General features: G+C 60.3%; 110 protein-coding genes and 1 pseudogene (1 of these 111 only partly in view). 55 read left to right on the top strand and 56 right to left on the bottom strand.

Annotation, left to right across the window (positions count from 1 at the left end):
* Positions 1-854, bottom strand: partial view of an SDR family NAD(P)-dependent oxidoreductase gene (locus ACEWMW_RS14030; RefSeq protein WP_409414578.1) — the 5' portion only. 76 nt of this gene lie to the left of the window's left edge; 854 of the gene's 930 nt are visible here — the first part of the coding sequence; the start codon lies at positions 852-854; the stop codon falls past the left edge of the window.
* Positions 855-971: 117 nt separating this feature from the next.
* Positions 972-1,670: an HAD hydrolase-like protein gene (locus ACEWMW_RS14025; protein ID WP_409414577.1), complete on the bottom strand. Its 699-nt coding sequence runs from the start codon at positions 1,668-1,670 to the stop codon at positions 972-974.
* Positions 1,671-1,732: 62 nt separating this feature from the next.
* On the opposite strand from ACEWMW_RS14025, the gene glmU reads away from it, so the two are divergent.
* Entirely contained in the window at positions 1,733-3,097 is a 1,365-nt protein-coding gene (gene glmU / locus ACEWMW_RS14020; RefSeq protein ID WP_409414576.1) for a bifunctional UDP-N-acetylglucosamine diphosphorylase/glucosamine-1-phosphate N-acetyltransferase GlmU, read from the top strand.
* A gap of 73 nt (positions 3,098-3,170) precedes the next feature.
* Here the strand turns inward: glmU and ACEWMW_RS14015 are convergent, their stop codons facing one another.
* Entirely contained in the window at positions 3,171-3,896 is a 726-nt protein-coding gene (locus ACEWMW_RS14015) for a glutathione S-transferase family protein (RefSeq protein ID WP_409414575.1), read from the bottom strand.
* A gap of 65 nt (positions 3,897-3,961) precedes the next feature.
* Here ACEWMW_RS14015 and ACEWMW_RS14010 point away from each other — a divergent pair, with 65 nt between their 5' ends.
* Positions 3,962-4,240 (top strand): HNH endonuclease, encoded by a 279-nt coding sequence (locus ACEWMW_RS14010; protein ID WP_409414574.1) that lies wholly within the window; start codon positions 3,962-3,964, stop codon positions 4,238-4,240.
* Here the strand turns inward: ACEWMW_RS14010 and ACEWMW_RS14005 are convergent.
* From ACEWMW_RS14005 to ACEWMW_RS13975, 7 genes are read right to left on the bottom strand one after another with little or no spacing between them, the layout of a single operon-like run.
* Entirely contained in the window at positions 4,237-5,271 is a 1,035-nt protein-coding gene (locus ACEWMW_RS14005) for a phosphatase PAP2 family protein (RefSeq protein WP_409414573.1), read from the bottom strand. The two genes, ACEWMW_RS14010 and ACEWMW_RS14005, sit on opposite strands and share 4 nt — an antisense overlap.
* 14 nt (positions 5,272-5,285) lie before the next feature.
* Positions 5,286-6,569, bottom strand: a complete 1,284-nt coding sequence (locus tag ACEWMW_RS14000; RefSeq protein ID WP_409414572.1) for an O-antigen ligase family protein — start codon at positions 6,567-6,569, stop codon at positions 5,286-5,288.
* On the bottom strand, positions 6,566-6,823 hold the full coding sequence (locus ACEWMW_RS13995; protein ID WP_409414571.1) for an ATP synthase F1 subunit epsilon: 258 nt from the start codon (positions 6,821-6,823) through the stop codon (positions 6,566-6,568). The genes ACEWMW_RS14000 and ACEWMW_RS13995 overlap by 4 nt, the downstream gene beginning before the upstream one ends.
* Positions 6,824-6,828: 5 nt before the next feature.
* Positions 6,829-8,286 (bottom strand): F0F1 ATP synthase subunit beta, encoded by a 1,458-nt coding sequence (gene atpD / locus ACEWMW_RS13990; protein ID WP_409414570.1) that lies wholly within the window; start codon positions 8,284-8,286, stop codon positions 6,829-6,831.
* Positions 8,287-8,307: 21 nt separating this feature from the next.
* Positions 8,308-9,177: a F0F1 ATP synthase subunit gamma gene (locus ACEWMW_RS13985; RefSeq protein WP_409414569.1), complete on the bottom strand. Its 870-nt coding sequence runs from the start codon at positions 9,175-9,177 to the stop codon at positions 8,308-8,310.
* 30 nt (positions 9,178-9,207) lie between these two features.
* The gene (gene atpA / locus ACEWMW_RS13980; RefSeq protein ID WP_409414568.1) at positions 9,208-10,737 is read right to left on the bottom strand and encodes a F0F1 ATP synthase subunit alpha; all 1,530 of its coding nucleotides are present in this window, start codon (positions 10,735-10,737) and stop codon (positions 9,208-9,210) included.
* 5 nt (positions 10,738-10,742) lie between these two features.
* Positions 10,743-11,297 (bottom strand): F0F1 ATP synthase subunit delta, encoded by a 555-nt coding sequence (locus tag ACEWMW_RS13975; RefSeq protein ID WP_409414567.1) that lies wholly within the window; start codon positions 11,295-11,297, stop codon positions 10,743-10,745.
* Positions 11,298-11,500: 203 nt separating this feature from the next.
* Between ACEWMW_RS13975 and ACEWMW_RS13970 the strand changes: the two genes are divergently transcribed.
* Entirely contained in the window at positions 11,501-12,328 is an 828-nt protein-coding gene (locus ACEWMW_RS13970) for a TauD/TfdA dioxygenase family protein (RefSeq protein ID WP_409414566.1), read from the top strand.
* A 5-nt stretch (positions 12,329-12,333) separates the two neighbouring features.
* On the opposite strand, the gene ACEWMW_RS13965 is transcribed toward ACEWMW_RS13970, so the two are convergent.
* Entirely contained in the window at positions 12,334-13,929 is a 1,596-nt protein-coding gene (locus tag ACEWMW_RS13965) for a S1C family serine protease (RefSeq protein WP_409414565.1), read from the bottom strand.
* Between the two features lie 80 nt (positions 13,930-14,009).
* Here ACEWMW_RS13965 and ada point away from each other — a divergent pair, with 80 nt between their 5' ends.
* The 3 genes from ada to ACEWMW_RS13950 all read left to right on the top strand — a co-directional run bounded on the left by ada (position 14,010) and on the right by ACEWMW_RS13950 (position 18,036).
* Positions 14,010-15,044 carry a bifunctional DNA-binding transcriptional regulator/O6-methylguanine-DNA methyltransferase Ada gene (ada, locus tag ACEWMW_RS13960; RefSeq protein WP_409414564.1) on the top strand — a complete coding sequence of 345 codons (1,035 nt, stop codon included), beginning with the start codon at positions 14,010-14,012 and terminating at the stop codon, positions 15,042-15,044.
* A 98-nt stretch (positions 15,045-15,142) separates the two neighbouring features.
* On the top strand, positions 15,143-17,065 hold the full coding sequence (asnB, locus tag ACEWMW_RS13955) for an asparagine synthase (glutamine-hydrolyzing) (RefSeq protein ID WP_409414563.1): 1,923 nt from the start codon (positions 15,143-15,145) through the stop codon (positions 17,063-17,065).
* Positions 17,066-17,139: 74 nt separating this feature from the next.
* Positions 17,140-18,036 carry a CPBP family intramembrane glutamic endopeptidase gene (locus tag ACEWMW_RS13950; RefSeq protein ID WP_409414562.1) on the top strand — a complete coding sequence of 299 codons (897 nt, stop codon included), beginning with the start codon at positions 17,140-17,142 and terminating at the stop codon, positions 18,034-18,036.
* Here the strand turns inward: ACEWMW_RS13950 and ACEWMW_RS13945 are convergent.
* The 4 genes from ACEWMW_RS13945 to ACEWMW_RS13930 form a co-directional block, all read right to left on the bottom strand.
* Positions 18,030-19,595 (bottom strand): cryptochrome/photolyase family protein, encoded by a 1,566-nt coding sequence (locus ACEWMW_RS13945; protein WP_409414561.1) that lies wholly within the window; start codon positions 19,593-19,595, stop codon positions 18,030-18,032. The two genes, ACEWMW_RS13950 and ACEWMW_RS13945, sit on opposite strands and share 7 nt — an antisense overlap.
* A 36-nt stretch (positions 19,596-19,631) precedes the next feature.
* Positions 19,632-20,264: a glutathione S-transferase family protein gene (locus tag ACEWMW_RS13940; protein WP_409414560.1), complete on the bottom strand. Its 633-nt coding sequence runs from the start codon at positions 20,262-20,264 to the stop codon at positions 19,632-19,634.
* 80 nt (positions 20,265-20,344) lie between these two features.
* The gene (locus ACEWMW_RS13935) at positions 20,345-21,832 is read right to left on the bottom strand and encodes a tetratricopeptide repeat protein (RefSeq protein ID WP_409414559.1); all 1,488 of its coding nucleotides are present in this window, start codon (positions 21,830-21,832) and stop codon (positions 20,345-20,347) included.
* 183 nt (positions 21,833-22,015) lie between these two features.
* Positions 22,016-24,193: a primosomal protein N' gene (locus tag ACEWMW_RS13930; protein ID WP_409414558.1), complete on the bottom strand. Its 2,178-nt coding sequence runs from the start codon at positions 24,191-24,193 to the stop codon at positions 22,016-22,018.
* Between the two features lie 56 nt (positions 24,194-24,249).
* On the opposite strand from ACEWMW_RS13930, the gene ACEWMW_RS13925 reads away from it, so the two are divergent.
* The 10 genes from ACEWMW_RS13925 to ACEWMW_RS13880 all read left to right on the top strand — a co-directional run bounded on the left by ACEWMW_RS13925 (position 24,250) and on the right by ACEWMW_RS13880 (position 35,134).
* The gene (locus ACEWMW_RS13925) at positions 24,250-24,942 is read left to right on the top strand and encodes a DUF4197 domain-containing protein (RefSeq protein ID WP_409414557.1); all 693 of its coding nucleotides are present in this window, start codon (positions 24,250-24,252) and stop codon (positions 24,940-24,942) included.
* 82 nt (positions 24,943-25,024) lie between these two features.
* On the top strand, positions 25,025-25,678 hold the full coding sequence (gene fsa, locus ACEWMW_RS13920; RefSeq protein ID WP_409414556.1) for a fructose-6-phosphate aldolase: 654 nt from the start codon (positions 25,025-25,027) through the stop codon (positions 25,676-25,678).
* Positions 25,679-25,697: 19 nt separating this feature from the next.
* Complete coding sequence (cobT, locus tag ACEWMW_RS13915) at positions 25,698-27,524, top strand: cobaltochelatase subunit CobT (protein WP_409414555.1); 1,827 nt, start codon at positions 25,698-25,700, stop codon at positions 27,522-27,524.
* The gene (locus ACEWMW_RS13910) at positions 27,524-28,198 is read left to right on the top strand and encodes a nitroreductase (RefSeq protein WP_409414554.1); all 675 of its coding nucleotides are present in this window, start codon (positions 27,524-27,526) and stop codon (positions 28,196-28,198) included. The genes cobT and ACEWMW_RS13910 overlap by 1 nt, the downstream gene beginning before the upstream one ends.
* 34 nt (positions 28,199-28,232) lie before the next feature.
* Positions 28,233-29,678, top strand: a complete 1,446-nt coding sequence (cysS, locus tag ACEWMW_RS13905; RefSeq protein ID WP_409414553.1) for a cysteine--tRNA ligase — start codon at positions 28,233-28,235, stop codon at positions 29,676-29,678.
* Positions 29,679-29,697: 19 nt separating this feature from the next.
* Positions 29,698-30,054 carry a hypothetical protein gene (locus ACEWMW_RS13900; protein ID WP_409414552.1) on the top strand — a complete coding sequence of 119 codons (357 nt, stop codon included), beginning with the start codon at positions 29,698-29,700 and terminating at the stop codon, positions 30,052-30,054.
* A 9-nt stretch (positions 30,055-30,063) separates the two neighbouring features.
* The gene (locus ACEWMW_RS13895) at positions 30,064-31,002 is read left to right on the top strand and encodes a D-2-hydroxyacid dehydrogenase (protein ID WP_409414551.1); all 939 of its coding nucleotides are present in this window, start codon (positions 30,064-30,066) and stop codon (positions 31,000-31,002) included.
* A gap of 83 nt (positions 31,003-31,085) precedes the next feature.
* Positions 31,086-32,741, top strand: coding sequence for an acetolactate synthase large subunit (locus ACEWMW_RS13890; protein WP_409414550.1), 1,656 nt, complete (start codon positions 31,086-31,088; stop codon positions 32,739-32,741).
* A 25-nt stretch (positions 32,742-32,766) separates the two neighbouring features.
* Positions 32,767-34,200, top strand: coding sequence for an aldehyde dehydrogenase family protein (locus ACEWMW_RS13885; protein ID WP_409414549.1), 1,434 nt, complete (start codon positions 32,767-32,769; stop codon positions 34,198-34,200).
* 181 nt (positions 34,201-34,381) lie between these two features.
* Positions 34,382-35,134: a hypothetical protein gene (locus ACEWMW_RS13880; protein ID WP_409414548.1), complete on the top strand. Its 753-nt coding sequence runs from the start codon at positions 34,382-34,384 to the stop codon at positions 35,132-35,134.
* Positions 35,135-35,188: 54 nt separating this feature from the next.
* Here the strand turns inward: ACEWMW_RS13880 and ACEWMW_RS13875 are convergent, their stop codons facing one another.
* Complete coding sequence (locus ACEWMW_RS13875; RefSeq protein WP_409414547.1) at positions 35,189-35,542, bottom strand: hypothetical protein; 354 nt, start codon at positions 35,540-35,542, stop codon at positions 35,189-35,191.
* Entirely contained in the window at positions 35,532-35,738 is a 207-nt protein-coding gene (locus ACEWMW_RS13870) for a hypothetical protein (protein WP_409414546.1), read from the bottom strand. The genes ACEWMW_RS13875 and ACEWMW_RS13870 overlap by 11 nt, the downstream gene beginning before the upstream one ends.
* Before the next feature lie 146 nt (positions 35,739-35,884).
* Between ACEWMW_RS13870 and ACEWMW_RS13865 the strand changes: the two genes are divergently transcribed.
* The 3 genes from ACEWMW_RS13865 to ACEWMW_RS13855 all read left to right on the top strand — a co-directional run bounded on the left by ACEWMW_RS13865 (position 35,885) and on the right by ACEWMW_RS13855 (position 38,275).
* A complete protein-coding gene (locus ACEWMW_RS13865) occupies positions 35,885-36,559 on the top strand; it encodes a S24 family peptidase (RefSeq protein ID WP_409414545.1) in 675 nt (224 codons plus the stop codon).
* Positions 36,560-36,702: 143 nt separating this feature from the next.
* Positions 36,703-37,479 (top strand): hypothetical protein, encoded by a 777-nt coding sequence (locus ACEWMW_RS13860; RefSeq protein ID WP_409414544.1) that lies wholly within the window; start codon positions 36,703-36,705, stop codon positions 37,477-37,479.
* A 121-nt stretch (positions 37,480-37,600) separates the two neighbouring features.
* The gene (locus ACEWMW_RS13855) at positions 37,601-38,275 is read left to right on the top strand and encodes an MBL fold metallo-hydrolase (RefSeq protein ID WP_409414543.1); all 675 of its coding nucleotides are present in this window, start codon (positions 37,601-37,603) and stop codon (positions 38,273-38,275) included.
* 39 nt (positions 38,276-38,314) lie between these two features.
* On the opposite strand, the gene ACEWMW_RS13850 is transcribed toward ACEWMW_RS13855, so the two are convergent.
* Positions 38,315-38,710 carry an MAPEG family protein gene (locus ACEWMW_RS13850; RefSeq protein WP_409414542.1) on the bottom strand — a complete coding sequence of 132 codons (396 nt, stop codon included), beginning with the start codon at positions 38,708-38,710 and terminating at the stop codon, positions 38,315-38,317.
* A gap of 202 nt (positions 38,711-38,912) precedes the next feature.
* Between ACEWMW_RS13850 and rpmF the strand changes: the two genes are divergently transcribed.
* The 5 genes from rpmF to ACEWMW_RS13825 all read left to right on the top strand — a co-directional run bounded on the left by rpmF (position 38,913) and on the right by ACEWMW_RS13825 (position 41,901).
* Positions 38,913-39,092 (top strand): 50S ribosomal protein L32, encoded by a 180-nt coding sequence (gene rpmF / locus ACEWMW_RS13845; protein ID WP_409414541.1) that lies wholly within the window; start codon positions 38,913-38,915, stop codon positions 39,090-39,092.
* Positions 39,093-39,114: 22 nt separating this feature from the next.
* Positions 39,115-40,161 (top strand): phosphate acyltransferase PlsX, encoded by a 1,047-nt coding sequence (gene plsX, locus ACEWMW_RS13840; protein WP_409414540.1) that lies wholly within the window; start codon positions 39,115-39,117, stop codon positions 40,159-40,161.
* Positions 40,158-41,123 (top strand): beta-ketoacyl-ACP synthase III, encoded by a 966-nt coding sequence (locus tag ACEWMW_RS13835; RefSeq protein WP_409414539.1) that lies wholly within the window; start codon positions 40,158-40,160, stop codon positions 41,121-41,123. The genes plsX and ACEWMW_RS13835 overlap by 4 nt, the downstream gene beginning before the upstream one ends.
* Positions 41,124-41,223: 100 nt before the next feature.
* Positions 41,224-41,523 carry an integration host factor subunit alpha gene (locus ACEWMW_RS13830; RefSeq protein WP_409414538.1) on the top strand — a complete coding sequence of 100 codons (300 nt, stop codon included), beginning with the start codon at positions 41,224-41,226 and terminating at the stop codon, positions 41,521-41,523.
* Positions 41,524-41,538: 15 nt separating this feature from the next.
* On the top strand, positions 41,539-41,901 hold the full coding sequence (locus ACEWMW_RS13825) for a MerR family transcriptional regulator (protein ID WP_409414537.1): 363 nt from the start codon (positions 41,539-41,541) through the stop codon (positions 41,899-41,901).
* Positions 41,902-41,904: 3 nt separating this feature from the next.
* On the opposite strand, the gene smc is transcribed toward ACEWMW_RS13825, so the two are convergent.
* The 4 genes from smc to ACEWMW_RS13805 form a co-directional block, all read right to left on the bottom strand.
* Positions 41,905-45,327, bottom strand: a complete 3,423-nt coding sequence (gene smc / locus ACEWMW_RS13820; RefSeq protein WP_409414536.1) for a chromosome segregation protein SMC — start codon at positions 45,325-45,327, stop codon at positions 41,905-41,907.
* A 27-nt stretch (positions 45,328-45,354) separates the two neighbouring features.
* Entirely contained in the window at positions 45,355-46,110 is a 756-nt protein-coding gene (locus ACEWMW_RS13815; RefSeq protein WP_409414535.1) for a thioredoxin domain-containing protein, read from the bottom strand.
* 89 nt (positions 46,111-46,199) lie between these two features.
* Positions 46,200-46,913: a DsbA family protein gene (locus ACEWMW_RS13810; RefSeq protein WP_409414534.1), complete on the bottom strand. Its 714-nt coding sequence runs from the start codon at positions 46,911-46,913 to the stop codon at positions 46,200-46,202.
* Positions 46,910-47,464 (bottom strand): DUF721 domain-containing protein, encoded by a 555-nt coding sequence (locus ACEWMW_RS13805; RefSeq protein ID WP_409414663.1) that lies wholly within the window; start codon positions 47,462-47,464, stop codon positions 46,910-46,912. The genes ACEWMW_RS13810 and ACEWMW_RS13805 overlap by 4 nt, the downstream gene beginning before the upstream one ends.
* Before the next feature lie 29 nt (positions 47,465-47,493).
* Between ACEWMW_RS13805 and ACEWMW_RS13800 the strand changes: the two genes are divergently transcribed.
* Complete coding sequence (locus tag ACEWMW_RS13800; protein WP_409414533.1) at positions 47,494-48,552, top strand: A/G-specific adenine glycosylase; 1,059 nt, start codon at positions 47,494-47,496, stop codon at positions 48,550-48,552.
* On the opposite strand, the gene ACEWMW_RS13795 is transcribed toward ACEWMW_RS13800, so the two are convergent.
* Positions 48,549-48,770, bottom strand: coding sequence for a hypothetical protein (locus ACEWMW_RS13795; RefSeq protein ID WP_409414532.1), 222 nt, complete (start codon positions 48,768-48,770; stop codon positions 48,549-48,551). The genes ACEWMW_RS13800 and ACEWMW_RS13795 overlap by 4 nt on opposite strands.
* Positions 48,771-48,898: 128 nt before the next feature.
* On the opposite strand from ACEWMW_RS13795, the gene ACEWMW_RS13790 reads away from it, so the two are divergent.
* The 6 genes from ACEWMW_RS13790 to ACEWMW_RS13765 all read left to right on the top strand — a co-directional run bounded on the left by ACEWMW_RS13790 (position 48,899) and on the right by ACEWMW_RS13765 (position 54,978).
* Positions 48,899-50,227, top strand: coding sequence for a serine hydrolase domain-containing protein (locus tag ACEWMW_RS13790; RefSeq protein ID WP_409414531.1), 1,329 nt, complete (start codon positions 48,899-48,901; stop codon positions 50,225-50,227).
* Complete coding sequence (gene nudC, locus ACEWMW_RS13785; protein WP_409414662.1) at positions 50,221-51,111, top strand: NAD(+) diphosphatase; 891 nt, start codon at positions 50,221-50,223, stop codon at positions 51,109-51,111. Before ACEWMW_RS13790 ends, nudC begins: the two co-directional genes overlap by 7 nt.
* Positions 51,108-51,797, top strand: a complete 690-nt coding sequence (locus ACEWMW_RS13780) for a DsbA family oxidoreductase (RefSeq protein WP_409414530.1) — start codon at positions 51,108-51,110, stop codon at positions 51,795-51,797. The genes nudC and ACEWMW_RS13780 overlap by 4 nt, the downstream gene beginning before the upstream one ends.
* Complete coding sequence (locus ACEWMW_RS13775; RefSeq protein ID WP_409414529.1) at positions 51,794-52,600, top strand: SDR family NAD(P)-dependent oxidoreductase; 807 nt, start codon at positions 51,794-51,796, stop codon at positions 52,598-52,600. Before ACEWMW_RS13780 ends, ACEWMW_RS13775 begins: the two co-directional genes overlap by 4 nt.
* 219 nt (positions 52,601-52,819) lie before the next feature.
* On the top strand, positions 52,820-53,062 hold the full coding sequence (locus tag ACEWMW_RS13770; protein WP_409414528.1) for a Flp family type IVb pilin: 243 nt from the start codon (positions 52,820-52,822) through the stop codon (positions 53,060-53,062).
* A gap of 95 nt (positions 53,063-53,157) precedes the next feature.
* Complete coding sequence (locus tag ACEWMW_RS13765; RefSeq protein WP_409414527.1) at positions 53,158-54,978, top strand: diguanylate cyclase domain-containing protein; 1,821 nt, start codon at positions 53,158-53,160, stop codon at positions 54,976-54,978.
* Between the two features lie 157 nt (positions 54,979-55,135).
* On the opposite strand, the gene ACEWMW_RS13760 is transcribed toward ACEWMW_RS13765, so the two are convergent.
* On the bottom strand, positions 55,136-56,062 hold the full coding sequence (locus ACEWMW_RS13760; RefSeq protein ID WP_409414526.1) for a sulfotransferase domain-containing protein: 927 nt from the start codon (positions 56,060-56,062) through the stop codon (positions 55,136-55,138).
* 107 nt (positions 56,063-56,169) lie between these two features.
* Positions 56,170-56,562, bottom strand: a complete 393-nt coding sequence (locus tag ACEWMW_RS13755; RefSeq protein ID WP_409414661.1) for a DUF1489 family protein — start codon at positions 56,560-56,562, stop codon at positions 56,170-56,172.
* A gap of 70 nt (positions 56,563-56,632) precedes the next feature.
* Between ACEWMW_RS13755 and ACEWMW_RS13750 the strand changes: the two genes are divergently transcribed.
* Complete coding sequence (locus ACEWMW_RS13750; protein WP_409414525.1) at positions 56,633-57,571, top strand: cyclase family protein; 939 nt, start codon at positions 56,633-56,635, stop codon at positions 57,569-57,571.
* A 4-nt stretch (positions 57,572-57,575) separates the two neighbouring features.
* Here ACEWMW_RS13750 and mgtE read toward each other — a convergent pair whose 3' ends face one another.
* Positions 57,576-59,030, bottom strand: coding sequence for a magnesium transporter (mgtE, locus tag ACEWMW_RS13745; protein WP_409414524.1), 1,455 nt, complete (start codon positions 59,028-59,030; stop codon positions 57,576-57,578).
* A gap of 107 nt (positions 59,031-59,137) precedes the next feature.
* Here mgtE and ACEWMW_RS13740 point away from each other — a divergent pair, with 107 nt between their 5' ends.
* Both ACEWMW_RS13740 and ACEWMW_RS13735 read left to right on the top strand, forming a co-directional pair.
* Entirely contained in the window at positions 59,138-59,602 is a 465-nt protein-coding gene (locus ACEWMW_RS13740) for a peptidylprolyl isomerase (RefSeq protein WP_409414523.1), read from the top strand.
* A gap of 239 nt (positions 59,603-59,841) precedes the next feature.
* Positions 59,842-60,144 (top strand): PilZ domain-containing protein, encoded by a 303-nt coding sequence (locus ACEWMW_RS13735; RefSeq protein ID WP_409414522.1) that lies wholly within the window; start codon positions 59,842-59,844, stop codon positions 60,142-60,144.
* On the opposite strand, the gene ACEWMW_RS13730 is transcribed toward ACEWMW_RS13735, so the two are convergent.
* From ACEWMW_RS13730 to ACEWMW_RS13670, 13 genes and pseudogenes are all read right to left on the bottom strand, one after another.
* Positions 60,141-61,025: a LysR substrate-binding domain-containing protein gene (locus tag ACEWMW_RS13730; protein ID WP_409414521.1), complete on the bottom strand. Its 885-nt coding sequence runs from the start codon at positions 61,023-61,025 to the stop codon at positions 60,141-60,143. The genes ACEWMW_RS13735 and ACEWMW_RS13730 overlap by 4 nt on opposite strands.
* Before the next feature lie 64 nt (positions 61,026-61,089).
* The gene (locus ACEWMW_RS13725; RefSeq protein ID WP_409414520.1) at positions 61,090-62,010 is read right to left on the bottom strand and encodes a hemolysin family protein; all 921 of its coding nucleotides are present in this window, start codon (positions 62,008-62,010) and stop codon (positions 61,090-61,092) included.
* 12 nt (positions 62,011-62,022) lie between these two features.
* Positions 62,023-62,517 (bottom strand): rRNA maturation RNase YbeY, encoded by a 495-nt coding sequence (gene ybeY / locus ACEWMW_RS13720; RefSeq protein WP_409414519.1) that lies wholly within the window; start codon positions 62,515-62,517, stop codon positions 62,023-62,025.
* Positions 62,518-62,607: 90 nt separating this feature from the next.
* A complete protein-coding gene (locus ACEWMW_RS13715; RefSeq protein WP_409414518.1) occupies positions 62,608-63,270 on the bottom strand; it encodes a hypothetical protein in 663 nt (220 codons plus the stop codon).
* Positions 63,271-63,371: 101 nt separating this feature from the next.
* Complete coding sequence (locus ACEWMW_RS13710) at positions 63,372-64,415, bottom strand: PhoH family protein (RefSeq protein WP_409414517.1); 1,044 nt, start codon at positions 64,413-64,415, stop codon at positions 63,372-63,374.
* Between the two features lie 105 nt (positions 64,416-64,520).
* Positions 64,521-65,864: a tRNA (N6-isopentenyl adenosine(37)-C2)-methylthiotransferase MiaB gene (gene miaB / locus ACEWMW_RS13705; RefSeq protein ID WP_409414516.1), complete on the bottom strand. Its 1,344-nt coding sequence runs from the start codon at positions 65,862-65,864 to the stop codon at positions 64,521-64,523.
* 35 nt (positions 65,865-65,899) lie between these two features.
* Positions 65,900-67,231 carry a 1-acyl-sn-glycerol-3-phosphate acyltransferase gene (locus ACEWMW_RS13700; protein ID WP_409414515.1) on the bottom strand — a complete coding sequence of 444 codons (1,332 nt, stop codon included), beginning with the start codon at positions 67,229-67,231 and terminating at the stop codon, positions 65,900-65,902.
* Positions 67,215-67,637: a Fur family transcriptional regulator gene (locus ACEWMW_RS13695; RefSeq protein WP_409414660.1), complete on the bottom strand. Its 423-nt coding sequence runs from the start codon at positions 67,635-67,637 to the stop codon at positions 67,215-67,217. Before ACEWMW_RS13695 ends, ACEWMW_RS13700 begins: the two co-directional genes overlap by 17 nt.
* A 228-nt stretch (positions 67,638-67,865) precedes the next feature.
* A pseudogene (locus ACEWMW_RS13690) lies at positions 67,866-68,312 on the bottom strand (Ros/MucR family transcriptional regulator); the annotation flags it as partial.
* 132 nt (positions 68,313-68,444) lie between these two features.
* Entirely contained in the window at positions 68,445-68,903 is a 459-nt protein-coding gene (locus tag ACEWMW_RS13685; protein ID WP_409414514.1) for a GNAT family N-acetyltransferase, read from the bottom strand.
* The gene (tsaB, locus tag ACEWMW_RS13680; protein ID WP_409414513.1) at positions 68,900-69,511 is read right to left on the bottom strand and encodes a tRNA (adenosine(37)-N6)-threonylcarbamoyltransferase complex dimerization subunit type 1 TsaB; all 612 of its coding nucleotides are present in this window, start codon (positions 69,509-69,511) and stop codon (positions 68,900-68,902) included. Before tsaB ends, ACEWMW_RS13685 begins: the two co-directional genes overlap by 4 nt.
* Before the next feature lie 37 nt (positions 69,512-69,548).
* Entirely contained in the window at positions 69,549-70,157 is a 609-nt protein-coding gene (locus tag ACEWMW_RS13675) for a malonic semialdehyde reductase (protein ID WP_409414512.1), read from the bottom strand.
* Between the two features lie 25 nt (positions 70,158-70,182).
* The gene (locus tag ACEWMW_RS13670; RefSeq protein WP_409414511.1) at positions 70,183-70,764 is read right to left on the bottom strand and encodes a NifU family protein; all 582 of its coding nucleotides are present in this window, start codon (positions 70,762-70,764) and stop codon (positions 70,183-70,185) included.
* Positions 70,765-70,868: 104 nt separating this feature from the next.
* Between ACEWMW_RS13670 and ACEWMW_RS13665 the strand changes: the two genes are divergently transcribed.
* From ACEWMW_RS13665 to ACEWMW_RS13640, 6 genes are all read left to right on the top strand, one after another.
* Entirely contained in the window at positions 70,869-73,835 is a 2,967-nt protein-coding gene (locus tag ACEWMW_RS13665) for a M16 family metallopeptidase (protein WP_409414510.1), read from the top strand.
* Positions 73,836-73,980: 145 nt separating this feature from the next.
* Complete coding sequence (locus ACEWMW_RS13660) at positions 73,981-75,354, top strand: class II 3-deoxy-7-phosphoheptulonate synthase (RefSeq protein WP_409414509.1); 1,374 nt, start codon at positions 73,981-73,983, stop codon at positions 75,352-75,354.
* 127 nt (positions 75,355-75,481) lie between these two features.
* Positions 75,482-76,519 (top strand): GGDEF domain-containing protein, encoded by a 1,038-nt coding sequence (locus ACEWMW_RS13655; protein WP_409414508.1) that lies wholly within the window; start codon positions 75,482-75,484, stop codon positions 76,517-76,519.
* 108 nt (positions 76,520-76,627) lie between these two features.
* Positions 76,628-77,848: an ergothioneine biosynthesis protein EgtB gene (gene egtB / locus ACEWMW_RS13650; RefSeq protein ID WP_409414507.1), complete on the top strand. Its 1,221-nt coding sequence runs from the start codon at positions 76,628-76,630 to the stop codon at positions 77,846-77,848.
* Complete coding sequence (gene egtD, locus ACEWMW_RS13645) at positions 77,848-78,846, top strand: L-histidine N(alpha)-methyltransferase (protein WP_409414506.1); 999 nt, start codon at positions 77,848-77,850, stop codon at positions 78,844-78,846. Before egtB ends, egtD begins: the two co-directional genes overlap by 1 nt.
* Before the next feature lie 45 nt (positions 78,847-78,891).
* Positions 78,892-79,566: a retropepsin-like aspartic protease family protein gene (locus ACEWMW_RS13640; protein ID WP_409414505.1), complete on the top strand. Its 675-nt coding sequence runs from the start codon at positions 78,892-78,894 to the stop codon at positions 79,564-79,566.
* Positions 79,567-79,568: 2 nt separating this feature from the next.
* Here the strand turns inward: ACEWMW_RS13640 and ACEWMW_RS13635 are convergent, their stop codons facing one another.
* On the bottom strand, positions 79,569-80,030 hold the full coding sequence (locus tag ACEWMW_RS13635; RefSeq protein WP_409414504.1) for a response regulator: 462 nt from the start codon (positions 80,028-80,030) through the stop codon (positions 79,569-79,571).
* 119 nt (positions 80,031-80,149) lie between these two features.
* Between ACEWMW_RS13635 and ACEWMW_RS13630 the strand changes: the two genes are divergently transcribed.
* Together ACEWMW_RS13630 and trxB are read left to right on the top strand one after the other, a co-directional pair.
* On the top strand, positions 80,150-80,929 hold the full coding sequence (locus tag ACEWMW_RS13630) for a tyrosine-protein phosphatase (RefSeq protein WP_409414503.1): 780 nt from the start codon (positions 80,150-80,152) through the stop codon (positions 80,927-80,929).
* Positions 80,930-81,013: 84 nt separating this feature from the next.
* Complete coding sequence (gene trxB / locus ACEWMW_RS13625) at positions 81,014-81,994, top strand: thioredoxin-disulfide reductase (protein WP_409414502.1); 981 nt, start codon at positions 81,014-81,016, stop codon at positions 81,992-81,994.
* A 19-nt stretch (positions 81,995-82,013) separates the two neighbouring features.
* Here trxB and ACEWMW_RS13620 read toward each other — a convergent pair whose 3' ends face one another.
* From ACEWMW_RS13620 to ACEWMW_RS13610, 3 genes are all read right to left on the bottom strand, one after another.
* The gene (locus ACEWMW_RS13620; RefSeq protein WP_409414501.1) at positions 82,014-82,445 is read right to left on the bottom strand and encodes an MAPEG family protein; all 432 of its coding nucleotides are present in this window, start codon (positions 82,443-82,445) and stop codon (positions 82,014-82,016) included.
* The gene (locus ACEWMW_RS13615; RefSeq protein ID WP_409414500.1) at positions 82,445-82,891 is read right to left on the bottom strand and encodes an MAPEG family protein; all 447 of its coding nucleotides are present in this window, start codon (positions 82,889-82,891) and stop codon (positions 82,445-82,447) included. Before ACEWMW_RS13615 ends, ACEWMW_RS13620 begins: the two co-directional genes overlap by 1 nt.
* Positions 82,892-82,958: 67 nt before the next feature.
* Entirely contained in the window at positions 82,959-83,924 is a 966-nt protein-coding gene (locus ACEWMW_RS13610; protein ID WP_409414499.1) for a threonine ammonia-lyase, read from the bottom strand.
* A gap of 61 nt (positions 83,925-83,985) precedes the next feature.
* Here ACEWMW_RS13610 and ACEWMW_RS13605 point away from each other — a divergent pair, with 61 nt between their 5' ends.
* From ACEWMW_RS13605 to ACEWMW_RS13585, 5 genes are all read left to right on the top strand, one after another.
* Positions 83,986-85,197 carry a saccharopine dehydrogenase family protein gene (locus tag ACEWMW_RS13605; RefSeq protein ID WP_409414498.1) on the top strand — a complete coding sequence of 404 codons (1,212 nt, stop codon included), beginning with the start codon at positions 83,986-83,988 and terminating at the stop codon, positions 85,195-85,197.
* Positions 85,198-85,205: 8 nt separating this feature from the next.
* Positions 85,206-85,910, top strand: coding sequence for an alpha/beta fold hydrolase (locus ACEWMW_RS13600; RefSeq protein WP_409414497.1), 705 nt, complete (start codon positions 85,206-85,208; stop codon positions 85,908-85,910).
* The gene (locus tag ACEWMW_RS13595) at positions 85,910-87,088 is read left to right on the top strand and encodes a carboxynorspermidine decarboxylase (RefSeq protein ID WP_409414496.1); all 1,179 of its coding nucleotides are present in this window, start codon (positions 85,910-85,912) and stop codon (positions 87,086-87,088) included. Before ACEWMW_RS13600 ends, ACEWMW_RS13595 begins: the two co-directional genes overlap by 1 nt.
* 30 nt (positions 87,089-87,118) lie before the next feature.
* Positions 87,119-88,462: a serine hydrolase domain-containing protein gene (locus ACEWMW_RS13590; RefSeq protein WP_409414495.1), complete on the top strand. Its 1,344-nt coding sequence runs from the start codon at positions 87,119-87,121 to the stop codon at positions 88,460-88,462.
* A gap of 170 nt (positions 88,463-88,632) precedes the next feature.
* Positions 88,633-89,835: a type III PLP-dependent enzyme domain-containing protein gene (locus ACEWMW_RS13585; RefSeq protein WP_409414494.1), complete on the top strand. Its 1,203-nt coding sequence runs from the start codon at positions 88,633-88,635 to the stop codon at positions 89,833-89,835.
* Between the two features lie 12 nt (positions 89,836-89,847).
* On the opposite strand, the gene ACEWMW_RS13580 is transcribed toward ACEWMW_RS13585, so the two are convergent.
* The gene (locus ACEWMW_RS13580) at positions 89,848-91,713 is read right to left on the bottom strand and encodes a winged helix-turn-helix domain-containing protein (protein ID WP_409414493.1); all 1,866 of its coding nucleotides are present in this window, start codon (positions 91,711-91,713) and stop codon (positions 89,848-89,850) included.
* Between the two features lie 150 nt (positions 91,714-91,863).
* On the opposite strand from ACEWMW_RS13580, the gene ACEWMW_RS13575 reads away from it, so the two are divergent.
* Positions 91,864-92,181 carry a UrcA family protein gene (locus ACEWMW_RS13575; RefSeq protein WP_409414492.1) on the top strand — a complete coding sequence of 106 codons (318 nt, stop codon included), beginning with the start codon at positions 91,864-91,866 and terminating at the stop codon, positions 92,179-92,181.
* A 94-nt stretch (positions 92,182-92,275) separates the two neighbouring features.
* On the top strand, positions 92,276-92,905 hold the full coding sequence (locus tag ACEWMW_RS13570) for a 2-hydroxychromene-2-carboxylate isomerase (protein WP_409414491.1): 630 nt from the start codon (positions 92,276-92,278) through the stop codon (positions 92,903-92,905).
* A gap of 50 nt (positions 92,906-92,955) precedes the next feature.
* Here ACEWMW_RS13570 and ACEWMW_RS13565 read toward each other — a convergent pair whose 3' ends face one another.
* The 8 genes from ACEWMW_RS13565 to murI form a co-directional block, all read right to left on the bottom strand.
* A complete protein-coding gene (locus ACEWMW_RS13565) occupies positions 92,956-93,729 on the bottom strand; it encodes a transporter family protein (protein ID WP_409414490.1) in 774 nt (257 codons plus the stop codon).
* A gap of 88 nt (positions 93,730-93,817) precedes the next feature.
* Positions 93,818-94,351 carry a hypothetical protein gene (locus tag ACEWMW_RS13560; protein WP_409414489.1) on the bottom strand — a complete coding sequence of 178 codons (534 nt, stop codon included), beginning with the start codon at positions 94,349-94,351 and terminating at the stop codon, positions 93,818-93,820.
* Positions 94,352-94,515: 164 nt separating this feature from the next.
* Positions 94,516-95,217 carry a nitroreductase gene (locus tag ACEWMW_RS13555; RefSeq protein WP_409414488.1) on the bottom strand — a complete coding sequence of 234 codons (702 nt, stop codon included), beginning with the start codon at positions 95,215-95,217 and terminating at the stop codon, positions 94,516-94,518.
* Between the two features lie 90 nt (positions 95,218-95,307).
* On the bottom strand, positions 95,308-96,168 hold the full coding sequence (locus tag ACEWMW_RS13550) for a TauD/TfdA dioxygenase family protein (protein WP_409414487.1): 861 nt from the start codon (positions 96,166-96,168) through the stop codon (positions 95,308-95,310).
* A gap of 25 nt (positions 96,169-96,193) precedes the next feature.
* Positions 96,194-97,807 carry an AMP-binding protein gene (locus ACEWMW_RS13545; RefSeq protein ID WP_409414486.1) on the bottom strand — a complete coding sequence of 538 codons (1,614 nt, stop codon included), beginning with the start codon at positions 97,805-97,807 and terminating at the stop codon, positions 96,194-96,196.
* Between the two features lie 63 nt (positions 97,808-97,870).
* Entirely contained in the window at positions 97,871-99,091 is a 1,221-nt protein-coding gene (hemA, locus tag ACEWMW_RS13540; RefSeq protein WP_409414485.1) for a 5-aminolevulinate synthase, read from the bottom strand.
* 134 nt (positions 99,092-99,225) lie between these two features.
* Positions 99,226-99,690, bottom strand: a complete 465-nt coding sequence (locus ACEWMW_RS13535; RefSeq protein ID WP_409414484.1) for a hypothetical protein — start codon at positions 99,688-99,690, stop codon at positions 99,226-99,228.
* Positions 99,691-100,485 carry a glutamate racemase gene (gene murI / locus ACEWMW_RS13530; RefSeq protein ID WP_409414483.1) on the bottom strand — a complete coding sequence of 265 codons (795 nt, stop codon included), beginning with the start codon at positions 100,483-100,485 and terminating at the stop codon, positions 99,691-99,693.
* Between the two features lie 66 nt (positions 100,486-100,551).
* Here murI and plsY point away from each other — a divergent pair, with 66 nt between their 5' ends.
* From plsY to ACEWMW_RS13510, 4 genes are all read left to right on the top strand, one after another.
* Complete coding sequence (gene plsY, locus ACEWMW_RS13525) at positions 100,552-101,139, top strand: glycerol-3-phosphate 1-O-acyltransferase PlsY (protein WP_409414482.1); 588 nt, start codon at positions 100,552-100,554, stop codon at positions 101,137-101,139.
* Positions 101,140-101,194: 55 nt separating this feature from the next.
* Entirely contained in the window at positions 101,195-102,295 is a 1,101-nt protein-coding gene (dprA, locus tag ACEWMW_RS13520; protein WP_409414481.1) for a DNA-processing protein DprA, read from the top strand.
* 63 nt (positions 102,296-102,358) lie between these two features.
* A complete protein-coding gene (topA, locus tag ACEWMW_RS13515) occupies positions 102,359-104,902 on the top strand; it encodes a type I DNA topoisomerase (RefSeq protein ID WP_409414480.1) in 2,544 nt (847 codons plus the stop codon).
* Complete coding sequence (locus ACEWMW_RS13510) at positions 104,902-105,084, top strand: hypothetical protein (RefSeq protein WP_409414479.1); 183 nt, start codon at positions 104,902-104,904, stop codon at positions 105,082-105,084. The genes topA and ACEWMW_RS13510 overlap by 1 nt, the downstream gene beginning before the upstream one ends.
* Before the next feature lie 75 nt (positions 105,085-105,159).
* On the opposite strand, the gene ACEWMW_RS13505 is transcribed toward ACEWMW_RS13510, so the two are convergent.
* Genes ACEWMW_RS13505 through lepB form a run of 4 tightly spaced genes read right to left on the bottom strand, consistent with a single transcriptional unit; the run spans position 105,160 to position 108,186 of the window.
* Positions 105,160-105,735 carry a GNAT family N-acetyltransferase gene (locus ACEWMW_RS13505; RefSeq protein WP_409414478.1) on the bottom strand — a complete coding sequence of 192 codons (576 nt, stop codon included), beginning with the start codon at positions 105,733-105,735 and terminating at the stop codon, positions 105,160-105,162.
* 11 nt (positions 105,736-105,746) lie between these two features.
* Positions 105,747-106,652 carry a GTPase Era gene (gene era / locus ACEWMW_RS13500; protein WP_409414477.1) on the bottom strand — a complete coding sequence of 302 codons (906 nt, stop codon included), beginning with the start codon at positions 106,650-106,652 and terminating at the stop codon, positions 105,747-105,749.
* Complete coding sequence (gene rnc, locus ACEWMW_RS13495; protein WP_409414476.1) at positions 106,649-107,320, bottom strand: ribonuclease III; 672 nt, start codon at positions 107,318-107,320, stop codon at positions 106,649-106,651. Before rnc ends, era begins: the two co-directional genes overlap by 4 nt.
* On the bottom strand, positions 107,317-108,186 hold the full coding sequence (gene lepB / locus ACEWMW_RS13490) for a signal peptidase I (protein ID WP_409414475.1): 870 nt from the start codon (positions 108,184-108,186) through the stop codon (positions 107,317-107,319). Before lepB ends, rnc begins: the two co-directional genes overlap by 4 nt.
* A gap of 47 nt (positions 108,187-108,233) precedes the next feature.
* Between lepB and pgi the strand changes: the two genes are divergently transcribed.
* Together pgi and ACEWMW_RS13480 are read left to right on the top strand one after the other, a co-directional pair.
* Positions 108,234-109,775: a glucose-6-phosphate isomerase gene (gene pgi / locus ACEWMW_RS13485; RefSeq protein ID WP_409414474.1), complete on the top strand. Its 1,542-nt coding sequence runs from the start codon at positions 108,234-108,236 to the stop codon at positions 109,773-109,775.
* 141 nt (positions 109,776-109,916) lie between these two features.
* On the top strand, positions 109,917-111,429 hold a 1,513-nt coding region (locus ACEWMW_RS13480), incomplete at its 3' end, for a YadA family autotransporter adhesin (RefSeq protein ID WP_409414473.1).

Genomic DNA, 111,429 nt, shown 5'->3' with positions numbered 1-111,429 from the left:
CCCGACATTGGCGCAGACAGGTTCGAGAATTCGCTGATCTTGTCCCAATTCTCTGCAAAGCCTTCAACCGTGCGCTCACCATCGGGCAGCCACACGGCGTCGTTCATGACGGTCCAGGCGCTGTGATAGCCGCCTGCACCCGCGCCGATGATAGCGTTGGTCGGCGCGTCTTCGCTGACGAGATAAAGTGCGGCGGGGACCACATTTACCGGATCAAACAGTTTGAAGGCTTCTTCGGGGAAGAGATCCTCGGTCATGCGCGTTCCGGCAACCGGAGAAAGCGTGTTGCATTTGACGTTGTACTTCGCACCCTCAAGCTGGAGCGTCTTGGTGAGACCGGCGAGGCCGAGCTTTGCTGCGCCGTAGTTGGCCTGGCCAAAGTTGCCGAACAGGCCGGTAGATGATGCGGTCATGAGAATCCGGCCATACGCCTGTTCGCGGAAGGTTTCCCAGCAAGCCTTGGTCACGAAAGCGGAGCCGGTCAGGTGCACCTTCAGCACGAATTCGAAATCGGCCGGGTCCATTTTGGCGAAGGTTTTGTCGCGCAAGACGCCTGCGTTGTTGATGAGGACATGGACACCGCCCCACTTCTGCTTGGCGTCGGCAACCATCTTTTCCATTTGTTCGTATTCGGTAACCGAGCCACCATTGGACATGGCTTCGCCGCCCATGGCTTCGATCTCTTCGACGACCTGCAAGGCCATGTCCGAATGGCCGGTGCCATCGCGCGAACCGCCCAGATCGTTGACCACGACTTTCGCCCCGCGGCGCGCCAGTTCGAGCGCATACTCGCGGCCCAAACCGCCGCCTGCGCCCGTGACGATGGCAACCTTGTCCTGGAACGAAATGGTCATGGAATCTCTCCGAATAGCTTACGTAAGGGTCAATGTGCCAAGCGGGTTGGCAGGTTCTCTGTTGCGTTGCAACAATGCAATCGCTCAGGCGCTATGCCGTAACGGCAAGCCGCCGGATCACAATGCCCGCAGCGCGGGAATGAGCCCTGCGAGCGAATCGATCACGGCATCGCCGCCAAGCTCTGACGGAGCATTGTCGCAATAGCCGTAGCCGGCGACAACTACCGGAACACCGGCGCCGCGGGCAGCGTTCACATCATAACTCGAATCGCCCACGAAGGCGAGGCGGGCGGGAGCACCCAGATGATCGCTGCATCGTCTTGCTGCGTCGTAGATCGGATCGGGCGCAGGCTTGGCGATATACTTGCCATCGTCGCCGCGCCCGAGGCTGTTGCCTCCGATGATACCAACAAAGCGATTTGCCAGCCCGACCTGGGTCAGGATTGAGCGGGCAAACTCTTCGAATTTGTTAGTCACTACGACCATGGCCACACCCAGGTCGGCGAGATCGTCTATAACCGCTTCTGCACCCGGGTAAGGACAGGTGTGAACGGCATTGTGCTCTGAGTAATAGCCCAGCATCTGTTTGTATAATTTGCGAAATTCGTCTTCTGGCATGCCGCCTTGCGCGTCGACCGCCCGCGCGAGCATGATCTTGGCGCCGCCGCCGATCAGGTCTTTCGAGCTATCAACTGGCACGGGATCGAACCCGCCCAGTTCGAGCGCATGGTTCACTGCCGCGCCAAGATCGCGGAAGGTGTCGAGCAGGGTGCCATCGAGGTCAAAACCCACTGCATTGTAAGGAAATTCGGTCATAGGACGGCCCGAGTGGCGGATGCCGCTTCAAACGGCAAGCTTTTGGTGGCATTGGCTCCCTTATGAGTGATTTGGCTATTATCGTCCTCGCCGCAGGCAAGGGTACGCGCATGAAAAGCGAACGGCATAAGGTGCTGCATCCGATCGCGGGCAGGCCGATGATCGATCACCTGCTGGCCAGTGCAGAGCAGCTACGACCCATGAAGACGGTCGTGGTTGTTGGTGCCGGGCGCGAGCAACTGGAAGCCGCGCTAGGAGGCCGCGCGCAGACATGCTTGCAGGAGCCGCAGCATGGAACTGGCCATGCCGTCCAGCAGGCCAAAAGCGAGCTCGACGGGTTCACCGGCGATGTGCTGGTTCTCTACGGCGACGTGCCGTTCGTTCGCGGCGAAACCATGCAGGCCATGCTCGACAGGCTCCATGCCGAGGACGCGCCAAAGGTCGTGGTGCTCGGGTTCGAGCCCGATGATCCGGGCCATTATGGCCGCGTGATAGCCGATGATGACGGCAAGATTGCCAAGATGGTCGAATTCAAGGATGCCGGTGACGACGAGCGCGCGTGCCGTCTGTGCAACTCGGGCCTGATGGCGGCCAGCGCCAAAGATATGTTCGACCTGCTCGACCGTGTGGGCAATGACAACGCGCAGGGCGAGTATTATCTGCCCGACATCGTGAATATCGCGATTGCAGATGGCGATGTTTGTGCCGCTGTAGCTAGCGACACGCCCGATGAGGTGCGCGGGATCAATTCCCGCGCCGAGCTGGCCGAAGCCGAGGCCCAATGGCAAGAGCTGAAGCGTGAAGAGGTGATGGCGGGCGGGGCGACGTTGCGCGCCCCCGAAACGGTTTTCTTCAGCTGGGATACCGATATTGGGCAGGATGTTACGATCGATCCGAACGTGGTGTTCGGCCCCGGCGTGACAGTGGCCAATGGAGTTTGGATCAAGGCCTTCAGCCATATCGAAGGTGCGAGCATTGGCGAGGGCGCACAGGTCGGACCATTTGCGCGGCTAAGACCGGGTGCTGTCCTCGAGAAAGACAGTTTCATTGGCAACTTCGTCGAGATGAAAAAATCCGTACTGGGCGAAGGGGCCAAAGCGAGCCACCTGACATATCTCGGCGACGCCGAAGTGGGCGCGGGGGCGAATATCGGCGCTGGCACGATCACCTGCAATTATGACGGCTATTTCAAGTATAAGACCGTAATTGGCGAGAATGCCTTCATCGGTTCGAACAGCGCGCTGATCGCGCCGGTAAAGATCGGGCGCGATGCCATCGTTGCAGCGGGCAGCGCTGTCAGCCGCGATGTTGGCGATGGCGACCTGCGGATGGTGCGCGGCGAGCAGATCGTGAAGCCGGGCTGGGCCGATCGCTTCCATGACACGATGAAAAAGAAAAAGGCAGCCGAAAAAGCGAAGAAGCGCTGAGAGCTCCAGATCACTCGAGCTTGGCGTGACCGTCGCGCTGGGAATTCGCGACATCGCGGTTGAGCAGTTAAGCTCAGTAAGCCGCCGCTTCTGACTCCGGGTAAACTACCCGCCTGAAGCGGCCGAGGAACTCAGTCAGATTGCTGTGGCCGGCGATCATCGCTTTCATCGGACTCGAGAATGGGACGAAAGCTATGTTCGCCAGCACCGAATAGACTGTGGCATCAGTCAGTCCTGGCTTGTCGCCAAAAAACCAGTCGTTCTCGCCCAACAGACCGCCCAGAGCGTCGATATCCTTGTTCGCGATTGATGTTATCTCGTCGGGCGTGTGGAGTCCCATACCGTGCCCTTCGAGCTGCTTTCGCACCGACCGCCTTGCAAAGGGAGCGAGCAAGGCGCGCATCGGAGCAGCGATATCTCCAAGCACGGAACTCTTTAGAATTGGCCAATTCTCGTCGCGCCGCCAGCGATCATAGACCATTGCCCAATATAGGTTTTCCTCCACCATTCTCTGGATAGCGACAGCGGTGGCGCGTTGGCGCAAATTGAGGTGCTGATCGATATCAATTCCAAACTCACTTTTGAGAAAATCGATCACCAAACTCGAATCGCCGATCGTTTGCCCCGCATATTCGATCCATGGGGCCTTCTTCTTTGGGCCTCCAAACGGGGTCGCAACTGCAATCGATTCGTGCTCGATATCCGCGAGCCGCAAGAACGCGTCGAGCTTAAGACAGAACGGGCTGACCGTAACCAGATCCCAGCGCCCGGGCAAATGGAATGCACGCAGCTTTCCCATGAAGATTTCTCCCGAATGTAGAGCGCAACATTACGCAAATTTCGCGAAATGACTACAGTCAGCCGATGGCATCCAATCTCCAATGCTGGCTATGTGAGCGTCTGTTGGGCCGCAAGGTCCAGCATCACCACACGGTACCCAAGGCCAAGCGCGGACGCGAGACGGTTCCAGTCCACCCAATCTGTCACCGTGTCATACACGCGCATTTCAGCAATGCCGAACTGGCGCGGATCGGCGGAGATCGTGGTGCGTTACTCGCGCATGAAGAAGTGGCGAAATTCCTGAGCTGGATTGCGACAAAGCCGCCGGACTTCCATGCGTCGGTAAGGCGAACGAAAAACTAGTTGGGCCTCGGTGCGCGCGATGTCGGGTAAATCCGGCCCACGGCCCACCAGATTACCCATGTCACCGCAGCTGCGATGATACCGTCGACCGCATAGTGGTAACCGGTGTGGATCGAGCCGATGAAGATTATCCAGGCGTAGATGCCAAAGATCCAACCTGCCACGCGGGATAGGTCGCGCATGCCCAGCCAGAACAGCACCGCGAGCGAAACATGCATGGATGGCATCGCGCTGATACCGCGGCCCAGGCCGAAGTCGCCCGTCGCGTGCCAGTCGAGCAACTGCTGTTGGACCGCCAACACAAGAACGGGATACTCTTCGTTCGCCGCCTCCAGGTAGCGCATAAGTGGGGCAAAAGTCGTGTCACCGAACAACGGTTCCATGAACACCGGACCGACCGAGGCTAGCCAGATCGCCATCACCACGCCGATCACGCTCCAGCACAGAAAATAGCTCACAAAGTAGCGTATCCGCAGCATGTCGTTCGGCTGGTGCGCACCCATGTACACGCAGCCCGCGTAGATCAGCAGGATCCACAAGTGATAGAGCCCGCTCATCAGCGAACTCACAATGGGATAGCCGAGGAACGGCTGGAGTAAACGCCACGGATCCTGCCCAAAGAAGATCATTCGGTCCCAGGCAATGAAGGCCTCGTCCCACTTGTAGGCATGAAAAAGCGGGATGGCGCTCTTCATCGCCGAGAAATTGATCATAAACAGCGCGATGCAGGCGACGATGGGCAGGAAATGCAGTTGACGCTTCCAGTATTCACGCGTGAAGAAATGCTCGCGCAGATGGGCGAAAGGCGATTCTGGACGATTGGTCACAATCTCCCAACCTGCGAGAATCGAGGTCAACGGGAGCCAGGCGCCGAGGAAGAGGATGAGGTTGTAGAATGCAGCTACAAAAGGCCGAAGGGGGACCTCAACTGAAGCGAGCGCAACCGCGCCTAAACCGACCGAGCCGAGGCCGACAAGATAGACCGGCCAGTATCGCCAAAGGTTGGTGTTGAGTTTCGAGGGCTGGTCCATTTCTTTGCCCTTCCCTAACGATGTGGGTCAGGTTCGGCGGCGCGATTGCTTGGCAAAGTAATCCAGACCATGGCCAAGACCACTATCATTGTTGGAAAAGCATAAAACAGTGAACCCTCAAGCATCGACATTGCTATCAACGCTATCGCTGATGAGACCAAGGCAATAGCTGTGCGAGAAGTCAATGGCCGTTGCTCGCGCAAACGTCTCCCCAATGGAAATAATGCTACCCCGATAGCGCCAGTTCCAACAAGCCCCCACTGATAGAGAAACTGCAAAATTGAGTTGTGAGGATGATGATTTATCATGGCATTGCCAATGCTGGTTGTCAGCCGAAACTGTCCTTCGCCGTGACCGATCAAGGCGCGTTCCCGGATCAGATCAATCGTCTCCAGCCACATTGTCACGCGACCAGACGAGTAGCTATCCGAATTTATGCCCGCTGTTCCCAACATTATGTTCCAGAATCCCCACTCGGGGTGAGGTGCAAGAAAAGCGCTCGCCACCACAGCTGTAAGCCAGCCTGAAACTAGTGCGACCAACAGGCGAACTCTGTCCTTCCTCATCATGGCGATGAAAAATACGCAACCGATCACAGAGGCCCCCAAGCCCGCCCTTGAACCACTTAAGTTGACCAATAGGAACCCAGCGCAGATAAATAGCCAGTACATTGATGACTGGCTTCTTTTCCCTTCGACTTTTGAAAACAATGCAGCGGCGAAAAATAACAATGGGATACCATAAAAGCCCAGTTGGCGCGGATTGGAGACCCCAGCCGAGAATTGCATCCATTCAAAGTTCGGAACGTCCTTGGCCAAGCTTATGAAGAAGATCAGCATCAAGAGATATGAGACGATGCTGAGTGACATTGTCGCCAAGATTTTGGGTCCGAACGTCGGGGATGGGATTATTGCAAACGACCAGACAACTAGCCCGAATCCCAGTTGCAGCAATGACATTGAAAGATGCGCAAATGCCATTGCGGGAATCCTTGCGAAGAGCGAGGCTAGGATCGCAACGGCCAGCCAGATTGTAACGCCAATCTTTGTTAGGCGAGGCAAAGCCTTGAAGGCGTGGACGGGATCTGCACCACCAAGAACCGCGAAAAGCATCACAAGAAGTTCAGCCGCGATGATCGGCAATGAGAAGTAGCGCGTCGCTTGCCAACTATAATCGTGCTGCCAAGTTGTTACAGCAAAAATCGGCAATGCGGCAAACAAGCTGAGACAAATCAACCGCTCAGCCGTCGCAACACTAAAGACGGGAGATGTCGTATCCCAGCCTGCCGACAGGCTCACGCCTCGACATGCTCCGCGAGAATGGTCAAGCCTGCGTCGCCCACCTCGGCGAAGCCGCCGCGCACTTCGATCTCTTCGGGTTCCGCGCCGTCCTTGGCGTAGATCTGCAGCGCGCCGTCGCGAATGGTGCTCATCACGGGCGCGTGGCCTTCCAGCACACCGAAATCGCCTTCTGATCCCGGGACGACCACCATGTGGACATCTTCGGAACGGACCAGCTTTTCCGGAGTGACGAGTTCGAAGTGGAGAGCCATCGCCCTTAAGCCTCGTCCGCCATCTTCTGGGCTTTCTCGACAGCTTCGTCGATGCCGCCAACCATGTAGAAAGCCGACTCGGGAAGGTGATCATATTCGCCTTCGACCACGGCCTTGAACGATTTCACCGTGTCTTCCAAAGCAACAAATTTGCCTGGGATGTTGGTGAAGACCTCGGCAACGTGGAACGGCTGCGAGAGGAAGCGCTGGATCTTGCGAGCACGCGCAACGGTCAGCTTATCTTCTTCACTAAGTTCGTCCATACCGAGAATGGCAATAATATCCTGCAGCGACTTGTACTTCTGCAGCGTTTCCTGAACCTTACGCGCGGTTTCGTAGTGCTCCTGGCCGACAACACGCGGTTCGAGAACGCGTGAGGTCGAATCGAGCGGGTCAACCGCCGGGTAGATGCCCAGCTCTGAGATCGCGCGGCTCAACGTGGTTGTTGCGTCAAGGTGAGCAAACGAGGTTGCAGGTGCCGGGTCAGTAAGGTCATCGGCCGGAACGTAGATCGCCTGCACCGAGGTGATCGAGCCCTTGGTGGTGGAAGTGATGCGTTCCTGCAGGTTACCCATGTCGGTCGAGAGCGTCGGCTGATAGCCCACAGCCGAGGGAATACGGCCGAGGAGCGCAGACACTTCCGAACCTGCCTGCGTGAAGCGGAAGATGTTGTCGACGAAGAACAGCACGTCCTGACCTTCTTCATCGCGGAAATATTCCGCCATGGTGAGGCCCGACAGAGCAACGCGGGCACGCGCGCCCGGAGGCTCGTTCATCTGGCCAAACACCAGCGCCACCTTGGAACCTTCGCTGGTGGCGTTGCCATCGGCGTCCTTGGCGATAACGCCGGCGTCGAGGAATTCGTGATAGAGATCGTTACCTTCGCGGGTACGCTCACCCACACCGGCGAAGACAGACACGCCGCCGTGGCCCTTGGCGATGTTGTTGATCAGTTCCTGGATCAGCACGGTCTTGCCAACGCCAGCACCGCCGAACAGGCCGATCTTACCGCCGCGAGCATAGGGGGCGAGAAGGTCGATCACCTTGATGCCGGTGACGAGGATCGCGGCTTCGGTCGACTGGTCGACGAACAGCGGAGCCTCGGCATGGATCGGGTTGGACTTTTCGGCACCGATCGGGCCGCGCTCATCGATGGGCTCGCCGATGACGTTCATGATCCGGCCCAGGGTTTTCGGTCCGACGGGGACCGAGATCTGCGCGCCGGTGTTGACCACTTCCTGGCCGCGGGTGAGGCCGTCCGTGCCGTCCATTGCGATGGTGCGAACAGTGTTCTCACCAAGGTGCTGGGCAACCTCGAGAACCAGCGTGTTGTCGCCGTTCTTGGTTTCGAGTGCCGAGAGAATCGCGGGCAGTTCGCCTTCGAAATGCACGTCGACGACAGCGCCGATGACCTGGCTGATTGTGCCATTGGTGGTCTGGTTGAGGACTGGTGCGGTAGCCATGTTCGTTTCCTTGAGCCTAGCTTAAAGCGCTTCTGCGCCTGCAATGATTTCAATAAGTTCGGTGGTGATCGCGGCCTGGCGGCTGCGGTTGTACTGGATCGTCAGCTTGTTGATCAGCTCGCCTGCGTTGCGCGTGGCGTTGTCCATCGCGGTCATCGAAGCGCCCTGTTCGGAGGCCGCGATTTCGAGCAACGCGCCGAAGACCTGAGTCTTGAGATAGCGCGGCAGCAGTTCGGCGAGAATTTCTTCTTCGTCGGGTTCGTATTCGACTGCGGCCTTCGATTCCTCTGCCGTCTCTGGCGCAGGGACCGGAATGATTTGCTGCGTGGTCGGGTCCTGCACCAGCGCCGACTTGAATGTGGCGTAGAACAGGTGGGCGACATCGAATGCGCCATTTTCGTAAAGCTCGATCAGCTCTTCGGCGATCGCCTCGGCTTCTTCATAGCCAGGGTTACGCACGGTCGAAGTATCGAAATGCTTCTTGATACGCTCAGGATAGTCGCGCTTAATCGGCGCGCGGCCTTTCTTGCCGACGAGGTAGAATTCGACTTGCTTGCCGGCAGCCACCAGTTCCCTGGCCTTGGCTTTCACTTCCTTGACAATATTCGAGTTGAGGCCGCCGCACAGGCCTTTGTCCGTGTTCACGACCACCAGAAGATGGCGCTGGTCCGAACCCGTTCCGGCGAGCAGCTTGGGTGCACCTTCGCCGGAAACTTTGCCAGCGAGCGAGCCCATTACATTGGCCAGCCGCTCGGCATAGGGGCGTGCCGCTTCGGCAGCCGCCTGCGCACGGCGCAGCTTGGCTGCAGCGACCATCTGCTTGGCCTTGGTGATCTTCTGGGTCGACTTTACCGACCCGATCCGATCCTTGAGTTCCTTAAGGCTTGCCATTTCGGCTCCCTAATCCGTGTCTCGTCAGGCTCAGGCGAATTTCTTGGCGAAGGCTTCGAGCGCTTTCACCGTGCGGTCCTTGACGTCGTCATCGAAATTCTTGCTTTCGCGAATGTCTTTAAGGACATCGGCATGATCCGAACGCATGTAAGCGAGCATTTCGCTTTCGTAACGCGTAACATCTTCTGTCGGGATCGCATCGAGGTAGCCGTTGGTGCCGGCATAGATCGATACGGTCTGCTCTTCGAACGGCATCGGCGCGAACTGCGGCTGCTTGAGCAGCTCGGTCAGGCGGGCACCGCGGTTGAGCAGCTTCTGCGTCGCAGCATCGAGGTCCGAACCGAACTGCGCAAATGCCGCCATTTCGCGGTACTGCGCGAGGTCCAGCTTCATCGAGCCCGAAACCTTCTTCATCGCCTTGGTCTGCGCGGCACCGCCCACACGGCTGACCGAAAGGCCAACGTTAATGGCCGGGCGAACGCCCTGATAGAACAGGTCCGTTTCGAGGAAGATCTGACCGTCGGTAATCGAGATCACGTTGGTCGGGATGTAGGCCGAAACGTCGCCTGCCTGCGTTTCGATGATCGGCAATGCGGTCAGCGAACCGCCGCCATTGTCGCTGTTCATTTTCGCAGCGCGTTCGAGCAGGCGAGAGTGAAGGTAGAACACGTCGCCCGGATACGCTTCGCGGCCCGGAGGACGACGCAGCAGCAGCGACATCTGGCGATAGGCCACAGCCTGCTTGGAAAGGTCATCGTAAACGATCACGGCATGCATGCCGTTGTCGCGGAAGAACTCGCCCATCGCAGCACCGGTATAAGGTGCGAGATATTGCAGCGGAGCCGGCTCCGAAGCGGTTGCAGCGACAATGATGGAATATTCCATTGCGCCGTTTTCTTCGAGCGTCTTGACCAGCTGCGCCACGGTCGAACGCTTTTGCCCGACAGCGACATAAATGCAGTAAAGCTTCTTGCTCTCATCGTCGCTGGCGTTGATTTCCTTCTGGTTGATGAAGGTATCGATCGCGACGGCGGACTTGCCGGTCTGGCGGTCACCGATGATCAGTTCGCGCTGGCCGCGGCCAACCGGAACGAGTGCGTCGAGAGCCTTGAGGCCGGTTTGTACCGGCTCGTTGACCGACTGACGCGGGATAATGCCGGGAGCTTTCTGTTCCACCAGGCGGCGCTCGGTGGTCTCGATCGGGCCCTTGCCGTCGATCGGATTGCCAAGTGCATCAACCACGCGGCCAAGCAGGGCCTTGCCAACCGGAACGTCCACGATGGTGCCGGTCCGCTTGACGCTGTCGCCTTCCTTGATCTCGGCGTCGGAACCGAAGATCACGACACCGACGTTATCGGCTTCGAGGTTCAGGGCCATGCCCTGAACGCCATTGGCGAATTCAACCATTTCACCGGCCTGAACCTTGTCGAGGCCGTGAATACGGGCGATACCGTCGCCCACGCTGAGCACGGAACCGACTTCGCTGACTTCGGCTTCAGTACCGAAATTGGCGATCTGGTCCTTGATGACCTTGGAGATTTCTGCGGCGCGGATTTCCATCAAACTTAGCCCTTCATGGCTTGTGCAAGTGAGTTGAGACGAGAACGGATCGAACCATCGATCCGCTTGGAGCCTACGGTTACAACCAGCCCGCCCAGCAGGCCCGGGTCAACCTTCGGCTTGATCTTTACGGTGCGGCCTTCGCGCTCGGTCAGCTTCTGCTTGAGCGCGTCGAGCTGCTCGTCGCTCAGCGCGTGTGCGCTGGTGACTTCGGCAGTGACTTCGCCGCGTTGGGCCGCAGCGATCATGTGGAACGCTGCGATGATTTCGGGCAGCACGGCAAGGCGGCGATTGCCGGCCAAGACGCCAAGAAAATTCTTGGTCAGCTGCGCCAGCTCGAGTGTTCCGGAAACTCCTTCGATGGCAGCTCCCTGCGCCTTGCGGCTGATCTGGGGGTTGCTGATCATTGCCTTCAGATCGCTCGATTCGGCGAGCGCTTGCTCGAGCCGTTCGAGATCGGATTCGATGGCAGAAACAGTTCCCTCTTCGACCGCGAGGTCGAACAAGGCTGAAGCATAACGCCCTGCCAGGCTGGCCTGAATACCGGCGGAAATTTCCACGCGTCTATGGTCCTTCAAAAGGTCCGGAAAATAACGATGCATCGCCTCGACCGGATGGGGCAAAACGAGTGCCCCTGCGAAGCTGGCGCGCGCCTAGCACCCAGTATGCTGCGATGCAACCCGAATGCGGGGGATTCTATGGACTCATATCCAGTTGGTCGTAATATGGCGGCAAGAAGCAGGGAAATTCGTGGGAGAGGCCGATGGAACTGACACCTATCAATTCAAAAATTGGCGTTGAAGTTGGCGGGGTGCAGCTGGCCAAGCTGGAAGGCGATTCGCTCGCTGCGCTCAAGCAGGCGGTATACGAGCACGGCGTCGCGGTGCTGCGTGACCAGCAGCTTTCTCCGGAGGACCACATCGCACTGGGTCACCGCTGGGGCGGGATCGACGTGAACAATTATTTCCCGCTCGATGGCGAATATGCCGAGATCGCGATCGTGCGGAAAAAGGCCGATCAGGAAACCAATATCGGCGGCGGATGGCATACCGATCACTCCTATGACCAGATTCCGGCAATGGGATCGATCCTTGTAGCACGGACCTTGCCGCCAAAGGGCGGCGATACCCTGTTTGCGCATATGGGTGCGGCGTACGATTCGCTTTCGGCCGAATTGAAAGCCAAGGTCGCGACGCTAAGAGCATTTCATACGGCGGACCATATCTACTCTCCTGATGGCGCTTATGCGCAGACCGACCAGGGTACCGAGCTTCGCGGCCAGGAACTCAAGACCGGGGCCACGCATCCGGTCGTCATCAGCCATCCCCGCACCGGCCGCAAGCTCCTCTATGTAAACCCGGCTTTCACCGTGCATTTCGAAGGCATGACGCGGGAGGAAAGCTTGCCCTTGCTGCAGGAGCTCTACGCGGCAGCGATGAGCGAGGACATCCAGTGCCGTGTCGAATGGCGAGAAAGCACGGTTGCTATCTGGGATAACCGCTCGACCTGGCATTTCGCGCTCAACGACTACCATGGTTACGCGCGCGAAATGCACCGGATCACGCTGTCAGGCGAGGCACTCGCAGCGTAGCGGCGTCAGTCTCCGCTTGTAGCGAGGTCGGTCACGCCCGAATCAACCGCCCGAACCTCGCAGCTATAGACAAGGCGTTCGTTGGGGCGGGGAGGCAGCATCGCCAATAGTGCCGATTGCATGTCGCCGAGCTGAGCAGCAGCATTGTCGATCCCGCATTTGGGTGCCTCATACTTGCCGCGTTCGCTCCGCGCGGCGCTGAGTTCGCTGCGCGACAGCAAATAGCGATCGGACTGGAAGGTACGCGTTTGCGGGTCGTAGCGATTGACCGAGACCGCGTCTTCATCATCGGGGACCATGACGCGCAACCAGTCGCCTGCAACCATGCCATATTGGGTCCGATCATTGACGCAGCCGCCGTCTTCCCAAGCGAATTCGACATCGTCGGTGCGCGCTCCGGTGATCCGGCTGCGCGATTCCTCGATCGTGCAGATCATGGTGCCGCCGCCCTGGCCGGCCATGACCGGAGTTTCGTCGCCGCCGGCCGGTTGCATGGCAGCAGCGACCCGACGATCGATCTCTTCTATACCGGGCCTGGTGAACCACAGACCGAGCGCAACGACCAGGGCCAGTGCGCTAAGCGTCCCGGCAATCATCAACCGGCGTTCGGCTGCGCTGTCCTCATTGTCGGCAACGACCCGGACCCTTGCTTGCCATGCGACAAATCCAGCGGCGATTGAAACAAGGATTAGCAGGAAGGCCAGCGCCATTGCGTTTTCGCGCTCGCCTTGTACTTCCAATTCGGCTTCGAGCTGGGCGCGGCTGCGCAGCGCGCGCTGCTCTTCGGCTCGCGCAGCCAGCGCCAGCCTCGCTTCGGCCTGTTCGCGTAGCATCCGCTCGCGCTCGGCCGCATCAAGGTCGGCGAGGCTGCGGCACGGGGTGGTGTTGATCTGTGGCTCGAGCTGGTTCTTGCGCAGGAACGGCAGGAGCTCGCGGATCGATACTGCAAAGTAGAACTCGGCATCCGACCCATCCGAATCCGCGCCGAAGCTGTTTATTCCGACCACGCGTCCGCAGCCGTCCAGCAGCGGCCCGCCCGAGTTTCCGCGTGCAATCGGTGCGGTATGGAGCACCGAATCGAACTGACGGGCAGGTCGCGAACCGGCAAGATATCCGATACTCTTCACTGGCGGCTGTGATTTGAAGATGTCGCCGATCTCGAGCCCCTGCGCGCGGTCGACATTCATCGGGTAGCCGACCGCTGAAACTTCGCCGCTGTTGCGATCGACGCGTCCAGCAATGGTGAGCGCCGGCAAGCGCAGGTCACCAGTAATCTGAAGCAGGGCAAGGTCAGTGCGCGGATCTACGCTGACCGCGCGGGCATATTCAGCCTCGTCACCATCGGACGGGACGACCGCGATCGTCAGAGTGTCGTCGAGCAGGGCCTCGCGCACCACATGGGCGTTGGTGATGATCCGGTCCGCAGCGACTGCGAAACCACTGCCATGGCTGACCGGATAGACTTCATTCCCGTCGGTCCCGATGATGACCACGCGGACGACGCCGCGCGCCGCTGCATCGACATCGGCTGGATCGGCGCTCGCCGTTTGCGGTAAGCCCGCAATCAGCAGGAGCATCAGAAAGGAAAGCAGGCGGCCCATCGCCGCGTATTTGACCCGCAATCGCTTTGACCGCAAGCTTCGGGATGCGGTGAGCGGCGGATTAACCTAATGAGCGGTGCATGACGGACACCAATATCACTTCCAAACAGGCCTGGGCAGCGGTGCTGCGGCGCGATCGCGCCTTCGATGGCCGCTTCGTCACAGGCGTTCTCTCGACCGGGATCTATTGCCGCCCGTCCTGCGCCGCACGTCATCCGGCACGAAAGCATGTGCGCTTCTTTGCTACGGGAGGCGAGGCAAGGGAGGCGGGTCTGCGTGCCTGCAAGCGCTGCATGCCCGACAATGTAGCGCGAGACGAAGCGGCGGTGCTGGCTGCGATCGAGGAAATCAAGGCGTCCGAAGGGCGCCCGACGCTGGACGAGCTGGCTGCGATTACCGGCTATTCGCCGACGCATTTCCAGAGGGTCTTCAAACGCGCCACTGGTCTCTCGCCCGCCGCCTATGCCCGAGCTCTTCGCGAGGAACGCGCGCGTGATGCATTGTCAGGTGCGGAGCGGGTATCCGATGCGATTTATGAATCAGGATTCGAAGCGCCGAGCCGCTTCTACGATTCCACAAAGGAGAAACTGGGCATGACGCCATCTGCTTGGACCAAGGGCGGCGCAGGAGTGACGATCAGCTACGCCATCGTTGAAACGAGCCTTGGGCCAATGTTGGTCGCAGCGAGCGAGAAGGGCGTGTGCCGTCTCTCGTTCAATGAGAATCGCGCAGATCTCGAGCGACGCTTCCCCAATGCGGTACTGGAGCAGGGCGGAGATGAATTCGCGGGCTTGCTTCAGAAGGTTGTCGACGCGGTCGAGGCACCGGGCCGTGCGTGGGATATTCCGCTCGACGTGCGCGGTACCGCATTCCAGCAAAAGGTGTGGGACGCGTTGCTGGCAATTCCGGCTGGAGAAACTCGCTCCTATGGCGAACTAGCTGCGGCGCTCGGCAACCCGAAGGCGAGCCGTGCGGTCGGCGGAGCAAATGGCGCAAACAACATCGCGGTGCTGATTCCGTGTCACCGGGTGGTTCAGGCCGATGGTTCGCTCGGCGGCTATGCCTATGGCCCCAGGATCAAGGCCGAATTGCTGCGGCGCGAGCAGGAAGGCTAACCGCTTTCCTAGACAGGTCACGCTCATTCCCATAGCCTCATTCAATCGCGACTGTGACGCCCGTTATGTGTCACTCGCGCCTTGGTGGGGGGATCGATATGTGCGGGATTTTCGCGGCTTGGACCAATGGTCCATTACCCCAAAGCAAGGTCGAGGCAGCTCTCGCATCGCTCTATCACCGCGGTCCCGACGGCAATGGTACCTGGACCTCACAAGACAAATTGCAAACCTTGGGTCACACCCGGCTTTCGATCATTGGTTTGAATAATGGCGACCAGCCGATGTCCAGCGCCGACAGTGCGCTCCACATGGTCGTAAACGGGGAATTTTACGGCTATCGCGCAATCCGCGACGACCTGCGGTCGAAAGGCTACAAATTCCAGACTGACAGCGACAGCGAGATTGCGCTGCACCTGTTTCGCCGCATGGGCATGTCGATGATGCCGTATCTGCGCGGCGAGTTTGCGATCGTCCTGGCCGATCAGCGCTCGGGAGAAATGATTGGCATCCGCGACCGGTTCGGGATCAAGCCGCTATATTATGCCAACATCAATGGCGAGGTGTTCTTCGCCTCGGAAATCAAGGCGCTGCTCGCTCTAGGAGTTCCTGCCAGTTGGGACTGGACTGCTGCCGCAGCCGGTTTGGCGCACCCCAATGACGAGACCTATTTCGCCGGGATTAAATCGGTTCCGCCCGGATGTTATGTGATCGCAAGGAATGGTGAGACGCAGGTCCAAACCTATTGGGATTGGGAACTTCCCACCTCTGAAGACTTGCGCGAAGACACGCGCAGCGAAGAAGAGGTCACGGCCCAGTTTCGCGAAGTGCTGCTGAATGCCGTCTCGGAACGCCAGGTCGCCGATGTCGAGGTTGCCTGTTACCTGAGCGGCGGCATCGACTCCTGCGCCGTGCTGGGGCTGGCGCAAAAGCATATGGACCGCCCGATCCGGGCCTTTACGCTGACTTTCGAGGACGCGCTCTACAACGAAGCGGACATCGCCAAGGCCCAGGCAAAGATGATCGGAGCCGAATACAATCCGATCCCGATCACCGGACGTGATCTGGCGGATTCGTTTTCGGATGCAGTCTGGCACAGTGAAACCGCGTTCTTCAACGGGCACGCAATCTCCAAATTCCTGCTCAGCAAGAATGTGCGTGATGCGGGCGTCAAGGTGGTCTTCACGGGCGAGGGGGCCGACGAGATGCTCGGCGGGTATCCGTTCTTTCGCGTCGACGCGATAAGGGGAAATGCCAGCCTCAGCGAAGATCAGAAGGCTGCAATTTTTGATGAAATCTTCGCCGCGAACCCGTCAAGCCGGGCGATCATGCTGCCTGACGCAAGCGCAAGCCCGGTTGCGAAGATGTTGGAAGATCGTTTCGGCTGGATTTCGGCGACAATGATTTCGAGCGCCGGGTTAGCCGCCGGAACCGAATTCTATCGGGATTCGCTCCTTGAGAGTATTGGCGACAAGATCCTGTTCGAAAGGGCGCTCGACCGGCTTCCGCTTGGGCAGCGCTTGCATGGGCGGGACACGCTCAATCAATCGCTGTATTTCGGAGCCAAAGTCACATTGCCCAATATGATCCTCAATTACCTGGGTGACCGAATGGAGATGGCGCATTCGATCGAGGGCCGCGTGCCTTTCCTCGATCACCATGTGGCCGAGAATGCCGCGCACATTCCGCTCGATATGAAGATCAAGGGCATTCGCGAGAAACATGTGCTGCGCGAGGCGACCAAGGATGTTCTCATCCCGGAAGTCTATGATCGGCAGAAGCATCCCTTCATGTCAGCGCCAGCGAAGGACACGAACGATCCCTTGATCGGTTTTCTGCGCGACAGTTTTGCGTCCGAAGCGGCCAAGGACCAGCCGATCTTCGACCATCGCAGGATCGGCGATCTGATCGAAACGCTCGACGATCTGCCAGTTGATAGGAAGGTGGGTGTGGAGGCCGCGCTCATCCGCGCAGCCTGCATGATCCACATGCAGGATCGATTCGGGATGACGCAGGGCGGCTAGGCAAGCGGCCCCATTCTTGACTATCAGGCCAGCATGAAAGTCGCTGCGGCGAGTGCCGCCAAGGAGAGTACTGAATGACCGACCAACCCGCTCCGCAGCGTTCGTTCTGGCGAAAGATCTGGGAATTTCCGTTGGTTGCGCTGATCGTTGCGTTGGTCCTGGCAATGCTTTGCGCGGCGGCAGTTTCCGTCTTCAATGCGCAACTGCTTCAGCCCAAGATCGCGGAGCCTTGGCCGACGATCATATCGTCGATCGGGATCGTGGTCCTATCGATCGCCGTCTACAAGCTGGCGATTCGCAAGCTGGGCGCGAAGAAGCATGACGACTTGCCCTTTGGCCCGGCGCTGAAGGACACCGCGCTTGGTTTTGCGGGCGGCGGGGTGCTGATCTCGATCTGCGTCGGGCTTGCAGCCTTGACTGGAGTCTACACGATTAGTGGCGAGGGGCAGGGCACCGATCTTGTCATGATCGTCTTCGTAGCCGGGATTTACGCCGGCTTCTTCGAGGAACTGTTGCTCAGGGGGATCGTGTTCCGCTGGCTTGAGGAAATGCTCGGCAGCTGGATTGCGCTCGCGTTGTCTTCGCTGATGTTTGGCTTCCTCCATGCCGGCAACGACAACGCGACCTTCTTCTCATCGCTCGCCATTTCCATCGAAGCCGGGATCCTGCTTGGCGCGGCCTATATGCTGACGCGCAACCTGTGGCTGGCGATCGGGCTGCATGCCGGCTGGAATGTGATCCAGGGCCTGTGGGATGTCCCGATATCTGGCAACGACGTCGACGGACTGGTCCAGGCGCGGCTGGAGGGGCCGGAAGTGCTGGCCGGTGGCGGCTTTGGACTTGAGGCGACGATATTCGCGCTTGTCGTGGCGACGGGCGCAGGAATCTGGATGCTGGTAAGGGCCGCGCGGGCGGGTCGGATCGTCAAGCCGATGTGGAGCCGAAAGGGCAATCCGATCACCGCCTACTGATTGCGCGCCCAATCCTTGCTTGCCGGCGTGAGCGTTTCGAGAAACGCTTCGGCTGTATCGCGGTAATCCTGCCGCTTGCTCGCATCCATCCGGTCCCAGGTCGAATAGATCCTGCCGATCCGGTGATTGCTTTCCAGCTTGTCGCGGTGCCGATCCATGAAGTGCCAGTATAGCGAATTGAAGGGGCAGGAACCTTCACCGGTCTTCTTGCTGACAGAGTAGCGGCATTCCTTGCAGTAGTTCGACATCTTGTTGATGTAATTTCCACTCGCGGCATAGGGTTTGGTCGCCAGCTTGCCGCCATCGGCATAGAGGATCATTGCCGATACGTTGGGCAGCTCGACCCACTCATAGGCGTCGGCGTAGACCGCCAGGTACCAATCCTGCACATCGCGCGGATTGATCCCCGCAAGCAGTGCGAAATTGCCCAGCACCATCAGGCGCTGGATATGGTGCGCATGGGCGTTGTCACGAGTGGTGCGGATGCAGTCCGCCATGCAGCGCATGTCGGTTTCGCCGGTCCAATAGAAGTCGGGCAAGCCGCGCTGGGCATTGAGCGCGTTGCGGCTCTGTAACTCCGGCATGAAATGCCAGTAGAACCCGCGGACATATTCGCGCCAGCCGATGATCTGGCGGATGAAACCTTCGACCGAATTGAGCGGCGCCTTGCCATCCGCGTAGGCTTTCTCCGCACGTTGGCAAAGCTCCAGCGGATCGAGCAATCCCAGATTGATGCTGGTCGAAAGCATCGAGTGGTAGAGATCGTCCTGCCCGTGGACCATCGCATCCTGATAGGGGCCGAATTTCTCGATCCGCTCGGCAAAGAAGGCATCGGCGGCCTCTTCCGCCTGGTTGCGCATGACCGGCCAGCCGAAGTTTTCCAGCGATCCGAAGTGGCCGCCGAATTTCTCTTCGACAAGGTCGATGCATTCCTGCGTGATATCATCGGGTGCAAACAGGGGACGACCCGGCGCGTCCATCTCGTCGCTGGGCGGTTCGCGGTTCTGCTTGTCGTAATTCCACTCGCCGCCTTCCGGATTGCCGTCATCGGCCATCAGCAAGCCCGTCTTCTTGCGCATCTCGCGATAGAAATTTTCCATCCGCAGTGTCTTGCGGCCCTCTGCCCAGTTCCGGAATTCGGCGGTGGAGCAGATGAATCGATCATCGCTGAGGATTTCGACCTCGCAGGCAAATTTGTCGGGCCATTCCTCAATCGCTTGCTGCACGCGCCACTCGCCCGCTTCGACGACATAGATCGCGCGGGGATCGTGGCGCTCGACCGCGCGCGCAACTTCGCCGGTGAAGCTGCCTGCATTGTCCTTATCTGTCAGCCTGACGTAGTCGACATTCCAGTCCGCATCTTCCAGTTCTGCGGCAAAATGACGCATGGCAGAGAAGATCAGGACGATCTTCTGCTTGTGATGTTTGACGTAAGTCGCCTCGTCCCAGACCTCCATCATGAGGATGACGGTATCGTCTTTCGTCCGGCCGCGCAGTGACGCCAAATTACGCGTCAGCTGGTCGCCGAGAATAGGTACGAGGATCGGGCCGCCTGACATTGCCCTATCAATGCGCGAAGCGCGCTAAAGCTCCGCTCAGTCGAGCTTCGGCGGGAATCCCGGTTCAGCCTTGGCCATCGCGCGTTCGTAGGCATCGCGTTCGCCGATGCGTTGCAGGTAGGCCTTAAGGTTCGGCAGGTGGTCGATCGTCATGTTGTTGAAGGCGCGGCTCGTGGTGAGCTGGAACACCATCATGATATCAGCCGTGGTCAACTGCGAACCGCCGAAGTAGTCGGCTTCGCCAAGGCGGCGTTCGATCTGCGCCCAGGCATTGGTGACGCGCTTTGCCAGCGATGGCGGCATTTCCGCCTCTACCGCGCCGACGGCGATTTGCATCATGCCATTGGTCATGAAAGTCGCATTAGCGAAGTGGAACCAATAGAGATGATCGGCGAAATCGGGATGGTCTGGACCAGGGACCAGATCGGTGTCCGGCGCATATTTGCCGACGATGTATTCGACGATAGCGCCGCTTTCGCCTAGCAACACATCACCATCCTCGATCAGCGGGGCTATTTCCATCGGATGCAGCGCCTTCAGCTCTGGCGGAGCGAGCCGCGTCTCAGGATCGCGATTGTAGAGCTTCAGCTCGTAGTCCAGCCCCAGTTCCTCGCACAGCCAGACGATACGTTCAGATTGCGAGATGCGCAGGTGATGGACAGTGAGCATGGGATTCTCCGTTCAGTTCGGCATTCTGCGTTGGTCGGCTGCCTTTCATGGACAGCCCATGTGTGATGGGAAGCTCCCGATCACGTGTCCTCGTCTTCTCTGTCTTCTTCATCTTCCGGGACAAGCTTAGGTGCCAGTTCGACTAGCGCTTCGGCTTTGTCACCATCCTGAATCTTCTCCACGAGTTCGCCAATTTCTTCGCCTCGATCACCGGCATGGGGATCGTTAACGATCGGACTAAGGATCAGTACGGCTTCTCTTTCGCGATCTTCGGTTAAGAGAAGATGGGCAAGCGTGGTTCTGATATCATGATCGAAAGGCGCGTAGTCATACGCCATTTCCAAAGCGATCAAGGCGTTTTCAGGAGGAAGTTCGCCCGCAAGTTGATAGCTGAGATAGTAACCCTGCAGCGCATCAGGGTTCAATCGGTCGATCCGAATTGCGTTGGCGTATTGCTCTCGCATTATCGCAAATTGTGCGGGGTCCTCCTGAGCTCTCCGTTTGGCAATACGAGCCAAGTGGATGTGAGCCATCGTGGAACTTTCATCGAGTTCGAGCACTCGAAGCGCGGCCGCTTCTGCAAGATCGTTGTTCTCCGCATCGAATTCAGCTTCTGCCAAGGCAAGCATGACAGGTGCACTGTCTGGATATTGCAGGGCGACTTGGCGGACGGATTCAACGACATCTTTCGCCTCCTTCTTCGTTACCCCGCGCATCGACTTGATTGCGTGAGGAAGTACGGCAACCTCCGCTTCAGTGAGACTACGAACACTTGCTTCAGGTGGAGTGTAGTCGTCGTGCTTGATTGTGAGGCCAAAAATCCGACCGCGTTGGTAACTGTCCAATTCGCGGTCGAGCTTGGTCAAGTCACCGAAAGCGCCCTCAGCAGCTTCAAGATCGGATGCGCCCGAGTTGAGCAGCTCGAAGTACTTATTGAGCTGTCCTCTGCGCTCCTTTGAAAAAGTAAGGTAGTGGGTCAATAGCCAACCCATCCCGTATCTTTGCATGACATCCCGTCCGCGAAGTTCCTCAGGTGGATTGAGCAGGCGGCTCACAGGGAAAGAACTGAGGTATTGCAGAATGTCCGAACGGTGCTTGGCTGGCGCGCCAAGAACAAATCCGTCGTCTTTCAACTGGAGGGTGCCATAAACCTCGGCAAAGCCTTCGCGATACCAGGCTGGATATGCGGCTGCGGCATGCTGGTACATGAAATAATGCGCATATTCGTGGAATAGGATCACTTCCGGTTTCAGGTCCTTGCGCTTCTCGCGCACTCCAATACTGCCCCGCGAGCGTGCGCTTTTTACGGGAGCAAAGGCGACTGATCTGCCCGCGCGGGGAATGAAGAAGCCTGCCACACCATAAAAGCCTGCCAGCCGACCGATATCGTCGGTATCGCCATAGTAAAAGACCCGCAGTTTGGCTGATTCCGGCATGGTAGCCTTGTCTTGCTCGATACCCTGCATAAAGCGCATCGCTTCATCGAATCTCTCAAGTTCGATCGCAAATCGCTTTGTCTCCTCAGGTGATTGGTCTGAATAAACCATCATGTGATCGGTGGTTGCCACGGACCATTCGGACGCACTGACAGAAGTGGAGCCCAGAATTATCGCTGCCACAGCGAAAAAAATACGCATTGCTTGCTTCCCGAAAACGTAAAAAATCTTTGGATTAGGTGATTCCCGAAGTCCCGGTCGAGAATCGAAGGGGGCGATAGCTACGCGCAGATTGCTGGAATGTGAAGAGCGTCCTTAAACAAAGCTATAGGGATCGACATCGATCCCGACGCGCACGCCATTGGGGTGATCGACCGCGCCGATCCATCGGCGCAGCACCTCCTGCATATTGGCACTGCGGCGCGCGCTGACCAATAGTCGATAGCGATAGCGCCCGCGCAGCATCGCCAGCGGCGCAGGCGCCGGGCCGTAAATCGCGATGTCCGGAAGTTTGGGCCGTGTATCGCCAATCCGGCGAGCGGCCTCACGCGCTTCGGCTTCATCTTCGGATGAGACGATTATGGCTGCCCAGCGTCCGAACGGGGGCGCACCTGCTTGCCGGCGCAATTCAGTCTCGGTTTCGTAGAAGGCATCGCGGTCGCCGCTGGCGAGCGCTTCGATCACCGGTGCGGCTGGATGGCGAGTCTGGATCAGTACCTCGCCGGGCTTCGATGCGCGCCCGGCGCGTCCGGCGACTTGCGCGATCTGCTGGAAGGTGCGTTCGGCCGCGCGCAGGTCTCCGCCCTCAAGACCGAGGTCTGCATCGACCACGCCCACCAAGGTGAGCTCGGGAAAATGGAAGCCCTTGGTTACGAGTTGCGTGCCGACGATCACATCGACCGCGCCAGCTTCGACTTGTGCAACGAACTCGCTCGCTCGCCCGGGCGAATTGAGCGTATCGCTGGTGGCGATCACGGTGCGAGCTTCGGGGAAACGCTCGGCCACTTCATCGGCGATCCGTTCGACCCCCGGTCCGCATGCTACCAGGCAATCGGGCTCGCCGCATTCGGGGCAGGTTTCGGGTGCGCCCGTCTCGTGGCCACAATGGTGGCAGGCCAGCCGCGCAGAAAAGCGATGCTCGACCAGCCACGCGCTGCAGTTCGGGCATTGGAACCGGAACCCACAATTGCGGCACAAGGTCAGCGGCGCATAGCCGCGCCGGTTGAGGAAGAGGAGCGATTGCTCGCCGCGTTCCAGCCGCTCCTCCAGCGCTTCGACCAGCGGCGGGGCGAGCCAATGCTGGCGTTCGGGCGGATGCTCGGTGAGGTCGACGGTGCGGATCTCGGGCAGCTCGGCACCGCCGAACCGGCTCGCCAGCTCGAGCCTTTCGTAGGTGCCGGATTGGGCCATCTGCAGGCTCTCCAGTGCGGGCGTGGCGCTGGCCAATACGACTGGAATCTGTTCGAAATGCGCGCGCATCACCGCAACATCGCGCGCGTTGTAGCGCACGCCGTCACCCTGCTTGAAACTAACTTCGTGTGCTTCGTCGACAACGATCAGCCCAAGCTTCGCATAGGGCAGGAACAGTGCCGAACGCGCACCGACGACCACCTGCGCGCCGCCGTTCTCGGGACCGTTGGCGATAGCACGCCACGCCCGCCTGCGTTCGGTCGATTTGAGCGAACTGTGCCACAAGACGGGCGGCACGCCGAAGCGATCCTCGAAGCGCTTGAGAAAAGCTTCGGTCAGGGCGATTTCCGGCAGCAGGACAAGCACTTGCCGGCCAGACTTGAGAGCCGTTGCTATTGGTTCGAAATAGGTTTCGGTCTTGCCCGATCCGGTCACTCCATCAAGCAGGAATGGCGCGAATGCGCGCGCTTCCACCGCCTCGATTAGTCGCTCGGAAACTTTCTTCTGATCCGCCGACAGATCGGGCTTATCGTAGCCCGGATCTGCTTCGGGATAGGGCCGGTCGATCTCGACTTCGACCGGCTCGAGCACGCCCTGGTTGGTCAGCCCGCGCAGCACGCCTTCAGACACGCCCGCGATTCCGGCAAGTTCGCGGATCGTCGCTTGCTCACTTTCGAGCGCGGCAATGGCGAGCTCGCGCTTGGGTGTCATACGCTCGGGCATTCCGCCTGACAGGCGATACTCGATAGTCGTGGTCGGTCCGCCCAGCGCGCCGCCCGATGACAACGCCATGCGTGCGACCGAAGCCAGCGGAGCGCAGTAATAGTCGGCGGTCCATTCGATCAGGCGCCGCAGCTCCGCTTTCAGCGGAGGGACATCGATCACCTGCAGCAGTGGGCGCAGTTTGGCGTCCGGAACCGGCGCAGTCGGCAGGCGTTCTTCCTCCCAGACAATGCCCGTCACCTGGCGCGGCCCGAGCGGAGCGATGACGATTTGGCCCGGTGCGACATCGACCCCCTCGGGAACCCTGTAATCAAGGGGCCCAAGTGCGGCATTGAGTACGAGTAGGCGGACGCGGTTCATAGGCTGCATCCGTATTGGCCTCGCGGTGTGGGCGCGGCAAGGTGAGGAGACGAGAAATGTCCGATTTGATTGATGCCACTCCCAGCCGCCGCACATTCATGGCGGGTATCGTCGCCAGCAGTATTCTGACGCTGCCGGCCTGTTCGAGCCTGGGCGGGTTTTCGATGATCGATGCCGTGCAGCGCATACTGTTCCTTTCGAGCGACCGTGCCTTTGCGCGGATGCTTTCAGGTGACGGTTTCTGGGACCAGCAGGTCGCCACTCTGGGACTGGGTAGCTTCCTGGGTACGCGCGGCGATATCCTGTCACGCATACTGACGTCCGCCCTGTTTAAGGATCGGCTCCAGGATGCATTTGGCGATATCGCCTACGAAGGGGCCGAGCGCGCGGCACCGATCGTAACCGACGCCGTACGCGTCATCGGAATTGACAACGCCATCGACCTTGTCCGCGGCGGCCCAACTGCGGCGACAAGCTTCCTGCGCGGATCGATGGGTACAAGGCTCATCGACGCGATGGTGCCCGAATTGGGCACTGCGATGCGTGTGGCTTCCGATCCGTTGGTCGGACAGTTGCTCGGCACGTTGACGGGCGTGGAAGTCGGCAGTGTGGCCAACCGTGTCGCGGGCAATATCGATGATACGATCTGGCGTGAAATCGGGGTGGAAGAAGCCGCGATCCGCGCTGACCCTGCGTCAACCCGTGACCCGCTTATCATTGGCGTGTTCGGGGCAGGCGCGCGTCTCTGACGAAAGCGGGCCCACGGCTCTAGCCTCGCACGCCGCCCTCGGCTAACCGGATGGGGAATCGCCCATCCGGAGAGCACGACCCATGAAATTTTTCGCCGACACCGCCGAAATCGATGACATCAAGGAACTGGCTGCCACCGGCCTGCTCGACGGGGTCACGACCAATCCTTCGCTGATCCACAAGTCTGGACGCGATTTCATGGAAGTGACCAAGGAGATTTGCGGCATCACCGATGGTCCCGTCAGCGCCGAAGTTGTCGCGCTCGATCACGAGACGATGATGAAAGAGGCTGAAGTCCTTCGCAAGATCGCGGACAATGTCTGCATCAAGGTCCCGCTGACGATCGACGGGCTCAAAACCTGCAAGGCGCTCACCGAAGACGGCACGATGGTCAACGTCACGCTGTGCTTCTCCGCCAACCAGGCGCTGCTCGCAGCGAAAGCGGGGGCGACTTTCGTCTCGCCCTTCGTTGGGCGGCATGACGACAATGGCTTCGACGGGATGGAACTGATCGAAGACATCCGGCTGATCTACGACAATTACATGTTTGATACTGAGATCCTCGTCGCCTCAGTACGGCACGTCACCCATGTGCTCGAAAGCGCCAAGATCGGAGCCGACGTGATGACGGCGCCGCCCAAGGTCATCAAGGCGCTTTTCAACCACACCCTCACAGAAAAGGGCATTGAAGGTTTCCTCAAGGACTGGGAAGCGACCGGGCAATCGATCGTCTGAAGTCTGTAAGGAATGCCGGTTGGCCGACGAAACACCTCTCGACCGTTTTAAACTCGCGCTGACTGGCACGGCGCGGGCGATCGCGCGCGAGCCAGAGGTGGAGGTAGCGTGGAGCGCGGACGCTCCCTCGGCCTCGGGCAAGAATTTCCGTGTCCCGCTACCTGGGCGTGAGTTGCCCAAGGCGCAGGCCAGCGAAGCGCGCGGTTTCGCCGACAGTTTCGCCTTGCGGCTGCGCCACCATGACGAGGTGCTACATGCGGGAGCTGCGCCGCAGGAGCCGGTCGCGCGCGCCTGCTATGATGCAATCGAGCAGGTTCGCTACGAGGCACTAGGCGCGAACAATTTTCCCGGCATGCGCACCAATCTCGATACCGCCACGAAGATGCGTACGGCTTCAGATCCGATTGCACGGGCGCAAAGCGCCGATGATGTTCCCGTCCAGACCGCGCTCTCGCTGATGTTGCGCGAAGCGCTTACCGGACAACCGATCCCCGATGCCGCGCAAGCGGGCGTTGAACTCGTGCGCGAATGGATCGAGGAGAAGGCGGGCGGGGACATGGAATCGCTCGCCCTGTCGCTCGATGACCAGAAAGCATTCCAGAGCCTCGCGCTCGACATGCTGCAGCATCTCGATCTGACCAAGCCGCACGACGCGCCCGATGCTTCGGACAATGACGAGGGCGACGAAGAGGACGGCGAAGATCAGGACGACAGCGAAGGCGACGAGGACAGCGGCGAAGGTGATCCGCAATCGGTCGAGATGGCCGGTGACATGGCCGATGGCGACGCCGACGGAGACGCCGATACCGACATGACCGCCGAGGGCGAGATGGAGGAGGGCGATACCTCCGACGAGGGCGAAGAAGGCATGATGCCCGTCCGCCCCAATCGCCCGTGGACCGACTTGCCCGAGAACTTCAATTACTGTGCTTTCACCGAGGCCTTCGACGAAGTCATCGAAGCGCCGGAATTGTGCGACAATGAGGAACTGGACCGCCTGCGTCAGTATCTCGACAGCCAGCTCACCGGGCTGCAAGGCATCGTCACGCGTCTCGCCAATCGGCTCCAGCGCCGCTTGATGGCGCAGCAGAACCGCGCCTGGGATTTTGACCAGGAAGAAGGCCTTCTCGATGCCGCGCGTCTCGCCCGCGTGGTAATCAGCCCGGGTCATTCGCTGAGTTACAAGATCGAACGTGACCAGGAATTCAAGGACACCATCGTCACCTTGCTGATCGATAATTCGGGCTCGATGCGCGGTCGTCCGATCAGCATCGCCGCGATCAGCGCCGATATCCTTGCGCGCACGCTCGAGCGCTGCGGTGTGAAAACCGAGATCCTCGGCTTCACCACGCGCGCATGGAAGGGCGGGCAGAGCCGCGAGAAATGGCTCGCCGATGGCAAGCCGCAGCATCCCGGGCGCCTCAACGATTTGCGCCACATCATCTACAAGAAGGCCGACGAGCCGTGGCGCCGCGCACGCCGCAACCTTGGCCTGATGATGCGCGAGGGTATTCTCAAAGAGAATATCGACGGCGAGGCGTTGCTATGGGCCCATACGCGCCTGCTCGCGCGGCCCGAAGATCGCCGCATCCTGATGGTGATTTCCGACGGTGCGCCGGTGGATGACAGCACGCTTTCGGTCAACTCGGCCGGCTATCTCGAAAGCCATTTGCGCAAGGTAATCGAGTGGATCGAGAAGCAATCGCCTGTCCAGCTCGCCGCAATCGGCATCGGGCATGACGTGACGCGCTATTACAAGCGCTCGGTCACGATCATGGATGTCGAACAGCTCGGTGGGACGATTATCGAGCAGCTCGCTGCGCTATTCGAGGTGGAAGGAAAGTGATGAACGTATCCGAAGCCGTAGAAACGCGCCGCACCGTCCGCGCTTTCTTGGACAAGCCGGTCGAGCGCGCAGTGATCGAGCGTATCCTGCAGACTGCGCAGCGCGCGCCATCGGGCGGCAATGTCCAGCCGTGGAACGCCAAGGTGCTGACCGGCGAGCCGCTCCAGCGCCTTTTCGCAGAAGTCGGCAAGGTCGTGCCGCAGGGCCGCGCCGGGATGACGCCGGAATACGATATCTACCCCAAGGGACTCGATGGCATTTACGAGGAGCGCCGCGTCAATGTCGGCGAGACGATGTACGGCGCTCTCGAAATCCCACGCGAGGACAAGGCGCAGCGCCTGATGTGGTTCGCCAACAACTTCCGCGCCTTCGGTGCGCCGGTGCTTATGCTGGTCCACACGCCGCGCTACATGGGTCCGCCGCAATGGTCGGACATCGGCATGTGGTTGCAGACGATCATGCTGCTGGCGCGCGAGGAAGGGCTCGACACCTGTCCGCAGGAAGCCTGGGCGGCATTCGGCGAGCCGGTGCGCAAGGCGGTCGACATTCCCGAAGATCACGTGTTTTTCTGCGGCATTGGGATTGGCTTTCGCGATGCCGATGCGCCGGTGAACACCTTCCATGTGCCGCGCGCACCGCTGGAGGAATCGATCAGCTGGGAAGGGTGGGATTGACCTCGCTTGCCAGCCGCCGCAAAGCGCGCTGGCCATGACTGATACTCCGCCCCAAACAGACCTGCGCCTGTTCAATTCGCTCACCCGCGAACTCGAGACTTTCCAACCGCTCCATGAGGGCGAGGCGCGCGTCTACACCTGCGGGCCGACGGTCTATAACTACCAGCATATCGGTAATATGCGCGCTTATGTCTTCGCCGATACGCTGGGCCGGACGCTGCGCTGGAAGGGCTACGATCTCAAGCATGTCATCAACATCACCGATGTCGGCCACCTGACGTCGGACGCCGATGCGGGCGATGACAAGATGGAGAAGGCGGCGGCGAGCGCGGGCAAGAGCGCATGGGATATCGCGCGGCATTACCAGGAAGTGTTCGAGGCGGACCTCGCGCGGCTCAACGTGCGCCCGGTCCAACATCCCAAGGCGACCGACTATGTCGAGGCGATGATCGAATGGGGCCAGTCGATCGAAGAAAAACACTGCTACGAACTCGATAGCGGGCTCTATTTCGATGTCTCGACCGTGCCCGAATATGGTCGGCTGGCGCGCGCCGTAACCGACGAAGGTGAGGGACGGATCGATACCGTCGACGGCAAGCGCAACCAGGCCGACTTCGCAATCTGGCGCAAGACACCCGAGGGCGAGAACCGCCAGATGGAATGGGATTCGCCGTGGGGCAGGGGCGCTCCTGGCTGGCATATCGAATGTTCGGTGATGAGCGCCGAGCTCCTCGGCCACCCATTCGATATCCATACCGGCGGGATCGATCACCGCGAGATCCACCATCCCAACGAGATCGCGCAGAACCAGGCGCATGGATCATGCGACCATACGGGCGCAGGCATCTGGATGCACAACAACTTCCTTGTCGATCGGCGCGGAAAGATGTCGAAGTCCTCGGGCGAATTCCTGACGTTGCAGGCGCTGGTTGACCGCGGCTACCACCCGCTCGCCTACCGCATGATGTGCCTGCAGGCGCACTACCGCAGCGAGCTGGAGTTCACCTGGGAAGGGTTGGGCGCGGCGCTGACGCGGCTGAAGCGGATAGTTATGGCAGTTGAAAGCTTGAGTGACGGGATTCAGCCTGCCACGAAAACGGTCCATCCGGAGTTGTTTCGACGTATCAACACCTCCGGAGATTGGTTTCTTGAGGATCTCAACACATCAGTTCCCCTTTCCATTCTTGAGGAAGTGTTGGCATTCAAGAAGATTGACCCGAGCGAACGACTCTACACTGTGAATCAGCTGGATTCTGTCCTCGGTCTCAGCCTGCTCGATCTCACCCGCGAAGATCTCCGCATCCGCCCCAAAGACGCCCAGATCACCGAGGAAGAAATCGAGGCCGAGCTGGTCCGCCGCAAGGAAGCCCGCGCTGCGAAGGACTTCGCCACTTCCGACGCAATCCGCGAGGAGCTTGCGGCCAAGGGTGTCGAAGTTATGGATGGCGACCCGCTCGGTTGGGAGTGGAAATTATTGTAGCACTTGCTACAATAATCGCATGATCAAGACGATTCTCTGGCTGATTCTTGCAGCAATTCACGCCCTGCCGGCGCTCGCCTTCTTCCGCCCGTCGACGCTAACGCAGCTCTACGGGCTTGCGGCGGACAATCCGCTATTCCTGCTCATGCATCATCGTGCCGCGCTGTTCTTTGCGGTGTTCGTCGCGTGCGTGTGGGCGGCCTTCATCCCCGATGGTCGGCGCGTCGCAGTCCTGGTCGTCGGTATCAGCATGGTCAGCTTTCTCGCGCTTTATTGGATGGCAGGTTCCCCGTTTCCCCTAAGGCGGATTGCGCTGGTTGATCTCGCCGGGCTGCCGGTCCTCGCCGCAGTAGCGTGGTTTGCATTTCGCGGCTAAGCCAGCCGGATGACCAAAGCCGCCCTTTCCGCCCTTATCCGTCCGCTGATCGAACCGCTCCTGCCCGATTGGGTCGAGCCGCATTGGTTCGCTACGCATGAAGAAGCACTCGAAGTCGCGCCTCAGGCCGAAATCGGCTGGTTCGACATGTACGATCAGGAATCGATGAAGGCGGCGATCACCGCAGCAGAGAACCTCAATTGGCTCAATTCCATCTATGCCGGACTCGATTTCCTGCCGCTGGACCTGCTGCACGAGCGCGGCGTTACGGTGACCAACGGCGTCGGCATCAACGCGCTGACCATCGCCGAATATACTGTCATGCTGATGCTCGCGCACGCCAAGGGCTACCGCGATGTCGTGCGCGCGATGGACCGCAAGGAATGGCTACTCGACAGCCCTGGAAAACGTGAACTGGCGGGAGAGCGCGTCCTGCTGCTGGGCCTCGGTGCGATAGGTAAGCTGATCAAGACCCGGCTCGAAGCATTCGAGATGGAGGTTGTCCCGGTACGCCGGTCAGGTGCGGATGGTTCGCTGAGGCCCGACGAGTGGCGCGGCAAGCTGGGCGAGTTCGACTGGGTTATCCTCGCCGTGCCGTCGACCGCGGAAACGGTAGGTATGATCGGAACCGATGAACTGGCAGCGATGAAGCCGAACGCCGTACTGGTGAATATCGCGCGCGGAGATGTGGTGGTGCAGGACGCGCTGGTCGAGGCGTTGCAATCCAAACAGATCGAGGCCGCGTTGCTCGATGTTACCGATCCCGAGCCGCTGCCCGAAGATCATCCGCTGTGGGACTTACAGAACGCGCAGATCACCATGCACTTGTCGGGGCGGGCGCAGGAAAAGATGTTCCAGCGCTCTGCTGATCGCTTCCTTGCCAATCTCGAGCGCTATCGCGCGGGCGAGGCGCTCGAACCGGTAATGGACCTCAAGCTGGGGTACTGATCAAGGCAGGTAATTGCGTGACTCCGTAACCTTCGGGCCATAGGTTCGAACAAGAGCTGTGACAGCAGCAAGGGAGAGCGCATATGGCCGACAAGCAGAAAGCATCCGACCTTTTCATCGAATGCCTCGAGGCGGAAGGTGTCGAGTACATTTTCGGCGTGCCCGGCGAAGAGAATCTCGATTTCCTCGAAAGTCTTTCCAAGTCGGACCAGATCAGGCTCATTCTGACGCGGCATGAACAAGGCGCGGGCTTCATGGCTGCGACCTATGGGCGGCACACCGGCAAAGCGGGCGTCTGCATCGCCACTCTCGGCCCGGGTGCGACCAATCTCGTTACCGCCGGGGCCTATGCCCAGCTCGGCGGGATGCCGATGATGATGATTACGGGTCAGAAGCCGATCAAGAGCTCCAAGCAGGGCCGTTTCCAGATCCTCGACGTGGTCGACATGATGGGGCCCATCACGAAATACGCGCACCAGCTTCACGCCGGTGACAACATTCCCAGCCGCGTGCGCGAAGCGTTCCGGTTGGCAGAAGAAGAGAAACCGGGCGCGACCCATCTCGAGCTGCCCGAAGATATTGCCGCGGAAATGTGCAATGCGCGTCCGATGGAGGCTTCCTTGGCGCGGCGTCCCTCAGCTGAGCCGAAGGCTGTCAAACTCGCGATCGAGGCGCTGGAGAGGGCGAAGAGCCCGGTCCTGATCATCGGTGCTGGCGCGAACCGCAAGATGACCAGCAAGATGCTGGGCGAATTCGTCGAGAAGACCGGTATTCCTTTCGTCACGACGCAAATGGGCAAAGGGGTTCTCGACGAACGGCATCCGTTGTTCCTGGGCTGCGCAGCGCTCTCGTCAGGCGACTTCGTCCACCGCGCGATCGCAGCGGCCGACTGCATCGTCAATATTGGCCATGACGTGATCGAGAAGCCGCCTTTCTTCATGGAGCAGGGCGGTTCCACTGTGATACACGTCTCGACCAGAACGGCGGAGGTCGATCCGGTGTATTTCCCGCAGATCGAAGTGATTGGCGATATCGCCAACGCCATCTGGCAGATCAAGGAGGGAATCACGCCCAGCGAGGCTTGGGACTTCGCTCACATGCTCGAATACCACAAGGCGGAGAACGCCCATTCCGACCCGCTTGAGGCCGATACGCGCTTTCCGATCTTCCCGCCGCATCTTGTCCGTGCGATCCGGGAAGCGATGCCTAATGACGGGATCATCTGCCTCGACAACGGGGTCTACAAGATCTGGTTCGCGCGCAATTACAACGCTTACTTGCCCAACACCGTGCTGCTCGACAATGCGCTCGCTTCAATGGGAGCGGGGCTGCCATCGGCGATGATGAGCGCGATGCTCTATCCCGAGCGCAAGGTGATGGCGGTATGCGGCGATGGCGGCTTCATGATGAACAGCCAGGAGATGGAAACCGCGGTGCGCCTCGGGCTCGACCTCACCGTGCTGATCCTGCGCGATGACGCTTACGGGATGATCCGCTGGAAGCAGGCCAACATGGGCTTTTCGGACTACGGGCTTACGTACAATAATCCCGATTTCGTCCAGTATGCCGAGAGCTATGGCGCCACCGGCCACCGCGTCACCAGCGCCGAACATCTCGCCGATGTGCTCGCACAAACGCGCGATAGCGATGGCGTGCACCTGATCGATTGCCCTGTCGATTACTCGGAGAACGACCGCATCCTCAATCACGAAATCAAGGAACTGAGCGCCAAGCTGTGAAGTTGCCTAGGTGAAGGAGAAATACGTGCCCCAGCTCAAGGACACTTACCCGCTTTATCTCAACAACAAGGCGCAGCAGCCCAATACCGACCTCGAGGTGACCGACAAGTTCACCGGCGAAGTTGCCTTCCGCACCGCGCTTGCCAGCCCCGAAATCATCGACGAGGCCATCGCCGGGGCGGTGCGCGCGGCCGAACCCATGGCCCGGCTCGCCAGCTACGAACGCAAGGCAGTGCTCACCCACTGTGTGAAACGGTTCCGCGAACGGTTCGACGAGCTCGCTTATGCGCTGTGCGTCGAGGCGGGCAAGCCGATCAAGGATAGCGAGGGCGAGGTCACCCGCCTGATCGACACGTTCGAGATCGCTGCCGAAGAATCGGTGCGCATGTATGGCGAGGCAATGCCGCTCGACATTTCCGAGCGTGCCAAGGGCTATCAGGCGATCTGGAAACGCTATCCGGTCGGGCCGTGCAGCTTCATCTCGCCGTTCAATTTTCCGCTCAATCTTGCCGCGCACAAGGTCGCTCCGGCAATCGCGGTGGGATGCCCCTTCGTGATGAAACCGGCGAGCAAGACGCCGCTGGGCGCGCTTATCATCGGCGAGATCCTGGCCGAAACCGATTTGCCTGAAGGCGCGTTCTCCATCCTCCCGGCAAGCCGCGATGGCGCCGACCTGTTCACCGAGGACGAGCGGCTCAAGCTGCTGAGTTTTACCGGTTCACCCGCTGTCGGTTGGGCGCTCAAGGCGCGCAGCGGCAAGAAGAAGGTTGTGCTTGAGCTCGGCGGGAACGCGGCGGTGATCGTCGACCATGATGCGGACCTTGATGACGCGCTTGACCGGATCATCACCGGCGCATTCTACCAGAGCGGGCAGAGCTGCATCGGGGTGCAGCGGATCATCATCCACGAAAAGGTGTACGATCGCTTCAAGGAAATGCTGGTCGAGAAGACCCGGTCGCTGGTCGCAGGTGATCCCAAAGACCGCGATACCTTTATCGGCCCGATGATTTCAGAAGGCGAGGCCAAGCGTCTCAAAGGCTGGATCGACGAAGCAGTAGAGGGCGGCGCCACGCTCCTCACAGGCGGCGAATGCGAGGGCAACATGTTGCAGGCGACGCTTCTCGAAGGTGTCCACCGCGACGCGACGGCGCTCAATGACGAAGCCTTCGGGCCGCTCGCGATCCTTCAGAAATTCTCCGATTTCGACGATGCACTGGCCGAAGTGAACCGCAGCGAATTCGGCCTCCAGGCGGGCATCTTCACGCGCGACTTGTTCAAGATGTTCGATGCGTGGGACCGGCTCGAGGTCGGCGGCATCGTGATCAATGATGTGCCCAGCTACCGCGTCGACAACATGCCCTATGGCGGGGTGAAGGACTCAGGGCTGGGTCGCGAAGGCATCCGCTTCGCGATGGAAGACATGACCGAGATCCGGAACCTGATCGTGCGACGGACTTAACGGCCCATTTGGGGACCATTCGCCGCCGTCTGATTAACGTCCGCTAACGACCCACATTCGGACGTTGGCTATTGCAACGAAAATCCGTGCGTGACGGCCTGCATTCGAGGCTCTATTCTTATGGCTTGAACTACGGGAGGCTTGGTTGAGAGTAGCAATTTCCTGCTTGGTGCTGTGTCTATTGACCGCGTGTTCGCAAAGCGATTGGAACGAGAGGCTCTCGACGCCTGAAGATCGATCATTCGCGCTTGTGGTAATATCCACCTTACGCACTGGTGAGATCGAGGGAATAGAGCGACAGATAGATGCCGAACTCTATGATCAAACCCTCGACATGCAGGACGAAGCCAGAGCCGCTTTGCCAAAGAGCGGCGAGCCGGAACTAGTAACGGTCTCTAGCTTTTCTTCGACTTCGGCTGATGGAGTAGTCTCGACAAAAACTCTCAACTACGAACTTGGTACCAATGACAATTGGGCCATCATTCAAATCCAGATGCAAGACACCGACGCCGGCCCTTTGCTAATCGGGTGGCATGTGACGCCCTTTGACCGTCGACCAACTACAGCTAACGATTTTGGCTTTGAGGGCAAAGGTTTGCTTGAATATGTTTGGATCGTTGCAATGGTTCTGTCGACAGGGACCATTATCTTCGCAGCTGTCTTGGCTATTCGGAGCAAGGGCATCCGTCACCGTTGGCTCTGGATAATTGGTTGCCTAATTGGCTTCGGAAAATTTCAGCTGAATTGGTCCACTGCGGAATGGGGCTTCCAACCAATTAGCTTCTCAATCCTAGGGAGCGCTGCGCTCAAGCCCTCTCCATTTGATCCATGGGTCATGTCGTTCTCCCTACCAATCATCGCGCTTGTTTTTCTCGTCCTTAGAGGAAGATTGCTTGCCGCGAATGAGACAGAGACTGACCAAGCTGGCGACTGATCTACAGTGTCCGCTTCCCACCTAAGTTTCTGACATAGGAGAGGAGTGCCCGCTTCACGCCTCCTCAAGCAGCAGTAGTTCGCAGGTCACGGCCAGCCTTGGCGAGGGTAGCAGCCGATGTTCGCATTCGCTTACGCCTGCATCGGCGACCAGCTGGCCGGGTATGGCGAATTCGTGGTCGGGCAGGGCGGCGACGAACCGCTCGCCCGCCTCGACCGCCTCATCGCCTGCAAAGAGCAGCGCGACCGTATGGCGCGTTCCGGCAAAGGTGATGCTGGCCCAGGCCTTCTCGCGATGCTCGATCACCTGGCCTTGATGGTCGCATAGCGCCAACAGCGCTTCGCGCATGCGGTCGCCGGCTGTCCGCCGGGCGCGGGGTGGTTTTGGCGGCTGGCGTTCATCCGACATGGGCGGTCTCCAGTGAGTGCCCTTCGGGCGTGTAGGCATTCATCCAGCGGCGGATGCGCGCCTCGGTGCCTGCGCGCGGGATACGGCCCATGCGCAAATCGAGCACGAAGCGCGGATCATGTGCGGCAAGGCGACCGAACTTGGTGGCTGGCATATCGTGCTGGCGGAGAAATTTTTCGACGGAACGGATCAGCATGGTGCTCCTCAATGTGCTGTGCCTGAAGCCGGGTCGCAGCGGCGGGGGCTGGTGGCGAATCGACAACCTTGCGGCTGTGGTGTTCCTGATTCGTTCCATGCGAAATCCTACTTGTCTAGGAAAAATACATCGTCTAGGTAGGATTTGTGGTTAAGCCTTCCGATCCTCTCCCTGATCTCCCGCCAGAGGGGCCGCGCAGGCGGTTGCTGGAGCTCACCCAGCAGCGCGGCGCGAGCCTTTCGGGCCTGTCACAACTAATTGATAGAAATACAACCTATCTCCAGCAGTTCGTGCGCAAGGGCAGTCCGCGCAAGCTGGAGGAGCAGGACCGCAAGATCCTCGCCGAATTCCTCGGAGTGAACGAATCGGAACTGGGTGCGCCAGAGGAAAAATCCTACACTTCCGCGAAATCAGGTCCCGACTGGGTCGAGATCCGCCGTTTGCCGCTCGGCGCGTCGGCGGGGCCGGGTGCAGTGGTGGGGGCAGAGGCGCCGTTCGACGCGTTTCGCTTCTCGCGCCGCTGGTTGGCCGAGCAGGGATTGGCGAATGCGCGGCTATTCGCGATCACGGTCGAGGGTGATTCGATGGAGCCGCTGCTGCGCGACGGCGACGAGATCCTGGTCGATTGCGCCCAACGCAGCTTCCGCGACGGTATCCATGTCGTGCGGCTTGGCGATAGCCTGATGGTCAAGCGCCTGGCCTCAGCAGGACCGGGGCGCGTGACGCTGCTCAGTCAGAACCTCGCCTATCCGCCGGTCGAAGTGGCGCTGGAGGACATCGCGATTATCGGCCGCGTGGTGTGGAAAGGCGGGAGGGTTTAGCGGCTGAAATTGGGGTGGAGGGCGAATTCTCAACTTGACCATTCTGCGAGCCTCGAGCCGCCACAACAATCCTCGCAAACATTCCGTCATTGGCGGGAACAGCTAATACAGTTATCGCCGCATTGCGGATTGGGGGGAATGTAATGCCAGAAGCTGTGTCACAGAGAGAACGCGTCCGCTCGAGGTTCTTCTTTTGGATGTCCCTCACAATGCTGGTTTGCACGGTTATTGGCTTTGGCTCTGCTCTTGCGATGGGCAACTACAACGATGTTGAGGTACCGTTACCTAGCCACCTTGTGGTCCACGGGATTGTCCTGCTCGCCTGGTTCTCATGGCTTGTGTTGCAGACCAGCTTGGTCAGAGCTGAGAACACAGCGATGCATCGCAAGACGGGAGTCGCAGGAGTTTTTATCGGCCTTCTTGTGATTGCAACGACACCACAAGTCTTCCTCAAAAACCCTGAACGCGTTCTGGCCCGAGGACTCGACTGGACCAGCGATATGAGCGAGTTTCCAGCTCTTGGAATGAGCGGCATAACGTTCGAGGAATTCTCGCCAGTAGTGATCTTTAGCGGCATTGCTAACCTTGTGAGTTTTGGCTTGCTGCTCGGCGGAGCTTTATGGTGGCGTTCATCGCCAGCGATTCACAAGCGACTAATGCTTCTCGCGTCGATCGCCATCTTTGCTCCCGCTTTGGCTCGAATTTCTCGACTACCCGGGCTTGGAGGTGAAGGTGGTGTCTTCACGCCTATCGCGTTGTTTATATTACTGATTATCCCTTTGGTTTATGACCGAGTTGCTGAGGGCAAGTTCCACAAGGTAAACCTGTTCGGCATCGGCGTAATAATTGTTGTGCAAGCCTCTTTGCTTGCCTTTGCGGGAAGCGACATGGCTAAGGCTTTTGCTCGCAGTTTAGCCTGATCTGCTAAGATATCCGCCGTTTTTGGCTTTCACACAAACGGGAGCGAGCGCCTGCAACCAAGTCACTAGCCGACGGCCGTTGTTCTTGCATTCCCGCCTGCTCAGCGCCACATCGTCGCCCATGACCGAGACACCCGAGACCCGCACGCCTCCGATGAAGGCGGCCATCATTCCCGTCACGCCGTTGCAGCAGAATTGCTCGCTGATCTGGTGCACGAAGACCATGAAGGGCGCGCTGGTCGATCCGGGGGGCGATCTCGAAAAGCTCAAGGCAGGCGTGAAGCAGGCTGGCGTGACGCTGGAAAAGCTGCTCGTCACCCACGGCCATCTCGATCATTGCGGGCAGACCGGCATGCTGGCCGAAGAGCTGGGCCTACCGATCGAAGGTCCGCATCCCGACGACATCTTCTGGATCGAAAAGCTTGATGGTGACGGTGCGCGCTATGGCATGGAGGCCAAGTCATTCGAGCCCACTCGCTGGCTTGACGATGGCGACACCGTGACGGTGGGCGAGCTGACGCTCGATGTGATCCATTGCCCCGGCCACACGCCGGGTCATGTGATTTTTTTCCACGGGCCCAGCAAGTTCGCGATCGTGGGAGACGTGCTGTTCCAGGGATCGATCGGGCGGACCGATTTTCCCAAGGGCAATCACCAGGATCTGATCGATTCGATCACCAAGAAGCTGTGGCCGCTGGGCGAGGACATCACCTTCATCCCCGGCCACGGCCCGGTCAGCACTTTCGGCCAGGAACGCAAGACCAATGCTTTCGTGAGCGATTATGCGTTGAGTTGACGGTGTCGCTCCGGATCTGGTGAGACCAAATCCAATAAATCAAACCACACCAAACCAGATTAGTGCGGCGTAGATCGCCAGGCCGAGCATCGTCAGCATCGTGATGAGCACACCGATCATGCGCGGCTTGGTCGGCCCCTCTCCGTCCATCCCGATCGCGTGCAGCACACGTCCTAGAAAATAGACAGCTGCCACGATAGAAAGCCAAAGCCCCGTTCTGCCTGCCAGTTCGATCACGAGGATCAGAAGCAGGACAAGGGGTGTATTCTCCACGTAGTTAAGGTGCGCGCGCATACGACGCGTCAACGGCCCGCCGCCATCATCGCCATGAATCGTCTTGGTCTTGCCCCGCATTTGGCCAACACGGATCGACAACCACAGAGCAATCAATGTCGCAATTACCACCGAAGACAAGGTGACAGGTATTTCCATCATGTAGCTATTCCCCTCAGAGCGGCCCGGATGGGTGCTAACCCGCAGTCACAGCTCTTGCAAGCGTGGCAAAACCCGTTATAGGGCGCGCCTTCACCGCGAAAGCCGGGCAATCGGGCGCGCACTTGTGCGATGCCGGTGCTTGGCCTAGAGCGGCCCCGAGACAATACGTCAAACGTTTGAATTGTTAGGAACAGGTGCTGCAATGGCTGTACCCAAGAGAAAAGTATCGCCGCATCGTCGTGGCAACCGCCGGTCGCACGATTCGCTCAAGCCGGAAGCATTCCACGAATGCAACAACTGCGGTGAGCTGAAGCGTCCGCATAACTTGTGCCCGCATTGCGGGTTCTACAACGGTCGCGAAGTCGTAGCCGTCGGTCTCTGATCGAAATTAGCCGGAGATTGCTATGAGTCTGCCGCGTATCGCTATTGATGCGATGGGCGGTGATGAAGGCGTGCGTACCATGGTCGATGGTGCGTCGCTTGCTCGGCGCCGGCACGACCAGTTCAAGTTTCTTCTGGTAGGTGATGAACCGCGGATCAAGGCCGCGCTCGAACCGCATCCGGGTATGTCGGGCGCGTCAGAGATCCTCCACTGCGAGGATGTCGTAGCGGGTGACGAAAAGCCGACGCAGGCACTGCGTCGGGCCAAAACCACATCGATGGGCCTTGCGGTCAACGCCGTGAAAGTGGGCGACGCTGGCGCTGCTGTCAGCGCGGGCAATACCGGTGCGCTCATGGCAATGAGCAAGCTGGCGCTGCGCACCATGCCGGGTATCGATCGCCCCGCGCTCGCGGCGCTGATGCCGAGCTTGGGCGAAGATGATGTCATTATGCTTGATCTCGGCGCCAACACCGAATGCGATGCGCGAAATCTTGTGCAGTTCGCGATCATGGGCGCGGCTTATTCGCGGATTGTGACTGGCCGCGAAGCGCCCAGTGTCCGGCTGCTCAATATCGGCACCGAAGAACTCAAGGGAACTGACCAGCTTCAGGAAGCTGCCGCCGAATTGCGCGAGGCGAGCGGGCTGTCGCTGCAATTCGATGGATTCATCGAGGCAGACAAGATCAATCGCGGCCAATGCGATGTGGTTGTGACCGATGGGTTCTCCGGCAATATCGCACTCAAGGCGATCGAGGGTACGGCGCGCTTCGTAACCGACTTGCTGCGCAATGCTTTCACCAGCTCGATCCGTTCCAAGGTTGGCTTCCTGGTATCGCGTCCGGCAACCGAATTGCTCAAGCACCACCTCGATCCGAACAATCACAATGGTGCGGTTTTCCTGGGCCTTAATGGTGTGGTCGTAAAGAGCCATGGCAGCGCCACCGCGCAGGGCGTGGCCAATGCTGTTGCCGTTACCGCTCGGCTGCTCGAGAACAACATAACCGAACGCATCACAGCCGATCTATCCGAGCTGGAAGATACCCGCTGGAATGGAAGCGGCGGCGAATGATCCGCTCGGTATTCCTGGGTTCGGGATCGGCATTGCCGAAGCGTGTCGTGACCAACGCCGCGCTGGCCGATGAAATCGACACCAGCGACGAATGGATCATCGAGCGGACCGGTATCCGTCAGCGTTACATCGCGGGTGACGACGAAACCACTTCAAGCCTTGCAGTCAATGCCTCGCGCAAGGCGCTGGCAGCGGCCGGAATCGGTGCTGGGTCAATCGATCTGATCATCCTGGCGACTGCGACGCCCGACCAGACTTTCCCCGCGAGCGCCACTATCGTCCAGCACGAACTGGGCTGCAACGGCGGCATCGCTTTCGACGTGGCAGCCGTGTGCTCTGGCTTCCTTTACGCACTGGCGACTGCGGATTCGATGCTGCGCACCGGGATGGCCAAGCGCGCTCTGGTGATCGGCTCGGAAACTTTCAGCCGCATTCTCGACTGGGAAGATCGCGGAACTTGCGTGCTGTTCGGAGACGGTGCGGGGGCGGTAGTACTCGAAGCGCAGGACGTGGCCGAAGATGGACCGGGCATCCTGGCCTCGCGCCTTCATGCCGATGGCGCGCACAACCAGCTGCTGTTCGTCGATGGTGGCCCTTCCACCACCGGTACAGTGGGCAAACTCCGTATGAAGGGCCGCGAGGTGTTTCGCCACGCCGTGGTCAACCTTGCCGAGGTGCTCGGCGAAGTGCTGGAAGATGCGGACATTTCCGCAGACGAGGTCGACTGGATCGTGCCGCACCAGGCGAACAAGCGGATCCTCGATGCGACTGCGCGCAAGCTCGGGATATCCGAAGACAGGGTCATCGTCACCGTGGACCAGCATGCCAATACGTCTGCGGCTTCGGTTCCTCTCGCCTTCGATGTCGCAATCAAGGACGGGCGAATCAAGCCGGGCGATCTGGTGATGTTCGAGGCTATGGGCGGCGGCTTTACGTGGGGAGCGTGCCTCGCGCGAATGTAGCGCTGCGGGAAAACTCCTTAACAAATGTTGCTCTGCAAAGAATTATCCTATATAGGACAACCACTTCGCTAGGGTCGCACCATTGAGGGAGAGGGCGACAATGATGCGCTCCGTTGGAACACTTACCCGGGCCGATCTGGCCGAGGCTATCAATCGCAAGATGGGATTATCGCGGGCGGAATCGCTCGATGCCATCGAGGCGATCCTGGCGCATATGTGCGAAGCCATGAAGAATGGCGAGAATGTCAAGATTTCGGGATTCGGCAGCTTTGTCCTGCGGGACAAGAAAGAGCGCATTGGCCGCAATCCCAAGACCGGGGTGGAAGTGCCGATCACGCCGCGCCGTGTGATGACATTTCGGGCAAGTCAGTTGCTCAAGGAAAAAATCGCCAACGGGTAATGGAAGGCTGAAGAAATGAGTGCCTTGTTCGACGATGGTAAGGATGAAACAGCTCTCCGGACCATCGGAGAGGTGAGCAAGGCGCTCGGCATCCGCACCCATGTGCTGCGATACTGGGAGCAGCAGTTTCCGTCATTGAACCCGCTCAAGCGCAGCGGCGGTCGGCGCTATTACCGCGCAGACGATATTGCGCTGGTCGAGAAGATCGACCGACTGGTGAACCGTGAAGGCTACACGCTCAAGGGTGCGAAGGCTGCGCTGCGCTCGGACGCGCCTGCGGAAGAGCCGGTGGAGACGACTGGAATTTCGATAGACCCGTCGATCATTGCGGAGCTGAAGGCCTTGCGCAGCCGCATGGCCGCCGTGCTCGACGCTTAGGTCCTATTCCGCCGCTTCGAGCAGTTCTTCTGCCTGTCCCAGGTCCACGCTGACCAAGCGGCTGATACCCTTTTCGATCATCGTTACTCCGAAAAGGCGGTGCATCCGGCTCATCGTCACCGCGTTGTGGGTGACGATCAGGTAACGCGTATTGGTTTCGCGGACCATCGCATCGAGCAGGTCGCAAAAGCGATCGATATTGGCGTCATCGAGCGGCGCGTCGACTTCGTCGAGCACACAGATCGGCGCCGGATTGGTCAGGAATAATGCGAAAATCAGCGCGATGGCAGTAAGCGCCTGCTCTCCCCCCGATAGCAGGGTGAGCGACTGGAGACGCTTGCCGGGCGGCTGCGCATAGATCTCCAATCCCGCTTCAAGCGGATCGTCCGAATCGATTAATGCAAGATGCGCCTGGCCGCCTTCAAAGAGGCGGGTGAAGAGCTGCTGGAAGTGTCCATCAACTTGTTCGAATGCTTCGCGCAGACGTTCGCGCCCCTCGCGATTGAGGTTGCCGATCGATCCGCGCAGACGATTGACTGCTTCGACCAGTTCAGCCTGCTCCGCCGAGCTTGCGCCATGCTCTTCCTCGATCCGCGCCAGCTCTTCAGCGGCGACAAGATTGACCGGGCCGATCCGCTCACGCGCGGTGCTAAGTCGCTCCATTTCTTCCGACTCGATGCCCGCATTCTTGACGTCTTCGGGATCGAATTCGAAATTGGTCGCCAGCATAGGCGGCGGGCACTGGAAGCGTTCGCCCGAAATTCGCGCCATCTCGCTGCGGCGGTTTTCTTCGTTTTCTGCCCGCGCCGCGAGACCGCCACGCGATTCCCGCGCGGTTGCGAGCGCCTCGTTGGCCGCGGCGAAGGCATCATCGGCGGCCTGGGCTTCTTCCTGCGCCCTGGCAACTACAGCTTCCGCGGCAGCCAGCTCTTCGCCCAATCGCGCACGTGCGGCATCGCCTTGCTCGATTTCCCTGATCAAGCCTTCGGGCTTCGCTGCCACGACCGCTCGCTCTTCTTCGATGTGCTCGAGCCGCTGCGCCATATCAGATAGACGTGAAGCCGCTTCGCCCGAACGTGCCTCCCAGCTAGCCTTTTCGGAACGCTGAGCAGCACTGCGCTCGCGTAGCACCGCGAGGCCCTGATCATGGGAAGCCAGGTGGGCTAGGGCTGACTGCACTGCGGATTTCGCCGCTTCGTTTTTGGCCTGCTCGGCTTCGACTTTTGCGCGCCCGCTTTCGGGATCGGGCAATTCGGCGCGCCTTGCTTTGGCTGTCTCGAGATCCTTTTGCGCGGCATCGCGCTGCTGGATCACCTCTTCTTCGGTGCGCGCCAGTTCCGATAGTCGGCCGGTGATCCGCTCGCGCGCCGATTCGGCCTGGTCGAGCGCGCGGAGCGCCTGCCGTTCCTCGTCGGAAGCAGCGGCAATCTCACGGTCGGCTGCGATCAATTCCCGCTGCACGGTCGAGAGGTCGGCTTGGGCGTTATCGTGCTTGCCCTGTGCCGACGAGGCAGCTTCGCGCAGCGCGGGAAGCTGGGCATCAAGATCGGCAAATCGGTTCTCGGCTTCAAGGCGGGCTGCTTCAGCACTGCCTTCGCCGCGCGCGACGAAGCCGTCCCAGCGGCGTAGTGCGCCATCGCGCGTGACGAGCCATTCGCCCGGATTGAGCTGCCGCCCGTCGTCACTTTCGACAACGTGGACCAGCGCAAGGCGCGCCTTCAATTCATCGGGGCAGGTGCTGACGTGGTCGGCAAGGCTATCGGCAACTCTTGTAGGGGCATCGCGCCCGGTCCAATAGCGCCCTTCCGCTCCGCTTGCGGGTGACCCCAGCAGAGCCTTGCCGTCGCGGCCCAGAACTGCGGCAAGCGCGCGTTCATAGCCTTTCTCGGCGCCGAGCTTGTCGAGCGCGCGGGGCAGCTTGCCTGCTGATTGCTTTTCGCGCGCTGCCTTGTCGCGGGCCAGCGCTGCATGTTCGTGTTCGATCCCGGCGAGTTCCGCTCTCGCGGAAGCCAGCTCGCTGGCGGATTCGTCGCGTTCAGACTGCAATTGTTGCTTGCGCTGCTGGAGCGCATCAAGCGAGCCGCGCTTCTCTGCTAAAAGCTTGCCCGCAGCATCCGCTGCTTCTTGGGCTTGCCCGACCGCCTGCTCCGGATCGCCGGTTTCGCCGAGCGCTTCGCGCTGGCTCGAGATGCGCGCCAACTCCCCATCGATACGAGCCAGCCGCGTCTGCGACTGCGCAAGCTCGCTCTCGGCAACGCGCCATTCGGCCTCGACACCGGCGTGATCGGCAGTCGCCTTGGCCAGCCCCAATTCCGCTGCACGTCCGGCGCGCTCGGCCTCCTCGACAGCCTTCTGGAGGGCAGGGCGCTTGGCCTCATCCTCTTCGAGTGCGGCAACGCCGGCTGCCATGGCCTTGTCGAGATCCGCCAGGCGTTTCGCGGCTTCCTGCGTGAGCCGGTCGGCTTCACCGCAGTCGGCCAGCAAGCGTTCCTTCTGCCGGTCGAGATCGGCAACCCGCTCTTCTGACGCTTCGAGCTGGCTGGTGAGTGCTGCCATGCGGTGACCATGCGCGCTGGCATCATCACGCCGGTCGGCCATCTCATCGCGAGCCGCGGCCAGCTTTTCGGCCAGTTCGCGCTGGATCTTCTGCGCCTCGGCAGCAGCTTTCTTGGATTCTTCAACGCGCGTGTCAGCCGCTACAGCTTCTTCGCGCGCTTTCTCCGCCGCTTCGGCCGCATCCCGCCAGCGAGCAAACAGCAGACGCGCTTCGGCAATGCGAATTTGCTCGGAAAGCTTGGTATAGCGCTCGGCCTGCCTGGCTTGCCGTTTGAGCGATGCCATCTGGCTATCAAGGCCAGCCATGAGGTCTTCGAGCCGTTCAAGGTTCTTTTCGGTCGAGCGCAGTTTGCTCTCTGCATCGCGGCGGCGAACGTGCAGGCCGGCGATACCGGCTGCCTCTTCCAGCATCTGGCGGCGCTCGGTCGGTTTGGCCGAGATGACCTGCGCGATCTTTCCCTGGCTCACCAGCGCAGGGCTATGTGCACCGGTGGCGGCATCGGCAAAGGTCAGCGCGACATCTTTCGCGCGGACATCGCGTCCGTTCACACGGTAGGCGCTGCCCGCGCCGCGTTCGATCCGGCGGGTAACTTCAAGCTCTTCCCCGGCATCGTCCTGTGCCTGCAAAACGACTTCGGCGAAGTCGCGTGCCGGACGCTGCGAGGTGCCGGCGAAGATAACATCGTCCATCCCGCCCGAGCGCATCGATTTGGGCGAATTCTCGCCCATGACCCAGCGGATCGCTTCGAGCAGGTTCGATTTTCCGCAACCATTGGGGCCGACAACACCGGTTAGTCCCGGCTCCACGCGCAATTCGGCAGGCTCGACAAAGCTCTTGAAACCGCTGAGCTTGAGCCGCTTGATCTGCATGTTTCGATCAGCCCTCCTGTCGCTACCTTAGCGCGCGCCGGCCCGCTGTAGGATCGGTTCGAGCGAGGCCCAGTTGTGGGTGCCGACGTTCACGCCGTTGACGATGAAAGTCGGCGTGCCGGTGACGTTCAGCTCATCGGACTGGGTGCGCGAATTCTCGGCGATCTGTTCGACCGAAGCGAAATCGGCGAGGCAGGACTGCGCCTGGTCGACGCTGACACCGCGGGCGGCGAAGAAATCGTAGAAACCGGCCGCCTGAGCCGCGGCGACGAAGCGCTGGTCTTCGGGCAAGCTCATCGCCTGATCAAGCGCTTGCGGGTTGTTCTGCGCGCCTTGCATCAGCGGCTGCAGGTTTAGCCACACCTGGTCGGACAGGGGGTGGAAGCTCTCGGGAGCGCCGCAGCGGACCATTCGCGACAGGATTAGATCCAACCCGTTGTGAATCTGGTTGCGCAATTCGAAACTCACGCGCCCCGAATTGATGTACTCCGTCTTGAGCGATTCGAGACCGGTCATCGCGAAGTTCGCACAGGCGCCGCAGGTCAGCGAGCCATATTCGATCAGCTTGATAGGAGCGTCTGGATTGCCGAGCATGTAACCGTCCGCATCGGTGCGGACGACCTGGTCTACCCATTGTGTGCCTTCGGGCGCTTCGACCGGAGCGACGACTTCACCCTCGGCGATTTCACCGGATGCGGCATCGGTTGCATCCCCGCAGGCGGCAAGGCCCAGAGCGAGCGGAGCGGCGAGGGTGGCGAGTGCGATCTTGCGGTAACGGATCATGCTTTCAGGCATTCCTTTGTTATGTGAGAAAAGGCTAGACCAACGCCCTGCGTGACAGAAGGCGCGCGGCAGGTTTTTGAACAGAATTACTACGGATTGGTAGGTTCGCTCAGCGCGGTATCAAGATGTGGTTGCAGCATGGCCCAGGCGTGTACGCCGTCAAGCACGCTGCCATTCAATGCAAAGCTGGGCGTACCCTGGACACCGATGGCTACCGCCGCCTGTGTCTGGTCCGCCAACATCTGGACTGCCGCTTCGTCAGCGAGGCACTTATCGACTTCGGTACGCTTGTATCCCAGCGTTTCCATCAGCTCGTAAAAATCGAGGTCGCTTGCGATCGCGCGCATCCGCTCAGGAAGCGGCCCGGTGCCCCAACGCTGGACCTGGGACTGGCTGGCCTTTTGCGCCTTGCCCAGCCATTCGGGCTGGTTGTGCATGAATTTGTGATGGTTGGCGGGGAAGCGCCATGGTTCGCCGCAGCGAGTCAGCAGCGAAGCGGCGGCATCAACCGGATTGCGGAGGAAGGATTGGTATTCCACCCGCAGCTTGCCGCTCGGGATATAGGCCAGCTTGAGGGCGGGATCGCCATCGGCGGCGAAGTGTGCGCAATGCGAACAGGTGTAGCTGACATATTCGGTGAGGGTGAGTTCGGCATCCGGATTGCCCACGAAATGCGCGCCGCCATCCTCGACGACCGTCCCGCTACCCTGACCCGAGCTTTCCTGTGCCGTGAGCGGTGCGGTAACTGATAGCGCAATGGCAGCTGCGAAACCGCCCAATACGCTGCGCGAAATTCTCGTCATTCTTCGTCCTTCCCACACAGACTTCTGGCGAGCGATTCGAGCACTGTACGCAGCTCCGGATCGCCGATGTCCCGCAGGCTGTCGCCCAATTCCATCGGAATGGGCTTGAGCGATGGCGCCGCGGTGGCGCGCTTCTCAGCATAAGGGGGCTTAACCTGACCTTGCCGCATCTTGATCCGCGCAACAGCCTTGTAGCCGAAGAAGCGGTTCACCCGCTCCAAAATCTCGGGAATGATGTGCTGGATCAGAGGTGCGTGCGCGGGCAGAACCACCAGTTGCATGATGCCTTCGGCCTTCTCGCCCGGAGGGAAACGGATCGATTCGGGCACGCAGACCTTGGCGTGCGTCTCGCCGACGATCTCGGGCCAGCGAGTTACGACCGAACTTTGGACAAAGCCGAAGCGCCGGAATGCCGTACGCCCGATCTGCGGCATCAGGTCGGCGATCGGCTTGGCCACACCGCCGCGCGGGCGCCGGTATTGCTTGCCTGATTTTTTGCGGCCTGCCGCTTTGCTGCCTGAGGCAGGCGGTTTCTGATCGTCCCGTTCCATTGCGAGTGCGGCCATGCCATATGCGCGCCATGACTGCCAGCACCGAGACCATCGCATCCACGTTGCTGCGCTGGTACGATTCCCACGCCCGCGACCTGCCCTGGCGCAATCCGCCCGGTGCGCCATTACCCGGAGATCCGGACTGGCCCTACCGCGTCTGGCTTTCCGAAGTGATGCTGCAGCAAACGACGGTCGCGGCGGTCAAACCCTACTACGAGAAGTTCCTCAAGCGCTGGCCCAGTGTTGGAGATCTGGCTGCGGCTGAAGAGGCCGATGTAATGGCTGAATGGGCCGGGCTTGGGTACTACTCGCGCGCTCGAAATCTTCATGCTTGCGCCCGCCAAGTGATTGAATTGGGAGGATTTCCCAGCGAAGAAGCGGAGCTCAGGAAGCTGCCGGGAGTGGGCCGATATATCGCTGCCGCGGTAGCCTCGATCGCGTTTGGGAAACACGCCGTTGTGGTCGATGCCAATGTCGAACGGATCGTTAGTCGCTTGTTTTCCATAGAGATTCCGTTGCCGAAGGGGCGCGAACAGATCACCATTAGATCAGCCGAGATCACCCCCAGACGACGCGCGGGTGACTTCGCACAGGCACAGATGGACCTCGGATCCACCCTTTGTGCGACGCGCAATCCCAAGTGCCTGCTGTGCCCGCTGTCAGGGCACTGCCAGGCTCGCCAATCAGGCGAGCCGGAACGCTATCCGATGAAAGCACCGAAGAAAGCCAAACCGCTGCGCAAAGGTACGGCGTGGTGGATTGAGCGCCATGGTAGCGCGGGCAAGGAAGTGTGGCTGGAGACGCGGCCTGGCAAGGGGATGCTGGGCGGGATGCGCGCGCTTCCCGATGACGGTTGGAGTGCGAGCGGCGACGGAGGTGGCGAGGCGCCCATAACAGGCGAGACCGAAAATCTCGGCCTTGTGCGGCACACATTCACCCACGTCTCACTAGAGCTATCCGTTGTGCGTATCGTGGCGGCTAGCGAGCCGTCAGGAGAGGGCCAGTGGTGGCCGCTCTGCGAGATCGAACAGGCCGGCTTGCCGACGCTTTTCGCGAAAGCCGCGCGGTTGGCGCTTGCGGGGAGCTAGATAATTCCGCCGCCGATCGAGAGGCGGATCGCCGCAATCACCAGCACGATCAGGCAGAAATTCCGCCCGCCGTTCTTCGACGAGATCTGCCCGACGATCGCGCCCAGCACGATGAAAGGCAGGGCGATCCAGTTCGCCCATCCCAGCAGCGGGATTGTGGCGGGAATGACGATGACCAGCGAGATGAGGCCAAGGATATAGGCGATGATATTCAGCATGTGTCTTATATGAGTAGGACAGCTTGGAAATGCAAGACCCCGATCGATAGTTGCGGGCTAGGCAATTGACCGTTCATATCAATTTGCCCAGTAGAGCACGAACCCATTTCGTTTCAGGACCGACATTTATGGCATTTCGCGAATTCGACCAATTCTCCGACACCGGCTTTTCCCTCTCGCGGCGCGCGCTCTTCCGCGGCTCTGCAGCGGTGGCCGCCAGCGCCGCAATCGCCGGCGGACCATTCGCAAGCCTCGCTTATGCGCAACCTGCCCGCTGGACCAATGTTCAAGGCCTGATCGATCAATATGTCGGCGCCGGCAGACTGGCCAATATGGTGGCGGCATTGGGGTGGGGGCAGCGTGATCCGCTGCTGCTCGCACGGGGGCCACAGACCATTGGCCAGGATGCGGATGCGGGTTTCGACTCTCTCTACCGGATCTATTCGATGACCAAGCCGGTCACCGGCATGGCGGCTATGATGTTGATAGATGACGGCAAGCTCGGTCTCGACCAACCAATTGCCGAGATCCTGCCCAAGTTTGCAAAGATGCAGGTGCAGAAAACCTACGACGGCTCAATTACAGATCTGGAGCCGGCCCAGCGCCCGATCACGATCCGCCAGTTGCTCACCCACACTGCCGGGCTGGGCTACGGCATCATCCAGAAGGGTCCGATCAAGGACGCTTATGACGCGAACGGCATAGTTCCCGGTCAAGTGACAAAGCTACCGCTCGGCGCCATATTCGGCCGCGGAAAACCCGCGAAAGACCTCGCAACATTCGCCGATAACCTCGCTCGGATGCCGCTGGTCTACCAGCCAGGCACGAAATGGAGCTATTCGGTTTCGCTCGATTTGCTTGGCCGTATCATCGAGGTCGCATCGGGCCAGCCGTTCGACGCCTTCCTTTCGGAGAATATCTTCAAGCCGGCCGGGATGGATAGCACGTGGTTCACGGTTCCGGGCAGCGAGGTCGACCGGCTGACAACCAACTACGGCGTGATGGGCGGAGCGCTGGTGCCGCTCGATCCTGCCCGCCGCTCGGTCTACCTCGATAGACCGCCTTTCCCGACCGGGGGTGCAGGGCTTGTGTCCAGCCCGCGCGACTATGACCGGTTCCTGCGTATGTTGCTTGGCTACGGCGTGATTGACGGCAAACGCGTGATGGGGGAGCTGGCCGTCCGGGTCGGGACGTCGAACCTGCTTCCCGAAGGCGTTTCGACCGACGGGACGTTTGCCCACGGATCCGGATTTGGCGCAGGTGGACGCGTGGGACTGGGCGAGCAAGCAGGAACATTCGGGTGGGGCGGCGCAGCCGGAACTGTCGCATTTGTCGATATGAAGCGCGGCCTCAGGGCGTCGCTTTACACGCAATATATGCCGTCCGACGCGCTTCCGATACACCGGGCATTCCCTGAAGCTGTGGCCGCGGACATGATGGCAATGGCGGGATCGTGAGCTCCGTCCCAGCGATCGCATTCACCGGTTCACCGCTCGATCGGGCCGACCAGATCCGGGTCGATCCCGACCAGCTCGCGGGATTGATGAATTTTCGCGCGCGGCTGCTCATCATGGAGGGGCTGGAGCCGGTGTTCGACGATCTGGGCGAGCTGCAATGGGGCACGCTCGCGGATTGCGATCCTGAGGCAGAACTGTGCTTCCTCGGGCTCGACCCCGACGGCAAGGCGTGCTTCGCCGCTGTGCCCGACGTGGGCGCGACGGGCCCTGCCTACGCCAATCCGCAGATCTGGCAGGCGATGCAGTTACTCTCGCCCGACCAGCTGGCGCTGTATGGCGGCGCGCGCAGCCTGGTTGACTGGCACGCGCGGCACCGCTTCTGCGCGCGCTGCGGCGCCGATACAAAGCCGACCAAGGGCGGCTGGCAGCGCGACTGCCCTACCTGCAATGCGCAGCATTTTCCGCGCACCGATCCGGTCACGATCATGCTGGTCGAGCATGACGACAAGCTCCTGCTTGGCCGCCAGCCACGCTTTCCCAAGCGCGTGTTTTCGGCCCTGGCGGGCTTTGTCGAGCCGGGCGAAAGCATCGAGGAAGCGGTTGCACGCGAGGTGTGGGAGGAAGCCGGCGTGCGCGTGCGCGATGTCACCTATCTGGCCAGCCAGCCGTGGCCGTTCCCCAGCCAGCTGATGATCGGCTGTCATTCCTATGCCGATGATCCCGAGCTGACGCTCGATGAAACCGAGATCGAGGAAGCCCGCTGGTTTTCGCGCGAAGAGCTTGAGATCGCCCGCGCCGCCGGAGACGCCGGCACGGAAGAGATCATTTTTCCGCGCAGTTTTGCTATAGCGCATCATCTCGTAACCTGGTGGCTCGACAAATGACCGAAACTTCCCCGCGCAAGCTCACCATCGACATCTGGTCCGATGTCATGTGCCCGTGGTGCCTTGTTGGGCACGGACAGCTCGCCAAGGGTCTGAAGGAACTGGAAGGCGAAATCGAAGCGGAAATTCGCTGGCGCCCGTTCGAGCTCAATCCCGACATGCCCGCTGAGGGGGAGGAGCAGGGCGCGCATCTGCGCAAGAAATACCGCCGCACCGAAGAAGAGGGCAAGGCGATGCGCGACCGGATGCGCCAGATTGCCGAGAGTGCAGGCGTAAGCCTCGATTACAAAGGCGAGGACCCCTCGCAGCCCGCGATGATGCGCAACACTTTCCTGGCGCACAAGCTGCTGGCGCATGTGCTCGATAGCTATGGCGGGGACAAACAGACCGAATTGAAGCTCGCTTTATTTGAGGCCCATTTCAACCAACGCCGCGATGTGGGTGACCGCGAGGTCCTACTCGGTATTGCTGAAGATCACGGAGTGCTGCGCGGCGCGGCCGAACGCGCGCTCGATGACGAAGACCTTGGCCAGCGCGTGCGGGCCGAAGAGCAGGCGGCTTACGAAATGAATATCACCGGGGTTCCGGCAATGGTGATCGAAGGCAAGTTCCTGATTCCTGGCGCTCAGGAACCCGCAACTTACGTCAATGCGCTGCGCCGCGTGGCCGAGAGGTTTCCGGCTTGAGTGAATTCCGGCCTCGCAGCGCGGTCATTACCGGCGGGGCGAGCGGGATCGGGCTGGCGGTTGCGCGCAAGCTGGCCGACGGCGGCACGCGCGTCATGCTGGCGGATTTGCCGGGGGACCGGCTCGATGAAGCAGCTGCATCGATCAAGGGAGCACTGGCACTGCCATGCGATGTCTCCAACCTGTCGCAGGTCCAGGAACTGGCCGATGCGGCTTTCGACCAGCTCGGCAGCGTCGAGCTACTGTTCAACAATGCCGGGATCGGCGGCCCGCACGGCAAGATGTGGGAAGTTTCGCCCGATGAAGCTCGAGCGCACTTTGAAGTCAATTTTTACGGCGTGTGGAACGGTTGCCATGCGTTCATCCCGCGCATGATCGAGCAGGACCGCCCGAGCGCGATCTACAATACCGGGAGCGAGAACAGCTGGTTTTGCGCGGTCCCGCGCACTGCGGCCTATATCGCCGCAAAGCATGCGGTCTTGGGTATGACCGAGAGCCTGCGCGAGGATTTGCCCGATCATGTCCATGCGGGATTGGTTATCCCCGGCTGGGTCCACACCGCAATCGGCGAAGACCGCTTCATGAAATACGGGATGCACGCCGACGAGTTCGCCGGGATCATCGTGCCGCAGATGCTCGCGCGCGAACGCTTTGTCGTCGCGCATGCCTACAATGCAGTGCGTGTGCATGAACGGATCGCTGCGCTGGACGAGGCATTCGAGAAATATGCGCCGCGCTATGAGGGCGATGACGAATACGATGTGAAAAGCGTGTTCGCGAAGCTGCGGGCCGCAAGGGACTGATTTTCGCTCCTGCTGGCGACCCAATTGTTAACCGGGTTATATCCCAAGCAGCTCCTTTGGCAGAATTCTTACTTGCGCTTGTGGTGCAAAAATCCCGCAATTCTGCCTTTTTTCGGTAAGTGTAACTCCGCCGTTAACCGTTTCTATACGCTATGTGCAGACATTCCCTTAAGCCGGGTCGGGCAAAGGCGGTTGGGTCAATAGGAAGAGACCCAAGCCATGGTGTGGATCGAGAAGTCAAAGTGTGTGTACCGCGAACTGGTAGCCGACGAGTGCGGTGCGACTGCGATTGAGTATGGCCTGATCGCTACGTTGATCGCCATCGCAGCGATCCAGGCGATGCAGGTCTTGGGAGGTGAACTGTCGATGACGTTTGAGACTATCAGCTCGACCTTGAGTTCGGATGCCGGTGGGGGCGGCGCAGACGAAGGCCCAGTCGCCGCAGCCAGGGCAACCGCCTAGCGGTGCGCTAATGGCAGCCTCCTTGCATGAATGAGCGCTCTCCCATCGAGCCCGCTATCGGGAACAGCCCACCCTTCCGGACCGCGTTCGGGAGGGTGAGTGCTTTCTTGGGCAAGTGGCTGCGTCCGTTTGTGATCGGGATTGCTATTTGCCTTGCGCTGCTTGTCATCCAACCATCTTCTACCACCGATCGGAGGATTTCTGACGCGCTCCTGGTGGGGCAGGATCTGCCTGCGGATCCCGAGTTCCTATTGATCGAGATCACCGGGGCAGATCTCAACAAATACGGCCGCCCGATCCTGTCGCATGCCAACATGACAAGGCTGCTGAACGTTATCGAGGCGGGAGAACCCAAACGGGTGCTGTTCGATTTCAGGCCGGGGGAAACGATCGAAGTGCCGGCCGAGATCGAGCGGGCCGAGGCGATGGAACGTTTTGCGAAGGGCCAGCTGGGTATCGTGGTGTGGCCTGGTGCAGAAAACCGCGCGCATGAGCGCTTCCTTGCGACAGGTACAGTACTTGACGGGCGACTGACACCCGATGTCGACGGCTGGCACCGGAAAGTTGGTCGCAGCAACAAGGATCGCGGCGCAAACCCGGCGATTTGGCTCTCGGGAGGAACAACCGACCCCGCCACGGTGCCGATCGATCTGCGCATTGGCCATCAAGCGTTTGAGCGCGCATCGGCTGATGACGTGTTTGAGGGGCGAGTCGAGCTCGCGGGGCGCATGGTGATCGTCTCTGCCAGCCCGGATGTTGCGCCAACCCAGGCTTACTTGCCTCAATCCGGCACGGCGAGCAGGGCAACAGTGTTGGCAGCGGCGGCGCAATCTGTCGCCCAGGGCTATCCTGAAAGGCGCCAGATCGGCGCGCGGATCAACCTGGTCCTGACTGCCTTGGCGGCTCTTCTTGGGATCGTTTGCGCGATGATTGCCTCATCGGGCCGCTACCTGCTGGTCCTTGTCATAACAGCGGTCCTCGCGCTTGCAGCTGCGCACATGACGTTGGTCTCAATGATGGGGGTGCCCGTTACGCTGGTCACTGCAATCAGTTGCTTCCTGATCATGGTCAACGCGGCGCTGGCGCATCGCATTCGGATCGTTCCACTGATGCAGAACTTCATGCGCGGTGATCTCAGTCCCGAAGAAGCATGGGCCTGGCGCGCGCAGGAAGAAAGCGAACAGCCGGCCATACTTATCGGTGCGAACAATCTGCTCAAGCGGGCCAATCGCCGGGGATTGGAATTGCGTGAGCAGTTCGGCGAACAGCTAGCCAGCAAGTGCGCTTTGCAAGCAGGAAAGCGCCCGGATGAGATCATTTTCAGCACGCCGGAGGAAGACCGGGTATTCGAGATCGACTGGCCCTATCCACACGTTGCTATTGCGGTCCTGCGCGATGTGACGGCGTTCCGCCAACAACACGAAACATTGCTCGGCCAGTTGCATGAGGATGATTTGACGGGGTGCTCAAACCGCCGCGGCCTCGAGAGAGCGCTGGTCCATGCGGCCAGGGATCAACAGAATTTCGAACTTTTCTTCATCGATCTCAACGGCTTCAAGCAGATCAACGATACGCACGGCCACGATGCAGGTGACGAATTGCTGGTCGAGATTGCACAGCGTTTGCGGCGGATGGTGCGCAGCACCGACCTGGTTGCGCGATTGGGAGGTGATGAGTTTGCTGTCCTTTTCAGGGGATCGCGCGATCAATTTGTGCCGGAGCGTGAAGTGATGCGGCTGGTAGATCAGATCAGCGCGCCTATTCGGATCAGCTCGAGCGGCATTGCGGTATCGGTTGGCGCATCCATCGGTCATGCGTCGTCTGACCCGCTTGAGGATGATGTTGGCGAAATCCTGCGCCGCGCGGATCAGGCGATGTATCGCCACAAGGCCAAGTTGAAGACTCAAGCAGCGTAGGTAGCGATGGCTTGTCCGCCAGCCTTGGCGCGCGCACTTGAGCAGAGGCTGCTGGCGGCCCTCCAACCAGTTCGCCGGATCGTCCCAGTTGATCGAGCCAAATGGGACCGAAGGCTAAAGACGTTTCACGACCACTCCGGTGCGGCCCGATGGCCAGTCAGGGATCGATGGGGCCGCCGTTTTCCAACCAACTCGCATAGTCAGGCGGCAGCTTGCTCATCGCTTCATCGTAAAGCGCCAGGTCTTCCTCATCCAGGACTCCGATCCATCGCCCATTCGTGCCCTTGTGGATGAAGCTCTCTGCGCCGCCTTTGAAGGCAAAGGTGATATTCTCACCGACGACTTTGGAGGGGTCTTTCTTTACCTCCGCAAAGGTGCAGCGTTTGACGACATCGGCCCAAAGCTCCGACGGAACGTCGATTTCGAGGTAATCTGCGATAGCGCGCATCTGTCCGTCGAGGTCGGCCAAGAGATCATTGAAGTGGACCAGCTTGATGTTGGGTTGGTCGCGATGATCCCAGAAGGTTTGCGCGTAGCTGAGATGTGACCAGTAGGGATAGCCGCCGATTTCCCAATCGAACCAGGTACGCGTGATCCAGTCGCGCCAGATCTGCTTCACATCGCCGCCATAACGCGGAAACTCGTCGCCGACCCGCCCTGGAAGTCCGTTGGCAGCGGTGTAGAATTCTTCCGTGTGGCTGCTCCAGTGATTGAGCAGGGACATGAAGACATCGCGTGGATCGCGGCTGACGCAGAGGTATTTGGCCTGCGGGCAAAAAGGCAATCCATCCAGCGGCGTGTGCGTCTTGATGTAGCGCCGATGCTGCTGCGCTTCGAGCTGGCCCAAAACCATCTCGAGCGGAATGGGGCGAAAGTCGAGCCAGGGAGAAATGAATGATGCGGGGCCGGGAAGGTCACCATCCGGGAAAAGAAGATTGCCCACGATGGTCTGCATCAGCGTCGTCCCGGCCTTATAGGACGTAGCGATCACGATATCGTCGTCACGCGGTTCAAACCAGTTCCAGCGCGTCGAATCCAGGTGGTGATTCTGGTAAACGCGTGAGCGTGTCGGCAGCTGTGCCATCAAACTCTCCCCCATTAAGTGCGCGGTGCCCGTTGATGAACTTCTAGAACAGTGGACCATGCTTCTCAAAGCAGAGAGTTTGATCTCGGGACGCCAGAAACCTGAACCTAAATCAGTCCCAGTTTCTGTAGCTTACCGGCGAGCCTGCCGGGCATCACGTCGCCGATTTCCTCACCATCTGCGAGATCGCGCGGGGCGTCCTCATCCTTGAGATAGCGCCAGCCTTGGTGCGCGCGCTTTGGTATAGGGTGAACTCGGATCAGGCGCGGCTCGAGATCGATATGCCAGCGCCCGTCTTTCGCTTGCGGAAACCCGAGGATCGGCGAGCGCGCAACCAGTGCATGGTTGAGGACCCAGTAGAGCGATCCGCCGAGCATCTCCTCGTGCCGCTTCGGCAGGTAGCGCGTCGTCATAAGAAAGCGCTCGCGGTCGACGAACCAGCTCGCCAGATCGTCCCAGCTCTTTGCGCCAAATGCGATCTTGGTCATATGCAGCGGCATGGGTATGATCTGGGGCACGGGAGCATATAATCAAGCCTGCAGTGGCCGGGCAAATGGCGGGGGATGAGAGATGCAACGCAATCGGATTTTCGGAATGGGGCTGGCGGCCATGCTTTTGGCCGGCGCAGCATGCACCAAGGCGCCCGATGCCGAGGAAGACACGGCGCCCGTTCCGGCGCCCGACTCCACTTTCGGAATGGCGGGGACAATCACGCCGGAGAAGGTGGCCAAAGCCGCCGGCCTGGTCACCGAGGGCAAGGTCTATGCGTTAGGGGTGATTACCGGGCCCGATTCGGTTGCTTATCCTGGACGCAGTTTTTCGATCATCGCTTATGATGGCGGCCCGGCCCAGGGAGCCAACAAGGTCACCGCGCATGATGACCGGCTTGAAACGCATGTCGGGATCGGCAGCCAGATTGACGGCTTCGGCCATATCGGTCGCGACGGGGTGCATTTCGGCGGGCGTAAACGGGAAGATTTCTTCGCGGCGGACGGCCTCAAGGAGCTGGGCACAGAGCATATCCCGCCGATCGCCACACGCGGCGTACTGCTCGACATGGCCAAGCATTTCGGTGTCGAACGGCTCGAGCCGATGCAGGGGTTTGGGCGCGAGGATATCCAGGCCGCAGCTGAAGCGCAGGGCGTGACGATCGGCCACGGTGACGTGGTCCTGTTCCACACCGGCTGGCTGACGATGGAGCAGGAGAACGGCGAAGCTTATATTGCGCAGCAACCGGGCATCAGTATCGACGGCGCGGAGTATCTGGCCGAGCTGGGCGTGGTCGCCATCGGTGCCGACAGTGCGGCGCTGGAGACCATGGCATTCGAAGGCGGCAATGTCTTCCCGGTCCACCAGTTCCTGCTGGTTGATGCCGGGATCTACGTGCTTGAGACCATGAATACCGCTGAACTGGCCGCCGACGGCGCGCATGAGTTCTTCTTCGTGCTGGGGCAGCCGCGTTTTGCAGGATCAGTTCAGGCAGTGATCAATCCGATTGCAATTCGGTAAAAGCTCAGACGATACCGCTGGCCACCGCCAGACCGAGGAAAGCGAAGAAGCCCATGGAATCGGTGATCATCGTCACGAATACCGAACTGGCCACAGCCGGATCCTGACCCAGCCGCTCGAATGTGACGGGCACAAGCACGCCCGCCATACCTGAGACGATGATGTTGATCACCATCGCTGCCGCGATCACCACGCCGAGTTCGGGTGTGAAGATCGCGGCCGTTGCCAACCCGATCAGCACTGCAATGGTGACGCCGTTGAGCAGCGCGACGCGCAATTCGCGCCCGACGATACGCCAGGTGTTGGCTCTGGTTAGCTGGTTCATCGCGATAGCGCGCACGGCGACGGCCATTGTCTGCGTACCCGCATTGCCGCCAATGCTTGCCACGATCGGCATAAGTACGGCGAGCGCGACGAGCTTCTCGATCGCCGCACCGAACATGGCGATGATCGCGCTACCGACTACAGCAGTGCCCAGATTGGCGATCAGCCAGCGCACCCGGCTACCATAGGCTTCGCGGATCGGCTCGTTGATGTCGCCTTCACCGGCGCCGGAAAGCAGCAGCACGTCTTCACCCGCTTCTTCGGCGATTATGTGGACCACGTCATCGACGGTCATCTGGCCGACCAATCGCCCGCTCTCATCGATGACCGCGGCCGAGATCAGGCCGTATTTCTGGAACATCAGGCCCAGCTCTTCCTGATCCATCGTGACCGGGATCAGCGTCTGGTCGCGCTTCATCACGTCGGTCAGCTTGATATTGCGCGGGGTGCGCAGGATCCACGAGAGGAGGCAAGTGCCGACCGGGTGATGCTTGTGATCGACCACGAAGATTTCCCAGAAGTCGTTCGCCAGGTCGCCTTCATCGCGCAGCATATCGATCAGCGCGCCCACGGTGAGATGCTCCGGAACCGCAACGAAATTGCGGTTCATCAAGCGGCCGGCGGTTTCCTCGGGATAAGAGAGCGCGCTTTCAATCGCGGCGCGATCTTCGGGCTCAACTTCGGCGAGGATGGCCTGCTGGTCGTCTTCGTCGAGGTCTTCGAGCAATTGGACCGCATCGTCCATCTCGAGTTCTTCGACGATCGCCGCCACCGCATCGGCAGGCAGCGCTTCCATCATGTCTTCGCGCACGTGATCGTTGAGCTCGGCGATCACATCGGCGCTCATCAATTCGGCGGCGGCCGCTGCCAGTTGATCGCGTTCGTCGCGCTCAAACAGTTCGACAAGGTCGGCAATATCAGCCGGGTGCAGCGGCTCAATCAGGTCATGGACGGCCTCGTTTTCCTCGGCATCCAGCGCATTGCGGATCTTGCGAACGAATTCCGGCTTGAGCCGGTTCTCCTCGTCGTGGCGCTCGTCGTCGATGCGGTCATCGGGGCGGCCATCATGGTGCGCCGCGTCCTCCGCCAGAGGCGGATCGGCTACCAGCAAATCCTCGTCCCGTTCGCTCGCCATGACGCCGCTCTAGGCGGGCGAGTCGGAAATGCAAGCAATCTAGCGGGGTGACATCGCGTGATCAGTCCCTATATCGCGCGCTCACACGCAACAGGAGATTCCCCAAGATGGCCGATCAAACGCTTACCTTCACCCTTGATACCGGAGATGGGGAGGGCAAGGATGTCGTGATCAAACTGCGGCCGGACCTCGCGCCTGGCCACGTCGAGCGCATCACCGAGCTGGCCAAGGAAGGTTTCTACGACGGTGTGGTCTTCCACCGCGTGATCGACGGCTTCATGGCGCAGGGCGGCGATCCGACCGGTACCGGGATGGGCGGCAGCGAAAAGCCGGATCTCAAGGCCGAATTCAACGCCGAACCGCATGTGCGCGGGACCTGTTCGATGGCGCGCAGCCAGATGCCGGACAGTGCCAACTCGCAATTCTTCATCTGCTTCCAGGATGCGCATTTCCTCGACGGTCAATATACCGTCTGGGGCGAAGTCACGAGCGGGATGGACCATGTCGACGCCCTGCCCAAGGGCGAGCCGCCGGCCAGTCCCGGCAAGATCGCCAAGGCGACAGTTGCCTGATTTCCGCAAGCAAATTCAAAATGTTGGATCGGGGCGCTTCGGCGCCCCTTTTCTTTGGCGCAAGCGTTCCACGGCATACTACGGCAGGGCGTGTTCACCGGAAATTAGGGGTCTTCGGCTACCAGCGCCAAAGCATAGCTGGTTGCATTTTACAAAGTGTCCCTGGCCATACTTGCGAAGCCAAACGCGGCGATGCGCCGCTAGTCATAACGCTAGGACACCAGAAGGATTGCACCGCCATGATTCTTCCCGACGATCACGCTGGAGCAGGCAAGCTCAAGGCAAAGCTGCGCAATTCCCGCGGCGGAATGAGCGACATTGTCATCCACGATCTGTCGGCTGCCGGCTGCATGGTCGATGCGCGTGGCACCGGATTGCGCGTGGACGACCGGGTGCTGCTAAAGCTCCAGGGGCTGGAATTCCAGCCCGCTTACGTCCTCTGGAAAGAGGATGACAATGCCGGGCTTACCTTCGAACGTATCCTGAGCGAATCCGTCTACGAGCACCTCCAGAACCAACTGGCGATGGCCAAGGCGGCCTAAAGCTCGGCCTTCACCAGCCAATCGTGGAACAGGCGAACGGGCCGCTCCTCGAGTGCTTCGGGTTTGCAGATAAACCAATAGCTGTAGGGGCTGTCGACTTCGACATCGTAAAGATCGGTCAGGCGGGGATCATCTGCCCGGCGCATGTGATCGTCATGCATGATCGCGATGCCCAATCCTTGTGCGGCGGCTTCCAGCATCAACTGCCCCGAATCGAAATGATCGATCGCAACGGCGTCGAAGTCCTCCAGTTTGAGAGCCTGCTTCCAGGCACCGAAACTGTCGGGCAGTTCGTTGTGGACGAGGAATGTCTGCTTGGCGAGTAGCTCGGGATTTGGCTCGTCACCCAGCGCTTCGGCCAGCTCGCGGCTGGTGATGGCGTGGACCTTGTTCTCGTCGAGCCGGACGGCGTGGAGCGAGGTGCTGGGCCCGCGCGAAAGGATAATTGCCGCGTCGAGCACGTCGCCGACGCGGTCCTCCAGGTGCGGGCCGGTATCGATATCGATGTGCAGCAGCGGATGGCGCTGGCGCAGCTCGGTCAGGCGGGGGAACAGGCGCTGGCTGCCAAAAAGCGGCAGCACTCCCAGATGCAGGCGCAGCAGCGAGTGATTGTCAGACTGATTTTCGACCGCGCGGGCGAGCGCTTCGAGATTTGGCGCCACGGCCTCGTAAAAGGCATGCCCCTCATCGGTGAGCTGCATCGACTGCCGCGCCCGGGTGAACAGCTTCTTGCCGACGAATGTCTCGAGATTGCCGATCCGGCGCGAAAGCGCAGAAGGGCTGAGGCCAAGCTCTTCCGCTGCCGCCCGGGCCGAACCCAGACGCACAGTGCGCACGAAAGCTTCGAGCGCTCGCAGGGGAGGAAGACGGCGCGTCGGCATGTGCCCTGATTTAGGGTGTGACCCAGCCTTGTCGAGCAGTTATTTTGCGAGTGCGAACGAATTCTTACTCGCTGACTTCCTCGAGCTTGTCAGCGGGAGGGTGCAGCCGCAGCCGCGTCACATGCGTCGCATCGCCATCGGTGACTTCGATCTTCCAGCCGCTCTCGTGTTCGACAATGGTGCCGATATCGGGAACCTGCTCGGCGAGCACGAAGGTCAGGCCGCCGAGTGTATCGACCGCTTCGCTGACTTCGGCGAGACGGGGATCGATCTGTTCGGCGATATCTTCGAGCTCGGCGCGCGCGTCGCAATCCCACATCCCGTTGCCGATCGGCGAGATGAGGACTTCGGGCGCGTCGTCGTGCTCGTCCTCGATATCGCCGACGATCTCTTCGACCACGTCCTCGATCGTGATAATCCCGTCGGTGCCGGAATATTCGTCGAGCACTACGGCGAGGTGGGTGCGGTGGAGCCGCATGTCGGCCAGCACGTCGAGTGCGCCGCGTGTCTGCGGCACGTAAAGCGGCTGGCGCATGAGCGTGGTCCAATCGGGCGGCTCGGTGCTGGCGGCAAGGTGCGGGAAAACATCCTTGATGTGGATCATGCCGACCACGTGATCCAGTGTGTCGCGATAGACCGGGATGCGCGAATGGTCGTGTTCGGAAAAGGCACCGACCAGGTCGTCCCAGCTGGCATCGGCCGAGATTGCAATGATCTCTCCGCGCGGGATTGCGATATCGTCCGCATCGTGCTCGCTGAAATGCAACAGGTTACGCAGCATCTGGAGCTCGACTTGCGAGAGATCGCCATTGCTTTCGGATTCGTTAGAGGACGAACCGTTCTCGCCCTCGTGCTCGTCAATCGCCTCTTCAAGCTGCGCACGCAGCGAGCGATCGCCATCGTCGATATCGAAAAATTTGCGGATTGCGAGCCAAAGCCCGCTTCTACTCTCCGCTTCTCCGCTAGCGGTTTCTGTCTCGGGCATGGCCCTTGCTGGCTACTCCGTTAAACTATGATCATCATATGGGTCCGCGACCCCCAGTTTGGCAAGCGCTGCGATCTCCAGTGCCTCCATTTTTTTCGCATCGTCGCTCGAAGTCTCGTGATCATGGCCTGCCAGATGGAGCAGCCCGTGGACGATCAGGTGGGCAGCGTGATGCTCCAGAGAAACGCCTCTTTCCGCCGCTTCGCGGGCACAAGTCTGATGGGCGAGCGCGATATCGCCCAACATGACGGGCGGGCCATCGGGTTCGAGATCGGCCAGTTCTTCGCCCGAGAGCATGGGAAAAGAGAGGACATTGGTTGGTTTGTCTTTCTCGCGCCATTCGCGGTTGAGCGCGTGCACCTCCTCGTCCGATGTAAACAGGAGACTTGCGGAAAGCCGCGGATTGGCGAGCGCGGGTTCGACTTCGGACAAGGCTTCGGCTGTTCGGACAGCCAGCCTTTCCCAATCGCTTTCCGGCCAATCTTCGATGTCGATTTCTAGGTTCACATATCCGCCTTAGCCAAAGGCAGTGGAAATAGGGAGGGATCGAACTCGGTATTGTCTGATATTGGGGTGGAAAGCGGAAGTTGCTGCTGGTCAGTTGGCTTGCAACCCTTCCCCTAGTTCCCGCTTCGAAAGAGATCGAATTGGTTTCGGATCTTCCCAGCTGCCAACATGATCGCTCGTAGACATCGCTCTGTGGAACTCAGCTGCTATCTTCGAGTTCGGCAGAGAGGCAATTACCTCTTCAATCAACAGCCGTGCCTGCTTCGCTGCGAGGCTGTCACAACTATCTGCTCTTGTTAGTTCGAACACACGCCCTCGAATATCATCTGCGTCTGGGAGGAAGATGACCCATATGTCACCTTGATCATGAGGCCCGCCTCGTTTGCAATTCAACGGTAAGGTCGGCCAGTCTGCAATCAGATTCTCCGAAATACTTTCAGGACGCAGCCGCCACAAATCTCTCCGGAATTGATCCGCGACATGAGAGCTTAAGTCGAAGCCCTCTTCGGCCACCGCATCGGTTTCAGGTGCGAGCCAGTAGCGAACTTTAAGTTCGTTGTTTGGGCGAAGTTCATACTCAAGCCGGTGCAGGCCGTAGCCCTCTCCTCCGAAGCCTTTATAGACTCGAATAGTTTCTTGCAGTGAGCGCTCCGAATAGTAGGCATCGCCCGAAACAAGCCGATCGGGAACGCGAGTTTCTCCTTGGCACGATGCCAAAAGAACCAAGGCAAGACCGGCTGCAAATATTCTCATCCCACATTCTACGAAGCCGGTACGCAGGCCGCAATGTCAATTTGATCCCAGCTCCAACACAATGTCCGCAATTGGGTCGCTAGCGGACATTTCAGAACAAACTACTCACTCGTCCCCTCATAGGCCTCGACGATCCGGCCCACGATAGGGTGCCGCACCACATCAGCCGATGTGAAGCGCGAAACCGCGATCCCTTCCACGCCTTCCAGCTTCTCGACCGCATCGGCCAGCCCGCTCATACGGTCGCCGCCGGGAATATCGACCTGTTTGGGATCGCCGCACACCACCATCCGGCTGTTCTGGCCGAAGCGGGTGAGGAACATCTTCATCTGTTCGCGCGTGGTATTCTGCGCCTCGTCGAGGATGATGAAGCTGTCGGCCAGGGTACGCCCGCGCATGAAGGCGATCGGTGCGATCTCAATCTCGCCGCTGTCGATCCGCCGTTCGACCTGCTCGGGCGGCATGCAATCGAACAGCGCGTCGTAAAGCGGGCGCAAATAAGGATCGACCTTATCCTTCATGTCGCCGGGCAGGAAACCGAGCTTCTCGCCCGCTTCCACCGCCGGGCGCGAGAGGATCAGGCGCTGCACGCTGCCAGTGATCAGCTGGCTGACCGCCTGCGCCACCGCGAGATAGGTCTTGCCGGTACCCGCCGGGCCAAGCGCGAAGATGATGTCATCGCGGGCGAGTTGGCGCATATAGGGGATCTGGCCAGCACTGCGCGGGACGATGGTCTTGCGGCGGGTGCGAATCATCACCGGCGGATGCTCGGCATCGCCTTTGACGATGCCTTCCAGCGTTGGCTCATTAGACATCGAAATCAGCGATTCGATCGCGCCTGCGTCCATATCCTGCCCCGTGGCGAGGCGGTCATACATCGCTTTCAGCACATCGCGTGCGCGCGCAACGCTGTCTTCCGGCCCTTCGATATGGGCCACATCACCGCGTGCAGAGATGAACACGCCGAGACGGTTCTCTATCTGGACCAGATTGGCATCGAATTGTCCGAATAGCGGCCCCAGCAAAGACTGGTCTTCAAAGCTGACTTCGGCCTTGGCGCGGCGTATCTCGCGCTGCGGGGAGGGCGGGGGTGACAGGGCCTGCGCGGCGCCGTGGTCATCCTTCCTAGTGGGCTTTCTTCCCATGAATTCCTTTCGAGTCTCTGGGCGGGAATCTAGGCCACTTCACGCTGCTGGCAAGCTTGGCACCTGCATGTAGCGGTGGAAAGTCATCTCGCTGTCACTTCGAGGTTACGCGGAGACCATCTCCAGCAGGCGTCCTGCAAGGGAGTTGGGACCTGCCTCGACCAGTTCGACGCTGACAAGATCGCCCAGCGCCGCGTCCGCTTCGAACCACACCGACTGCAGCCAGGGCGATTTGCCGAGCCACTGGTCCGCATGCTTGCCCTTGCGTTCGATCAGTACTTCACAGTTCTTACCTACCGATGCGGCGTTGAAGGCGTGCTGGTCGCGGCCCAATGCAGCCTGCAAACGCTGGAGGCGCTCGTCCATCACTTCACGCGGCACTTGCCCGTCCATTGTCGCGGCAGAAGTGCCGGGCCGGGCGGAATATTTGAAGCTGTAGGCCTGCGCGTAGCGAACTTTATCGACCAGTTGCAACGTCTCTTCGAACTCGGCATCGGTTTCGCCGGGGAAGCCGACGATGAAGTCGCCCGAGAGCGCAATGTCAGGCCGCGCCGCGCGGAATCGTTCCAGCAGTCGCAGGTAGCTATCCGAGGTATGGCTGCGATTCATCGCCTTGAGCACCCGGTCGGACCCGCTCTGCACCGGCAAGTGCAAATAGGGCATCAGCTTGCCCACTTCGCCATGCGCCGCGATGAGCGCGTCATCCATGTCGTTGGGGTGGCTGGTAGTGTAGCGGATGCGCGACAACCCATCGATCTCGGCAAGCGCATGGATCAGGCCCGCGAGGCCGACCGCATGGCCCTTCGCGTTCTCGCCAGACCAGGCGTTGACGTTCTGGCCCAGCAGCGTAATTTCTTTCGCTCCCGCTTCAACCAGTCTCTGCGCTTCGGTAATCAAATCATTGTATGGACGGGAAATTTCCGCTCCGCGCGTATAGGGTACCACGCAATAGGTGCAGAACTTATCGCAGCCTTCCTGCACGGTCAGGAAGGCGCTCGGCGCGCTCTTGCGACGCTTGGGCAGAGCGTCAAACTTGGCGATCGGCGGCATCTCGGTATCGGTCGCGCGCTTGCCGGACACTGCCTGGTCGAGCATTTCGGGCAGCCGGTGATAGGCCTGCGGGCCGACCACCATCGAGACCGCGGGGGCGCGCGCCATGATCTCTTCGCCCTCAGCCTGTGCGACGCAGCCTGCGACCGCGATCATCGGTTTTTGTCCGCGTTCTTCGCCCGCCTTCACCAGCCGGCCAATGTCCGAATAAACCTTCTCCGCCGCTTTCTCTCGGATATGACAGGTGTTGAGCACCACCAGGTCCGCATCCTCGCCCTCGGGCGCAGGCGTGATACCCTTTTCGGCCAGCAACTCGGCCATGCGCTCGCCATCATAGACGTTCATCTGGCAGCCGAAGCTCTTGACCCGGTAGGTCTTGGGGGCAGTTGTCGGTTTCATGGGCGGGCGCGCATTAGCGCTTCACACGCACATGTTCAAATCTTTCGCAGCGCTTGCGCTCGCTCGACATCCTTCTGTCGGCCAAACCGCTCAAACAGCCTGATCAGTTCCAACCGCTCCGGGACGTATAGTACCTGTCCGGAGTGTTCGACGCGTTGCCGCGATTCAAACACGACTTGATGCCACTGATCATCCTGTCGGACGTGCAGTTCACACATCACCTCGATCGACATGGGCGCATTCGTCCACTTACCGATCGCGGTCGAGGAGAAATGAGTCCGGTCGATATCCTCATAGCGCTGGAAGTGGGGATGCCGGGCCAGGCGCTCGAAATCTGATTGACCAACAATCACGTCGACATCGGCGATGGTGCCGGCGTCTGCACCGTGGAGGAATGCGGCGGCACTGCCGATCACCCACCAGTCATCCTCGCTTTGCCCCAACAGCTCGCCGAGTTGCGCAAGCGTCGCGGCAAGCGCTTCATTCGGATCAGGCGATGCGGTGGGAGCATAGCGTACGGGATCTACCGGATATTCGTAGGGTCGCAGCGGTTTTCCCAGCACTTCAACCAGCTTGCCTTCGATCCGCTTACGGGCTTCCGCACCGATTGCCTTGCGGCCCTGGAACACTTCCGGGCTGAACGGCTCGAGGAAATGGATGTTGAGGCGGAAAGTGCCGCGGCGCGACAGCACGCGCTTGGCATTGTTGATGCCGCTCTCATCCCCGACCCAGCCGAGCTCTTCCGCCACATCGCCGTAATCCATCACCACCGGCTGGACGAGCACGTCCTTGGGCGGCGGTTCGAGCACGCTCATCATGCTGGTCTTGAACGGCAGCAATGATTGCCCGTCGGTTACCGTGCCTTCGGGGAAGATCGTGACCGACCAATTGTCCTCCAGCGCTTCACGCAGCGCATTGATCTGGCCTGCCACGCCCATACGGTTCTCGCGTTTGACGAAGACGGTTCGGTTGAGCCGGCTGAGCCATCCCACCACCGGCACTTCGCTCAGCTCCTGCTTGGCAACGAAGGCGGTGCCGCTTGCTCCGGCCAGCGCGAGGATATCGAGCCACGAGATGTGGTTCGAAATGAAGAACACGTCGCGCCGCAAGGGCACACCGTTGGTGCGGACCCGTGCACCGCAGATGCGTGCTGCCAACCACAGGAATATCTCGGGGAAGGGGGAGCCGTATTTGAACGTGCGGTAGATGTAATGGAGCGGCACGAGCAGGATCAGCGCAAAGATTAGCAACTTCACCCGGACGATGAACAGCAGCCAGCCCAGCGGAGAAATCGGAGTGGATTCGCCGCGCGCAGCGGCGGCTCTCAATTCGGCTTTGCGGGCGTCGCGATCAGTTGTCGCGGTCAAGCCGGACGCCATAGAGTTCCATCCGGTGATCAACCAGGCGGAAGCCAAGCTTCTCGGCGATCTGCTTTTGCAGAGCTTCAAGCTCGGGATCGACGAATTCGACCACATTGCCCGTTTCGACATCTATCAGATGGTCATGATGCGCCTCGGGTGCGGCCTCGTAACGCGCGCGCCCGTCACCGAAATCGTGACGATCAAGGATACCGGCCTCCTCGAACAGGCGCACTGTGCGATAGACTGTCGCGATCGAGATCTTGGGATCGATTGCCGAAGCACGCTCATGCAGCAATTCGACATCGGGGTGGTCATCACTTTCGGACAGCACACGGGCAATCACGCGGCGCTGTTCGGTGATGCGCAAACCCCTGTCGGCGCACAATTGTTCAAGGTCGATCTTTTGCTGCACGGATGCTCCGATGGTGAGGGTGCCCCGACCCATAGTGGGCCGAGGCGCTCTACTCAAGCCGATGGCATTGCCGGCGACCTATTTCTTGGCCGGTTTCCTCCGGGCGGGCGCGGGTTTCTTCTTTGCCGGAGCTTTCTTTGTTGAGGGCTTGGGTGCGGATGCCTTGGCGGTCGCTGCCTTCTTCTTTGGAGCTGCCTTCTTCTTTGGAGCAGCCTTCTTCTTGGGCGCCGCCTTCTTCTTGGACGCCGCCTTTGTCATCACCTTCTGGCCCGGTTTGCGGCCAAGGCCGATCTTCTTCGCCAGGTCGCGGCGCGTTTCGGCATAGGCGGGAGCGACCATCGGATAGTCCGAGGGCAGACCCCAACGCTGGCGATATTCGTCGATCGTCAGGCCATGCTCGGTCGTCAGGTGGCGCTTGAGCATCTTCATTTTCTTGCCGCAATCGAGGCACGTGATCGCATTCTTCTTGACCGAGCCGCGGATCGCAACCGCCGGCTCCGGACGAGGTGCGTTGGATCCGCCCGATCCGCCGAGTCCGGCAAGAGCTTCGTGCACATTCCGGATCAGCGCCGGTACGTCATCCACTCCCACGCTGTTATTGCTAACATGCGCAGCGACAATATCTGAAGTCAGCGTGATCAGCGTTTCGGTCATATCGATTTCTGGAGTTTCCATATTTTTTCTCCTGCCTTTACGGCCTGGCTTACCCGTTTCTTATTGTGCGACCGGGAATTGAGTAACCACAGGTGCCGCGCTTGCACAAGCCAAGGCTGGGGATCGAATTGCACGCGGCAAATAAAGAAATAGCTAAAGTAGCGATTTACCCATGGTGATGGCGTCAAGGCGAGAGCCGTCGGACAGCCGATAGTAGTTCTTCCGCTGGCCGATGGGTTCAAAGCCCTGGGCTCGGTAGAGTCGCTCGGCCTCGTTGTTCGAACGCATCTCGAGAAAAACCTTTTGTGCGCCGCGATCGGCGGCCGCTGCCGCAAAGGCTTGCATCAGCCGTGCCCCGAGGCCTTTCCCGCGTATTTCCGGTTTTACTGCGACGAGCAACAATTCCTCTTCTCCCGGTGCCGCACGGGAAAGCAGGAAACCGGCGGGTTCGGCCGGCTCCTCCCAGTTGTCGCCATTCGCATCGACAATAAGGCAATGGGTATGCGGCATACTGAGCGAGCCGATCACTTGCTGGCGATTCCATGCCTCGCCCCAGTGCGGATCGAAGGCCGCGTCCATTACTTCCATGATTGCGTTGAGCTCGGCGATCATTTTGGCAGCTTGGCATCCGGTTCGCGGCCGTAAATCGGGCGCAGTTCGCTGGTCAGAAGCTGGGCAGGTATTGCCAATGCGCGGATTGCATTGGGGTGCATATCCGCCGCGAGCCCGTGGGTACGTTCCAGCGCGACTTCATTGGCCATGCTTCCCGCGATGACCGGGTGCGCGGCTGCCTTGGCCGCGTCTTCAAGCGGCAGCGATGCCAGCTCGTTCTCCGGGAGCCCGTCACCATCAAAATCCTGCACGAAGATTTCGCCATGCCCGGCACGGATCGCGACGCTCGTGCTCTTGCCCGGGTAGCGCCAGCGTGCTTCGGCACTCAGGATGGCGAGCGTCGGGTAGCCTATGACTTCCACGCCCCAGGCGATACCCAGCGAGCGGGCAGCGGCGATGCCGATCCGTACACCTGTGAAGCTGCCTGGGCCCAGCGAAACAAGGATCCGCTCGGCGCGGCCCTTGTCGGGCAGGCCGGCAATGGCAGGGACAAGCCGTTCGGCGTGACCGCGACCCAGCACTTTGTGATAGCTCCCGATTACCTCGGTGCCATCGAAAAGCGCCACCGAGCAGGCCTCGGTCGCCGTATCTATCGCAAGCGTGCGCATGGCCGCGCAACTGCCTCAGCCAGCGCGTCGCTGCAAGTCAGACGATGCGGTTGAATGTTTCGAAGTCGGGGCGCGGGCTGCGATCGAAGATCGATTCCGGATCGCCATAACCGATCGAGCAGATGAAATTGACCTTGTGGCGCGGATCATCAGAGAGAAACGCGCTCTCGACCGCTCCGGCATCGAAGCCCGACATCGGCCCACAATCGAGGCCGACCGCGCGAGCGGCGAGCATCAGATAGGCACCTTGCAGCGAGGAATTGCGGAATGCGCCTTCCTTGCGGCCTTCTTCGTCGCCTTCGAACCAGCTCTTGGCATCAGTATGTGGGAACAGCCAGGGCAACTCTTCGTGGAAATCGATGTCATGCGCGATGATCGCGGTCACGGGCGCGGCCTTGACCTTGTCCTTGTTGCCGTCGGACACGCAGTCGACCAGTTTCGCTTTGGCCTCGTCGGACTGTACCCACACGATCCGCGCCGGCTGCATATTTGCGGACGTCGGTCCCATCTTCATGAGATCGTAGATTGCGTCGATCTGTTCGGTCGAAACGGGATTGTCGAGCCAGTCGTTGTAGCTACGTGCTTCGCGGAAAAGTTGGTCCAGCGCGTCGGCGGAAAGTGTGTTGTCGTGGAACTGCTTTGTCATCGGGTCCTCAGGTGACGTTAAAAAATCAAGCTGCGCGGACTTCAACGACCTCCGGCACATAATGTTTCAACAAGCCTTCAATTCCGTGCTTGAGCGTGGCGGTTGAGCTGGGACAACCGGCGCAGGCACCTTGCATGGTCAGATAGACTACCCCGTCCTTGAATCCGCGATAGCGTATGTCGCCGCCATCACCGGCTACGGCGGGGCGGACACGGGTCTCGAGCAATTCATGGATCTGCGCGACAATATCGGCATTGGCCGGATCGTCTTCTACCGCCATGTCTTCTTCTTCGGGCGGGACGGAGATATCGCCAGCAGTACCGCCAACGAACAACGGTGCCTCGCTCACAAAATGATCGAGCAGGATCGAGACCACCTGCGGCTTGAGCGTCCCCCAATCGGCACCCGGCGCTGCGGTTACAGAGACAAAGTCGCTGCCAAAGAAAACATTGGTGACTTCGCCCGTATCGAAGATCGCCTGCGCAAGCGGGCTCGCTTCGGAAGCTTCGGGGCTGGCGAATTCGCGCGTGCCCGATGTCATGACCGGCTTTCCGGGCAGGAACTTGAGGCTTTGCGGGTTGGGCGTGGTTTCGGTCTCGATGAACATGGGGCTGATGTAGGGGCGGGCGGCTGCGCCCACAAGGGAAAGCGATGCTGCGCGCGGCAACACATTCACTATCCCTTCACCTTTTCGCTCCCTATATGGCCCGCATGTCTGCTTTCCCGCGCGCGCTGCGGCGCCTTTCGCTAGTCCTCCCGCTGCTCCTGCTGCCTGCTGTGCTTCCCGCACAGGACGTCTATACGCTGCCGCCGGGCAATACGCCCACGCTTCCTGCCCCGACGGCGCTCCAGACAGGCGATGAAACGCCGTGGATTTATCGCGGCAGCGATGTTCCGCGCGACAAGGAATGGCAGTTCGGCGAGATGGACAACGGCCTGCGCTATGCCGTGCGCCGCAATGGCGTGCCGCCGGGCCAGGTCTCGATCCGCATCCGCATCGACGCCGGATCGCTGCACGAGCGTGACCATGAGCGCGGCTTTGCGCACCTGCTCGAACATATGGTGTTCCGCGAAAGCAAATATCTCGGGCCGGGCGAAGCGATCCCGCGCTGGCAGCGCCTAGGCGCTACCTTCGGCAGTGACACCAATGCGACAACCACGCCGACGCAGACCGTTTACCAACTGGATTTGCCCAATGCATCGGCCGAGAAAGTAGCGGAAAGTTTCAAGCTTCTTTCGGGGATGATGCGAGATCCGGTGATCAATGCGACGAACCTGGCTGCCGATCTCCCCATCGTTTTTGCCGAGAAGCGCGAACGCGGCGGTGCGCAAGGCCGCGTCGGCGATGTTACCCGCGAAACGCTGTATGCTGGGCAGCGCCTTGCCGTGCGCAAGCCGATAGGCACTGACGAGACTCTCAATGGAGCAACTGCGGCCAGCGTCGCGGAATTCCACCGCCGATGGTACCGCCCGGAAAACACAGTGATCGTGGTCGCCGGAGACGGTGATCCGCGCGATTTTGCTGCACTGGTTGAACAGTGGTTCGGTGACTGGAAGGGCAAGGGCGAAGGCGTCGAGGCACCGAATTTCGGCGATCCGGTCGCTCCGGCTGGTGTCGATCCAGATTACCCGCTTGGCGAGGTTGCGGTCACGGTCGAGCCCGACTTGCCGCGCAACCTGACTTATGCCGTGCTGCGTCCCTGGCGCCCGGTCGAGGATACCATCGTTTACAACGAAGGGTTGATGCTCGATGCGCTGTCGCAGGCAATCATCAATCGTCGGCTCGAAGCGCGTGCACGCTCGGGCGGCTCCTTCCTCTATGCCCAGGTGCAGCAAGATGATGTCAGCCGTTCAACCGATGCGACCTTCGTCACCATGGCGCCGCTCAGCGGCGACTGGCAATCTGCACTGACCGAAGTGCGCGGCGTGATCGCCGATGCTCTCGCCGAAGCGCCGACGCAGGAAGAAATCGACCGCGAAGCAGCCGAATTCGACATCGCGCTGGCCAATTCGCTCGAGCAGGCAAGCCTGCAGGCGGGATCCACCCTGGCCGATAATATCGTCATGGCGGTGGACATTCGCGAGACGGTCGCTGCACCCGACACCATTCTCAATGTTTTCCGCGGCATGCGTGAGAAGATGACGCCGGAGAATATCCTCAAGCACACTCGTAAGCTGTTCGAAGGCGATGTCATTCGCGGAGTCTATGTCACTCCCACCATTGGCGAAGCTGACAAGGCCGCTTTGCGCACGGCAATGGCGGCCCCGGTCGCCGCCGATGCGACTTCGCGACTGGCTGCGCAGTCGATCTCGTTCGACGACCTGCCAGCAATCGGCCAGCCGGGCCGTATCGTGTCGCAGAATCCGATCGGATTGCTCGATATCGAGCAGCTCGAGTTCGACAATGGCGTCAAGGCGATCCTGTGGTCGAACACGGCGGAACCGGGACGCGTCTCGGTCAAGGTGCGGTTCGGTTCGGGCCAGCGCGCCTTCGAACCGGACGAGGGGCCGTACATACTCCTTGGCGAAATGGCGCTGGTCGGCTCGGGTCTGGGTGAACTGGGCCAGGAAGAGCTCGACCGCATTTCGACCGGCCGCAAGATGGGTTTTGATTTCGAGATCGAGGAAGGCGTATTCACGTTCACAGCGCAGACCCGTTCGGACGATGTGGCCGATCAGCTTTACCTGTTCGCGGCCAAGCTCGGCATGCCGCGATGGGACCCTAATCCGGTGGAACGGGCCAAGGCGGCTGCGCGGCTGACCTACGAGAGTTTCTCGGCCAGCCCGGGCGGCGTTCTGAACCGCGATCTCGATTTCCTTATCAGGGACCGCGATCCGCGTTTTGCGATGCCCGATCCGGCGACGATTGCCGATGCGTCGCCCGAGGAATTCCGCAAAGTGTGGGAGCCGCTTCTGAAGCAAGGGCCGGTGGAAGTGCTCGTGTTCGGCGAGTTTGACCGCGATGCGACAATCGCCGCTCTCTCGGAAACATTCGGCGCCTTGCGTCCGCGTGACCCGATCCCGCAGGACGTAGCGGCCCGCGTGCCAACCTTCTCGGAAAGTTCGGCAGACACGCAGGTGCTGTTCCATCGCGGCGATCCCGACCAGGCTGCAGCGGTAGTGGCATGGCCCAGCGGCGGCGGCGTCACCAATCTGCGCGAATCCCGCCAGCTTGAGATTCTCACGCAGCTCTTCAGCAATCGTTTGCTAGAGGCGATGCGCGAGCGCTCGGGTGCCAGCTATGCGCCGCAGGTCATTTCCAACTGGCCGGTCGATGTCGACACGGGCGGCACTATCCTCGCGCTTGCACAGATCCGGCCGGAAGATGTTCCGGCATTCTTCGAGGAGGCCGATGCAATCGCACGCGACCTCGCGGCCAATCCGCCCTCGGAAGACGAGCTCAACCGCGTGACCGAACCGCTTCGCCAACTGATCGAGCGCGCGCTATCAAGCCAGCAATTCTGGCTCTACAACCTCGAAGGTGCGAGTAGCGATCCACGCCGGGTCGACCTGATGCGCGGCCTTGTGACCGACTATTCGCAAACGACGCCCGGGATCATGCAGGCGCTTGCACAGCGTTACCTGGTGTCACATCCGGGGCTGAAAGTGGCGGTGATCCCCGAGGGGCAGGAACTTGCCGTACGCGATACCGAGGCGGGTGAATCGCTGGGGGGCTAACCCGAAGGCAAAAGTAACACCTGAAACTTGCGTTGCACCGGAGATACGGGCGGCGAAAGATTACTGTTCTTGCTCCGAGCGAGCCTTTGCGTTTCGGTCGCCAAGCGCCTAAGGCGCGCCTCCGACAGATTGGAAGACTAGAATAGTGGCACAGAACTGGAATCCCGAGAGCTGGAAATCGCACGAAGCGCGGCATCTCCCCGAGTATACCGATGCGGCAGCATTGGCCGAGGCAGAGGCGACGCTGGCCGAATATCCACCGCTGGTTTTCGCGGGCGAGGCGCGCGCGCTGAAGGCTGACCTGGCCGAAGTTGCAAATGGCCACGGTTTCCTGCTTCAAGGCGGCGATTGCGCCGAAAGCTTCGCCGAGTTCCACCCCAACAACATTCGCGACACGTTCCGCGTGTTGCTGCAGATGGCGGTCGTGATGACTTTCGCCAGCAAGCGTCCGGTCGTGAAAGTCGGCCGGATGGCCGGACAATTCGCGAAGCCGCGCTCTTCTGCGACTGAAACGCAAGGCGATGTGACGCTACCGAGCTACTTCGGCGACAATGTCAATTCGATCGAATTCGATCCCGCAGGCCGGACCAACGATCCGCAGCGCATGGTCAAAGCCTATTCGCAGGCCGCTGCGACGCTCAACCTTTTGCGCGCCTTTGCCGGCGGCGGTTATGCCAATCTGCGGCAGGTCCACCAGTGGACGCTCGATTTCATGGGCCGCAGTCCCTGGGCCGATAAATTTGCCGAAACCGCCGACCGCATCGGCGAAGCGCTCGATTTCATGGAGGCATGCGGGATCGATCCTGCGACCGTGCCGCAGCTGAAGGGTACGAGTTTCTACACCAGCCACGAGGCGCTGCTGCTTCCTTACGAGCAGGCGCTTACGCGTCAGGACAGTTTGACCGGCGATTGGTACGATACCAGTGCGCACATGGTATGGATCGGCGATCGCACGCGTTTCCCCGGCTCGGCGCATATCGAATTTGCGCGCGGCATCGGTAATCCATTGGGCATGAAATGCGGGCCGAGCCTTGCACCTGATGATCTGCTCACCTTGCTCGACACGCTCAATCCGGCGCGCGAACCCGGCCGGATCACGCTGATCAGCCGTTTCGGGCACGACAAGGTCGAAGCGGGCTTGCCGCCGCTGCTGCGCGCGGTGAAGCGCGAAGGCCATCCGGTGGTGTGGAGTTGCGATCCGATGCACGGCAACGTGATCAAGTCTGACAGCGGCTACAAGACGCGGCCGTTTGACCGCATCCTGACCGAGGTGAAAGGCTTCTTCGCCGCCCATCGCGACGAAGGCACGCATCCCGGGGGCATCCATATCGAGATGACCGGTCAGGACGTGACCGAATGCGTCGGCGGGGCAGTCGCCATCACCGATGAGGCACTAGGCGACCGCTACCACACGCATTGTGATCCGCGCCTCAACGCAGCGCAGTCGATCGAGCTGGCATTCCTGATTGCCGAGATGCTCAATCTTGAAGCCGGTGAGCGACAAGCCAACGCGGCCTGATCGCGCCTGACAAATTACTGACTATCGTTGCTGCCTAAGGGCTTGTCCCTAGGCAGCACCAACCTTGCATTGAGCGATTGCGACTAGGCTTGAGCCTCAGATCGCAACCCATGCAAGGATCGCTCAATTGGAAATCTCGTCGATAGGTGTGTTTGTCGCGCTTTGCGCCATCCTCACCGGTGCATGGGGTTGGGTTCTTGCCGAGCAGGAACGGGCCGGGCGCCGGCGGATCCAGAACGAGTATCGCCGTGCGAACCGTCGCCTCTCGCGCGTCACTCAGATGCTGGAGCTTGCGCAGGATACCGCGCCGCTTGGTTTCTGGGAGTATGACCCGGCAACGGGTGCCCAGGTATGGTCCGCGGGGCTCAATCGCCTGTTCGGGCTAGAAGATTTCGAGGAGCTGTGCCCGGGCGATGCCGAGATGCTGTTGGCATCGGGGGTCGACGAGCTGCGCCACGCCATTTCCGCCAACAGGGACAATACCGGGATCTACAGCCTGGAACTGAACATCATGCGCGTCGACGGCGCGCAGCGGGTGTTCCGGATGAATGCGCGTAATATGCGCAGCAGGGATGGCACGATAAACCGTATAGTCGCCGCTGTCCGTGACGTCAGCGATGTGCGGGCGCGCGAGAAGGCCCTGCGTGAGACCGAACGCCGCGCCGACGAAGCGCGCAAGCAGGCGGAAACTGATCCGTTAACCGGGCTCGCCAACCGCCGCCGGGTGATGGATTTCCTCGACAAGGCAATCCTCAAATGCAGCCAAGGCGGCAAGCCGATTGCGCTGGTCATGCTGGATATCGATCACTTCAAGGCCATCAACGACCGCTACGGTCATCAGGTGGGCGATGAAGTGCTAAAACGGGTGGCCAACATTGCCTGCCAGCACGCCCGAAAGGATGACTTGGTAGGGCGTATGGGTGGGGAGGAATTCGTGGTATGCATGGAGGGAGCAGCGCATTCGACAGTGCTGACCATCGCCGAAAGACTGCGTCACGCGATCGGCAAGAACAGTGCCATCGGCAATGTGACGGGCGTGACGGTCAGCTTGGGTTATGCGGTCTGGCAGGCGGGCGATACCAGCCTCACACTCTTCGCCCGCGCGGACGAAGCGCTTTATGCAGCCAAGGAAGGCGGCAGGAACCAGGTACGGAAGGCTGCATAAGCGACTCGCTGTCGCAAACTATTTGATTGGCAAGGGTTTCATTGGCTGGCGAGTTCCCTATGTTTGCGTAACGCGGGCGAGGAGGTTCCTGTGGCGCAGTCCAGCCCCATGGCTGAAAACTACCCAGCATCAGGCGATCTGGCCGAGCAATTCGCTCGTACGCGCGCGCTTAGCGAAGCGCTAGTCGAACCGCTTTCCGATTCCGATGCGACCATCCAGTCGATGGAAGACGCGTCGCCCGCCAAATGGCATCTCGCGCATACGACATGGTTCTGGGAGACCTTCCTGCTGCGCGATCATGCAGATAGCTATGCGCTCTACGATGAGGCATATCCCTACCTGTTCAACTCTTACTACGAAGCGGAAGGTGACCGTCATGCCCGTGCGGCGCGCGGGATGCTTTCGAGACCTTCGTTGGCGGAGATTATCGCCTGGCGGGAGCATATCACCGGTGCGATGGGCAGTTTGCTTGAACGCGAGGACCTCGCGCCCTTGGTTGCACTGGGCATTGCCCACGAGCAGCAGCACCAGGAATTGCTGCTCACCGATATCAAGCACGCGATTTTCCAGAATCCGTTGGGTCCGGCGATGTGGGATTGCCAAGCTAAGCCCTCAGCCGGTGCAGGCGAGATCGCATGGTGCGAACACCCGGGTGGAATCGCCATGATCGGGCATGAGGGAACCGGGTTTGCGTTCGACAACGAAGGCCCACGCCACCGCATGCTGCTCGAACCCTTTGCGCTGGCTGACCGTCTGGTCACGAATCGCGAATGGGACGCGTTTATCGCCGACAGGGGTTATGCCGATGCGCGGCTGTGGCTGTCGGATGGCTGGGCTTGGGTGCGCGAGAATGCGATCAGCGCGCCGCTTTACTGGCGCGATGAGGACCATTTCACCCATTCCGGCTGGCAAAGGCGCGATCCGGATGCGCCCGTCACGCATATCTCCTACTACGAAGCCGATGCCTACGCGACATGGGCCGGAGCACGGCTGCCGACCGAATTCGAATGGGAAACTGCCGCCCAGTCGCATGATGCGGGCGGCGGCAACCAGCTCGTTCAAGCCGGGGCGATATTGCCGCGCGGCGGCACAGAGCTGTTCGGTGATTGCTGGCAATTCACACGCTCGGCCTATTTGCCGTACCCACGCTTCCAGACGGCCGAAGGCGCAGTCGGCGAATACAACGGCAAGTTCATGAGCGGACAATTCGTGCTCAAGGGCGCGAGCTGCGCCACCGTGCGCGGCCATTCGCGCAGCTCCTATCGCAATTTCTTCTACCCGCAGCAGCGCTGGCAGTTCACCGGACTTCGCCTCGCAAAGGATTTCTGATGACTAATCACAAGGGGCTCGCGCTCGTCGATCTCGACGATGATGGCGTGGACCGTGCTTTTCGGCGCGATGTACTGGAAGGCTTGCGGCAGGATCAGAAGGCGATTCCGGCGCGTTGGTTCTACGACGAGCGGGGTTCGCAGCTGTTCGAACAGATCACGCAGCTGGAGGAATATTATCCGACCCGCTCCGAGACGGAGATACTCGAAGCATTGGGCGACCGCTTTGCCGAATTGATCGGGCGGGGCCGGGCGGTGGTCGAATTTGGCTCGGGCAGTTCGGTGAAGACACCCTTGCTGCTCAATGCGATCGACCCCGCCGCCTATGTTCCGCTCGATATCTCGGGCGATTTTCTGCGCCAGTCGGCAGCCGAGTTGTCGGGGAAATTTCCCGGGCTTCCGGTCTATCCGGTCGAAGCCGATTTCATGCGGGAAGTTACGCTGCCGGACGAAGTTGAGGAGCATCCCAAGTTGGGCTTTTTCCCTGGCTCGACCATCGGCAACATGATCGCGCGCACCGCAGTCGACCTGCTGCGCTCCATGCGCGCGACGCTGGGCCACCATACCCACGGCGGTGCGCTGCTGCTGATCGGCATGGACCTGGTCAAGGACGAGAGCACGCTTGAGGCCGCTTATGACGATGCGGAAGGTGTCACGGCGCAGTTCAATCTCAACCTCGTTGAGCGCATCAATCGCGAACTGGGCGGTACTATCCCGGTCGACAAGCTGCGCCATGAAGCGCGCTGGGATGACCTGCATTCGCGGATCGAAATGCATCTTATGGCAAGCGAAGATATCGCGTTCGAGGTTTCGGGCGAAAGCTTCGAGATGCAGCAAGGCGAGACCATCCACACCGAGAACAGCCACAAGTTCACGCGGCGCAGCGCCAATATACTGCTGCTTGCCGGCGGCTGGACACCCGTCGAGTGCTGGACCGACAGTGGCGAGAATTTCTCGCTGATCCTCGCGCGCGCCGAAAATCCGCGAAATGCGCCATAACGCCGTTCATCGCCCGGTTCCGCTCGCGCTGTTAGTGGGGCGGTGATGGATATCGCGTCGATCTGGAATGGCCTTGCCGATGCAATTGCTGCAATTCCGCGCGGCAGCCTGCTGTGGCTGGCTCTCGGCGCATTGCTGATTGGTTGGTTGGGCACTGCCCTGATCCGAAGGCGCGCGCCTTTCGGCAAGCTGTTGAGCGGCGCCAGCACTCTTATCCTGGTGGGTATCCTCGTCACAGTCGTGCTGCAGCTCTCCCGATTTGATCCGCGCTTCGAAATGGCGGTGCCCGAGCTGGGTCTGCCAGAGCAGGTCGTCGAAGGCAGCGAGACGCGCGTCGAAATGGCACCGGACGGGCATTTCTGGCTCCGCGCCGAGATGAACGGCGTGCCTGCGAATTTCCTGGTCGATACGGGGGCTACGTTGACTGCGGTGAATGCTGGCCTCGCCGAAGAGGCCGGGCTTCAGCCGCGTCGCGGAGGCATTCCGATCCAGCTTAACACCGCCAATGGCACAATTGCGGCGCAGCTCAGCTCGGTGGACGAGCTCCGCTTCGGCAATGTCGCGGCGCGCGGGCTCGATGCCGTTATTGCGCCCAACCTTGGCGAGACCAATGTGATCGGGATGAATGTCCTATCGCGGCTGCAGTCCTGGCGGGTAGAGGGGCGCACGCTGGTCCTGGTGCCGAACAACCCCCAGCCCGAACTCGTATCGGATTGGTAACATCAGGCCAGCGAGCGGCTTTTCTCCTGCTCGGGCAGGCAAAGGCCAGTGGCCAGCTCGAAATATCTTGGCAGGGGCATGTGCTTCGGACGATTGGCGCGGGCACCCAACACTTCGTTCACAGTGAAGAGCAGGCGCTCCGCGTCGAATGGTTTGCGGATGTAATCCTGCGCACCATGGTAACGTGCCTGCAATTCGTCTTCGCGGCCGGTCACACCCGTGAACATCACTATCGGCAAGTCATAATGATCGGGGGAGCCGCGCAGTTCGCGCAGCAGGTCAGAACCGCTCTTGCCGGGCATGTGCTGGTCGAGCAGCAGGAGATCGGGGCGGCGCCAGCGGATCGTTTCGAGCGCCTTCTCGCCATCGCTGACCCAGCCGCACGCATGGCCGTCCGCGATCAGCAGGCCGCACGCCAATTCCGAGATGATCGGATCGTCATCTGCTATCAGTATGTTGGCCATCTTGATCTCCTTGGTCTGGTTAATCGGTACGCAGGAAAGGTCATTGTCGGCCAAACGGGCGCATAGGTGTTCGCCGCTATCCCTTGTGCGCGATGAGGCGGGGTGGCAGGCACACGACGATGATTCGCGAACGTTTCCTCCCGACCACCGGCATTCACAATTTCCGCGATTACGGCGGCTATCGAACGGGTAACGGCGGCCATGTGCGCACCGGGATGTTGTTTCGCTCCGGGCATCACGTCGGGGCAACCGATGACGACCTGCAGCATTTTTCGGACGCAGGCATCCGTACCGTGATCGACCTGCGCGGACTGAGCGAGCGCGAAGCCCATCCGTGCCGCCGGATCGAGGGATGGCGCGGCGAGGTCATCTTCTATGAAGGTGAAACTGCCAGCTCGCCGCCGCATATGGATATCGACGAACATACGACCACGGTCGAATTTGCGCGTAACCGTATGATGCAGCTCTACACGCGGATGCCCCGCAATCCGGCGATGATCGAAATGTTCACCCGATACTTCCAGATTCTCGACGAGCGCGACGGGGCGAGCCTCGTTCATTGCTTTGCTGGCAAGGATCGTACCGGAGTAGCCGCTACGCTGTTGCTCCATGTGCTGGGCGTATCGCGCGAGGATCAGGTCTCCGAATTCGTCCTCACCAATGCAGCGCCGACATTCGACGTGCTGAAATCGCAGTCCGCGCCGGGAATCGAGGAACGGCTCGGCCGGCCTCTCGATGACGATGCATTGCAGGCCCTGCTCGGCGTGCATGAGGATTACATCCATCACTGGATTGAGACCGCGGAAGCGGATCAAGGATCGCTCGACGGTTACATCGAGACAAAACTAGGTGTGGATGACGCATTGCGTGCGCGCCTAAACGACAAGTTTGTCGTGTAGGGAAACAAGCGAAACTAGGATGATTACGCGGCAGAGCATGCCCATATCGTCCTCGAACCAACAATACACACGAGACTGACGATCATGGCTACTCACCGCACCAAGATGCTCATCATCGGCTCCGGCCCAGCCGGGCTTTCCGCCGCGATTTACGGCGCGCGCGCGATGATGGAACCGATCGTGGTTCAGGGCATCCAGCCTGGCGGCCAACTCACGATTACTACCGAGGTCGAAAATTATCCCGGCTTTGCCGATGTGATCCAGGGTCCTTGGCTCATGGAGCAGATGCAAAAGCAGGCCGAACACGTCGGCACGCGGATGATGTGGGACACGATCGTCGATATCGATATTGCGGGCGGCTCGCCCTTCCGCGCGGTCGGCGATGGCGGTGACGAATATATCGCCGACACGCTGATTATTGCCACCGGTGCGCAGGCCAAGTGGCTCGGCGTACCTGGCGAACAGGAGTTGGGCGGGAAGGGTGTATCCGCCTGCGCGACGTGTGACGGGTTCTTTTTCCGCGGCAAAAAAGTGGCGGTGATCGGCGGCGGCAACACCGCAGTCGAGGAAGCGCTCTACCTCACCAATCATTCAGACGATGTGACACTGATCCATCGCCGTGACGAGCTGCGCAGCGAGAAAATCCTGCAGGAGCGCTTGTTCAAGTCGGACAAGATCACGCCGATGTGGAACAAGACGGTTGAGCGTTTTGTGGCAGGCGAAGACGGAACGCTGTCCAAGCTGGTGCTCAAGGACACGCAGACCGGAGAGAAGTCGGAACTGGAAGTCGATGGCGCATTCGTGGCGATCGGCCATGCACCTGCTACCGAACTTTTCAAAGGCAAGCTGCCGATGGATGGCGGCGGTTACCTTGAAGTCGAACCCGGCACGCCCAAGACCTCGATCCCCGGCGTGTTCGCCTGCGGCGATGTGATGGACCATACCTATCGGCAGGCTGTTACCGCAGCGGGTACCGGCTGCATGGCTGCGCTTGATGCGGAGAAATTCCTCGCCACACTCGATTTCGCGGCCGTAATGCCCGCAGTCGAAGAAGCGGCGGAGTAAACCGCCGCCTTATCGCAATCTAAAATACCGCCATCGCGGCCAGCACAATCAGCGCGATCAGCACGAGGCTCGACAGCGCGAAGAGCGAAAAGCGCACTATGATCTTGTTGGTAGTCACCTGCACCAGGCTGTGCAGCACGCGCAGCACGACATAGGCCCAGGCCAGCGTTGCCGCGAGGCCGTCGCCGGCTCCGACCAGCGCCAAGACGATAGCTACCGCATAAAAAACCGTCGGCGCTTCGTGCAAATGGTTGTAATTATGCGCTTTCCACTGCACTTCAGGTGGAAGCATCGCATCCAGCCCTGCGCCTGTTGGCTTGCGCGCCAATTCATCCGCATCGACCTTCGCGGCTGTCATTGCCGGAATGCGGGTGGCGTACATCCACAACCACATGACCATGGTCCAGATCGCCAAGGCCACGACCGGCCCAAGTGTTCCTACGTTGATCATCAGACAACTCCCGGATCGTTGAATACAGTTAGCGCCACAGCGCGATAGGCAAGGTAAAGCAGCGCGGTCGTCATCGCGAGGAACAACACAAAGCGGATCGACACGATGTTGACGAAGGCCTGCCAGATCGAATGGATGATCCTCAGCCCGACATAGATCCAGGCTGCCGTGACATCACCCGCCGCCGCGCCCATCATCGCGATGATGATCACCGCCGGATAGAAGATTGTCGGCTGTTCCATTAGGTGCGTGAAGTTGTGCGATTTCCAGTTAACCGATGGCGGCAGCTGGTCTTCGGAATCGCTTCCTCTCGCGCCGCGCGGCGCATTGCTGACGTTGATGCCAAGTTTGGCCAGCGCCGGAAACCGCGTGATCGGAATCAGGAACAGTATCACCAGCGACCAGGCGATCAGCACCGCTGCGGGTGCGAGCATTTGCGCTTGCATTGAGATTCTCCCCCTCTCGTCTGCGGTAGCGAGACTGAGGCGGAGCAGTCAGATTGTCAAATGCAACCTAACCTGCAGTGGATATCGTCTCGGCAAAGCGTTGCGGGTCGACATTGCCGCCCGTGATCATAATGACGGTATCATTGTCCAGCGCGACCTTACCCGCGAGCGCAGCGGCAAGCGCGGCCGCACCGCCTGGTTCCACCACCAGTTGTAGCCTCAAGAAAGCGAAACGCTGCGCATCGCGTACTTCATCGTCGGTCACAGTGACGCCGGGATCAGCACGGGCTGTGAGCACTTCGAGATTGATCGGCATCGTTGCTGTCGGGATCAGCGCATCGCAGATGGTTGAGGGCGGATTGTCCTGCACCCTGACCACTTCGCCGCGGCGCATGGCTTCGCCCACCACGTCCCACCCGGCAGGCTCGACCGGAACGATCGCCGCATCGGGGCAGGCGAGCGAGAGGCCTGCGGACAAACCGCCGCCGCCGCAGCAAGCGATGATACGAGACGGTTCGTGTCCCAATTGCTCGGCGATCTCGATGCCTGCGCTGCCTTGCCCCTCGATCACCCAGGGATCGCCAAAGGCGTGGACTAGTATTCCGCCGTGCTCGGAAATGAGCTTCTCGGCCACATCGTCGCGGCTTTCCTCGCCTTGCCGGTCGTAGAGCACGATCTCGGCTCCTAGCGCGCGCGTTCCTTCGAGCTTCACCTGCGGCGCGTCGCGCGGCATGACAATTGTCGCCTTGGTTCCAAGCCTTTTCGCCGCCCAGGCGACGCCTTGCGCGTGGTTGCCGCTGGAAACCGCCACGACCCCCGCAGCCTTCTCTTCGTCGCTCAGCGCTGAAAGGCGGTGCCACGCGCCGCGGATCTTGAACGCGCCGATCGGCTGCAGGTTCTCTGCCTTGACGTGCAAGCGAACACCATCAATCTCGACCGGCAGCAGCGGTGTAGGAGGCAGAATAGCCACGATCTTCGCAGCTGCTTCGAGCACGCCTTCGCGCGTGGGATTTCTTTCAACGTCACGGATCATTTTGCGGTCTTAGCGCATTCATCTAAAGCGCGCGCAAGATTCGTTTCCGGAGATACTTTTTATGTCGACAGTTCTGGTGATCGGTGCCGGCGGTGTCAGCTCGGTCTGCGTCCATAAGATGGCGATGAATGCCGATATCTTCCCTGATATCCATCTCGCCAGCCGCACCAAGTCCAAATGCGATGCCATCGCTGCAAGCGTGAAGGAGCGCACCGGGCGGGATGTAGCCACATACGAGATCGATGCCGAGGAGGTCCCAGCCATGGTCAATCTGATCCGCAAGGTGCAGCCGAGCCTGGTCGTCAACCTTGCGCTGCCCTACCAGGACCTGCCGATCATGGATGCCTGCCTGGAGGCGGGCGTCGATTATCTCGACACGGCCAACTACGAGCCCAAGGACGAGGCCAAGTTCGAATACAAGTGGCAGTGGGCCTATTACGACCGCTTCAAGGACGCAGGGCTGATGGCGCTACTCGGTTCGGGCTTCGATCCGGGCGTCACCAGCGTCTTCACCATGTGGCTCAAGAAGCATAAGCTCAAGACCATCCGCACGCTCGACATCCTCGATTGCAATGGCGGCGACCATGGTCAGGCCTTCGCGACGAATTTCAACCCGGAAATCAACATCCGCGAAGTGACCGCGCCCGCGCGGCACTGGGAAAACGGCGAGTTCGTCGAGACCCCGGCGATGGGCAAGAAGATCACCTTCGACTTCGAAGGCGTGGGGGAGAAGAACGCCTACATGATGTACCACGAGGAGCTCGAAAGCCTCGCCAGGTTCAACCCGGAAATGGAGCGGGCCCGCTTCTGGATGACCTTCGGCGATGAGTACATCAAGCACCTCACCGTGCTCCAGAATGTCGGCATGACCTCGATCGAGCCGATCAAGTACAAGGGAAAGGAAATCATCCCGCTGCAGTTCCTCGCCGCCGTGCTGCCCAAGCCCGAAACGCTGGGTGAGACGACCAAGGGCAATACCAATATCGGTTGCATCGCAACCGGCGAAGCGCTCGATGGTTCAGGCGAAAAGACGTTCTACATCAATAACATTTGCTCCCATGAAGCGGCCTATGAGGAAACCGGAAACCAGGCGGTCAGCTACACCACCGGCGTGCCTGCGATGATCGGCAGCGCGCTGATGGTGCAGGGCATCTGGAAGGGTGAGGGCGTCTTCAACATGGAAGAGATGGACCCCGATCCTTTCATGGACATGCTCAACCAGCATGGCCTGCCGTGGCATGTGAATGAGCTCGACGGGCCAGTGGATTTCTAGGCGTCTTTGTGCCTGCCCCTGCACCCTCAATTCACACCTTCGAATTCGGCGACGTAAGATTGGTCGCCGACCAACTGGGCGAACCCGTTTTCCTCCTGCTTCACGCGGGTGGTGAACGGCGAAAGGTCTGGCAACCGATAGCAGAGCGACTTTGGCAATCCGGCTACGGCTCTCTGGCTGTCGATCAACGTGGCCACGGTGAGAGCGGTGGAACCAGGGGTGACGGTGTTGCCCGGTTCGCGGCAGATGCGGCGGAGATTATTGCAGGGCAATCCACGCCGATCATTGTTGTAGGAGCGTCCCTCGGAGGTTTTTGCGGTTTACTGGCAGCGACCGAGCCTGCAGCTCGGCGCAATATGCGCGGTCTCGTTCTGGTCGACGTGATTCCCGATCCCGATCCTGACCGTGTCAGAGCCTATCTTCGCACGACAACGCCGCCGCTGGACCAGTCGCCACTAGTCGATGATATCCTCGGGCAATCGGAGAAACTCCGCGAAGCTTCGGCAGGGATCGACTTTCCAGTTCTTCTGGTTGTCGCAGGCGAAGGTTCGATTACGGATTCGGATATCAAACGGCTTTCGGAGGCAGTATCGGAGCTGAAAGTGGTTAGAATCGAACATGCCAGCCATCTCGTTGCGCGAGACAAGCCATATGAACTCGCGGAGGTTCTCTTGTCCTTTGCCAAAGAATTGCCGCGATTAGGGGCGGAGTAGTGGAAACAAAGGCCGGTGATCCGGGCGCTTTTGCCCAATTCGACCTCAGCCGGGTCGAAAGCCCCGCATTCGTGGTGGACGCAGCGAAGCTGCGCGCCAATTGCCAGATCCTTGCCGACATTCGCGACGAGGCGGATATCAAGGTACTTGCCGCGCTCAAGGCGTTCTCCATGTGGTCGGTCGCGCCGATCATCGGCGAATATCTCGACGGTGTATGCACCTCAGGCTTGTGGGAAGCGCGGCTGGCGAGCGAATTCTACGATGGCGAAATTGCGACTTATTCCGCCGCTTTTAAGCCGGACGAGCTGGAAGAAATCTGCCGCCTGTCCGACCATGTGATCTTCAATTCGGCAGGTCAGCTTCAGCGCGCGCAGCTGATCCTGGAGCAGGCGCGCCTCTCGGGCGGCGACTTCGATGTCGGTCTGCGCATAAATCCGCAGGTCCCGACCGGCGAAGTACCGCGCTATGATCCCTCATCGCCGGGCTCGCGTCTGGGCTTGCCGCTCGACCAGCTTACCGAAGAGGTGATGGAGCATGTCGACGGAATCCACTTCCACAATCTGTGCGAGCAGGATTTCGAGCCTCTCCAGCAGACCTGGGATCGTGTTTTCGACGCGATCGAACCTTATTTCGGCCAGCTCAAATGGATCAACATGGGGGGCGGGCATCACATCACGCGCGCCGATTACCAGCGCGACGAGCTGGTCGAGTTCCTCAGGGATGCCAAGGAAGACACCGGCGCAGAGATATACCTCGAACCGGGCGAAGCCGTGGCGCTCGATGCCGGGATTCTTGTGGGAACGATCCTCGATACCGGCTTCAATGAAGTGCCCACCGCCATCGTCGATATCTCCGCCACTTGTCACATGCCCGATGTGATCGAGGCGCCCTATCGCCCGGCGATGCTGCACGAGCGGGGAGGGGGCGGCAATCCGTCCGTTCGCCTTGGCGGCCCGTCATGCCTCGCGGGCGATGTGATCGGCGATTACAACCTGCCGCAGCCACCCGAGCCCGGCCAGCGCATCGCCTTCCTCGACCAGGCGCATTACTCGATGGTGAAAACCAATACTTTCAATGGTGTGCAGCTTCCCTCGATCTACCTGTGGGACAGCGAGACCGATGCGCTCGAGCTGGTCAAAAGCTTCGAATATGAGGACTTCCGCGACCGGCTGAGTTGATCTACTCTCGAGTGCGAGGGAGAGCATGCGATGAGTGCAGTGGTTGGTAAGCGGATTTTGTCGGGCTTTTTGCCCCTGACCATCGCGGCGATGGCCTGGGTACCCGCAGCCGCCGCGCAAGAGGCAGCGCCTGCACCTCTGGATGGCCGCGCAAGCGATCCGGCCGCCATGGGTTGGATGGAAGGTTCGCCGCCTCCAGAAGAAAAACGCGTTCTGGCGCGGCGCAGCGACCATTTCATTTTCCCGAAAACGCGATGGTCGTTCAGCCATATGCGCGAAGTCCTGCCCACGGCCAACATTGACATTGCAGAGAGATGGGAGCTGCCGCGCGATCTTCACGCCGGTTTCGAGAGAATAGAAGTCACACCGATGGGCGCACAGGAAGCATTGAGCTTCGAAGACGCGCTCTACGCGTCCTATACCGATGCGCTGCTGGTGATGCATGAAGGCGAGATCATCTACGAAAGATATCTCGGGGTGACGAAGCCCGACACGAGGCACATCGCATTCTCGGTCACCAAGAGCTTTATCGGCACCATTGCCGAGAGCATGATTGCCGAAGGCCGGCTTGATCAGGATGCGCTGGTAGAAAGCTATTTGCCCGAGCTTGCCGAAAGCGGTTTTGCTGGTGCCAGCGTGCGCCAGGTGATGGATATGACGACCGACCTGGACTGGAGCGAAGTCTATTCCGATCCAAACTCGGACATCGCGGCCTACTCACTTGCCCTTGGCATCGCGGGGCAAGAGCCACCCGGCTATACCGGGCCGCGCACCATCTACGATTACCTGCCGACCGTGAAGAAGGGGAGCGAGGGGCATGGCACGCGCTTCGTCTACCGAACAGTCAACACTGATGTGCTGGCGTGGATCGTAGCGCGGGTAGAAGGCAAGCCGCTCAATACCATCCTGTCGGAGCGGATCTGGAAACCGTTCGGGATGGAATGCGCCGCTGATATCCTGGTCGATCCGATCGGGACACCTTTCGTCGGCGGCGGGCTCAACCTGTGCCTGCGAGACCTCGCCCGCTTCGGCGAAGCTATCCGGTTAGGCGGAAGACGCGGCGATGGGCAGATCTTGCCCGAAGGACTGGTCGAAGGGATGATTAGGGGCGCAGCCCTGATCCAGGATAATCCTAAGGCGAACTATGCGACTTTGCCGGGCTATTCCTATCGCAGCCAATGGTGGTTCATGAATGACGATCATGGGGCTTTCAGTGCGCGCGGCATCCATGGGCAAGCGATCTGGATCGATCCACAATCCGAGATTGTGATCGCTCGTTTTGGCTCGCATCCGATCGCGGGGAATGTGAACATCGATCCGATCACATTGCCGACCTATCGGGCGATCGTGGATCACGTTACTCGCGGCGACTGAGCGCGGGAAAATCAGCGCCCTCTATCGCGCCTGCAGTGCGAAAATTCGCTTGAAATCCAGCGATTCCGGCTTATATGCGCGCTTCCGCTGCCGAGCCCCTTGCGTAAGCAGGGTGGGACTTCCCAGACCATGGCAGCATATTGAAACGAACCGTTAGGGGGTCCCTTGAGTTGCACGTTTATCCCGATGCCAAGGCTGTAGTCCGCGCCCTCGCGCCGGACGAACCCGTTATCCTTAACCGGCCGCATGCAGCGGCCCGCGCTGCCCGCTTCTTCAATGAGAAGTTTCCGGGCACTTCGCTTTATGCCGTGAAGGCCAATCCCTCGCCGGACTTGCTGAAGGTCCTGTGGGAGAACGGCATCACGCATTACGATGTCGCGTCGATCGCCGAAGTGCGGCTGGTCAGCCAGGTGCTGCCCGGCGCGACGCAATGCTTCATGCACCCGATCAAGACGCGGCGCGCAATCCGCGAGGCCTATCACGAACATGGCTGCCGCACTTTCAGCCTCGACACGCTCGATGAGCTGGAAAAGATCGTCGAGGCGTGCAGCGACGAGGAAGGCAATCCGGCCGAAGATTTGCGGCTATTGGTGCGCCTGCGCGTATCTTCCGAATATGCCGAGCTCAGCCTTGCGGCGAAATTTGGCTGCGACCTGACCGAGGCACCCGATCTGCTACAGGCGGCCCGCCAGCATTGTGACTGGCTGGGTGTGTGTTTCCATGTCGGTAGCCAGGCGATGACGCCATTCGCCTATGTCCAGGCGATCGAACGCGTGCGCGCTGCAGTGGCGCAGGCCAGCGTGGTGATCGACGTGGTTGATGTGGGCGGCGGTTTTCCCTCAGTCTATCCCGGGATGGAGCCTCCTCCGATGGAAGACTTCTTCGAGGTTATCAAACGCCATTTCGAAGAGCTCCCGATTGCCTACAACGCCGAGCTGTGGTGCGAGCCGGGCAGGGCGCTATGCGCGGAGTATTCCTCGTTGGTGGTGTGCGTCGAAAAGCGCCGCGGCGACGAGCTTTACATCAATGACGGTGCCTATGGCGCGCTGTTCGATGCCGCGCATGTCGACTGGAAATTTCCCGTCTGCGCACTCGAAGACGATCTCTACGAAGCCGAGCAGGAATTCAGCTTCTACGGGCCGACCTGCGACGATGCCGATTATATGAAGGGGCCGTTCTACCTGCCGGGAGACATCCAGGCGGGCGACTATATCGAAATCGGCATGCTAGGCGCCTACGGCACCGCGATGAAGACAGGCTTCAACGGCTTCGGCGAGGCCGAGCACGCTGTGGTCGAGGATGAGCCCATGGCGAGCCTCTACGACGGCAGCCGCGTGCGCCCTGTCGCGGACAATGTGGTGAGCTTGCGGTAGGCTTTGGCCCGGCTAAAGCGCCAATAGCGGTGGATCGACCGGGGTGGTCTCAACCGCCTTGAAACATTCGGTCCGCAAATCGTAGCCCCAGGTTTCGTCGTCCGCGCAATCGGGCCAGATGTCATGTTCAGTCCAGAACTGGGCGAGTCCGAGCCGCGCGCACAAGATGGCAAAGCGCGGGTCCTGGCGGATTGCGGAAAAGTCCTTGAGGAATAGAAGCAAGCTGGCATTGGCCACAAAGTCAGGGAACATATCGGAATGCATATTCAGGGAGATGGGCAATTCGGCGATAAGATCATGGGCCTCGCTCGGCGATGCGAACCTTGCAAGGTATATCGCGGATCCCAGATCGAATCCCCCACTTGCTCGCAGCCGCTGACGGATATCGCCAACTAATCTTGCCCATTCGCCTTGTTCATCGTCGAGTATCGCCTTGGCAACCACCTCTTGGTAGGCATATTCACCCAAGGGATGACGTGCGAGATTCTCCGGCTCCAGCAGTTTGCGAACCAGCGGCTTGTCCTTCATGATCGCAGCGCAATTGAGGAGTGCGGCCAGCACATGATAATCGTCCGGATTGCGCCCATATTCGGCCAGTAGCTTGGTTCTCGCCTCGTCCAGATACCCAGCGTAGTAGAGGCAGCTTCCCGCAAAGGTCGAGTACGGCAAATCGTCCGGGTCGAGTTCTGCGGCATGGGCTGCGTAACCACATGCATCCTTCATCCGACCAATCAGGATGAGATGCCACGAGTAGAAGAAGTTGAAGACCGCTGTATTGCTGGCTTTCCCGGCCATAGCCGCCAGGATTTCAAAGCGGCGCTCATACGCCCCAACCGGAGAAACCAGTTGATACTCGGCAGAATGGGCATGGAGGTCGTCGGCATCAATTGCGCGGGCACGAGCGATCGCTTCCCGGGCATTGTTCATGATCCGTGGCCACTCTTCGACCGGCCTCACCATACGATAGAGCGCATAGCTGCTGGCCAGCTTGCCCCAGGCGGGCGCATACCCCGGGGCTTCCCGGGTCACTCGCTCAAGCAGAGCAATCTGGACGTCATTGTGGATCCGTTGCCGGCTCACCTCAATCGCGCGTAGGTAAAGATCGTACATCTCGGGCGAAATCTCGCCGCGTTCCTGGTGAGTAAATTGCAGTTCCATCCGCTCGGCAATCGCTTCCGCAATTCGGACTTGCGTGGAAAGCAGATCGGTCACCCCCGCATCGAAGTTTTCCGACCAGAGTGTTTCGTCCTGCGTTACATCCAGCAAGTGCGCAGTGATCCGGACTTCATTGCCCAACTTACGAACCGAGCCATCGAGAATATGGCTGACCTTGAGTTCGGAAGGTGCCTTGGCCTTTGCCTCCCCGCGGAAAGAAAAACTGGAGAGCTTGCCGATCGTCGGGATGTCGGTTCCGCGCGATACGACCGAAAGGATCTCCTCGCTGATCCCGTCCGAGAAGTAGTCCATATCCGGATCGGCAGACAGATTGTCGAATGGCAGTACTGCCAGTTTGTTTCTTGCCTCTTGAAGGCCACTGGTTGGTAAGCTTGCGGGCCCAACCTCTGTCTGCTCCGCATTCAGCCGGTACCCTTTTCCATAGACTGCAGTGATGGTGCCGTGCGTGTCGCGGTCCCCCAAGGCGATGCGTAACTCGCGAATAACCGATGTTAGCGCGGCATCACTGACGGCCAGGCCTTCCCAAACCTCCTCAAACAATTCGTCCTTGGTGACCAATCGGCCATTGGCACTCAGTAAGGAAGATAGCACGCCGAAGGCACGCCCACCGATATGGATGGGACCTTGAGGGCCGAGCAAGCGGCGATCTGACGGATCGACGACGTAATCGCCGAATTGGATGGGTGAGGGATCTTCTCCCATGCAGCGTCCTTAGCAAATTTCTCGAAGTCACGCGAAACCTGAATTCTGGAAAGATTCTGAGACAGGATCTTTCTGCTCTCTTCTCAAGATGTTTGCGCAGGCCAGCCCTAATCAGAGTCCATCGAAATCAGCCAGCCGATGGAGCCAGCCATGATCCGCATTACTGCCCTTTTTGCACCTTTCGCTGCATTGCTCGTAGCGCAGCCTGCAGCCGCACAAACCAACCAGGCAAGCCTGAGTTACGATACAGCGGAGCTGACTACGCCCGAAGGCGCGAAGGCCGTCTACAAGCGCATCGCAGTCAGTGCCAAGCACGCTTGTGAGGTGACAACGCCGCTGCTGAAGCGTGACCAGTATCGTTGCCAGCGTGAGCTTACAGGCCAGCTGGTGGAACAAATCCGCAGCCCCATTCTCTTGGCCCTGCACGAGGCTACCGATCCGGTAGTCCGTTTGGCCAAAGCCGACTGACGGAAAACTCTTCTCTTTCAAAGTCGGTCACTAGTGCCCCGGCAGGTTCGCTTGCCGGGGTTTTTTCTTCGCAAGGCTGATGTAGTATGGACGCATGACTACACCGATCGACTTCTTCTTCGACCTATCCAGCCCATGGACCCGGCTCGCCTTTCGCAATATCGGCCCCGCGCTGGAGGGGCTGGACACGCATATCACCTGGCGACCATTCCTGGTCGGCGGTGTGTTCAATGCGGTGAACCAATCGGTCTATGCCGCGCGCACGGATGAGAACTCGATCAAGCTCAAGGCGAGCTGGCAATGGCTCAAGGAATGGGCCGAACTGGCGGGTGTGGCGATGAACTTCCCGTCACCTCACCATCCGCTCAAATCGGTCAACCCGATGCGGATGTGCTGCGCGCTGGAGGATGATCAGGTGACGCTCGAACGCTTCGCCGAGGCGGCATTTGAGGCCTATTTCAACGCGCAGCGTAATCTCGACGAGATGGACGAACTGGTCGCTGTCGCTGATGCGTGCGGGTTGGACGGCACGGCTTTGGCGGAACAGGCCACATCACAGCCAATCAAGGACCGCCTGCGCGCCAATACCGAGGAAGCGATTGCGCGGGGTGCCTTCGGTTCACCATCGATCTTTGTTCGCGCACCGGACGGCAACGAGCACATGTATTTCGGCAATGACCAGCTGCCGCTGGTACGCCAGCGAGTGGAGGCTCGGGCGAAGTAGGGCGGGTCGGCGCTGCGCCTCTGCCCCTCCCAAAACGAATATGCCCCGGCCTATTGCCCGAAGCGGAAGAGAATCTGGAGGCCGCCACCGAGATCGGGGCTGCCATCCGACAGGCCGGTATAGCCATAGCCCTGGAGCCGCAGCGCATCGCTGAGCTTGTAGGTTACCGATCCGGTGATCTCGCTGATATCCGATGACGTTTCGGTCGATCCCTGACGGTAGTCGTAGTCGAGACCCAGCATTACGCGGTCTGCGTTGACATAGACGCCCGCGCCGCCAAGCCAAGCGTCGCGCAGGTCGAACAGGTCGCTCGAACCATTGAAGCGGCGACCGCCGTAGGCAGAGACGCTGACATCGCCAAAGCTGTGAAGCAGTTCACCCTGTGCGACATAATCGGTTGTGCCGGTACCAAGAGACTTGGCTTCGGATGCCGTCGGCAGCTTCACCTTGCCGACCGCGTCGAACCAGGTGGAATCGCCGATGCCGAGCGAATAGCCCGCCGTAACCCACAGATCCCCGATCCCGCTGCGTGAGGAGACCGCGCCGCCAGGATTGTTCACCCCGCCGCCATCGCCGGGAATGACGCCGTCAGGGCCTTCCACATCGAGATAGGAAATCGACGTTTTCACATACCAGTTGTCGGCCTGATATTTGAGTGTGACCGGTATCGCCAGAAAATCGGTATCGACCGTGTCGCCATAATCGCCAGACGAATAGTCGAACCCGGTGCTGACCTGGACGTAGTCATCGTCGGCCTGGGCCGGTGTTGCAACGAGACAGAGCGCTGGCAATGCCGCCAGCAATACTGGTTTGAGTTCCCTCATGGTATTCCCCTGAATGTGTCTTTTCTTCAGGGCCGCGCTCTCCCTTGTTGGAAATCGCGCGGCCTGGATTATATTGCGTCCCTGGGGCTTATGGCCGGCCCGGCTTTTCAGGCTTTTCAGGCTTCTCTGGCTTTTCCGGTTTCTCCGGCTTTTCCGGCTTCTCGGGTTTCTCCGGCTTCTCAGGTTTCTCCGGGCGCTCGGCGCGATCGGCCTTGGCAACACGATTGCGCTCGAATTTCTCGGCGTTGCGATGGCCGGAACGATCGTGCTCTACGATTGCACGCTCGCCATCGACCTTGGTGATTGTGTGTACAATGCCGGAAGGTGTTTCGACTGTCTGGACGAAGCCCACGGTTGCAGTTTCGAACACCAAGTTGCCGTTCTCGTCCTCAAGTTGGACCCCGTCTTCGCCGAGCACAGGGATCGGGTCGCCGTTTTCGTCGAGAACGTCCTCGACAAGCTCTTCACGGGTGACGATCGCGCCATTCGAAGTCTCTTCGGTTTCGGCCTCTGGCGTTTCCGGAGTATCGCTGCCGTCGCTGCCAGTGCCGTCATCCTGTGCATGTGCAACTGCGCTCAGGCTCAAAACTGCGGCAGATGCTGCTACAAATAGTTGTCTCATCTCAATCCCTTCCATGTGCGGGCATTCCGGGCGCCGCGTGGCGCCATTCAGCTGCACTCCTGCTGAACCAGACTTAAATGAACACTAATTGCCAAGGTTACCGCGATCAGCGGAAGGCTCGCTGCGATCAGTGGAGATGCGAAGGCTGCCTTGCCTATCGAAGGTTAATCGCCCTCTGCAAAACCCACGAAGCGGGCCGCCTCGTCGACGCTCTTGCGCGTGATATAGACCTCGTTCGCAGGGAAATCAGGATCGGGCCAGCCCATCGCGACCGCTTTCATGATCACCTGGTCGTCCGGAATGCCGGCATGTTCGCGAACCACAGGACTTTGCATGATACCTTGCGAATTGATCACGCAGCCGAGGCCGCGCGACCATGCCGCGTTGACGAGCGAGGTGGTCGCTGCGCCGCAATCAAACGGCGTATCGTCGCTGCCTGACAATTCCTTGTCATAGGTGATGATGACGCAAACGGGGGCGTCGAACTGGCGAAAGCCGCGCAGGACCCAGTCCTGCCGCTTGTCCTTGTCGTCGCGCTTGATGTCCATCGCTTCGAACAGCTGGATAGCGCAGCCGACCTGGCGGTCGCGGTGTACACCCGCGAAAGGCTCGCCGCGGCGGAACTCGCGGCTGTCCGGAACCCCGGCGAGGATATTCTCGGTATTGCCCTTGCGGATCCGGTCGAGCGGCTCGCCGGTGATGACATGGAAGTGCCATGGCTGGGTGTTCATCGAGCTCGGCGAGCGGATTGCAAGCGAGACAACCTCCTCGATTACCTCGCGCGGAACGGGCTTGTCGAGATAACCGCGGATCGACCTGCGTCCGCGCACGACTTCTTCGTAAGTTTGGTCCTTGTCGCCGCCCATTATTGTATTCCCTGATAAGGTTTCGACAGCTTGCTAGCGCAGCGAGGGCTTCAAGCAAAATACGCTAGGGAATGGGATACGGAAAAACGCTCAATCTGGCGTAAAGTAGGGCCGGTCACCGGCGATTGTTACGCGTTCCATGACTCGGCGCGCGGGGAAGTAGTCCGATACGGCAAGGTGCTGGCACACGCGGTTGTCCCAGAACGCGATCGATCCATTCTGCCAGCGGAAGCGGCACTGGATCTCGACGTCCCACGCCGTCCGATAGAGGTGCTCCAGCACCCATAGACTCTCTTCCTTGGACAGCCCTTCGATATGCGAAGTGAAGCCGTTGTTGACGTAAACCGCCCGTTCGCCCGTTTCCGGATGCGTGCGGATCACCGGATGGCGCATCGGAGGATACTTCTCGTGCAGCTCCTCGGGCGACTTGTTCAGCCGTTTGGCGAAAACCCGGGCGATATCGTGCACTGCTGTCAGCCCTTCGCAGAAGTGCTTCATCTGCTCGGAGAGCCGCTCATAGGCGAGGTGCATGTTGGCAAACAGCGTATCGCCGCCGACCTCGGGGACTTCATGTGCATAGAGGATCGAGCCGAGCGACGGGCATTCGCGCCAAGTCACGTCCGAATGCCAGTTGTTCTCTTGCCCGCGGCTCTTTGGACCATGGGCAATGCGCAGGACTTCGGGATTGGGCTGGTCCTTCGGCGTTGCCGGATGCACTTCCAGTTCACCGAAATGGCGCGCGAAAGCGATGTGCTGTTGCTGCGTTAGGTCCTGATCGCGAAAGAATATCACGCCGTGCTTGAGCAGGGCGGCACGGATCTCGGGGATGCGCTCGGCTATGTTGTCCGCACCCAGATCGATATTGAGGATTTCGGCTCCTATCGCTGGCGTCATCGGACGTATGTCGAGCGATCCGGTATCGAGCTGCGCTTTGTCAGCGATGGTGGCCATCAATCTTCTCCCTCTGTTTGCGAGATTAAACCTCGCCGTATTGCCCGTCCAGATAGGCATCGCGCAGGTGGAACTTCTGGACTTTGCCGGACCCGGTCATGGGATACTCCTTGACCTGCACCCATACGGCCGGGGATTTCTGCGCTGCAAGTAATCCGCGGCAGTGCGCTTTGAGGGCTTGCGGATCGAATGAGCCGCCTTCCGGCACCCGCACGAAAGCGGCGACAATCTCGCCCCATTTCTCGTCCGGCAGGCCCACGACAGCAACCTGGGCGACGTCGGGATGTTCGAGCAGGGCGTTCTCGATCTCGACCGGGAACAGGTTCTCACCCCCGCGAATGATCATTTCCTTCACGCGCCCGGTTATCGTTACGAATCCCTGGCTATCCATCCGGCCGAGATCGCCCGTATGCATCCAGCCTTCGGCATCTACGGCCTCGGCTGTCGCTTCAGGATTGTCATTATAGCCGGACATGACGTTGTAGCCGCGGGCACAGATCTCGCCGACGGTATCGAGCGGCATGACTTTGTTTGTCTGCGGATCGCGGATCGACACTTCGACCTGCGCGAAAGGCTGGCCGATGGTCTCGGTCTGCTTCTCCATCGGATCGCTATCGCGCGTCCCCGTGAGCAGCGGAGAAGTCTCTGTCATCCCGTAGCCATTGGTGAACTTGCACCCGAAGCGATCCTTAACGCGCCGGATCAGCTCCGGTGACACCATTGAACCGCCTGCTCCGATCACATCGATTGATTTCAGGTCACGCGGATTGGCGTCGTCAGCCTCGAGCATCATCATGTACATCGTCGGTACGCCGTTGATCATGGTGATCTTTTCGGATTCGACGAGCTGGTTAGCGAGGTTCGGCTCGAACATCGGAGGCACCACGATCAAAGCGCCGCCCTGGCACGCGCCCAATACGGACACTGCACATCCGGTGGTATGAAACAGCGGAGCAGCCAGCAGGCCGACACCATGCAGATCCATTCCCACACGCTCGTAGGCATGGCGCGAATTGTTTGTCAGCCCGTAGTGGTGAAGCAGCACGCCCTTGGGGAAGCCCGTGCTTCCCGATGTGTATTGAATCTGTGCGATATCCTGCGGTTTGACCTGCGGTATGGCGCTCTCAAGGTCGCCTTTAGAAAAAAGGGCGTTCTCGTCCTGCATATCGACAATTTCGCGGATCGCCGGATTATCTGCGGCCACCTTGCGCGCGATTTCCGCCATCGGATTGCCGCGGAAGCTTTCGACGATGAACAGTCCCACTGCTGAGGACTGTTCGGCTACATAGGCCAGTTCGCGCGGCTGGTAGCCGGGATTGGCCGTGACGAGGACTAGCCCGGCGAGGCCGAATGCATATTCGCACAGGATCCACTCGGGGATATTGGGCGCCCAAATGATGATGCGCTCGCCAGGCTCGTAGCGGGTCAGCAGCTTTTCCGCGAGGCGCGTCGAATCCGCCAACAGTTCAGAGAAAGTCCAGTTGCGCCCGATCGCACCGTCCTCGAACGCTTCGCGCATAGCGGGCATGTCTGGCCAGTTTGCGGCGGCATCGCTCAAGGCAGAGCCAACGGTTGTGTCACGCAGATCGAGATCGTCCTGCGCGGGGAAGTAGCTTTCAGTCAGTTCGACCTGGTACATCGGTCCTCTCCATCAAGGCCCGATGCAGGCTCTGCGGCCCGTCGGCGGGCGGCAGCAATCGTCTTATGCGGCTTTGCGCAGTTCCAGCTCGAGCCGATCCCAGATTTCGACCAGTGCGCTAGTCAGCTCGTCCATCATCGCTTCGGTGTGGGCAGGGCCTGGGGTGAAGCGCAGGCGTTCGGTGCCGCGCGGCACGGTCGGGAAATTGATCGGCTGGACGTAGACGCCGTATTCGGCGAGCAGGATGTCGCTGATCTTCTTGGCGCGAACCGGATCGCCGACCATGAGCGGCACGATATGAGTGACGCTGTCCATTACCGGCAGGCCGGCATCGCGCAGCTTCTGCTTGAGCATGGCAGCGGCGGCTTGCTGCGCGTCGCGTTCCTCGCTCGAATTCTTGAGGTGCTTCACGGCAGCTAACACGCCTGCGACCAGGACGGGCGACAGCGAGGTCGTGAAAATGAAGCCGGGCGCATAGCTGCGGATGCAATCGATCACGCGCGTATCGGCCGCGATGTAGCCACCCATAACGCCGAATGCCTTGCCCAGCGTGCCTTCGATGATGTCGATCCGGTCGGCCGCTTCGTCGCGTTCGGAAATGCCGCCGCCGTGCTCGCCATACATTCCCACTGCGTGGACTTCGTCGATATAGGTGAGCGCGTTATACTTCTCTGCGAGGTCGCAGATCGCATGGATCGGTGCGACGTCGCCATCCATCGAGTAGACGCTTTCGAAGGCGATGACCTTGGGCGTGTCGTGATCTTCCGCCGCGAGCAGCTCTTCAAGATGCGCCATGTCATTGTGACGGAATACGCGCTTCTCGCAGCCCGAATTGCGGATACCAGCAATCATGCTGGCGTGGTTGAGTTCGTCGGAGAAGATCATGCAGCCGGGCAGCAGCTTGGCGAGCGTCGAAAGCGTTGCGTCGTTCGAGACATAGCCGCTGGTGAACAGCAGCGCGCCTTGCTTCCCATGCAGATCGGCCAGCTCGCGCTCCAGCTCGACATGGAGGTGGGTGTTGCCGCCGATATTGCGGGTGCCGCCCGATCCTGCGCCGACATCGTGCAGCGCTTCTTCCATCGCCTCGATCACTTTGGGGTGCTGGCCCATGGCAAGATAATCGTTCGAGCACCACACCGTGATCGGCTTCGGGCCATTGTGCCCGGCAAAGCAGCGCGCATTGGGGAACGCACCCTTGTTGCGCAGGATGTCGATGAAGACGCGATACCGGCCTTCTTCGTGCAGGCGATCGATCGCTGAATCGAAGATCTGGTTATAGTTCACTTGCGTCACTCACGAATCTGCGCCGGCCCTCCCGGCAAATTCGCCCTGCGATCTAGGCAATTAAGTTGCGTTTTGCCACCGCGATCTTTGCGAACGATTCGCAGGTAAGAATATGGTTTTCGCTGGGGAATTTTTCACAGATCAAAGGGGGGCAGCGGGCCTTCGTCTTCCTTACGCCAGAACTCGGACCGGACGGATTCGATAAATGCGACGATCTCGACCCGAATGGCTCGCCACACCGCCCGCTCTTCGTCGGCATCAGCCGGTATCGTCTCGAACAATACAGCCAGCACCGCATCCACCAGGCCGATATACCAATGCGGCCCGACCTCCAGCGTGTCCTGGTGATGACAAATCGTCGTGCCTTGCTCGACCTGGGTAGGGGTTGGATCGGCCGCCCACTGCATTAGCAGGAATACCGTTTCGGCTACCATTCTGCCCTCCAGTTCGGGCACGTTGTCGAGACCGTGATAGGCAAAGGATGCCCGCGCCCCGGGGCAAATACGATAGTAGTGTTCGATCACTTGCCGTGTGATGTCGCCCTGTTCTTCGGCCAGCCGGGCGAAACTCGTTTCGGCCAAGGCGCCGCGATCGCTCATCTAGAAACCTTCGAGTTGCTCGATCCCATGCGCGGCAAAAGCGCGAGAAAGCTGCTTGAAATCGCCCGGATCGCCGGTCGTGACCGCGCGATCAGGACCGGATCGCTCGAACACCTGCCCGTCGGTCAGGAAAGCGACGCGCCGCGCGATTCCGGCCGCTCCGTGCACGAAGTTCACATCGCGGCCGATCGCCTTGCCCAGCTCCTCTTCCAGCAGCGGGAAGTGTGTGCAGGCGAGCACGACGGTGTCGATCTCGTCGCCATGCGGCTGGAGCAGCAGGCCTTTGGTCTCTTCGGCGACCGCATCGATCGAGACATCTTCTCCGCGCATCTTGGCTTCCGCCAGATCGACCAGTCCGTGCGCGCCGTGCCGCAGCAGCTTCATCCCGCCGGCAAATTCCTGCTGAAGATTGTCGACATAGGCCTGGCGGATGGTCGCCTTGGTGCCGAGCAGGCCGATCACGCCGCTCTTGGTCATTCCGGCGGCGGGCTTGATCGCGGGGACTGTGCCGACAATCGGGATTTCCAGCACATCGCGAACCATGCCCAGCGCAATAGTGCTGGCGGTATTGCAGGCAATACAGATCAGGCGCGGCTGCCAGCGCTCCGCCATGCGGCCAAGCAGGCCGGAGACGCGCGCGGCAATCTCGGCCTCGCTTTTCTCGCCATAGGGCAGGCCGGCCTGGTCCGCGGCATAGATCACCGGCGCATCGGGCAGCAGCTTGCGCAATTCGCTCAGCACAGTGAGGCCGCCGATGCCGGAATCGAACAGCAGGATGGGAGAGTTGGCTTGCATTGCGCTCGCCCTAAAAGCATTTACCGTCTTTCGACAAGCTCGCTGCGAAAGGGTAGGGCAGAATCCATGGAAGCACTTCTCGCGGGCCTGCTCGGCTATTTCATCGGATCGATCCCCTTCGGTCTGCTGCTGACCAAGGCGGCAGGTATGGGCGATGTGCGCAATATCGGCAGCGGAAACATTGGCGCGACTAATGTGCTGCGCACCGGCAACAAGGGGCTGGCGGCAGCGACGCTGTTGCTCGATCTTGCCAAGGGTTTCCTGCCAGTGTGGATTGCGAGCCAGCTGTGGAGTGGGCCTCCGGACGCTTTCGCGGCAGGCGCCGCGGTGCTGGGGCATTGCTTCCCTGTCTGGCTGGGCTTCAAGGGCGGCAAGGGTGTCGCAACCAATGCGGGCGTGAGCTTCGGCCTCGCCTGGCCGATCGGGCTGGCTTACGCGCTGGTCTGGCTCAGCACTCTTGCTATTTTCCGCATCTCCTCGCTCGCCGGGATGGCGGCGGTCGTCGGGGCCGCAGCGGCAGCGCCTCTGTTGGGCTATCCGGAGTATTTCCCCGTACTGGCGGCGATTGCCGGGCTAATCATCTACCTCCACCGCGCGAATATCGCGCGGTTGATGAAGGGTGAGGAGCCGCGCGTGGGCGGCAAGAAGGACTAGCCACCTTACAGGAGCTTAACTGGACTGCGCGCGCCGGCTCGGCTGCGATGCAGCGATGGAAGCAGCCACTCTTTCGCAGGACGAGGCCTTTGCGCGAATCCGTTTGCTGCGTTCGCCCAATATCGGTCCGGTATCCTACGCGCAGTTGCTCGCGCGGTTCGGCTCGGCGGCGCAGGCGCTGGAAGCCCTGCCTGATCTGGGCAAGAAAGGTGGACGGCGATATCGCGCCGCGTCCGTCGATCGGATCGAGCGCGAGGTGGCAGCCGTGCGCAAGGCAGGCGCGAAATACCTCTTCCATGACCAGGCGGATTATCCCGCGCGGCTCAGCCAGCTCGAAAGCGCGCCGCCGATCCTGACCTGGCGCGGCGATGTATCGCTGGCGCACAAGCCGTGCGTGGCGATGGTGGGTGCGCGCAATGCCAGCGCCGCAGCGGTCAAGCTGGCTCGCGAGTTTGCCTCCGAGTTGGCGGGGGAGGGCTTCACGGTCGTCTCCGGGCTGGCGCGCGGAATCGATGGAGCCTGCCATGAGGGGGCATTCCCCGCGACCATCGGCGTGATCGCCAGCGGGATCGACATTGCCTATCCGCCGCAGCACGAGCAGCTGCAGGAACGGATCGCCAGCGAGGGCCTGCTGCTTGCCGAGCAGCCTCCCGGCACCGAACCGCGCGGCAGCCACTTCCCCAGCCGCAACCGCATCATCGCTGGGCTAGCGGCGGGCACGCTGGTGGTGGAGGCTGCGCCCAAGTCCGGCTCGCTCATCACTGCAAGGCTTGCGGGCGAAGCGGGCAGGGAGGTGATGGCGATCCCCGGCAGCCCGCTCGATGCGCGCTCACATGGTTGCAACCAGCTGATCCGCGAGGGCGCGGTGCTGGTGCAATCGCCCGAGGATGTGATTGAGCTGCTGTCGGATTTCGATGGCAACCCGCGCTCAAGCTTTCGCGAAGACGGCGCGACGTTCGATTACCTGCCGGAAGAATTTGCGGAAGCCGAACCGGCCGAGATCGGGGACCTGCTCACCACCGCGCCCATCGCGGTCGACGAGCTGGTCCGGCAATCGGGCGAGAGCCCCGCCGCCGTGCAGCTTGCCCTGCTCGAACTGGAGATCGCCGGTCGGCTGGAACGCCATGCGGGGGGTAGGGTCTCGCTAACCACTTGACACCATCGAATCCCCCGCACCACTCTCGCGCGTACGTACACACGTAAGGATTCACTCACCGAAATGCAGCTTGTCATTGTTGAATCGCCGGCCAAGGCGAAGACTATCGAGCAATATCTGGGCAAGGACTTCAAGGTCCTCGCCAGCTATGGCCATGTCCGCGATCTCCCTCCCAAGGATGGCTCGGTCCGTCCGGACGAGGACTTCGCGATGGACTGGGAGCTCTATCGCGACAAGCAGAGCCGCTTCAAGGAAATCGCCGATGCGGCGAAGAAGGCCGACCGGCTCGTCCTCGCAACTGACCCTGACCGTGAAGGTGAAGCGATCAGCTGGCATGTCCAGGAGCTGCTGAAGAAGCGCAAAGCGCTGCCCGCCAAGGTCGACCGCGTGACTTTCAATGCGATAACCAAGGCTGCCGTGACCGAGGCGATGGGGCGCCCGCGCGAGCTCGATACCGACCTGATCGATGCCTACCTCGCGCGCCGCGCGCTCGACTACCTTTACGGCTTCACGCTCTCGCCGGTGCTGTGGCGCCGCCTGCCAGGCGCGAAGAGCGCGGGCCGGGTGCAGTCGGTCGCGCTGCGGCTGATCTGCGAGCGCGAGCACGAAATCGAGATCTTCAGGCCCGACGAATACTGGTCTGTCATCGCTAAGCTCGAGCATGACGGCACCGCCTTCGATGCGCGATTGGTGCGCTACAATGGCGAGAAGCTGGAGAAGCTGACGCTGGGCAACGAAGGCAGCGCCATGGCGGCCAAAGCTGCCGTAGAAGATGCGCGCTTTACGATCGAGGAAATCGAGACCAAGCCGCTCAAACGCAATCCCGCGCCGCCGTTCACGACCTCGACGCTGCAGCAGGAGGCCGCGCGCAAGCTTGGCTTCTCCGCCAGCCACACCATGCGCTGCGCCCAGAAGCTCTACGAGGCGGGCTCGATCACCTACATGCGGACCGATGGCGTTCAGATGGATAGCAGCGCGATCTCGGCCTGCCGCAAGGCCATTACCGAGCGCTACGATGGGCATTACCTTCCCGAAAAGCCGCGCATGTACCAGACAAAGGCGAAGAACACGCAGGAAGCGCACGAGGCGATCCGCCCGACCAGCTTCATGCGCGATTCGGCCAGTGTGGGCGATGAAGCCAAGCTGTACGATCTGATCTTCAAGCGCGCGATGGCGAGCCAGATGGCCGCCGCCTCGCTCGAACGCACCACCGTTACCCTGCGCGATGGAACCGGTCAGCACGAGCTGCGCGCGACCGGCCAGGTGGTGAAGTTCCCCGGCTTCCTCGCGGTCTACCAGGAAGGCTTCGACGACAAGTCCGATGACGATGACGATGGTCTGCTGCCGATCATGCACAAGGGCGATAGTCCGGCGAAGAAGGCGGTCGACGCGAACCAGCATTTCACCCAGCCTCCGCCGCGTTATTCGGAAGCTTCGCTGGTCAAGAAGCTGGAAGAGCTGGGCATTGGTCGTCCATCGACCTACGCTTCGACGATCCAGACGTTGCGCGATCGCGATTACGTGCGGATGGAGAAAAGCCGTTTCTTTGCAGAGGAATCGGGCCGTCTCCTGACAGCGTTTCTCGAACGTTTTTTCGAACGTTACGTCGGCTATGATTTCACAGCCGAGATGGAAGAAGAGCTCGACGATGTCTCGGGCGGTCGCGAAGAGTGGAAGAAATTGCTGCGCGCCTTCTGGCAGGACTTCAAACCCAAGACCGAAGAAGTGATGGAGAAGAAGCCTTCGGAAGTGACCGAGGTGCTGGACGAATACCTCTCCGATTTCCTATTCCCTCCCAGCGAGGACGGCACAGATCCGCGCATGTGTCCCATGTGCCGCGACGAGGGGCGCGAAAATGGACGGCTGGCGCTGCGCGGGGGCCGCTATGGCGCTTTCGTCGCCTGCGCCAATTATCCCGAATGCAAATACACCCGCCGCTTTGCCCAGCCGGGCGCGGACGGCGAGGAAGGCGGCCAGGACGGCATGATGGGGACGCATCCCGAAACGGGCGCGGAAGTGCACCGCAAGTCGGGCCGGTTCGGGCCCTATGTTGAAATGGAAGTCGACGGCGAGAAGAAGCGCGCCTCAATCCCCAAAGACCTTGACGATTTTGATCTCGAATGGGCGATCAAGCTGCTCGGCTTGCCGCGCATCATTGGCGAGCATCCGGAGAGTGGCAAGGAGATCGAAGCCGGGCTGTGGCGCTATGGCCCGGCGGTCCGCCATGAGGGGACGTACGGGAAGCTCCAGTCAACTGCCGAAATCTTCGATATCGGGATGAACCGCGCGGTGGACCTGCTGGCGCAGTCAAAGGCCCGCAAGGGAGGGGCGCGCGGCAAGGCGGAGCCGATCAAGACGCTCGGCGCGCATCCGACTAGCGGCGGCGAGATCAAGGTGATGCCTGGCCGCTATGGGCCTTACGTCACCGACGGGTCGACCAATGCGACCATCCCCAAGGACGTGAAGCCCGAAGATGTGACCGAGGAACAGGCCGTCGCGCTGATCGACGCCCGCGCAGCGAAAGGTCCGCCGAAAAAGAAACGCAAGAAGGCGGCTCCGAAAAAGAAGAAAGCTCCGGCCAAGAAAAAGGCGGCGGTGAAGGAGTGATGGCGAAGGAGCGGTTCGAGCGTCACAAGCAGCCGTGGAAGGCGGAAGAGGCGGGCCAGCTGCGCACGCTCGCTGCGAAGGGCCATGGCCTCAAGCAGATCGCCAAGGCGCTCGGCCGTAGTGAGGATTCAACCAAGGATTTCGCCAAGAAAAACAAGATCGCAATCGCGAAAAAGCGGTGAGGAAATCCTCCCTGCTTTTGATGCAGTCACAAGTGGGGAGGTGGCAGTCGCGTTAGCGACTGTAGGAATGGGGACTCACAGTTCCCATGCTTCCCGTGTAATCCAATAAAGATACACATCGACCGGACCGCGCTTCTCGTTGCCGGCGGCGGATACGATCCCCTCGCGGGTCATCCCGAGGCGTTCACACACAGCAAAGGAAGGAGGGTTGGCAACTTGCGGTGCAGAGCACACGCGGTTCAACTCGAGCGTGCCAAATGCTTCATCGAGTGCGGCGCTCGCGGCTTCGGTCGCATAGCCACGTCCCCAAACATCGGGATCAAACCGCCAGCCAACCTCGACAGCAGGGAGGTGATCGGGAAGGAAGTGCGGGATCGATAGCCCGGCATATCCAATCGTTCGTCCATTCGCCTTTTCGCTCGCCACCCAGCAACCAATTCCATACTCGTGCCACTCTCTGGTCTGGGTTTCGACGAAACCTTCGGTCTCTTCGGTAGAAAAGCCGCGTCCATAGGGGAATTCCCAGACAGCGTGTTTGGCAAAGATAGGTGCGAGCATTGCGGCATGCCGGAGCTCAAATCGCTCCAGTAGGAGGCGTTCGGTCTCAACGTTTCGAAGAGGCGCAGCTATTGCAGGAGCGTGATTGGGCATGATCGTGAACCTTATCTGACCCAGTCCAGCCCGATTTCCTCGTAGATTTCCTTGTCGTCGGCCCAGCGCTCGTCGACTTTGACGTGCAAATAGAGGTGCACCGGGACGCCAAGAATCTCGCTTAGCTCCTTGCGCGACGCTTCCCCGATCTCCTTGATCCGCCGTCCGCCCTTGCCGAGCACGATTGGCTTCTGGCTATCGCGCGCGATCACAATTTGCTGGCGCACTTCCACGCTGCCATCGGGCCGTTCGGTATAGCTTTCGTGGCGCACGGCTGAATCGTACGGCAGCTCTTCATGGAGCTGCTGGTAGAGTTGCTCGCGCGTGATCTCGGCGGCCAGCAAGCGTTCGGAGGCATCGGAAACCTGGTCTTCGGGATAGTGCCACGGGCCTTCGGGCATCAGCTTGGCGAGCGCTTCCTTCATATCCGCCACCCCATCGCCGGTCAGTGCGGATACGAAGTAAATCTCATCAAATTGCGCTTTCTCAGCCAGCTCCTGCGCCAGCGCCAGCAGCGGCTCTTTCTTCGAGATATCAACCTTGTTGAGCACCAATATCTTGCGCTCGGGCCGCCCCGTCAGTTGCTCGAGCAGCGGGGTCAGCTCATGGCGGCGCTGCTTGACCGGATCGACCACCAGCAGCACCGCGTCGGCGGCCTGCGTGCCTTCCCACGCGGCGCTCACCATGGCCCGATCAAGCCTCCGGCGTGGGGCAAAGATCCCCGGCGTATCGACCAGGATCATCTGCGTTTTCTCGTGAATGGCGAGCCCCATCAGTCGCGCGCGAGTGGTCTGCGCCTTGGCGCTGGTTATCGCGACCTTCTGCCCAACGAGCTGGTTGACCAGCGTCGATTTGCCCGCATTGGGCGCGCCGATCACGGCCACCACGCCGCATCTTGTTTTTCCGGTTTCGCTCATGCGAACTGCTCCATAAAGGCTTTGGCGGCAGCCGTTTCGGCTTCCTGCTTACTTGATGCGGTACCCTCGGCTTCACCCACCTTGTGGACTGAAACGCGCACGGTGAATTTTGCGGCATGGTCGGGGCCGGACCGGTCGGTCACTTCGTAGAACGGCGGCTTGCGCTGGTTGCCCGCAGCCCATTCCTGCAGCGCGCTCTTGGGGTGCTTCTCCTGCCCGGCACCGCTTTCGATCATCGGCAGCCATAGCTTGCGGATCAGGCGATTGGACCGCTCGAAGCCGTCCTGAAGAAATTGTGCGCCGAGCAGTGATTCCATCACGTCCCCGAGGATGTTTGAGCTGTCGGCGCCGCCATCATTGCGCGCCTGCTTCGAAATGCGGATATGTTCAGGGAGCCCGATCCTTCGCGCGACGACGGCGCAGGAATCGCGGCTCACCAGCGCATTGAGCTGGCGTGATAGGGTGCCTTCCGGCCCAAGATCGCGCTCGAACAGCCATGAAGCGATGGACAGGCCCAGCACCCGGTCACCGAGGAATTCGAGCCGCTCGTAGTCATGCGCTTCGTCCATGCTGCCATGGGTAAGCGCTGCCAGCCACAAATCCTCGTCCGCGACAGTGAACCCGGTCTGCCCGAGCCACGCCTTTGTCTCCGCTTCGAGCGTGCTCACAGGGTGGTTCCCAGCCTGTCCCAGCGCGCTGCGGTGAACCAGGTCCAAGGCAAGAGCCAGCTGGATGATCCATCGGTCGACCACATCAGGATGGTGGCACGGCCGACCAGCATGTCCTGCGGCACGATGCCAACCCCGCCGCCCGGCATCGCGGGCACGCGCGAATCCTGTGAATTGTCGCGGTTGTCGCCCATCACGAACAGCTGCCCTTGCGGAACGATGACCGGCCCGAAATTGTCGTTGAGATCCGGCCCGAAATCGAGCACTTCATATGTAGCGCCCGATGGTAGCGTCTCGCGGAACCGCGGATAGGCGCAGACCGCATTGCCCTCGGCATCGCGGGTCTCGAACTGGCTGCGTGCGCAGGCGGTATTTGCGCTGACCGGGATTATGAAGTCGTCGATCCGCTCCTTGGGAATGGGCTCGCCATTGAGGATCACAACGCCATTGCGCACGGCGATACTATCGCCGGGAAGGCCGATCACGCGTTTGATGTAGTCGACCTCGTCGATTGGGTGCTTGAAGATCGCCACATCGCCGCGTTCTGGCTCGCTGGCGAAGATGCGGCCCGGGATCAGCGGCGCGCTGAATGGCAGCGAATGCTTGGAGAAGCCGTAGGACCATTTCGAGGCGAGCAAGTAGTCGCCGTTCATCAGGCGCGGAAGCATACTTTCCGAAGGAATCGAGAAGGGCGAGAAGATGAAGCTGCGGAAGATCAGTACCACGGCCAGCAGCTTGAGCAGGAAGACGAAGAAATTGTCCTCCTTCTTCGCTTTCTCCGGCGGCCAGTCCGCGTTGGCGGCTGGCGCGCCTGCCGCTTCACCCTGCAGTTCGTCCGTCACAACAGTTTCTTGCTTTTCATCCATGCGGGGTGCCTCTACCCGCCTCGAATGCACCACGAAAGGATTTTCACGTGAGCGATGCGGTCGCAGCAGCCTGGAAGGCGATTGGACTCCACAAGGACCCCACCTTGCAGGATTTATTCGCTGCGGACCGGGACCGCGTCGAGAAGCTCTCGGGCCGGATCGACTGGGGCGAAGGCGATGGCGCAGGCGGAATTCTCCTCGACTGGTCGAAAACACACCTGACCGACGGCTTGCTGGCGGATTTCGAAGCGCTGGCGCTGGCATGCGAATTTGACGCCAAACGCTCGGCTCTGCTGAGCGGAGAGGTAGTGAACCCGACAGAAGCGCGCGCGGCGACGCACACTGCCCAGCGCGGAGTGGGCAGCGATGCCGATGTCGAGGAAGCAGCGGCGCTTCATCGGCGGATGCAGATGCTGATCGAGGCAATCCACGACGGCGCGCTTGGGGAAGTCAAACACCTGATCCATATTGGCATTGGCGGCTCGGCGCTAGGACCGGCGCTGGCAGTCGATGCGCTCACCCGTGATCTCGCGCTGGTCGATGTGCATGTCGTCTCGAACATTGACGGCCTGGCGCTGGAGCAGGCCTTCGCAGCATGCGATCCAGCGACGACCCTTGTCGCGGTGGCCTCCAAGACTTTCACCACAATCGAGACGATGACCAATGCCGCATCGGCGCTGGCGTGGCTGGAAGATAACGGAATCGACGATCCGGTCGGGCGTGTTGTTGCGCTCACTGCATCGCCGGGGAAGGCGGTCGAATGGGGCGTCGATGAGACGCGCGTTCTGCCGTTTCCTGAAAGCGTGGGTGGGCGCTATTCGCTGTGGTCTTCGATCGGTTTTCCGGTAGCCATGGCGGTCGGCTGGGAGGAGTTTGCCGCGATGCTTGATGGCGCGCGGGCAGTGGACGATCACTTCGCCAGCGCTCGGGGCCGCGATAATCTGCCGCTACGTGCAGCGTTTGCCGACCAGTATTATTCGCGCATCCGCGGCTGCCAAACGCGTGCGTGTTTTGCCTATGACGAGCGGTTGGCTTTGCTGCCTGACTATCTCCAGCAGCTTGAAATGGAGAGCAATGGCAAATCCGTGACTGCTAAAGGCGAACCTGTTTCGGGCCCGACAGCGCCCGTTACATGGGGCGGGGTGGGTACCGATGCGCAGCATGCCGTATTCCAGCTGCTGCACCAGGGTACGCACTTGATCCCAGTCGATTTCGTTGCCGCGATCGCACCCGGAGACGATCTCGATCCGGCGCATCACCGCATCCTGCTGACCAACTGCTTTGCTCAAGGCGCGGCGCTGATGGCGGGCGGAAATATGGCGAGCGACGGGAAAGACCTCGCGCGCGCATTTCCCGGCGACCGGCCCAGCGCGACGATGCTGTGTGATGATCTCGACGCGGCTGCGCTCGGCGCGTTGATCGCTTTCCACGAGCATCGGGTATTCGCGAACGCCGTGCTGATGGGGATCAATCCCTTCGACCAGTTCGGGGTCGAGCTGGGCAAGAAAATGGCCAAGGATATTGAGGGCGGCGGCGGTGATTTCGATCCGAGCACGCAGGCGCTGCTGGCAGCGGCAGGGGTCATTTAAGCTGGGCATGTGAATGCAGCTTTCCTGCTGTTGCGCATTTTTCCGACGCTATCTCCGAGGCAGCAAAAATCATATTGCTGAGCGAAAAACCGTCTTCTACCGACTGCTGTGACTGCAAAGGAAAACAGGGGTCATTCTTCCATGAATCGCAAATACAATTTCGCTCGGATTCCGGCGGCGATCCTGCTCGCCTCTACTGCTATGGCATTGGCCATTTCACCGGCACACGCAGACGCAACTGCGGAATGTAACGTTAACCAGGGTCCGGACGAGACAACCGGGACTTCCGACGATGGGTTGGAGTGCGGCGTGGGCGCAGTCGGAGGCAGCTTGAGCGGCGGCAATGCGGTCGCTGTCGGGAATGATGCCTCGGCTCAGGCGGATAATTCGGTGGCGGTTGGTGGGAATACCGTGATCACCGAATTTGCACAGGGCGCAGTTGCGATTGGCGGCTTTGCCACGGCCACCGAAGTCGGCGCCATTGCGATCGGCGGCGGCACGGATTCGATTGGCACAAACGCGGCCCAGGCGCTGGCAGGCGATGCAATCGCAATTGGCAGCAATGCCCAGGTCCCATCAACCGCTGGCCTTTCGATTGCGATCGGTAGTTTTGCCAGTGTGGGGGCCAACTCAAGCTTTTCACTTGCCATCGGACCAGCTAGCTCGGTTGCTGATAATGTTTCGGGAGCGGTGGCGATTGGTGGAGGATCAATCGCTACCGAAAGTGATACCGTTTCGGTTGGTTCTTCGGGTTCGGAACGCCGGATCACCAATGTCGCGGCACCGGTCAATGCGACCGATGCTGCCAATAAGTCCTATGTCGATGCAGCGGTTGCAGGCGCCGGAGCCGGCGGAGACTATGTAAAGGTCAATTCTGCCGGCGCAGCAGCGAATGCCAGTGGAACTGACGCTGTGGCAATCGGCAGCTCCGCCAATGCGGAAAGCGACGCCGTTGCGGTCGGACTTGAAGCCACGGCAACCAGTTCCTCTGTCGCAATCGGAGCATTGGCCGATGGCAGTGGTGACCTTGCGGTGGCGGTCGGCTGGAATACCACTTCGACCGGCGTGAATTCGGTGGCCATGGGTGTTAGCGCAAGCGCAGCGGGATCGCAGGCAACCGCCATCGGTGGCTCAAGTATCGCAAACGTCCTGCGAGGGACAGCCATTGGCAACAATGCGCAGGCGGCCGCGACTAACTCAGTTGCATTGGGCGCAGGGTCGATCGCATCGCGCGAGAACACCGTTTCAGTTGGCAATAATGATTTCGGTGGCAATCGCCAGATTACCAATCTCGCACCCGGCACGCAGGGAACCGATGCAGTCAATCTCGACCAGTTGAATGCGGCAGTCGGCAATCAGGCCCAGAACACCGCGGAGCTGACGCAATTTGCGTCGAATAGCGGCTTCGAAGCAACAGCCAGTGGCGGGGGTGGCTTGGCTGCAGGCGGGAATTCTAGCGCTGCCGGCGATGTATCCGTTGCGCTTGGCTTTGACGCATCGGGCGGCGCTGCTGGAGCAATTGCAATCGGATATCAGGCAGACGCGGTGAGCAATGCGTCGATCGCCTTGGGAGCCCAGACCAGCGCTTCTGGTACTTTCAATACGGCAGTGGGTTATCAGGCTTCTGCGACCGGTTCGACGCAGGCGAGTGCGT

It is taken from the genome of Litorerythrobacter xanthomarinus (assembly GCF_046254955.1).
In the GTDB taxonomy this organism is placed as follows: domain Bacteria; phylum Pseudomonadota; class Alphaproteobacteria; order Sphingomonadales; family Sphingomonadaceae; genus Qipengyuania_C.
The sequence above is the reverse complement of the archived record's forward strand: the minus strand, read 5'-3'. Positions and strand labels throughout refer to the sequence as shown.

What these genes read in the sequence shown, in the direction of transcription:
- ACEWMW_RS14025 (WP_409414577.1), bottom strand. Translation starts at nt 1,670, where the DNA reads ATGACCGAATTTCCTTACAATGCAGTGGGTTTTGACCTCGATGGCACC.
- glmU (WP_409414576.1), top strand. Translation starts at nt 1,733, where the DNA reads ATGAGTGATTTGGCTATTATCGTCCTCGCCGCAGGCAAGGGTACGCGC.
- ACEWMW_RS14015 (WP_409414575.1), bottom strand. Translation starts at nt 3,896, where the DNA reads ATGGGAAAGCTGCGTGCATTCCATTTGCCCGGGCGCTGGGATCTGGTT.
- ACEWMW_RS14010 (WP_409414574.1), top strand. Translation starts at nt 3,962, where the DNA reads ATGGCATCCAATCTCCAATGCTGGCTATGTGAGCGTCTGTTGGGCCGC.
- ACEWMW_RS14005 (WP_409414573.1), bottom strand. Translation starts at nt 5,271, where the DNA reads ATGGACCAGCCCTCGAAACTCAACACCAACCTTTGGCGATACTGGCCG.
- ACEWMW_RS13995 (WP_409414571.1), bottom strand. Translation starts at nt 6,823, where the DNA reads ATGGCTCTCCACTTCGAACTCGTCACTCCGGAAAAGCTGGTCCGTTCC.
- atpD (WP_409414570.1), bottom strand. Translation starts at nt 8,286, where the DNA reads ATGGCTACCGCACCAGTCCTCAACCAGACCACCAATGGCACAATCAGC.
- ACEWMW_RS13985 (WP_409414569.1), bottom strand. Translation starts at nt 9,177, where the DNA reads ATGGCAAGCCTTAAGGAACTCAAGGATCGGATCGGGTCGGTAAAGTCG.
- atpA (WP_409414568.1), bottom strand. Translation starts at nt 10,737, where the DNA reads ATGGAAATCCGCGCCGCAGAAATCTCCAAGGTCATCAAGGACCAGATC.
- ACEWMW_RS13970 (WP_409414566.1), top strand. Translation starts at nt 11,501, where the DNA reads ATGGAACTGACACCTATCAATTCAAAAATTGGCGTTGAAGTTGGCGGG.
- ACEWMW_RS13965 (WP_409414565.1), bottom strand. Translation starts at nt 13,929, where the DNA reads ATGGGCCGCCTGCTTTCCTTTCTGATGCTCCTGCTGATTGCGGGCTTA.
- ada (WP_409414564.1), top strand. Translation starts at nt 14,010, where the DNA reads ATGACGGACACCAATATCACTTCCAAACAGGCCTGGGCAGCGGTGCTG.
- asnB (WP_409414563.1), top strand. Translation starts at nt 15,143, where the DNA reads ATGTGCGGGATTTTCGCGGCTTGGACCAATGGTCCATTACCCCAAAGC.
- ACEWMW_RS13950 (WP_409414562.1), top strand. Translation starts at nt 17,140, where the DNA reads ATGACCGACCAACCCGCTCCGCAGCGTTCGTTCTGGCGAAAGATCTGG.
- ACEWMW_RS13945 (WP_409414561.1), bottom strand. Translation starts at nt 19,595, where the DNA reads ATGTCAGGCGGCCCGATCCTCGTACCTATTCTCGGCGACCAGCTGACG.
- ACEWMW_RS13940 (WP_409414560.1), bottom strand. Translation starts at nt 20,264, where the DNA reads ATGCTCACTGTCCATCACCTGCGCATCTCGCAATCTGAACGTATCGTC.
- ACEWMW_RS13930 (WP_409414558.1), bottom strand. Translation starts at nt 24,193, where the DNA reads ATGAACCGCGTCCGCCTACTCGTACTCAATGCCGCACTTGGGCCCCTT.
- ACEWMW_RS13925 (WP_409414557.1), top strand. Translation starts at nt 24,250, where the DNA reads ATGTCCGATTTGATTGATGCCACTCCCAGCCGCCGCACATTCATGGCG.
- fsa (WP_409414556.1), top strand. Translation starts at nt 25,025, where the DNA reads ATGAAATTTTTCGCCGACACCGCCGAAATCGATGACATCAAGGAACTG.
- ACEWMW_RS13910 (WP_409414554.1), top strand. Translation starts at nt 27,524, where the DNA reads ATGAACGTATCCGAAGCCGTAGAAACGCGCCGCACCGTCCGCGCTTTC.
- cysS (WP_409414553.1), top strand. Translation starts at nt 28,233, where the DNA reads ATGACTGATACTCCGCCCCAAACAGACCTGCGCCTGTTCAATTCGCTC.
- ACEWMW_RS13900 (WP_409414552.1), top strand. Translation starts at nt 29,698, where the DNA reads ATGATCAAGACGATTCTCTGGCTGATTCTTGCAGCAATTCACGCCCTG.
- ACEWMW_RS13895 (WP_409414551.1), top strand. Translation starts at nt 30,064, where the DNA reads ATGACCAAAGCCGCCCTTTCCGCCCTTATCCGTCCGCTGATCGAACCG.
- ACEWMW_RS13890 (WP_409414550.1), top strand. Translation starts at nt 31,086, where the DNA reads ATGGCCGACAAGCAGAAAGCATCCGACCTTTTCATCGAATGCCTCGAG.
- ACEWMW_RS13875 (WP_409414547.1), bottom strand. Translation starts at nt 35,542, where the DNA reads ATGTCGGATGAACGCCAGCCGCCAAAACCACCCCGCGCCCGGCGGACA.
- ACEWMW_RS13870 (WP_409414546.1), bottom strand. Translation starts at nt 35,738, where the DNA reads ATGCTGATCCGTTCCGTCGAAAAATTTCTCCGCCAGCACGATATGCCA.
- ACEWMW_RS13860 (WP_409414544.1), top strand. Translation starts at nt 36,703, where the DNA reads ATGCCAGAAGCTGTGTCACAGAGAGAACGCGTCCGCTCGAGGTTCTTC.
- ACEWMW_RS13855 (WP_409414543.1), top strand. Translation starts at nt 37,601, where the DNA reads ATGACCGAGACACCCGAGACCCGCACGCCTCCGATGAAGGCGGCCATC.
- ACEWMW_RS13850 (WP_409414542.1), bottom strand. Translation starts at nt 38,710, where the DNA reads ATGATGGAAATACCTGTCACCTTGTCTTCGGTGGTAATTGCGACATTG.
- rpmF (WP_409414541.1), top strand. Translation starts at nt 38,913, where the DNA reads ATGGCTGTACCCAAGAGAAAAGTATCGCCGCATCGTCGTGGCAACCGC.
- plsX (WP_409414540.1), top strand. Translation starts at nt 39,115, where the DNA reads ATGAGTCTGCCGCGTATCGCTATTGATGCGATGGGCGGTGATGAAGGC.
- ACEWMW_RS13835 (WP_409414539.1), top strand. Translation starts at nt 40,158, where the DNA reads ATGATCCGCTCGGTATTCCTGGGTTCGGGATCGGCATTGCCGAAGCGT.
- ACEWMW_RS13830 (WP_409414538.1), top strand. Translation starts at nt 41,224, where the DNA reads ATGATGCGCTCCGTTGGAACACTTACCCGGGCCGATCTGGCCGAGGCT.
- ACEWMW_RS13825 (WP_409414537.1), top strand. Translation starts at nt 41,539, where the DNA reads ATGAGTGCCTTGTTCGACGATGGTAAGGATGAAACAGCTCTCCGGACC.
- smc (WP_409414536.1), bottom strand. Translation starts at nt 45,327, where the DNA reads ATGCAGATCAAGCGGCTCAAGCTCAGCGGTTTCAAGAGCTTTGTCGAG.
- ACEWMW_RS13815 (WP_409414535.1), bottom strand. Translation starts at nt 46,110, where the DNA reads ATGATCCGTTACCGCAAGATCGCACTCGCCACCCTCGCCGCTCCGCTC.
- ACEWMW_RS13810 (WP_409414534.1), bottom strand. Translation starts at nt 46,913, where the DNA reads ATGACGAGAATTTCGCGCAGCGTATTGGGCGGTTTCGCAGCTGCCATT.
- ACEWMW_RS13805 (WP_409414663.1), bottom strand. Translation starts at nt 47,464, where the DNA reads ATGGAACGGGACGATCAGAAACCGCCTGCCTCAGGCAGCAAAGCGGCA.
- ACEWMW_RS13800 (WP_409414533.1), top strand. Translation starts at nt 47,494, where the DNA reads ATGACTGCCAGCACCGAGACCATCGCATCCACGTTGCTGCGCTGGTAC.
- ACEWMW_RS13795 (WP_409414532.1), bottom strand. Translation starts at nt 48,770, where the DNA reads ATGCTGAATATCATCGCCTATATCCTTGGCCTCATCTCGCTGGTCATC.
- ACEWMW_RS13790 (WP_409414531.1), top strand. Translation starts at nt 48,899, where the DNA reads ATGGCATTTCGCGAATTCGACCAATTCTCCGACACCGGCTTTTCCCTC.
- ACEWMW_RS13780 (WP_409414530.1), top strand. Translation starts at nt 51,108, where the DNA reads ATGACCGAAACTTCCCCGCGCAAGCTCACCATCGACATCTGGTCCGAT.
- ACEWMW_RS13770 (WP_409414528.1), top strand. Translation starts at nt 52,820, where the DNA reads ATGGTGTGGATCGAGAAGTCAAAGTGTGTGTACCGCGAACTGGTAGCC.
- ACEWMW_RS13760 (WP_409414526.1), bottom strand. Translation starts at nt 56,062, where the DNA reads ATGGCACAGCTGCCGACACGCTCACGCGTTTACCAGAATCACCACCTG.
- ACEWMW_RS13755 (WP_409414661.1), bottom strand. Translation starts at nt 56,562, where the DNA reads ATGCCGCTGCATATGACCAAGATCGCATTTGGCGCAAAGAGCTGGGAC.
- ACEWMW_RS13750 (WP_409414525.1), top strand. Translation starts at nt 56,633, where the DNA reads ATGCAACGCAATCGGATTTTCGGAATGGGGCTGGCGGCCATGCTTTTG.
- mgtE (WP_409414524.1), bottom strand. Translation starts at nt 59,030, where the DNA reads ATGGCGAGCGAACGGGACGAGGATTTGCTGGTAGCCGATCCGCCTCTG.
- ACEWMW_RS13740 (WP_409414523.1), top strand. Translation starts at nt 59,138, where the DNA reads ATGGCCGATCAAACGCTTACCTTCACCCTTGATACCGGAGATGGGGAG.
- ACEWMW_RS13735 (WP_409414522.1), top strand. Translation starts at nt 59,842, where the DNA reads ATGATTCTTCCCGACGATCACGCTGGAGCAGGCAAGCTCAAGGCAAAG.
- ACEWMW_RS13730 (WP_409414521.1), bottom strand. Translation starts at nt 61,025, where the DNA reads ATGCCGACGCGCCGTCTTCCTCCCCTGCGAGCGCTCGAAGCTTTCGTG.
- ACEWMW_RS13725 (WP_409414520.1), bottom strand. Translation starts at nt 62,010, where the DNA reads ATGCCCGAGACAGAAACCGCTAGCGGAGAAGCGGAGAGTAGAAGCGGG.
- ACEWMW_RS13715 (WP_409414518.1), bottom strand. Translation starts at nt 63,270, where the DNA reads ATGAGAATATTTGCAGCCGGTCTTGCCTTGGTTCTTTTGGCATCGTGC.
- ACEWMW_RS13710 (WP_409414517.1), bottom strand. Translation starts at nt 64,415, where the DNA reads ATGGGAAGAAAGCCCACTAGGAAGGATGACCACGGCGCCGCGCAGGCC.
- miaB (WP_409414516.1), bottom strand. Translation starts at nt 65,864, where the DNA reads ATGAAACCGACAACTGCCCCCAAGACCTACCGGGTCAAGAGCTTCGGC.
- ACEWMW_RS13685 (WP_409414514.1), bottom strand. Translation starts at nt 68,903, where the DNA reads ATGATCGCCGAGCTCAACGCAATCATGGAAGTAATGGACGCGGCCTTC.
- tsaB (WP_409414513.1), bottom strand. Translation starts at nt 69,511, where the DNA reads ATGCGCACGCTTGCGATAGATACGGCGACCGAGGCCTGCTCGGTGGCG.
- ACEWMW_RS13675 (WP_409414512.1), bottom strand. Translation starts at nt 70,157, where the DNA reads ATGACAAAGCAGTTCCACGACAACACACTTTCCGCCGACGCGCTGGAC.
- ACEWMW_RS13670 (WP_409414511.1), bottom strand. Translation starts at nt 70,764, where the DNA reads ATGTTCATCGAGACCGAAACCACGCCCAACCCGCAAAGCCTCAAGTTC.
- ACEWMW_RS13665 (WP_409414510.1), top strand. Translation starts at nt 70,869, where the DNA reads ATGTCTGCTTTCCCGCGCGCGCTGCGGCGCCTTTCGCTAGTCCTCCCG.
- egtB (WP_409414507.1), top strand. Translation starts at nt 76,628, where the DNA reads ATGGCTGAAAACTACCCAGCATCAGGCGATCTGGCCGAGCAATTCGCT.
- egtD (WP_409414506.1), top strand. Translation starts at nt 77,848, where the DNA reads ATGACTAATCACAAGGGGCTCGCGCTCGTCGATCTCGACGATGATGGC.
- ACEWMW_RS13640 (WP_409414505.1), top strand. Translation starts at nt 78,892, where the DNA reads ATGGATATCGCGTCGATCTGGAATGGCCTTGCCGATGCAATTGCTGCA.
- ACEWMW_RS13635 (WP_409414504.1), bottom strand. Translation starts at nt 80,030, where the DNA reads ATGGCCAACATACTGATAGCAGATGACGATCCGATCATCTCGGAATTG.
- ACEWMW_RS13630 (WP_409414503.1), top strand. Translation starts at nt 80,150, where the DNA reads ATGATTCGCGAACGTTTCCTCCCGACCACCGGCATTCACAATTTCCGC.
- trxB (WP_409414502.1), top strand. Translation starts at nt 81,014, where the DNA reads ATGGCTACTCACCGCACCAAGATGCTCATCATCGGCTCCGGCCCAGCC.
- ACEWMW_RS13620 (WP_409414501.1), bottom strand. Translation starts at nt 82,445, where the DNA reads ATGATCAACGTAGGAACACTTGGGCCGGTCGTGGCCTTGGCGATCTGG.
- ACEWMW_RS13615 (WP_409414500.1), bottom strand. Translation starts at nt 82,891, where the DNA reads ATGCAAGCGCAAATGCTCGCACCCGCAGCGGTGCTGATCGCCTGGTCG.
- ACEWMW_RS13610 (WP_409414499.1), bottom strand. Translation starts at nt 83,924, where the DNA reads ATGATCCGTGACGTTGAAAGAAATCCCACGCGCGAAGGCGTGCTCGAA.
- ACEWMW_RS13605 (WP_409414498.1), top strand. Translation starts at nt 83,986, where the DNA reads ATGTCGACAGTTCTGGTGATCGGTGCCGGCGGTGTCAGCTCGGTCTGC.
- ACEWMW_RS13590 (WP_409414495.1), top strand. Translation starts at nt 87,119, where the DNA reads ATGAGTGCAGTGGTTGGTAAGCGGATTTTGTCGGGCTTTTTGCCCCTG.
- ACEWMW_RS13580 (WP_409414493.1), bottom strand. Translation starts at nt 91,713, where the DNA reads ATGGGAGAAGATCCCTCACCCATCCAATTCGGCGATTACGTCGTCGAT.
- ACEWMW_RS13575 (WP_409414492.1), top strand. Translation starts at nt 91,864, where the DNA reads ATGATCCGCATTACTGCCCTTTTTGCACCTTTCGCTGCATTGCTCGTA.
- ACEWMW_RS13570 (WP_409414491.1), top strand. Translation starts at nt 92,276, where the DNA reads ATGACTACACCGATCGACTTCTTCTTCGACCTATCCAGCCCATGGACC.
- ACEWMW_RS13565 (WP_409414490.1), bottom strand. Translation starts at nt 93,729, where the DNA reads ATGAGGGAACTCAAACCAGTATTGCTGGCGGCATTGCCAGCGCTCTGT.
- ACEWMW_RS13560 (WP_409414489.1), bottom strand. Translation starts at nt 94,351, where the DNA reads ATGAGACAACTATTTGTAGCAGCATCTGCCGCAGTTTTGAGCCTGAGC.
- ACEWMW_RS13555 (WP_409414488.1), bottom strand. Translation starts at nt 95,217, where the DNA reads ATGGGCGGCGACAAGGACCAAACTTACGAAGAAGTCGTGCGCGGACGC.
- ACEWMW_RS13550 (WP_409414487.1), bottom strand. Translation starts at nt 96,168, where the DNA reads ATGGCCACCATCGCTGACAAAGCGCAGCTCGATACCGGATCGCTCGAC.
- ACEWMW_RS13545 (WP_409414486.1), bottom strand. Translation starts at nt 97,807, where the DNA reads ATGTACCAGGTCGAACTGACTGAAAGCTACTTCCCCGCGCAGGACGAT.
- ACEWMW_RS13535 (WP_409414484.1), bottom strand. Translation starts at nt 99,690, where the DNA reads ATGAGCGATCGCGGCGCCTTGGCCGAAACGAGTTTCGCCCGGCTGGCC.
- murI (WP_409414483.1), bottom strand. Translation starts at nt 100,485, where the DNA reads ATGCAAGCCAACTCTCCCATCCTGCTGTTCGATTCCGGCATCGGCGGC.
- plsY (WP_409414482.1), top strand. Translation starts at nt 100,552, where the DNA reads ATGGAAGCACTTCTCGCGGGCCTGCTCGGCTATTTCATCGGATCGATC.
- dprA (WP_409414481.1), top strand. Translation starts at nt 101,195, where the DNA reads ATGGAAGCAGCCACTCTTTCGCAGGACGAGGCCTTTGCGCGAATCCGT.
- topA (WP_409414480.1), top strand. Translation starts at nt 102,359, where the DNA reads ATGCAGCTTGTCATTGTTGAATCGCCGGCCAAGGCGAAGACTATCGAG.
- ACEWMW_RS13510 (WP_409414479.1), top strand. Translation starts at nt 104,902, where the DNA reads ATGGCGAAGGAGCGGTTCGAGCGTCACAAGCAGCCGTGGAAGGCGGAA.
- ACEWMW_RS13505 (WP_409414478.1), bottom strand. Translation starts at nt 105,735, where the DNA reads ATGCCCAATCACGCTCCTGCAATAGCTGCGCCTCTTCGAAACGTTGAG.
- era (WP_409414477.1), bottom strand. Translation starts at nt 106,652, where the DNA reads ATGAGCGAAACCGGAAAAACAAGATGCGGCGTGGTGGCCGTGATCGGC.
- lepB (WP_409414475.1), bottom strand. Translation starts at nt 108,186, where the DNA reads ATGGATGAAAAGCAAGAAACTGTTGTGACGGACGAACTGCAGGGTGAA.